This window comes from Microbacterium sp. EYE_78 (genome assembly GCF_023149035.1).
GTDB lineage: Bacteria > Actinomycetota > Actinomycetes > Actinomycetales > Microbacteriaceae > Microbacterium.
Window position 1 is genome coordinate 565,588 of the sequence record NZ_JAHXMY010000001.1, and the last position, 111,293, is coordinate 676,880.

The 111,293-nt window shown below is 71.4% G+C and carries 107 protein-coding genes, 4 tRNA genes and 2 pseudogenes (2 of these 113 only partly in view); 46 read left to right on the top strand and 67 right to left on the bottom strand.

The window, feature by feature from the left end; all coding sequences use genetic code 11:
• The 9 genes from KZX17_RS02710 to KZX17_RS14990 form a co-directional block, all read right to left on the bottom strand.
• Nucleotides 1-967 carry the 5' portion of a lipopolysaccharide biosynthesis protein gene (locus KZX17_RS02710; RefSeq protein ID WP_248170878.1) on the bottom strand. 485 nt of this gene lie to the left of the window's left edge, so only the first 967 of its 1,452 coding nucleotides appear in the window; the start codon lies at nucleotides 965-967; its stop codon lies beyond the left edge, outside the window.
• Entirely contained in the window at nucleotides 960-2,174 is a 1,215-nt protein-coding gene (locus KZX17_RS02715) for a glycosyltransferase family 4 protein (RefSeq protein WP_248170877.1), read from the bottom strand. Before KZX17_RS02715 ends, KZX17_RS02710 begins: the two co-directional genes overlap by 8 nt.
• On the bottom strand, nucleotides 2,164-2,964 hold the full coding sequence (locus KZX17_RS02720) for a glycosyltransferase (protein WP_248170876.1): 801 nt from the start codon (nucleotides 2,962-2,964) through the stop codon (nucleotides 2,164-2,166). Before KZX17_RS02720 ends, KZX17_RS02715 begins: the two co-directional genes overlap by 11 nt.
• Nucleotides 2,964-4,097: a DegT/DnrJ/EryC1/StrS aminotransferase family protein gene (locus tag KZX17_RS02725; protein ID WP_248170875.1), complete on the bottom strand. Its 1,134-nt coding sequence runs from the start codon at nucleotides 4,095-4,097 to the stop codon at nucleotides 2,964-2,966. The genes KZX17_RS02720 and KZX17_RS02725 overlap by 1 nt, the downstream gene beginning before the upstream one ends.
• Nucleotides 4,094-4,717, bottom strand: a complete 624-nt coding sequence (locus tag KZX17_RS02730; RefSeq protein WP_248170874.1) for a NeuD/PglB/VioB family sugar acetyltransferase — start codon at nucleotides 4,715-4,717, stop codon at nucleotides 4,094-4,096. Before KZX17_RS02730 ends, KZX17_RS02725 begins: the two co-directional genes overlap by 4 nt.
• Nucleotides 4,714-5,868, bottom strand: a complete 1,155-nt coding sequence (locus KZX17_RS02735; protein ID WP_248171666.1) for a DegT/DnrJ/EryC1/StrS aminotransferase family protein — start codon at nucleotides 5,866-5,868, stop codon at nucleotides 4,714-4,716. The genes KZX17_RS02730 and KZX17_RS02735 overlap by 4 nt, the downstream gene beginning before the upstream one ends.
• Nucleotides 5,869-5,885: 17 nt before the next feature.
• Complete coding sequence (locus tag KZX17_RS02740) at nucleotides 5,886-6,881, bottom strand: NAD-dependent epimerase/dehydratase family protein (RefSeq protein WP_248170873.1); 996 nt, start codon at nucleotides 6,879-6,881, stop codon at nucleotides 5,886-5,888.
• Nucleotides 6,878-7,945 carry a Gfo/Idh/MocA family protein gene (locus tag KZX17_RS02745; RefSeq protein WP_248170872.1) on the bottom strand — a complete coding sequence of 356 codons (1,068 nt, stop codon included), beginning with the start codon at nucleotides 7,943-7,945 and terminating at the stop codon, nucleotides 6,878-6,880. The genes KZX17_RS02740 and KZX17_RS02745 overlap by 4 nt, the downstream gene beginning before the upstream one ends.
• Nucleotides 7,946-8,008: 63 nt before the next feature.
• Complete coding sequence (locus KZX17_RS14990) at nucleotides 8,009-12,133, bottom strand: DUF4082 domain-containing protein (RefSeq protein ID WP_374206652.1); 4,125 nt, start codon at nucleotides 12,131-12,133, stop codon at nucleotides 8,009-8,011.
• On the opposite strand from KZX17_RS14990, the gene KZX17_RS15240 reads away from it, so the two are divergent.
• Nucleotides 12,048-12,272, top strand: a complete 225-nt coding sequence (locus tag KZX17_RS15240) for a hypothetical protein (protein ID WP_374206653.1) — start codon at nucleotides 12,048-12,050, stop codon at nucleotides 12,270-12,272. The genes KZX17_RS14990 and KZX17_RS15240 overlap by 86 nt on opposite strands.
• On the opposite strand, the pseudogene KZX17_RS15245 reads toward KZX17_RS15240, so the two are convergent.
• Together KZX17_RS15245 and KZX17_RS02760 are read right to left on the bottom strand one after the other, a co-directional pair.
• Nucleotides 12,218-13,687, bottom strand: a pseudogene (locus KZX17_RS15245) (N,N-dimethylformamidase beta subunit family domain-containing protein); the annotation flags it as partial. The gene KZX17_RS15240 and the pseudogene KZX17_RS15245 overlap by 55 nt on opposite strands.
• The gene (locus KZX17_RS02760) at nucleotides 13,684-14,631 is read right to left on the bottom strand and encodes a glycosyltransferase family 2 protein (RefSeq protein WP_248170871.1); all 948 of its coding nucleotides are present in this window, start codon (nucleotides 14,629-14,631) and stop codon (nucleotides 13,684-13,686) included. The gene KZX17_RS02760 and the pseudogene KZX17_RS15245, both read right to left, overlap by 4 nt.
• Before the next feature lie 208 nt (nucleotides 14,632-14,839).
• Here KZX17_RS02760 and KZX17_RS02765 point away from each other — a divergent pair, with 208 nt between their 5' ends.
• Nucleotides 14,840-15,439, top strand: a complete 600-nt coding sequence (locus KZX17_RS02765) for an acyltransferase (RefSeq protein WP_248170870.1) — start codon at nucleotides 14,840-14,842, stop codon at nucleotides 15,437-15,439.
• Nucleotides 15,440-15,448: 9 nt separating this feature from the next.
• Here the strand turns inward: KZX17_RS02765 and KZX17_RS02770 are convergent, their stop codons facing one another.
• Both KZX17_RS02770 and KZX17_RS02775 read right to left on the bottom strand, forming a co-directional pair.
• A complete protein-coding gene (locus KZX17_RS02770; protein ID WP_248170869.1) occupies nucleotides 15,449-16,708 on the bottom strand; it encodes a glycosyltransferase in 1,260 nt (419 codons plus the stop codon).
• Entirely contained in the window at nucleotides 16,705-17,751 is a 1,047-nt protein-coding gene (locus KZX17_RS02775; protein ID WP_248170868.1) for a hypothetical protein, read from the bottom strand. Before KZX17_RS02775 ends, KZX17_RS02770 begins: the two co-directional genes overlap by 4 nt.
• A gap of 129 nt (nucleotides 17,752-17,880) precedes the next feature.
• Between KZX17_RS02775 and KZX17_RS02780 the strand changes: the two genes are divergently transcribed.
• From KZX17_RS02780 to KZX17_RS02800, 5 genes are all read left to right on the top strand, one after another.
• On the top strand, nucleotides 17,881-19,002 hold the full coding sequence (locus KZX17_RS02780) for a hypothetical protein (RefSeq protein ID WP_248170867.1): 1,122 nt from the start codon (nucleotides 17,881-17,883) through the stop codon (nucleotides 19,000-19,002).
• Entirely contained in the window at nucleotides 18,999-20,105 is a 1,107-nt protein-coding gene (locus tag KZX17_RS02785; protein ID WP_248170866.1) for a glycosyltransferase, read from the top strand. The genes KZX17_RS02780 and KZX17_RS02785 overlap by 4 nt, the downstream gene beginning before the upstream one ends.
• On the top strand, nucleotides 20,102-21,094 hold the full coding sequence (locus KZX17_RS02790; protein ID WP_248170865.1) for a glycosyltransferase: 993 nt from the start codon (nucleotides 20,102-20,104) through the stop codon (nucleotides 21,092-21,094). Before KZX17_RS02785 ends, KZX17_RS02790 begins: the two co-directional genes overlap by 4 nt.
• Nucleotides 21,091-21,948: a glycosyltransferase family 2 protein gene (locus tag KZX17_RS02795; RefSeq protein ID WP_248170864.1), complete on the top strand. Its 858-nt coding sequence runs from the start codon at nucleotides 21,091-21,093 to the stop codon at nucleotides 21,946-21,948. The genes KZX17_RS02790 and KZX17_RS02795 overlap by 4 nt, the downstream gene beginning before the upstream one ends.
• 96 nt (nucleotides 21,949-22,044) lie before the next feature.
• The gene (locus KZX17_RS02800; protein WP_248170863.1) at nucleotides 22,045-23,028 is read left to right on the top strand and encodes a hypothetical protein; all 984 of its coding nucleotides are present in this window, start codon (nucleotides 22,045-22,047) and stop codon (nucleotides 23,026-23,028) included.
• Nucleotides 23,029-23,078: 50 nt separating this feature from the next.
• Here the strand turns inward: KZX17_RS02800 and KZX17_RS02805 are convergent, their stop codons facing one another.
• The 4 genes from KZX17_RS02805 to KZX17_RS02820 all read right to left on the bottom strand — a co-directional run bounded on the left by KZX17_RS02805 (nucleotide 23,079) and on the right by KZX17_RS02820 (nucleotide 25,751).
• Nucleotides 23,079-23,624 carry a dihydrofolate reductase family protein gene (locus tag KZX17_RS02805; RefSeq protein WP_248170862.1) on the bottom strand — a complete coding sequence of 182 codons (546 nt, stop codon included), beginning with the start codon at nucleotides 23,622-23,624 and terminating at the stop codon, nucleotides 23,079-23,081.
• Nucleotides 23,625-23,633: 9 nt separating this feature from the next.
• Nucleotides 23,634-24,833 (bottom strand): glycosyltransferase family 4 protein, encoded by a 1,200-nt coding sequence (locus KZX17_RS02810; protein WP_248170861.1) that lies wholly within the window; start codon nucleotides 24,831-24,833, stop codon nucleotides 23,634-23,636.
• Between the two features lie 61 nt (nucleotides 24,834-24,894).
• Entirely contained in the window at nucleotides 24,895-25,230 is a 336-nt protein-coding gene (locus KZX17_RS02815) for a hypothetical protein (protein WP_248170860.1), read from the bottom strand.
• Nucleotides 25,231-25,292: 62 nt separating this feature from the next.
• Nucleotides 25,293-25,751, bottom strand: coding sequence for a GNAT family N-acetyltransferase (locus KZX17_RS02820; protein ID WP_248170859.1), 459 nt, complete (start codon nucleotides 25,749-25,751; stop codon nucleotides 25,293-25,295).
• Between the two features lie 94 nt (nucleotides 25,752-25,845).
• On the opposite strand from KZX17_RS02820, the gene KZX17_RS02825 reads away from it, so the two are divergent.
• Nucleotides 25,846-26,049, top strand: coding sequence for a hypothetical protein (locus KZX17_RS02825; protein WP_248170858.1), 204 nt, complete (start codon nucleotides 25,846-25,848; stop codon nucleotides 26,047-26,049).
• Between the two features lie 45 nt (nucleotides 26,050-26,094).
• On the opposite strand, the pseudogene KZX17_RS02830 reads toward KZX17_RS02825, so the two are convergent.
• The 4 genes and pseudogenes from KZX17_RS02830 to KZX17_RS02845 form a co-directional block, all read right to left on the bottom strand.
• Nucleotides 26,095-27,404: pseudogene (locus KZX17_RS02830) on the bottom strand (APC family permease).
• Nucleotides 27,401-28,465 (bottom strand): YihY/virulence factor BrkB family protein, encoded by a 1,065-nt coding sequence (locus tag KZX17_RS02835; protein ID WP_248170857.1) that lies wholly within the window; start codon nucleotides 28,463-28,465, stop codon nucleotides 27,401-27,403. The pseudogene KZX17_RS02830 and the gene KZX17_RS02835 overlap by 4 nt, the downstream one beginning before the upstream one ends.
• 89 nt (nucleotides 28,466-28,554) lie before the next feature.
• Nucleotides 28,555-29,934, bottom strand: coding sequence for a cytochrome P450 (locus KZX17_RS02840; RefSeq protein ID WP_248170856.1), 1,380 nt, complete (start codon nucleotides 29,932-29,934; stop codon nucleotides 28,555-28,557).
• Between the two features lie 79 nt (nucleotides 29,935-30,013).
• Entirely contained in the window at nucleotides 30,014-30,955 is a 942-nt protein-coding gene (locus KZX17_RS02845) for a LacI family DNA-binding transcriptional regulator (protein WP_248170855.1), read from the bottom strand.
• 185 nt (nucleotides 30,956-31,140) lie between these two features.
• Here KZX17_RS02845 and KZX17_RS02850 point away from each other — a divergent pair, with 185 nt between their 5' ends.
• The 6 genes from KZX17_RS02850 (at nucleotide 31,141) to KZX17_RS02875 (ending at nucleotide 38,013) form a co-directional block, all read left to right on the top strand.
• A complete protein-coding gene (locus KZX17_RS02850; RefSeq protein WP_248170854.1) occupies nucleotides 31,141-32,658 on the top strand; it encodes a mannitol dehydrogenase family protein in 1,518 nt (505 codons plus the stop codon).
• Nucleotides 32,659-32,684: 26 nt separating this feature from the next.
• Nucleotides 32,685-33,689, top strand: coding sequence for an L-idonate 5-dehydrogenase (locus KZX17_RS02855; protein WP_248170853.1), 1,005 nt, complete (start codon nucleotides 32,685-32,687; stop codon nucleotides 33,687-33,689).
• Nucleotides 33,690-33,746: 57 nt separating this feature from the next.
• Nucleotides 33,747-35,141 (top strand): MFS transporter, encoded by a 1,395-nt coding sequence (locus KZX17_RS02860; protein ID WP_248170852.1) that lies wholly within the window; start codon nucleotides 33,747-33,749, stop codon nucleotides 35,139-35,141.
• A 61-nt stretch (nucleotides 35,142-35,202) separates the two neighbouring features.
• On the top strand, nucleotides 35,203-36,429 hold the full coding sequence (gene manD / locus KZX17_RS02865) for a D-mannonate dehydratase ManD (protein WP_248170851.1): 1,227 nt from the start codon (nucleotides 35,203-35,205) through the stop codon (nucleotides 36,427-36,429).
• Nucleotides 36,419-37,066, top strand: a complete 648-nt coding sequence (locus KZX17_RS02870) for a bifunctional 4-hydroxy-2-oxoglutarate aldolase/2-dehydro-3-deoxy-phosphogluconate aldolase (protein WP_248170850.1) — start codon at nucleotides 36,419-36,421, stop codon at nucleotides 37,064-37,066. The genes manD and KZX17_RS02870 overlap by 11 nt, the downstream gene beginning before the upstream one ends.
• On the top strand, nucleotides 37,063-38,013 hold the full coding sequence (locus KZX17_RS02875) for a sugar kinase (RefSeq protein WP_248170849.1): 951 nt from the start codon (nucleotides 37,063-37,065) through the stop codon (nucleotides 38,011-38,013). The genes KZX17_RS02870 and KZX17_RS02875 overlap by 4 nt, the downstream gene beginning before the upstream one ends.
• An 11-nt stretch (nucleotides 38,014-38,024) precedes the next feature.
• Here the strand turns inward: KZX17_RS02875 and KZX17_RS02880 are convergent, their stop codons facing one another.
• Nucleotides 38,025-39,500 (bottom strand): glycosyltransferase, encoded by a 1,476-nt coding sequence (locus KZX17_RS02880; RefSeq protein WP_248170848.1) that lies wholly within the window; start codon nucleotides 39,498-39,500, stop codon nucleotides 38,025-38,027.
• A 307-nt stretch (nucleotides 39,501-39,807) separates the two neighbouring features.
• On the opposite strand from KZX17_RS02880, the gene KZX17_RS02885 reads away from it, so the two are divergent.
• Nucleotides 39,808-41,046 (top strand): hypothetical protein, encoded by a 1,239-nt coding sequence (locus KZX17_RS02885; protein WP_248170847.1) that lies wholly within the window; start codon nucleotides 39,808-39,810, stop codon nucleotides 41,044-41,046.
• A 38-nt stretch (nucleotides 41,047-41,084) separates the two neighbouring features.
• Here KZX17_RS02885 and KZX17_RS02890 read toward each other — a convergent pair whose 3' ends face one another.
• The 3 genes from KZX17_RS02890 to KZX17_RS02900 all read right to left on the bottom strand — a co-directional run bounded on the left by KZX17_RS02890 (nucleotide 41,085) and on the right by KZX17_RS02900 (nucleotide 44,186).
• Nucleotides 41,085-41,384: a DUF3072 domain-containing protein gene (locus KZX17_RS02890; protein ID WP_248170846.1), complete on the bottom strand. Its 300-nt coding sequence runs from the start codon at nucleotides 41,382-41,384 to the stop codon at nucleotides 41,085-41,087.
• A 63-nt stretch (nucleotides 41,385-41,447) separates the two neighbouring features.
• On the bottom strand, nucleotides 41,448-43,733 hold the full coding sequence (treS, locus tag KZX17_RS02895; RefSeq protein ID WP_248170845.1) for a maltose alpha-D-glucosyltransferase: 2,286 nt from the start codon (nucleotides 43,731-43,733) through the stop codon (nucleotides 41,448-41,450).
• A 96-nt stretch (nucleotides 43,734-43,829) separates the two neighbouring features.
• Nucleotides 43,830-44,186 carry a helix-turn-helix transcriptional regulator gene (locus KZX17_RS02900; protein ID WP_248170844.1) on the bottom strand — a complete coding sequence of 119 codons (357 nt, stop codon included), beginning with the start codon at nucleotides 44,184-44,186 and terminating at the stop codon, nucleotides 43,830-43,832.
• Between the two features lie 82 nt (nucleotides 44,187-44,268).
• On the opposite strand from KZX17_RS02900, the gene KZX17_RS02905 reads away from it, so the two are divergent.
• Genes KZX17_RS02905 through KZX17_RS02920 form a run of 4 tightly spaced genes read left to right on the top strand, consistent with a single transcriptional unit; the run spans nucleotide 44,269 to nucleotide 47,196 of the window.
• Nucleotides 44,269-45,570, top strand: a complete 1,302-nt coding sequence (locus tag KZX17_RS02905; RefSeq protein WP_248170843.1) for an FAD-dependent oxidoreductase — start codon at nucleotides 44,269-44,271, stop codon at nucleotides 45,568-45,570.
• Nucleotides 45,570-46,088 (top strand): GNAT family N-acetyltransferase, encoded by a 519-nt coding sequence (locus tag KZX17_RS02910; RefSeq protein ID WP_248170842.1) that lies wholly within the window; start codon nucleotides 45,570-45,572, stop codon nucleotides 46,086-46,088. The genes KZX17_RS02905 and KZX17_RS02910 overlap by 1 nt, the downstream gene beginning before the upstream one ends.
• Nucleotides 46,085-46,486: an arsenate reductase ArsC gene (locus KZX17_RS02915; protein WP_248170841.1), complete on the top strand. Its 402-nt coding sequence runs from the start codon at nucleotides 46,085-46,087 to the stop codon at nucleotides 46,484-46,486. Before KZX17_RS02910 ends, KZX17_RS02915 begins: the two co-directional genes overlap by 4 nt.
• On the top strand, nucleotides 46,483-47,196 hold the full coding sequence (locus tag KZX17_RS02920) for an aquaporin (protein WP_248170840.1): 714 nt from the start codon (nucleotides 46,483-46,485) through the stop codon (nucleotides 47,194-47,196). The genes KZX17_RS02915 and KZX17_RS02920 overlap by 4 nt, the downstream gene beginning before the upstream one ends.
• 83 nt (nucleotides 47,197-47,279) lie before the next feature.
• Here the strand turns inward: KZX17_RS02920 and KZX17_RS02925 are convergent.
• A tRNA-Ser gene (locus tag KZX17_RS02925) sits at nucleotides 47,280-47,370 on the bottom strand.
• A 137-nt stretch (nucleotides 47,371-47,507) separates the two neighbouring features.
• Between KZX17_RS02925 and KZX17_RS02930 the strand changes: the two genes are divergently transcribed.
• Nucleotides 47,508-48,248, top strand: coding sequence for a DUF429 domain-containing protein (locus KZX17_RS02930; RefSeq protein WP_248170839.1), 741 nt, complete (start codon nucleotides 47,508-47,510; stop codon nucleotides 48,246-48,248).
• Between the two features lie 51 nt (nucleotides 48,249-48,299).
• Here the strand turns inward: KZX17_RS02930 and KZX17_RS02935 are convergent, their stop codons facing one another.
• Nucleotides 48,300-48,983, bottom strand: a complete 684-nt coding sequence (locus KZX17_RS02935; protein ID WP_248170838.1) for a DUF899 family protein — start codon at nucleotides 48,981-48,983, stop codon at nucleotides 48,300-48,302.
• A 96-nt stretch (nucleotides 48,984-49,079) separates the two neighbouring features.
• On the opposite strand from KZX17_RS02935, the gene KZX17_RS02940 reads away from it, so the two are divergent.
• From KZX17_RS02940 to radA, 3 genes are all read left to right on the top strand, one after another.
• Nucleotides 49,080-50,453 (top strand): MFS transporter, encoded by a 1,374-nt coding sequence (locus KZX17_RS02940; protein WP_248170837.1) that lies wholly within the window; start codon nucleotides 49,080-49,082, stop codon nucleotides 50,451-50,453.
• A 55-nt stretch (nucleotides 50,454-50,508) separates the two neighbouring features.
• Entirely contained in the window at nucleotides 50,509-51,462 is a 954-nt protein-coding gene (locus tag KZX17_RS02945) for an L-lactate dehydrogenase (protein ID WP_248170836.1), read from the top strand.
• A gap of 65 nt (nucleotides 51,463-51,527) precedes the next feature.
• A complete protein-coding gene (gene radA, locus KZX17_RS02950) occupies nucleotides 51,528-52,886 on the top strand; it encodes a DNA repair protein RadA (protein ID WP_248170835.1) in 1,359 nt (452 codons plus the stop codon).
• An 11-nt stretch (nucleotides 52,887-52,897) separates the two neighbouring features.
• Here radA and KZX17_RS02955 read toward each other — a convergent pair whose 3' ends face one another.
• From KZX17_RS02955 to KZX17_RS02965, 3 genes are all read right to left on the bottom strand, one after another.
• Nucleotides 52,898-53,299, bottom strand: coding sequence for a dehydrogenase (locus tag KZX17_RS02955; protein WP_248170834.1), 402 nt, complete (start codon nucleotides 53,297-53,299; stop codon nucleotides 52,898-52,900).
• 298 nt (nucleotides 53,300-53,597) lie between these two features.
• Nucleotides 53,598-54,302 carry a hypothetical protein gene (locus KZX17_RS02960; protein WP_248170833.1) on the bottom strand — a complete coding sequence of 235 codons (705 nt, stop codon included), beginning with the start codon at nucleotides 54,300-54,302 and terminating at the stop codon, nucleotides 53,598-53,600.
• Nucleotides 54,303-54,347: 45 nt separating this feature from the next.
• Nucleotides 54,348-54,863, bottom strand: coding sequence for an amino-acid N-acetyltransferase (locus tag KZX17_RS02965; RefSeq protein ID WP_248170832.1), 516 nt, complete (start codon nucleotides 54,861-54,863; stop codon nucleotides 54,348-54,350).
• A gap of 116 nt (nucleotides 54,864-54,979) precedes the next feature.
• On the opposite strand from KZX17_RS02965, the gene KZX17_RS02970 reads away from it, so the two are divergent.
• Together KZX17_RS02970 and KZX17_RS02975 are read left to right on the top strand one after the other, a co-directional pair.
• Nucleotides 54,980-57,526, top strand: coding sequence for a circularly permuted type 2 ATP-grasp protein (locus tag KZX17_RS02970; RefSeq protein ID WP_248170831.1), 2,547 nt, complete (start codon nucleotides 54,980-54,982; stop codon nucleotides 57,524-57,526).
• Nucleotides 57,523-58,401, top strand: coding sequence for a transglutaminase family protein (locus KZX17_RS02975; protein ID WP_248170830.1), 879 nt, complete (start codon nucleotides 57,523-57,525; stop codon nucleotides 58,399-58,401). The genes KZX17_RS02970 and KZX17_RS02975 overlap by 4 nt, the downstream gene beginning before the upstream one ends.
• A gap of 110 nt (nucleotides 58,402-58,511) precedes the next feature.
• Here the strand turns inward: KZX17_RS02975 and KZX17_RS02980 are convergent, their stop codons facing one another.
• Genes KZX17_RS02980 through KZX17_RS03000 form a run of 5 tightly spaced genes read right to left on the bottom strand, consistent with a single transcriptional unit; the run spans nucleotide 58,512 to nucleotide 63,473 of the window.
• Entirely contained in the window at nucleotides 58,512-59,225 is a 714-nt protein-coding gene (locus tag KZX17_RS02980; protein ID WP_248170829.1) for a FadR/GntR family transcriptional regulator, read from the bottom strand.
• Nucleotides 59,222-59,995 (bottom strand): 3-oxoacyl-ACP reductase, encoded by a 774-nt coding sequence (locus tag KZX17_RS02985; protein WP_248170828.1) that lies wholly within the window; start codon nucleotides 59,993-59,995, stop codon nucleotides 59,222-59,224. The genes KZX17_RS02980 and KZX17_RS02985 overlap by 4 nt, the downstream gene beginning before the upstream one ends.
• A 19-nt stretch (nucleotides 59,996-60,014) precedes the next feature.
• Nucleotides 60,015-61,370, bottom strand: coding sequence for an aldehyde dehydrogenase family protein (locus tag KZX17_RS02990; RefSeq protein WP_248170827.1), 1,356 nt, complete (start codon nucleotides 61,368-61,370; stop codon nucleotides 60,015-60,017).
• Complete coding sequence (locus tag KZX17_RS02995) at nucleotides 61,367-62,137, bottom strand: gamma-glutamyl-gamma-aminobutyrate hydrolase family protein (protein WP_248170826.1); 771 nt, start codon at nucleotides 62,135-62,137, stop codon at nucleotides 61,367-61,369. The genes KZX17_RS02990 and KZX17_RS02995 overlap by 4 nt, the downstream gene beginning before the upstream one ends.
• Nucleotides 62,118-63,473: a glutamine synthetase family protein gene (locus tag KZX17_RS03000; protein ID WP_248170825.1), complete on the bottom strand. Its 1,356-nt coding sequence runs from the start codon at nucleotides 63,471-63,473 to the stop codon at nucleotides 62,118-62,120. Before KZX17_RS03000 ends, KZX17_RS02995 begins: the two co-directional genes overlap by 20 nt.
• 159 nt (nucleotides 63,474-63,632) lie before the next feature.
• Here KZX17_RS03000 and KZX17_RS03005 point away from each other — a divergent pair, with 159 nt between their 5' ends.
• Nucleotides 63,633-65,177: an amino acid permease gene (locus KZX17_RS03005; protein WP_248170824.1), complete on the top strand. Its 1,545-nt coding sequence runs from the start codon at nucleotides 63,633-63,635 to the stop codon at nucleotides 65,175-65,177.
• A gap of 154 nt (nucleotides 65,178-65,331) precedes the next feature.
• On the opposite strand, the gene KZX17_RS03010 is transcribed toward KZX17_RS03005, so the two are convergent.
• On the bottom strand, nucleotides 65,332-65,850 hold the full coding sequence (locus tag KZX17_RS03010; protein WP_248170823.1) for an AAA family ATPase: 519 nt from the start codon (nucleotides 65,848-65,850) through the stop codon (nucleotides 65,332-65,334).
• An 84-nt stretch (nucleotides 65,851-65,934) separates the two neighbouring features.
• Between KZX17_RS03010 and KZX17_RS03015 the strand changes: the two genes are divergently transcribed.
• Genes KZX17_RS03015 through KZX17_RS03030 form a run of 4 tightly spaced genes read left to right on the top strand, consistent with a single transcriptional unit; the run spans nucleotide 65,935 to nucleotide 69,168 of the window.
• Nucleotides 65,935-67,524, top strand: a complete 1,590-nt coding sequence (locus KZX17_RS03015) for a radical SAM protein (RefSeq protein WP_248170822.1) — start codon at nucleotides 65,935-65,937, stop codon at nucleotides 67,522-67,524.
• The gene (locus tag KZX17_RS03020; RefSeq protein ID WP_248170821.1) at nucleotides 67,521-67,838 is read left to right on the top strand and encodes a hypothetical protein; all 318 of its coding nucleotides are present in this window, start codon (nucleotides 67,521-67,523) and stop codon (nucleotides 67,836-67,838) included. The genes KZX17_RS03015 and KZX17_RS03020 overlap by 4 nt, the downstream gene beginning before the upstream one ends.
• 3 nt (nucleotides 67,839-67,841) lie before the next feature.
• On the top strand, nucleotides 67,842-68,660 hold the full coding sequence (locus KZX17_RS03025) for a prolipoprotein diacylglyceryl transferase family protein (protein ID WP_248170820.1): 819 nt from the start codon (nucleotides 67,842-67,844) through the stop codon (nucleotides 68,658-68,660).
• Nucleotides 68,644-69,168, top strand: a complete 525-nt coding sequence (locus KZX17_RS03030; protein WP_248170819.1) for a hypothetical protein — start codon at nucleotides 68,644-68,646, stop codon at nucleotides 69,166-69,168. Before KZX17_RS03025 ends, KZX17_RS03030 begins: the two co-directional genes overlap by 17 nt.
• 102 nt (nucleotides 69,169-69,270) lie before the next feature.
• On the opposite strand, the gene KZX17_RS03035 is transcribed toward KZX17_RS03030, so the two are convergent.
• Nucleotides 69,271-69,756: a GNAT family N-acetyltransferase gene (locus tag KZX17_RS03035; RefSeq protein ID WP_248170818.1), complete on the bottom strand. Its 486-nt coding sequence runs from the start codon at nucleotides 69,754-69,756 to the stop codon at nucleotides 69,271-69,273.
• 128 nt (nucleotides 69,757-69,884) lie between these two features.
• Between KZX17_RS03035 and KZX17_RS03040 the strand changes: the two genes are divergently transcribed.
• Nucleotides 69,885-70,313: a GNAT family N-acetyltransferase gene (locus KZX17_RS03040; RefSeq protein WP_248170817.1), complete on the top strand. Its 429-nt coding sequence runs from the start codon at nucleotides 69,885-69,887 to the stop codon at nucleotides 70,311-70,313.
• Nucleotides 70,314-70,422: 109 nt separating this feature from the next.
• On the opposite strand, the gene KZX17_RS03045 is transcribed toward KZX17_RS03040, so the two are convergent.
• Nucleotides 70,423-72,948 (bottom strand): ATP-dependent Clp protease ATP-binding subunit, encoded by a 2,526-nt coding sequence (locus tag KZX17_RS03045; protein ID WP_248170816.1) that lies wholly within the window; start codon nucleotides 72,946-72,948, stop codon nucleotides 70,423-70,425.
• Between the two features lie 171 nt (nucleotides 72,949-73,119).
• Here KZX17_RS03045 and KZX17_RS03050 point away from each other — a divergent pair, with 171 nt between their 5' ends.
• The 4 genes from KZX17_RS03050 to KZX17_RS03065 are packed head-to-tail and all read left to right on the top strand — an operon-like array spanning nucleotide 73,120 to nucleotide 75,437.
• Entirely contained in the window at nucleotides 73,120-73,860 is a 741-nt protein-coding gene (locus tag KZX17_RS03050) for a hypothetical protein (RefSeq protein ID WP_248170815.1), read from the top strand.
• A gap of 1 nt (nucleotide 73,861) precedes the next feature.
• Nucleotides 73,862-74,626, top strand: coding sequence for a hypothetical protein (locus tag KZX17_RS03055; protein WP_248170814.1), 765 nt, complete (start codon nucleotides 73,862-73,864; stop codon nucleotides 74,624-74,626).
• Nucleotides 74,626-75,210 (top strand): DUF2975 domain-containing protein, encoded by a 585-nt coding sequence (locus KZX17_RS03060; RefSeq protein WP_248170813.1) that lies wholly within the window; start codon nucleotides 74,626-74,628, stop codon nucleotides 75,208-75,210. The genes KZX17_RS03055 and KZX17_RS03060 overlap by 1 nt, the downstream gene beginning before the upstream one ends.
• Nucleotides 75,207-75,437, top strand: coding sequence for a helix-turn-helix transcriptional regulator (locus KZX17_RS03065; protein ID WP_248170812.1), 231 nt, complete (start codon nucleotides 75,207-75,209; stop codon nucleotides 75,435-75,437). Before KZX17_RS03060 ends, KZX17_RS03065 begins: the two co-directional genes overlap by 4 nt.
• Nucleotides 75,438-75,465: 28 nt before the next feature.
• Here the strand turns inward: KZX17_RS03065 and KZX17_RS03070 are convergent, their stop codons facing one another.
• The 3 genes from KZX17_RS03070 to KZX17_RS03080 form a co-directional block, all read right to left on the bottom strand.
• Complete coding sequence (locus KZX17_RS03070) at nucleotides 75,466-76,164, bottom strand: hypothetical protein (RefSeq protein ID WP_248170811.1); 699 nt, start codon at nucleotides 76,162-76,164, stop codon at nucleotides 75,466-75,468.
• A 68-nt stretch (nucleotides 76,165-76,232) separates the two neighbouring features.
• A complete protein-coding gene (gene cls, locus KZX17_RS03075) occupies nucleotides 76,233-77,702 on the bottom strand; it encodes a cardiolipin synthase (RefSeq protein WP_248170810.1) in 1,470 nt (489 codons plus the stop codon).
• A 40-nt stretch (nucleotides 77,703-77,742) separates the two neighbouring features.
• Entirely contained in the window at nucleotides 77,743-77,922 is a 180-nt protein-coding gene (locus tag KZX17_RS03080) for a hypothetical protein (protein ID WP_248170809.1), read from the bottom strand.
• A 161-nt stretch (nucleotides 77,923-78,083) separates the two neighbouring features.
• Here KZX17_RS03080 and KZX17_RS03085 point away from each other — a divergent pair, with 161 nt between their 5' ends.
• Nucleotides 78,084-79,178 carry a DUF4192 family protein gene (locus KZX17_RS03085; RefSeq protein WP_248170808.1) on the top strand — a complete coding sequence of 365 codons (1,095 nt, stop codon included), beginning with the start codon at nucleotides 78,084-78,086 and terminating at the stop codon, nucleotides 79,176-79,178.
• 70 nt (nucleotides 79,179-79,248) lie between these two features.
• Here the strand turns inward: KZX17_RS03085 and KZX17_RS03090 are convergent, their stop codons facing one another.
• The 19 genes from KZX17_RS03090 to tilS form a co-directional block, all read right to left on the bottom strand.
• Entirely contained in the window at nucleotides 79,249-81,258 is a 2,010-nt protein-coding gene (locus tag KZX17_RS03090) for a hypothetical protein (RefSeq protein WP_248170807.1), read from the bottom strand.
• Between the two features lie 101 nt (nucleotides 81,259-81,359).
• Nucleotides 81,360-82,427, bottom strand: a complete 1,068-nt coding sequence (locus KZX17_RS03095; protein WP_248170806.1) for a glycosidase — start codon at nucleotides 82,425-82,427, stop codon at nucleotides 81,360-81,362.
• A gap of 2 nt (nucleotides 82,428-82,429) precedes the next feature.
• Complete coding sequence (locus KZX17_RS03100) at nucleotides 82,430-83,269, bottom strand: carbohydrate ABC transporter permease (RefSeq protein ID WP_248170805.1); 840 nt, start codon at nucleotides 83,267-83,269, stop codon at nucleotides 82,430-82,432.
• Complete coding sequence (locus KZX17_RS03105) at nucleotides 83,266-84,249, bottom strand: carbohydrate ABC transporter permease (protein WP_248170804.1); 984 nt, start codon at nucleotides 84,247-84,249, stop codon at nucleotides 83,266-83,268. The genes KZX17_RS03100 and KZX17_RS03105 overlap by 4 nt, the downstream gene beginning before the upstream one ends.
• Nucleotide 84,250: 1 nt before the next feature.
• Complete coding sequence (locus KZX17_RS03110) at nucleotides 84,251-85,540, bottom strand: extracellular solute-binding protein (RefSeq protein WP_248170803.1); 1,290 nt, start codon at nucleotides 85,538-85,540, stop codon at nucleotides 84,251-84,253.
• A 48-nt stretch (nucleotides 85,541-85,588) separates the two neighbouring features.
• The gene (locus KZX17_RS03115) at nucleotides 85,589-86,614 is read right to left on the bottom strand and encodes a LacI family DNA-binding transcriptional regulator (protein ID WP_248170802.1); all 1,026 of its coding nucleotides are present in this window, start codon (nucleotides 86,612-86,614) and stop codon (nucleotides 85,589-85,591) included.
• Between the two features lie 305 nt (nucleotides 86,615-86,919).
• Nucleotides 86,920-88,443: a lysine--tRNA ligase gene (gene lysS, locus KZX17_RS03120; RefSeq protein WP_248170801.1), complete on the bottom strand. Its 1,524-nt coding sequence runs from the start codon at nucleotides 88,441-88,443 to the stop codon at nucleotides 86,920-86,922.
• A gap of 100 nt (nucleotides 88,444-88,543) precedes the next feature.
• The gene (locus KZX17_RS03125) at nucleotides 88,544-89,287 is read right to left on the bottom strand and encodes an SUMF1/EgtB/PvdO family nonheme iron enzyme (RefSeq protein ID WP_248170800.1); all 744 of its coding nucleotides are present in this window, start codon (nucleotides 89,285-89,287) and stop codon (nucleotides 88,544-88,546) included.
• Nucleotides 89,284-89,997 (bottom strand): Rossmann-like and DUF2520 domain-containing protein, encoded by a 714-nt coding sequence (locus tag KZX17_RS03130; protein WP_248170799.1) that lies wholly within the window; start codon nucleotides 89,995-89,997, stop codon nucleotides 89,284-89,286. The genes KZX17_RS03125 and KZX17_RS03130 overlap by 4 nt, the downstream gene beginning before the upstream one ends.
• Nucleotides 89,987-91,726 (bottom strand): PH domain-containing protein, encoded by a 1,740-nt coding sequence (locus tag KZX17_RS03135; protein WP_248170798.1) that lies wholly within the window; start codon nucleotides 91,724-91,726, stop codon nucleotides 89,987-89,989. The genes KZX17_RS03130 and KZX17_RS03135 overlap by 11 nt, the downstream gene beginning before the upstream one ends.
• Nucleotides 91,723-92,355 carry a PH domain-containing protein gene (locus KZX17_RS03140; protein WP_248170797.1) on the bottom strand — a complete coding sequence of 211 codons (633 nt, stop codon included), beginning with the start codon at nucleotides 92,353-92,355 and terminating at the stop codon, nucleotides 91,723-91,725. Before KZX17_RS03140 ends, KZX17_RS03135 begins: the two co-directional genes overlap by 4 nt.
• Nucleotides 92,300-92,791, bottom strand: coding sequence for a DUF3180 domain-containing protein (locus tag KZX17_RS03145; RefSeq protein WP_248170796.1), 492 nt, complete (start codon nucleotides 92,789-92,791; stop codon nucleotides 92,300-92,302). Before KZX17_RS03145 ends, KZX17_RS03140 begins: the two co-directional genes overlap by 56 nt.
• Complete coding sequence (gene folK, locus KZX17_RS03150; RefSeq protein ID WP_374107906.1) at nucleotides 92,788-93,324, bottom strand: 2-amino-4-hydroxy-6-hydroxymethyldihydropteridine diphosphokinase; 537 nt, start codon at nucleotides 93,322-93,324, stop codon at nucleotides 92,788-92,790. The genes KZX17_RS03145 and folK overlap by 4 nt, the downstream gene beginning before the upstream one ends.
• The gene (folB, locus tag KZX17_RS03155; protein ID WP_248170795.1) at nucleotides 93,321-93,683 is read right to left on the bottom strand and encodes a dihydroneopterin aldolase; all 363 of its coding nucleotides are present in this window, start codon (nucleotides 93,681-93,683) and stop codon (nucleotides 93,321-93,323) included. The genes folK and folB overlap by 4 nt, the downstream gene beginning before the upstream one ends.
• Nucleotides 93,680-94,486, bottom strand: a complete 807-nt coding sequence (folP, locus tag KZX17_RS03160) for a dihydropteroate synthase (protein ID WP_248170794.1) — start codon at nucleotides 94,484-94,486, stop codon at nucleotides 93,680-93,682. Before folP ends, folB begins: the two co-directional genes overlap by 4 nt.
• Complete coding sequence (gene folE / locus KZX17_RS03165; protein WP_248170793.1) at nucleotides 94,483-95,073, bottom strand: GTP cyclohydrolase I; 591 nt, start codon at nucleotides 95,071-95,073, stop codon at nucleotides 94,483-94,485. The genes folP and folE overlap by 4 nt, the downstream gene beginning before the upstream one ends.
• A 10-nt stretch (nucleotides 95,074-95,083) precedes the next feature.
• A complete protein-coding gene (gene ftsH / locus KZX17_RS03170) occupies nucleotides 95,084-97,087 on the bottom strand; it encodes an ATP-dependent zinc metalloprotease FtsH (RefSeq protein ID WP_248170792.1) in 2,004 nt (667 codons plus the stop codon).
• A gap of 71 nt (nucleotides 97,088-97,158) precedes the next feature.
• Entirely contained in the window at nucleotides 97,159-97,710 is a 552-nt protein-coding gene (gene hpt / locus KZX17_RS03175; protein WP_248170791.1) for a hypoxanthine phosphoribosyltransferase, read from the bottom strand.
• Between the two features lie 9 nt (nucleotides 97,711-97,719).
• Entirely contained in the window at nucleotides 97,720-98,715 is a 996-nt protein-coding gene (gene tilS, locus KZX17_RS03180) for a tRNA lysidine(34) synthetase TilS (protein ID WP_248170790.1), read from the bottom strand.
• Between the two features lie 181 nt (nucleotides 98,716-98,896).
• On the opposite strand from tilS, the gene KZX17_RS03185 reads away from it, so the two are divergent.
• On the top strand, nucleotides 98,897-99,430 hold the full coding sequence (locus tag KZX17_RS03185; RefSeq protein WP_248170789.1) for an inorganic diphosphatase: 534 nt from the start codon (nucleotides 98,897-98,899) through the stop codon (nucleotides 99,428-99,430).
• A gap of 65 nt (nucleotides 99,431-99,495) precedes the next feature.
• Here KZX17_RS03185 and KZX17_RS03190 read toward each other — a convergent pair whose 3' ends face one another.
• On the bottom strand, nucleotides 99,496-100,968 hold the full coding sequence (locus tag KZX17_RS03190; RefSeq protein WP_248170788.1) for a M23 family metallopeptidase: 1,473 nt from the start codon (nucleotides 100,966-100,968) through the stop codon (nucleotides 99,496-99,498).
• Between the two features lie 212 nt (nucleotides 100,969-101,180).
• On the opposite strand from KZX17_RS03190, the gene KZX17_RS03195 reads away from it, so the two are divergent.
• From KZX17_RS03195 to KZX17_RS03205, 3 genes are all read left to right on the top strand, one after another.
• Nucleotides 101,181-101,253 (top strand) — tRNA-Glu (locus tag KZX17_RS03195).
• A 25-nt stretch (nucleotides 101,254-101,278) separates the two neighbouring features.
• Nucleotides 101,279-101,352: transfer RNA gene (locus tag KZX17_RS03200), tRNA-Asp, on the top strand.
• 83 nt (nucleotides 101,353-101,435) lie between these two features.
• Nucleotides 101,436-101,508 (top strand) — tRNA-Phe (locus KZX17_RS03205).
• A gap of 44 nt (nucleotides 101,509-101,552) precedes the next feature.
• Here the strand turns inward: KZX17_RS03205 and KZX17_RS03210 are convergent.
• The 4 genes from KZX17_RS03210 to KZX17_RS03225 form a co-directional block, all read right to left on the bottom strand.
• Entirely contained in the window at nucleotides 101,553-102,359 is an 807-nt protein-coding gene (locus KZX17_RS03210; protein WP_248170787.1) for a GNAT family N-acetyltransferase, read from the bottom strand.
• 64 nt (nucleotides 102,360-102,423) lie between these two features.
• Nucleotides 102,424-104,460, bottom strand: coding sequence for a beta-galactosidase (locus KZX17_RS03215; protein ID WP_248170786.1), 2,037 nt, complete (start codon nucleotides 104,458-104,460; stop codon nucleotides 102,424-102,426).
• Between the two features lie 118 nt (nucleotides 104,461-104,578).
• A complete protein-coding gene (locus tag KZX17_RS03220) occupies nucleotides 104,579-105,229 on the bottom strand; it encodes a hypothetical protein (protein ID WP_248170785.1) in 651 nt (216 codons plus the stop codon).
• Complete coding sequence (locus tag KZX17_RS03225; RefSeq protein ID WP_248170784.1) at nucleotides 105,226-105,900, bottom strand: hypothetical protein; 675 nt, start codon at nucleotides 105,898-105,900, stop codon at nucleotides 105,226-105,228. Before KZX17_RS03225 ends, KZX17_RS03220 begins: the two co-directional genes overlap by 4 nt.
• A 152-nt stretch (nucleotides 105,901-106,052) precedes the next feature.
• Between KZX17_RS03225 and arr the strand changes: the two genes are divergently transcribed.
• Genes arr through KZX17_RS03240 form a run of 3 tightly spaced genes read left to right on the top strand, consistent with a single transcriptional unit; the run spans nucleotide 106,053 to nucleotide 107,684 of the window.
• A complete protein-coding gene (gene arr / locus KZX17_RS03230; RefSeq protein ID WP_248170783.1) occupies nucleotides 106,053-106,460 on the top strand; it encodes an NAD(+)--rifampin ADP-ribosyltransferase in 408 nt (135 codons plus the stop codon).
• Entirely contained in the window at nucleotides 106,460-106,798 is a 339-nt protein-coding gene (locus tag KZX17_RS03235) for a hypothetical protein (protein ID WP_248170782.1), read from the top strand. Before arr ends, KZX17_RS03235 begins: the two co-directional genes overlap by 1 nt.
• Nucleotides 106,799-106,835: 37 nt before the next feature.
• Nucleotides 106,836-107,684: an NAD(P)-dependent oxidoreductase gene (locus KZX17_RS03240; RefSeq protein ID WP_248170781.1), complete on the top strand. Its 849-nt coding sequence runs from the start codon at nucleotides 106,836-106,838 to the stop codon at nucleotides 107,682-107,684.
• Between the two features lie 5 nt (nucleotides 107,685-107,689).
• On the opposite strand, the gene KZX17_RS03245 is transcribed toward KZX17_RS03240, so the two are convergent.
• Both KZX17_RS03245 and KZX17_RS03250 read right to left on the bottom strand, forming a co-directional pair.
• Complete coding sequence (locus KZX17_RS03245; RefSeq protein ID WP_248170780.1) at nucleotides 107,690-108,562, bottom strand: hypothetical protein; 873 nt, start codon at nucleotides 108,560-108,562, stop codon at nucleotides 107,690-107,692.
• Between the two features lie 23 nt (nucleotides 108,563-108,585).
• Nucleotides 108,586-109,137, bottom strand: a complete 552-nt coding sequence (locus KZX17_RS03250; RefSeq protein ID WP_248170779.1) for an HdeD family acid-resistance protein — start codon at nucleotides 109,135-109,137, stop codon at nucleotides 108,586-108,588.
• A gap of 188 nt (nucleotides 109,138-109,325) precedes the next feature.
• Between KZX17_RS03250 and KZX17_RS03255 the strand changes: the two genes are divergently transcribed.
• The 3 genes in view from KZX17_RS03255 to KZX17_RS03265 are tightly spaced (at most 17 nt apart) and all read left to right on the top strand, a layout consistent with a single transcriptional unit that may run on beyond the window.
• Nucleotides 109,326-110,459 (top strand): glycosyltransferase, encoded by a 1,134-nt coding sequence (locus KZX17_RS03255; RefSeq protein WP_248170778.1) that lies wholly within the window; start codon nucleotides 109,326-109,328, stop codon nucleotides 110,457-110,459.
• A complete protein-coding gene (locus KZX17_RS03260) occupies nucleotides 110,459-110,719 on the top strand; it encodes a glutaredoxin family protein (RefSeq protein ID WP_374107905.1) in 261 nt (86 codons plus the stop codon). The genes KZX17_RS03255 and KZX17_RS03260 overlap by 1 nt, the downstream gene beginning before the upstream one ends.
• A 17-nt stretch (nucleotides 110,720-110,736) precedes the next feature.
• A protein-coding gene (locus KZX17_RS03265; RefSeq protein ID WP_374107904.1) for an aldehyde dehydrogenase family protein crosses the window boundary here: on the top strand, nucleotides 110,737-111,293 show its 5' portion. Its footprint extends 1,117 nt past the window's final position; only the first 557 of its 1,674 coding nucleotides appear in the window; its start codon is at nucleotides 110,737-110,739; its stop codon lies beyond the right edge, outside the window.

A 111,293-nucleotide genomic window follows, 5' to 3' on the forward strand; every position in this document is an offset into this window, starting at 1 on the left:
CCGGAGCCGCGGGGAGCCATTTGTCTCCGTAGACGAAGTGGATGACGGGAGCGCTCAGCACCGCAAGCACGCCCCCCGCGGGTATCGCCAGCGCCCAGGCGAGAGACGTGACGAGTGGCATCGCATCCGAACTGGCACCCGCCCGCGAGAAGTACGGCAGCGAGATGGAGCGCACTACGGCCGAGAGCGCGCTCATCGGCCAGTTCGACATGTTGAACGCGAGGACGTAGTAGCCGAGTGCTGTGGCTCCCACAGCGCGGGCCAGGATGACATTGTCCGCGTTCAAAAGAGCCCAGGACAGAAGGTTCGCCGCTGCGATCGGCAGACCGAAGGCCAGGACCGGCCGGAGCACGGCGCGGTCGAGACCCAGGCGCGGCACCACACGGGCGAAGGCGAACTGCAGGACCGTCGACACCGCCTGGGCACTCACCCGTCCGATGGCGAGGGCGAGCACGCCGAACCCGGCGCCGATGAGGACCAGCGTCACCGCCGTGGACACGACGAAGTCGGCGACGAAGACGAAGAACAGCTCTCTCTGCTGGAACCGCCGCTGGAGCAGACCGAACGGCACGACGGTGATCCCACCGAGCAAGAGCGTCACCGAGAGTACGGCGACGGCGGGCGACGCCCCCGGACTGCCGAACGCGTCGGCGATCTGACCGCTCCAGATGAGCGTGGCGAGCGCCAGTGCGCCGCCGCTCACCAGCCCGAGCGTGGCGATCGTGGGCGCAAGCCGCATCGGATCCTCGGACCGGATGATGTCGGCGGACAAGCCCAGGTCCGCCACTGTCATGAGAATGGCCTGCACTGTGAGGGCGATCGCGTACACGCCGAAGTCCTCGGGCGCGAGGATACGGGCGAGGATGATCCCGATGACGAAGCTGCCCAGCCGGAGCGCGATGCTGCCCATGCCGCTCCACGCGGCGGCTCGAGCGACTCTCCCGCCCAGCGAACCCACGTCAGCCATGGCGGTGCACCACCCTCCGGAATGCCGAATGGGCTCGGGGATGGGTGAGGGCGACGCGGAAGAGGAGATATCGCCACAGCGCGTACGCAGCAGACCGACGTCCCGGCGCACGCGGGCCACGCGCCTCTGCGATGTAGACCTGTTCGAGTCGCGACGCTGCGCGGTCGATGGCGAACCGGTCCTCCACGACGGCTCTCCCGAACCATCCGAGTGCCTCCGCGGATGCTGGGTCAGCCATCACCCCGCTGACGATGGCGGCGAGGCTCGGCCCCCCCGAATCCCCATGCCCGAAGAACCCCTGCCGAAGGTGCAGGCCGATGGTGTCGGGGCTGAGGAGGTTCCAAAAGCCGCCTGGACCCTGGACGACGACCGGTCGAGCATGCGCCATGGCGCGGAGGGCGGAGCTCCCCATCCCGATGACGAGATCGGCCGCTGCGTACACAGGGCGCGGGTCGGCCACGTCTCCCTCGAGTCGGACGTCGAAGTCGACTGCCGAGAATCGCGCGGCCGCAGCTCGGACACCTTCCTCGTCATCCCCGCTGCCTGCAACGACGAACGTGACAGCGCGTGGGAGGGGCGCGGCGGCAAGAGCGGCGATCGCCTCCGCGACGCCGCGCGCCTTCTCGTGCTCGCTGGACAAGCGTCCGACGACCGAGATGACGAAGCGGTCGTCGCCCAGCCCGAGATCCGCACGAGCGCGCCGACGGTCCGTCGGCCGGTCGTGCGCGGTGTCCACCGGCGGCTCCATGAGATGCACAGTCCCGCGCCTCGCGCCCTGGCCGCGCGCCAGGTCCGCGGTGCCGACGATCAGGGGCACGTCGACCGGCAAGAAGTCGGGAACGTCCATCGACAGCACCGTGATGACGCTCCGGTGACGCGTGGCCTGGGAGATCGCGGTCGACGTCACCGCAGGCGGATGTTCGTAGGCGTGCACGATGTCGGGCCGGAACTCACGGATCTCGCGCCGCAGGGCGCGGACCGTTCGCGGAGAGAGGGCGCGGCCGGTCATCGGGGGCGCCGGACGGTATTGCAGCCCGAGGGCGTCGATCCTGCTTTGCAGCGGCCCCGGCGGCGCGAAGACACGTACCTCGTGGCCGCGGTCCCGGATGCGCGCGGCCAGGTCGATCGCATTGATCTGACTGCCGCCCGTGATCAGCTCGTGCGGGCAGACGAGAACGCGAAGACGCGCGGCCGTCTCAGCGGACACCGTATCGCTCCATCCAGGTGGCCAGCGGGCTGCCCGACTCGGGGTCACGTCCTCGACGCACCTCGTTCCACAGATGGACGGCGTACGTCGCCGAACTGAGCGGGAGCCGTCCTGGCGCGAACAGGACGTCGGCGGCTGTCCAGGGGACCGGGTAGAACACCTCGGCGGACAAGCCACGGTGGAGCAGTCGTTCCCCGGTGACCACAGTGGTGATCGCGGCTGGACCCGTCGCGCCCCATGTGATCGCATCAGCAGTCCGTCGCCCGAGCACCGCATCACGCGTCTTGCGCAGAATGCGACGGGGTGGGTCCCCGCGCATCCATCGGTTGGGGTGCGCCATCAGGGTCGTCAATCGCCGCGCGGCGTCATGTCCCGCCGGCAGACGCAGGACCGCCTGATTCGCGACGCGTTCGTCCTGCCACCCGAAGACGATGTCGGAGGTGAAGTCCCATGGCTTCACGCAGACCACGTCGCAGTCGCTCCACCATCCACCATGCTCGAACAGCAGCGCGTAGCGGAAGATGTCGGCGATGGGTCCCGGCTTCACGCCGCGGGCGCGGAGCTCCTCGAAGCGTGCGTACGACATGACCTCACGAGCATCGCGAATGACCGTCCCGTCCGGGACGCCGTCCAGAGGCTCGTAGGCGTAGAGATGGACCTCGTGCCCGTTCGCCTGGAACGACCGGATGCTGAGCCGCTCGACATCGCCGAGCGGCCGCCCGAACCAGAACATCTGGATAGGGGCGAGCGCGACCGTCGCGACGGTGACAGCCCCGGCCGCAGCACTCATCACCGGCCCTCCACCGCAGCCCGGAGAACCTCCGCGACCCGTTCCTGCTGCTCCGCGGTCAGATGCGGGAACATCGGCAGCGACAGGATGCCCTCGGCCGCCCGCTCAGCCACCGGGAACTGGCCCGGTCGGCCGCCGAGCTCGGCGTACGCCCCGGTGAGGTGCACCGGCGTCGGGTAGTGGATGCCGGCGCCGATCCCGGCATCCGTCAACTCGGCGAGGACCCGATCGCGCTGGGCGACGCGGACGACGTACAGGTGCCAGACGTCGCGGTTCCCCGGTCGCGACGCCGGCAGCCGGACCCCGTCGATGTCGCCGAGCAGCTCCCCGTAGCGGGATGCCGCGGCTCGCCGCATCTCGTTCCATCCCTCGAGCCGGCGCAGCTTCGCCCGCAGGACGGTCGCCTGCACGGCGTCGAGCCGTGCGTTCACCCCGATGTGGTCGTGGACGTATTTGACGGCGCTGCCGTGCGCGCCCAACGTGCGGACGAGGGCCGCGATCCCCTCGTCGTCGGTCATGACGGCGCCGGCGTCTCCCGCGGCGCCGAGGTTCTTGCCGGGGTAGAAGCTCGTCGCGGCGACGAGCCCCATCGCCCCTGCACGCCCGGCGAATCCCGACGCGCCCTGCGCCTGCGCCGCGTCCTCGACGACGGCGAGCCCCCGACGGTGGGCGATGGCGGTCAGCGACGCCATCGGCGCCGTCTGCCCGAACAGGTGAACCGGGGCGATCGCCCGGGTGCGCTCGGTGACGGCCGCTTCGACCGCTTCGGGGTCGATGAGCAGGTGCACGTCGTCGACGTCGACGAAGACCGGGACGGCGCCGATCCGAGAGACGGCCTCTGCCGTGGCGATGAACGTGTTCGCCGGCATGATGACCTCGTCGCCGGGCTGGACGCCGATCGCGCGGTAAGCGAGTTCGAGCGCGTCGGTGCCGTTGGACACCCCGATGACGTGACGCACACCGATGTAGTCGGCGTATTCGCGCTCGAACGCTTCGACCTCCGCGCCGCCGATGAAGGCGGCGCTCTCGAGCTGCGCCCGCCACACGGGAAGCACCTCATCGGCCACCTCCGCCTGCTGCGCGGCGAGGTCGAGGAACGGCACGGCGGTGACACCTGTCGTCGCGATGGTCATGCGAACACCCCCAGCGGTCGCGCGGGCACACCGGCCCAGGTCTGCTGCGCCGGCACGTCGGAGAGGACGACGGCGCCCATCCCGACGGTGGCGCCGTCCCCCACGGCGATCCCCTGCCGGATCGCCGCGTTCATACCGACGTACGCGGCCTCGCCGATGCGCACACCCCCGCCGAGGGCGACCCCTGCGGCGAGCGTCGCGAAGTCGGCGACCTCGTCGTCGTGCGTCACCACGGTGTTCGGCATCACGACGACGTGCCGGCCGAGTGCGGCATCCGCCGTCATCACGACCCCGTCGAGCACGATCGATCCCGCGCCCACCGTGCAGCCGGCACCGATCCGGGCGGATGCCGCGACGAAGGTCGCATGCCGATCCGCCGACAGTCCGGCCGATTCGAGCGAGCGGACCACGTCGCGTCGCACAGCGCTCGGCCCGATGCACACCAGCACCTGCTCGGGCCGGTGCACGACTTCGCGCACCGCTCCAAGGACCGGCACACCCCCGACGGTGGTGCCGTGACGACGCGGGTCATCATCCACGATCCCGACGACCGCGCCGGGCGACGCCGCCATCACCTCGCGTGCGAGGCCGCCGGCCCCGACGAGCACGATGCCGTTCATGACGCGACCTGCTGACCCGCCGTCAGCGCAGCCAGTGCCTGCCGCGGATCGCGGAGCACCGCGATGACCCGGTCCTGGTCCGCATCAGAGAGGGTGTGGAAGACGGGCAGGATGAGGGTCCGGTCGGTGAAGCGCTCGGTCGCCGGGAGCCCCTCGGCCGGCACGAGATCGCGATACGGCGCCTGCCGGTGGGCCGCCATGATGCCGCGCCGCGCGGAGATGCCTTCGGCGGCGAGCGCGGCGAGCAGCCCGTCGCGATCGACCGGGTAGTCGTCGCCCACCTCGACCCAGAACGACTGCACGTTCGAGGTGCCCCAGGCCGGGTCGACGACGAACCGCAGGCCGGGGACGCCGCACAGCGCCGCGCGGTAGCGGTCGGCGATCTCGCGTCTGCGCCGCACGATCTCGGGGAGGCGCCCGAGCTGGACGAGTCCGACGGCGGCCTGCAGATCGGTCATGCGGAAGTTCCAGCCGACCTCGTCATAGACCTCGGCCGGGGGGAGCACCGAGGTGTGGCGGTCGGCCGCCGACACGCTCATCGCGTGCTCGCGCAGCTTTCGCGCGCGAGCCGCCCACGCGGCGTGCGTGGTGGTCAGCATCCCGCCCTCACCGGTGGTCAGCAGCTTCCGGGGGTGGAACGACCATGCGGCGATCTCCGCGCCCGCGCCGACCGGTCGACCGCGATACGTTGAGCCGGCACCGCAGGCGGCGTCCTCGATGACGACGATGCCGAGCGGGTCGGTCACGGCGCGCACGTCCTGCAGATCGAGGGGGACGCCGCCCTGGTCGACGGCGATGACGGCGGTCGTCCGGTGGGTCAGGGCCTGATCGACCGTCTCACCGGTCACGTTCCCGGTGATGGGGTCGACGTCGGCGAAGACCGGCGTCGCCCCGACGTATCGGACTGCATTGGTCGTCGCGATGAACGACAGCGACGGGATGACGACGTCGTCGCCGGGCTGGACTCCCGCGACGATCAGCGCGAGGTGCAGCGCGGTCGTGCAGCTCGTCGTCGCGACCGCGTACGGAGCCTCCATCGCCTCGGCGAACTCCTGCTCGAAGCGGGCGACCCGAGGCCCCTGCGCCACCCAGCCGCTCTCGATCACCTCGGCGACCGCCTGGGCCTCCTCAGCCCCCATCCAGGGCATCATGACGTTGATGCGCTCGCTCACCGCGCGACCGCCATCCGCTCGCCCGCGACCTCGGCGCGGAGGGGTCGCCACCATTCGACGAGTCGCTGCAGCCCTTCGTCGAGTCCGATCCGCGCCTCGAAGCCGAGGTCACGGCGTGCCGCCGACGTGTCGGCGAGGCGTCGGACGACGCCGTTCACCGCGCGTTCGGGGCCGTGCTCGAGCGACAGATCGGAGCCCATGACGCGCAGCAGCGCATGCGCGAGTTCCGCGAGGCTCGTCTCCGTGCCGCTCGCGATGTTGTACGTGCCCTCGACGACGTCGCTGCGGGCGGCGAGGACGTTGGCACGGGCGATGTCGGGCACGCAGACGAAGTCCATCGTCTGGCTGCCGTCGCCGAAGATGAGCGGCGGCTGTCCGTCGGCGATCCGCTCCATCCACCGCACGAGGACTTCGGTGTAGAGCCCGTGCACGTCCATCCGCGGTCCGTAGACGTTGAAGTACCGCAGCAGCACGTAGTCGAGCCCCTGCATCGCGCGGAAACTGCGGACCAGCCCCTCGTTGAAGGTCTTGGCGGCGCCGTAGATCGTGTCGTTGTTCTCGTGGTGGTGGCGCTCAGTCGTCGGGAATTCCTCGGCCATGCCGTAGACGGAGGCACTGGATGCCGCGATGAGCTTGCCGACCCGGTGCCGCGCAGCCGCCTCGACGACGTTGAACGTCCCGTCGACGAGGACTTCGAGCGCGAGTCGGGGCTCTTCGGCGCACTGCGTGATGCGGATCGCGGCCTGGTGGAAGACCACGTCCTTCTCGGCGACGAGGTCGTCGACCAGACGCGCGTCCCGGATGTCGCCGTCGATCAGCGAGACCCGGCCGGACGCGAGTGCCGGCTCGAGGTTGCTCCGACGACCGCGCACCAGGTTGTCGAGGACGTCGACCGAGGCGACGCCTTCGGCGAGCAGGTCGTCGACGAGGGTCGACCCGATCGTGCCGGCGCCTCCGGTCACGAGGACGCGAGCTCCTTCGAGCCGGGTCATGCCGCCACCTCCTCGGCGGGTACGAGACGGGGGACGGGATGCGGGGCGCCGAACGCGGCGAGGCTGCCCGCCGCCGCATCCAGCACCGACAGCACCCGAAGGCCCGCGGCACCGCTCGTGCGCGACGCGCGGCGCTCGCGAATCGCGGCCGCGAACTCGGTCACGACACCGCCGAGTGCTTCACGTTCCTCGAGAGCGGGCGCCCAGGTGTCACCGAGGCGGTACGAGACGTTCGCCGCGCGACGGTCCTTGGCGGTCGCCTTCGACACGGTGTTCACGTCGACGCCCCGGTCGTAGACGCTCAGGCGCTGCTGCGGGTTCAGGTCGTCCCAGACGAGCGTGCGGCGTGTGCCCCCGATCACCATGCGGCGGATCTTCGTGGGGCTCAGCCAGTTGACGTGCACGTGCGCCATCGCGCCGCACTCGAGGGGCATCGCCATGTAGCCGATGCACGACTTGCCGGTCCCGAGCGGGTCGGATCCGTGCGCCGAGACCGAGGTGGCCGCGAGTCCACCCGGAAGCACGAAGTCCATGATCGACAGGTCGTGGGGAGCGAGATCCCAGAAGACGTCGACGTCGGGCTGGATCAGGCCGAGGTTGATGCGCACGCTGTCCACAAAGAGGATGTCGCCCAGGGCGCCCTTCGCCACGAGCTCGCGCATCTTCAGCACCGCCGGCGTGTAGCAGTAGGTGTGGTCGGCCATGAGCACGAGTCCCTGCTCCTGCGCCCGGCGGACCATCTCGCCGCCGCGGTCGCGGGAGTCGGCGAGGGGCTTCTCGACCATCACGTGCTTGCCGGCGTCGAGCGCGGCGAGCACGATGCGGTGGTGCGTCCGCGCCGGGGTCGCGACGGCGACGGCGTCGATCATCGGGTCCGACAGGACGGACTCCAGGTCGCTCGTGACGGGCGCCCCGCCGACGGCGTCGGCGACCTTGCGGGCCCGGTCGATGTCCAGGTCGCAGATGGCCGCGAGGTTCCAGTCACGGCTCGCGCGGAGGTTCCGTGCGAGATTCGGTCCCCAGTAGCCCGCGCCGATGACGGCGACGTTGAGCCTTCCATTCATTGCATTCCCCCAAATGTCCCCATGTGTGTCCCCGAAGGGCTTCCCCAATGCGCGGCGTCGCCGCTATCCGGATGGGACGAACGTCACGTCCACCCAGTAGTTGTGTCTCGACAGGGCGTCGGGATAGCCCCTCGAGTACGTGTAGGCGCTCCCCTGCGCCGGGATCGCGAACGGACCCACGACCGTGGGCTCAGCGAGCGTCCCCAGGTCGACGGCGTACCTGCCCGTCGTGCTGTGCAGCCCGACGCGGTATTCGGAGCCCGGCATCAACGGGATGGGTTCGGCGAACTCGGCCGTCTGCCACCCCTCGGCGGTCTCGTCCCGGAACGTCACCTCGGTGAGCAGGGTGCCGGCGGGTCCCCAGAGGTATCCCGTGTGATCGCCCGTGTTCGCCGATCCCTTGTAAAAGCGGATGCCGGTGGCATCCCCTTCCGCATCCACGGAGAACCGCGTCGCGACCTGCACGCTGTCCGGATCGTTCCAGAACGGGTGCTGCGGCGAGAGGTTGCGGAAGATCGTCGTGACGCTGCTCGTGACCGGCTCGCTCGCCGTCGAGAACGACCATGCACCTCCGGAGACCACGGAACCGGGCGTCGCGATGGAGACGTCGTAGCGCGCAGCCCAGGCGAGCGGATCGTCGGGCGTGAAGGTCACCGTCCGCGTGGGTGCGTCGATGGCGGTCGTCCCCGATGCCTGCCCGCCCGGTCCGGTGACGACGACGACCGCTTCGGCGACGGAAGACGAGAGGGTCGCTGTGATCGTGGCCGTGGGCGAGACCTCCGTGGCACCAGGTTCCGGCGTGCTCGCGGTGACGCGCGGCGCCGGCGCCGAATCGGTCGTCGGCGGCGGCGGGTTCGGGCTCGGCTCCGGCGTCGGCGTCGGGCTCGGCTCCACAGTCGGGGACGGCGTCGGTTCGACGGTCGGCGTCGGCGTCGGCGCCGGCTCCACACTCGGCTCCGGCGTCGGCGTCGGCGTCGGCGTCGGGGTCGGGGTCGGGGTCGGTGCGGGGCTGTCCGGGAAGACGACCTCCGCGTCGACGAAGTAGGACGTCGATCCCCACGACTCCGTCGGCCGCAGGCCCTCCCGCCCGTAGGCGAAGCGGCCGTTCGCACCGGCGGGGGCCGAGATGTCGCCGCTGACCTTCGGTGCCGTGAAGTATCCCGCCGTCGCGGCGTAGCCTCCCGCCAGCGCCGAGTACGCCACGGTGTACGTCCGGCCGGGCTGCAGCTGCACCGGCGCGGACAGCGCTGCTCGCTGCCACCCGGACGGGGTCTCGTTCCCGAAGACGACTCGAGCGAGCTCCGCGCCGTCAGCGTCCCAGAGGACGCCGACATGGCGGCCGGTGTTGCCGGCACCCTTGTAGAAGCGGATCGCCGTGACCGACCCCGGGCGAGCGACCTCGAACGCCGTACCGAGGTTCACCGAACCCGAGTCCGCCGCCGACGCGACGGCAGGCTCCTCCGCTCCGAAGAGCGTCTGCGCCGCGCCGTCCACGTCGGGCGCACGCGTCGTGAACTGCCACGAGTCGAGTACCTGACCGCCGAGACGCACGGTCGCGCGATAGGTGACCGCGCGTGCCAGCGGATCGGTGGATGAGAACGTCACGACACGGGACGTCGGGTCGAAGGTCGAGGACCCGCCGACGGTCTCGCCGTCTCGCGTCAGAGCGAGCGAGACGTTCGTCGCGGGCGCGCTGAGCATTGCCGACACCCGACCCTCGACGGGGGCGTCGGCGCCGCTGGGCGTCCTCTCCGTCACTTCGAGCGCCGATTCGCCGGCGGTTCCGGCGACGAAATCGACGTCGACGAAGTAGTTGGTCGCTCGATACGAGTCGGTGGGCGCCGTCGACCCACCGCCCGCCCGGAACACGCCGTTGGGCGCACCCGCGGCCGTGAGCGGGCCGCTCGTGACGGCGGTGGAGAACGCGTTCTGCGCGTAGGTGAACCGACCGTCCGGCGAGGAGTACGACACGGTGTACGTGCGACCCGGCAGGATGTCGACGGGCTCGGCCAGCTGCGCGCGCTGCCAACCGCCGGCGGTCTCATTCACGAATTCCACGCTGGTGATCCGGCGACCGTCCTGGTCCCACAGCGTGCCCGTGTGAGACGCCGTGTCGCCGGTCGCCTTGTGGAACCGGATGCCGGTGACCCGCCCCGCGACGGCGGAGGTGAACCGCATCCCGAGTTCGAGTGCTGCTCCGTCGGAACCGCTCTGCGCGCCGGCGGGGTCGTCCTCGCCGAAGAACGTGACGGTCACGGGCTCAGCGGGATCGGGCGCGGTGCGGAAGTTCCAGTCGCGCCTCGCGATCGCCCCGCTCTGCGGCGATGCCGCGACCACTCGCACCGACACGTCCGCGCTGTAGGGCAGAGGGGCATCGGGATCGAACGTCACGGTCTTCTGGTCGGCGGACAGCACCGTCGATCCCGTGAGGGACTGGCCACCCACGGTCACGGTCATGGTGGGTGCCGCGGAGAGTGCATCGGCATACGTCGCCCGGATCGTGGCGTCGACCGGCACCCCCGTCGATCCCGGCGCGGGCCGTGTCGACACCAGGCGCGGACCGTCGTTCGCACGCTCGAAGATGGGATCCACGAAATAGCTCGTGGTCGACCGCTCGCCGGGGTACCCCGTCCCATAGGTGTACGCGCCGCCACGGGCGGGTACGGTGAGCGGCCCTCGCTCAGTCGTACCGGTGAAGCGTCCCGCCGTGACGGAGTATCCACCGGCGGGTGCCCGATAGGACACGACGTAGGTGCGACCGGGGGACACCGCGACAGGCGCAGCGAAGGACGCGGTCTGCCATCCGGTGCCGGTCTCGTCCTCGAAGCTCACCCGCGCCAGCTCGGTCTCGTCAGGACCCCAGAGGGTTCCCACGTGCGGGCCGGCATTGGCGGACCCCTTGTAGAACCGGAGTCCCGTGATGAATCCGGCCTCGGAGACGGAGAACGCCGTCCCCACGCTGACCGGACCGGGGTCGCCGGCGGAGGCGACGGCGGGGCGCTCGAGATCGTCGTGGATCGTGCAGGGGCACACCGTGTCGGGGTCGATCAGCGGGGCGGTGCGGAACGTCCACGAATCGGCTTCCAGTGCGCTCGCGTCGGGGTCGACGGGGTCCGCGGCGATCGTCACCGTGTAGTCCGTCTCGTTCGCCAGCGTCGTCGTCGGCGCGAACCGGAAGCGGCGCGTCGACTCCGAATAGGACAGCGTGCCCTGCACCCCCGCCCCGTCGGCGGACTCGACCGCCACCTCGATGGACGAGGGGAAGACGGGCTGCGTGAACGTGCCCGTGACGGCCGACGAGACGGGGACCTTGAGCGCGCCGGGTGCGGGGCTCTGATCCGTGAGCCGCAGCGGCGACTGCGGGTCCGCCTCGAACAGCACATCGACGTAGTAGTTCGAGTCGCGGTAGGCGCCGGTCGGGCGCTGACCCGCGGGTCCGTGCACCCCTGGAACGGAAGCACCGAGCGTCGAGGCGACCTCGATCGGAGCGCCGGGTCGCGCTTCGTAGGGCCAGTACCACTCCTCGTACGCGTAGCCGCCCTGCGGCGCCGTGTACGAGACCGTGTACTGCTTCCCGGCGACGATGTCGACGGGTGCGTCGAACCGTGCGCTCTGCCATCCCGACGCCGTCTCGTCACGGAAGACGACCGAGGCGAGACGCTCGCCGCTCGGCGACCACAGCGAGCCGACGTGCGTGCCGCCGTTCCGCGGTCCCTTGAAGAACCGGACGCCCGTCACGGCGCCGTCCTCAGTGGCGCGGAAGCGCAGCCCGAGCTCGATCGACTGCGCATCGGTCACCGACGCGACGGTGGGCTCCTCCGCCCCGAAGTGCGACGCTTCACCGGTCACGGTGAGGTGACGTCGCACGCCTTCGGTCGAGAAGTTCGCGCTGTCGTCGATCGCCCGGGCGCGGATGGTCGGGGTCGCTCCGCCCTGCTGGACGTACGAGTAGGTCCAAGAGGTCGTGCCCTCGGCGGCGAACCAGGTCCGCCCGTCGTCCGTCGAGACCTCGACACCGGCGACGACGCCTCCGACATCAGCGGCGGTACCCGTCACCGTGACACGGGCGCCGTGGGTGACCTCGGTCGCCTCGCTGGGCGAGGTGATCGAGGTCGTCGGTGCGATGTCGTCACTGCTCGCGTCGGCGGGCGTGAGCTCGTCCATCAACGTCTGCGGCTGCGCGTCCATGTCGGCGAGGAGGTTCACCTGCGCCTGCTGCATCCGCGGGTCGGCGGGCGCGCCGTTGCCGTCGTGCACGGCGTCGAGACCCCACCCCCATTGGACGGTGCCCGCGGAGAAGACGAGCGCGTCGCTGGCGGCGCGATAGAGCGTGATGTTGTGATGCGTCGTGCCCTCGACGAGGGTGTTCCCGTGGTCGGTCAGATACTGCGCCACAGGGCCGATGGTCGTGGACATCCGGATGAGGCCCGGCGGGGTGAAGCCGTTGTCGACGACTTCGTTCGACTCGTAGCCGACGGTGTGCGGCGCCAGTGCCGTACTCGAGCCGGCGGGCATGGCGGACAGTCCGGTGTGACGCCACATCCGCTGCTGCGCCTCACCGCTCGTCACGGTGAGCGGCAGGTCGCCGTCGTTGACCATGTACATGGTGCCGGTGAGGCCGTTCTCGGGCAGGTGACCTCCCTGCGAGGCGTCGGCGAAGCGCGGGTCGCGCCACGTGCCGGTCCACTCGTCCGTCGGATCGATCTTCTTGTTGTCCCACGTCTCCTTGTAGGACACCAGCGTCCGGTGGTCCGTCTCGGACGCATCCGCCGACGGCGCCCAGCGTGCTCGCCAGTATCCGTCGTTCCCGGTGAGGAACTGCAGGTTCACCCCTGCGTCGCGCGCCGCCTCGATGTTCGAGCGCTGCGGTCCGGTCCAATACTCGTCGTGCCCGACGGAGAGGAAGACGCGGTGATTGCGCAGTTCCTGCCCGCGCCGATCGGTGTCCACCCCGGCGAGGTAGCTGACGTCGTACCCGTTGCGCTCGAGGAACCGTACGGTGGCGTACTCCGAGCTGAAGTAGAAGTCGCGCTGGGTCACACCACCGCGGGTGGCGAACGGTCGGTTGTAGCTGATCTCGTACGCACGGCCCTTCGCGCCGCCCTGATAGAAGTTGGCTCCCCCGTACGGGTTGTAGGCCTGCCAGGTCGTGTCGGAGGTCTGGAAGACGATGTCCGATGAGTTCCCGTCCTTCCGGACGATGAAGATGATGTGGCTCCGCCCGCCCGTGTCGCCACGTTCGAGGACGGCGAGGTAGACGCCCGAGACGGCGGTCTGCGGGACCTGCCAGGTCGCGGACACATCCCAGGTGCCGCAGTCGTACAGGAGCGTGGTCTCGTCCGTGATGCACTCCGGCTGAGTCTGCGGCAGCGACGCCGACGGGGAGACGTCCGTGACGTACCGCGCGCCCTTGCCCTGGTACCACCCGGTCCGGAAGATCTTGATCGTGTAATCGTCCGCATCGGTGTCGATCTTGAAGTCGATCGCGCTGCCGGCGTTGACGCTGATGTCGGTCGCGAAACCCTGGATCGTCGGGTCCCCGGCGCCTTCGACATCCCAGTCGGCGGGATCCGTGCCCTCGTTCCGGTTCTCGCACGTGATCGGGTTGACGTCCGCGCCGCACGGACTGGCCGCCTCGGCGGAGCTCGCGGGCGTGGTGGCGACCAGCACCCCGAAGATCACGGCGAAGACCGCGAGCAGGGCGAGCGGCCGACTGCGCCACCGGCGCTGTCGCGCGCTCACGCGGTCACCCCCTGCGCGCCGCGGCTCGACAGGTCCCGCTCCCAGGTCTGCGAGGCCGTGTCGCGGAGCGCGAGCCGGACCCGCGCGGCCACCGTGAGTCCCACGTACCAGCCGGCGTCCACCGCGTCGCGGATGCCGCGCACCGCCCGCAGGAGTGAGGCCACGCGTCCGGCGCCGGTGGCCCCGGCATCCTCTGCGCTCTGCTGCACGTGCCCGCGGTGCTGTCGCATGAGGACGCCGAGGAGCGTCCGGGTGTCGCGCGGCGTCCGCACCCGCATCGGCGCGGTGGCGACGACGCGCTTCTCGTCCTCGGCGAAGAGGGCGTCGAACCAGCAGTCGTCGGCCGTCAGCGTCGGGAAGGCGGCGAACCGCGCGTGCCCGACCTCGTTGGTCGCGTACCCGCCGGCGCCCCACATGCGACGGGTCGGGGCGGCGATGCGCGCTCGCGCCCGGTAGTAGGCGCGGACGGGAAGGCTCGCCCCGGAGATGTCGTACCCGAAGCACGGACGGGCCGCGAGGACGGTCGGCTCCGCGAGCGCGGCGAACGCGGCGGCGACGGCCGCGGGCTCGACTTCGATGTCCGCGTCGAGGTAGAGACGCGGCCAGCTCGTGGCGGTGCTGTCGCCGAGGTTGAGGCCGGCGACCTTCGATGCCTCCGCCGTCTCGACGACGGTCACGCCCGCGAACCGCCGCGCGATGTCGGCGGTCTCGTCCGTGCAGCCGTTGCACGCCACGATGACCTCGACCCCGGCGTCCACGAGCGGCGCGAGGTGCGCGAGCGTGCGCGCGATCACCGCTGCTTCGTCGTGCGCCGGAATGACGACGGCGCCCGCAAGGTGCGCGGTCGTCGCGAGCGGCTCGGCGTCGAATCCGTCGACGATGACACCGTCGACAGCGCGTGCCGGCCGGTCCGCACGTGCGGCGGATGTCCCCAGAGTCCCCATGCTCTTCCCCAAGTCGCCCACACCCCGAGCAAGGAATGCGAGCCATAGACCGGCGCCGTCGACGATCCCACTCGTCGCCGTCGCGTCCGCCTCCCCAGGCGAGCGCAACCGGTGTCCCCGCGGCAATGTAAGCAGATCGAGGCGCCGGGCACAATACAATCCGACACACGGATGCCGGGGGCATCCGCATCCGATGGAGGAGGCCGTCATGTCCGGCACCGCAGCGACCGTCCACCCGTCCGCCGACCTCGACGACGATGTCGAGCTGGGCGACGGCACCCGGGTCTGGCATCTCGCCCAAGTGCGGGCGGGCGCGCGGGTGGGAGCGGACTGCAACATCGGGCGCGGCGCCTACATCGGTCCCGGCGTCGTGCTCGGCCGCGCCTGCAAGGTGCAGAACTACGCGCTCGTCTACGAGCCGGCGATCGTCGGGGATGGGGTCTTCATCGGTCCGGCAGTCGTCTTCACCAACGACGAATTCCCTCGTGCGGCGAACCCAGACGGCTCGCTGAAGGGATCGGACGACTGGCACGCCGTCGGCGTGGTGGTCGATGACGGGGCGTCGATCGGGGCGCGGGCGGTGTGCATCGCGCCGGTGCGCATCGGCGCCTGGGCGCTCGTCGCCGCGGGCGCGGTCGTGACGAGGGACGTCCCGGCGCATGCGCTCGTCGCGGGCGTGCCCGCGAAGCGCGTCGGCTGGGTCGGCCGCACCGGGCGGCCCCTCACGTCCGCCGGCGACGATGTGTGGGTGTGCCCCGAGACCGGTGAGCGGTACGCGCCCGACGGCGACGGACTGCGCCTCGTCTGAGCGCCCGCGTCAGCCCCAGCCGCCCAGGTAGGCGGCCACGTCGGGCTCGGCGTCCAGGGCCCGCAGCCTGCCGCTGCGCTCCTCGATGTGCGCGAAGAGATTGTCGCGCCCCCACCGCTCGGCGCGGGCGACGGCGCGGCGCGCGCGGATGCGCAGCAGCGGACGATCCGCGCCGTCGGTCACGGTGAGCGAGCCGAGCCCCTCGCGTCCGACGCGCGCCACGGCGTCGGCGAGCGCGCCCGCCTCGGCGCGCAGCGGGCGGAGGATCTCGGCGTGGAGGCGCACCCGGTCGAGCCGGCCGTCTCCGGCGGCGAGCGCCGAGGCGTCGACCTCCTCCGCTCCCGGCAACGCCGCGAGGACGGAGTCGACGCTGACGAACGCCGCAGCCGGCGAGACCCCCTCCGGGGCCGTCACGGCGATGTCGACGTGCGACGTCCGACTCCCGCGCGGCCTGGACCCGGGCGCCGGGATGAGGTCCGAGAGCAGGATCGCCTCGGCGTTCCGGGCGGCGAGGTCGTGGTCGTCACGAGCCCCGGCATCCGGCCCGTCATGCCACGCGACCGCCGTCGGCACGTGCGCGAGCACGGCTCCCCGCAGCCACGCCCGGTACGTCCACTCCCAGTCCTCACCGCCGTAGGCGCGGAAGGCCTCGTCGAACCCGCCGGTCTCGTCGAAGACGCGACGCGAACAGGCGAGGACCGCGCCGATCGTGTGACGGTAGCTGCGGTCGTCGACGTCGAGGAGGTCACGAGAGCGCTCGTACGCGTCGCGCAGCCAGGCCGGTTCGGCGAGCTCCCGACCGGCGATCACGCTCCGGACATCGGCGACCGGGGCGACGCCCTCGAGATCGGCGTGGCGGCGACGCCCGACCGCGACGACGTCAGGGGCGAGCGCCGGCATCCGCGTCAGTGACCGGACGAACCCGGGCTCGGGCACCGTGTCGGCATCGAGGAAGACGAGGACGTCGCCGGTGGCGTGGGCAGCGCCGAGATTCCTCACCGCAGCGAGGCGGAAGCCCTCGTCGGCGTGCCGCACGAGCCGGACGCCCGCGGGCACCTCCGGCGCCTCGGCGGACCCGTCGTCGGCGACGATGACCTCGAGACGGTCCTGCGGGTGGTCCTGTCCCGCGAGTCCCGCCAGGCACCGGGCGAGCTGTGCGGGCTGCTCGAAATGGGCCACGACGACGCTGACCCGTGGGGCGGGATCGGCGACCTGACCGTCGAGCAGATCCCACCGGTTGCCGGGAAGGGCGATGCCGGCAGGGGTCATGCCGCCCACCACGCGAGGTACGACGCGGCCACGTCGTCGAGCGTCGGCGAGAGCGACGTGCCGGCGGCCAGACGGGTGGATGCCGGGTCGCGCCACGCGGCCGCCAGCCGGGTCGCGAGGTCGTCGGCGCGGTACCGGACGAGCGTCCCCGGACGCAGGGCATCCATCTCCGCCGCGTACCGCGAGTCGACGACGAGCGGCCGCCTGCCCGCCTCGACCCAGTCGAGCATCGACCGCGACGCGGAGACGTGCTCGTGGGCGGCGAGCGGGACGCCGGGCGCCGCCAGGGCCCGCACGAACGCCGCGTCGTCGAGGAACCCGGTGACCTCGAACGCCACGCCTCGGGCCGCGGCATCCCGTCGGAGGTCTTCGACGTCCGCTTCGTGGCCGCGCGACGGAGACCCGATCGCACGCACGACGACCCGACCGACCTCCGATCCCTGGGACCGGAGCTCGGACGCGGCCCGCGCCGCGGCCAGGACGGCCGGGCGGTGTCCCTTGCCGGGGTAGACGTAGCCGGCGATGAGCACGGTGAGGTCGGTCACGTCGGCGTCGGCCCAGGCGTCGGCATCGGGCGTGCCCGCTGCGGTCCGGCTGCCGAGGGCGATCGCGTGGGCCGTCCCCGATCCCGCCAGGAACTCCGCCATGAGCTGCTGCTCGTGCGCGCTGTTGACGGCGACGCGCTCGGCGGCGGCCACCATCCGCGCATAGGCGGCGCGACGGCGTTCGAACATCGCGCCGTCCGAGGTCTGCGGCACGTCGTGCAGCGTCAGGCTCAGACGCGTCCGCGCCGACCACCGCTCGACGACGTCGGCGGCGTCCTCGGGGCGGGTGCCGAAGATGCGGTCGGTCGCGTGCAGGTGCACGATCGCGCCGTCGCCGGCATCGGCGATCACGCGGTCGCCCGCGGCGACGTCCTCGACGTCAACGACCCGCACCAGCGGGTCGATTCGGGCGACCGCGTCGGCCACATCGTGGCCGTATCGGGTGACGCCGTGGCCCTGCGGACCGAGCACGAGCAGGAGCGGAGGCGCAGAGATCACTCGGCATGGTTATCCGGCCCCGGCGACCAGGTCAAGCCCCCCTCTCGGAGGGGGTCACCGCGCGTACGGTCGGGGCGTTCAGGCGCACCCACTTCTCCGGTCGGCGCGACGCCGTCAGAGGGAGCACCGTTGGGAACGATCACGCGCACACGCAGGCCCGAGCAGGCTGAGGGCACGGGCACGACGACCATCGTCTCGGTGCCGGCAGGGCACCCGTATGTGCAGCAGGTGACGGCAGACCCGCGCATCGCGGTGCTGCCGGACCCCGTCGCGCCGGGCGCCGACCCCGCAGTGTGGTGGCCGCCGGCGGCGCTCGACCCGAGCTGGATCCGCTCTTACGCGGATGCGGCATCGCTCCTGCACATCCACTTCGGCACCGAGTCGTTCCCCGAGGGCCACCTCACCGCCTGCGTCGACGCGGCGCACGCCGCCGGCTGGCCCGTCGTCTTCACCCTGCACGACCTCGAGCACCCGCAGCTCGGCGACAGCACCGCCTACCTCGCGCAGCTCGACGAACTCATGGCGGGTGCCGACGCGATCGTCACGCTCACGCCCGGCGCCGCCGCGGTGGTCGCAGAACGCTGGGGCCGCCGCGCCGAGGTCATCCCGCACCCCTCGGTCCTCCCCGGCACCGCCTCGACCGAGCCCGCCGTCGGCGCGGGCCGCGTGGTCGGCATGCACCTGAAGGACCTGCGGCCCGGCGTCGACGGCCCCGGATCGGTGGGCACCCTCGACGCGGCGCTCACCGTCCTGCGGGACGCTGGCCACGACGTGCGAGGCGAGGTGCGCCTGCATCGCCGCGTGCGCGACGCGGATGCCGCGAACGCGGTGCGCGCGCTGTGCGCGGCATCCGATGTCCTCGACCTCGTCGAGCACGAGCGGCTCGCCGACCCGGATCTGTTCGCCGCGCTGGCCCGGCTCGACGCGTGCGTGCTGCCCTACCGTCACGGCACGCACTCGGGGTGGCTCGAGCTCTGCTGGGACCTCGGCGTGCCCGTCGCGGCGCCCCGCGTGGGGTTCTTCGCCGAGCAGCACGTCGACGGCACCGTCGCGTCATTCACGCCGTCCGACGGTGCGGGGCTCGCTTCCGCGCTCTCGACGCTGTGGACCGCGGCGTCCTCGCGTCCGGCAGGCCCCGCTCGCGACGCGCTGGTCGAGCACCGTCGCGCCCTCCGCACGATGACGGATGCCGCGATCGCCGAACGTCACGCCGACCTGTACCTCCGCCTCCTCGAAAGCCGCACTGCGTGAGCGCCCGCCCGCTCCGCATCGTCGTGATCGCACCGCTGCGCTTCCCGATCCGCCGTCCGCACGCCGGCGGCCTGGAATCTGCTGTCTGGGCCGAGGTCGACGCCCTCCGTCGTCGCGGCCACGAGGTCACCTTCGTCGCACCCGAGGGGTCGGACTTCCTGCCGCCGTCGAGCGTGTTCCGCCTGCCGCCGGTCACCTGGCCGGGCGGATCGGCACCGACCGACAAGACCTGGCCCGAGAGCTACCACCGCGACAGCGCCCCGGCGCTCGCCCGGGCGCTCGACGAGATCGCCGCGCATCCGCAGCGGTACGACGTCGTCTCGAATCACTGCCTGCATCCACTCCCACTGCAGCGGGCGGCGGGCCTCGGCGTCCCGATGGTCACGACCCTCCACACCCCGGTCGACGACGCATTCGTCGCCGCGCACGCCGGCTCCCACGGCGCCGGCTCCGCATTCTTCTCCGTCAGCTCGCACACGCGTGTCGAGTGGGGTGCCGCAGGCGTCCCCTCGCGGCTGCTGCCGAACGGCGTGGACCCGGCCGCGTGGGCGCTCGGTCCCGGTGGGGACGATCTCGTCTGGTTCGGGAGGATCGTGCCCGAGAAGGCGCCGCACGTCGCCGTGGAGGTGGCCCGCAGGCTCGGGCGACGACTGGTGATCGCGGGGCGCATCGGCGACGAGACGTACGCCCGCGAGGTCCTCCTCCCCCGGATCGGCGGCGACGTCGAGTACGCCGGCGAACTCGAGCCCGCGGCGCTGGCGCGCCTGGTCGGCAGGAGCGGCCTGGCGCTGGCGACGCCGGCCTGGGCCGAGCCGTTCGGGCTCGTCGGTCCCGAGGCGCTCATGTGCGGCACGCCGGTCGTCGGCTTCGCGGTCGGCGGCGTGCCCGAGATCGCGGCAGCCACGTTCGGCATGCAGCTGGTGCCGGCGGGCGACGTCGACGAGATGACCGCCCGTGTCTCCGGGCTGCTGCCGAACGGAACGGATGCCGCCTTCCGCGCCCTCGTGCGCGAGTCCGCAGAGCGGCGCTTCTCACTCGCGGCCCGCATCTCGGCGCTCGAGGCCGCCTTCGCCGACCTCGTGACGGCGGAGACCGCCGCGTGAGGCCGCGCATCGGCTGGTACGTCCATCACCACGGCCGCGGACACCTCACCCGCCTGCTGGCGATCGCGCCGCACCTCGACGCCGACGTCGACTGCCTCAGCAGCCTCCCGATACCCGCGCATCTGCCGCAGGGGTGGTCGTGGACCGTGCTCGACCGCGACGACGACGGCGGCACGCCGGTCGACCCGACCGTCGACGGGATGCTGCACTGGGCGCCCATCGGACACGCCGGCCACCGGCGGCGGCTCTCCGTGATCGCAGACGCGGCCACCACGGGTCGGTGGGACGGCATGGTCGTCGACACCTCCGTCGAGGTCACGCTGCTCGCACGCCTGCTCGGGCTCCGCACCGTCGTCGTCACCCAGCCCGGGCACCGTGTCGACCGGCCGCACGTCCTCGGGTTCGCCGCCGCCGACACGGTCATCGCGCCGTGGGCCCGCGGCATCCTGTCGCCACCGCACCTCGAGGCGCTGGGCCGCAAAGTCGTGCACACCGGCGGCATCAGCCGGTTCGCCGGCCGACGGCCCGCGGGCATGCGGACGGAGAGCGTCGTGCTCCTGGCGGGCTCCGGCGGCTCGAACATCGGCCCCGCTGCGATCCGCGACGCGGAGAAGGCGACCGGCAGACCGTGGCGCGTGCTCGGAGGGGACGGCGGCGCGTGGGCCGACGACCCGTGGGAAGCGCTCACCTCCGGCGCGGTCGTCGTGTCATGGGCGGGGCAGAACGCGGTCGCCGACCTCGCGGCGGCGCACGCACCGGCAGTCGTCGTGCCGCAGGATCGCCCCTTCGACGAGCAGCGAGAGACGGGACGGGCGCTGCGACGAGCGGGGCTCGCCGAGGTGTCGGACTCCTGGCCGGTGCCGGAGCAGTGGCCCGCGCTGATCGACCGCGCGGTCGCGGCGAGACCGGAGTGGGAGCGCTGGGAGGTCGCCGGGGCGCCGGCCCGCGCGGCGGCGGCGATCCTCGAGACCGTGCGAGGCGACCGATGAACGTCGCCGTCGTCAGTCTGTGCTCGGCGGCCCGGGTGGACCACCTCCGCGTGCAGCTCGACGCACTGGCCGATGCGCCGGGCGTCCGGCGCGTCGTCGTCTGGGTCGGCGACGACGATCCGCCCGAGCTCGCCGCCGACACCGTGCTCCACGTCCCCCCGGGAGAGGATGGACTCCGGCTGGCGGCCGGCAGGAACGCCGGCGCCGCAGCTGCGTCGGGCGCCGACCTCCTCGTCTTCCTCGACGCCGACTGCGTCCCGGGACCCGCCCTGCTCCGGCGGTACGGCGAGGCAGCCCTCGCTCACCCCGGCGCGGTGCTGTGCGGTCCGGTGACGTACCTGCCCGAGGGTGTCGCGGCATCCGACCCTGCCGAACTGGCCGCGCGCACGTCGCCCCACCCGGCCCGGCCGATGCCCGATGACACCGACGACAGCGTCGCCGACGCCGGCGACTACTCGCTGTTCTGGTCGCTCTCGTTCGCCCTCACGCCCGCGACATGGGGACGGATCGGCGGCTTCGACGAGGCATATGAGGGGTACGGCGGCGAAGACACCGACTTCGCCTTTCGCATGCGGTCCCGCGAGGTGCCGCTCGTGTGGACCGGCGGCGCGCACGCCTACCACCAGTACCACCCGACGTCCTCGCCCCCGTGGCAGCACGTCGACGCGATCCTCCGCAACGGCGCCCTCTTCGCCGAGCGATGGGACGAGTGGCCGATGACCGGCTGGCTCGAGGCGTTCGAGCGGGGCGGCGCCGTGGTGCGGGATGCCTCGGGCTGGCGGCGCGCGGGGGCCGGCGATCGAGTCACCGGATTCGCGTCCCATGTCGAACGGAGTTCCGTTCGCGAATCGTGATCTGAAGGCGCGGCTGGATCTGTACGTTCACCTACAGACGGGTGATGCTGCCCCACGGAAGCGGAGAATGGCGACACCCCGTGCGATCGGAGCGGCATGGATGCGAGGCAGGATCCGCTGGAGGGTGCATCGATCCGGTCGCGCGTGCGGCGGGTCACGTGCACGGTCGCTCTCCTGCTCGCGCTGACGGGATGCTCGACGCTTCCCGCGTCCGGCGATGCGACAGCCGCCGTGCTGGGAGCGAAGTTCGGGGGCTGTGACGGCGACCACGTCGAGATCGAGGCGGTCGGTTTCCTCTCCGGCGTCGGGGAATGGGTCCACGTGGTCGATGTCCTCGGCAGAGATGATTCACGTGAGGACCAGGACGCCGTCGTGGTGAGGACCGCAGAGGGCGAGCCGCACCGCTACATCCTCGACGCCGCGCGCCCGGCCGGGATCGAGTGGGCACTGGAGAATGACGCCGAGGTCTGGTTCGCGATCGCAGATCCCGCGATCTGGGAAAAGGACCTGGTCGCGACGGTGACGATCGTCACCGATGGTGGGGAGGTCTTCTTCTCCGGTCGTTGCAGCGACCTCGCCCTTCGCCAGCCGCTGACCCAGCGCCTCGGCGAGAAGACCAACAGGCTGCTCGCCGGCATACCCCACGTGGAACCGGCGGACGTGGAACGCTACCTCGGCCTCGTCTCCGGGACACCCGCTCCCACCGAAGTCATCCTCAATCCCGACACAGCCGACGCGGCCCTCCTGGCCTCTTTGACACTCATCGGTGTCACCATCACCACCACCTCCGCACCTGGTGACGGCGGACTCATGATCGTCACACGGATCCCCGCCGGCTGGAACGACGCCGTTCCGATCGGCGACCTCACGCTCGAAGGCGCAGCCATCAACGCGTACGTCGACGACACCGGCATCCTCGAATTCTGGCTCGTCGACGGATCCGGCGACGTCTCCGTCCCGTACGGCCGGCTCGGTAGGGTCGACACGCACGGCGCGTCCGTATCGGTCCTCGTGAACACGTCGTTGGTGTTCGACGACGGCGCGATCGGTAGCGGAGAATTCGTCACGGTCGTCGATTGAGAACAGTCGCGGATGGAGGTGGGACGTGCCCGCGACGTCGGGCCTAGCCCTCAGCGCTTCGGCACCCAGGTCTCGGCGATCACCCCGGAGTCGAAGGCGAGGCGGTCGACGAGCTCGAGGTCGAGCGGCTCGGGCAGGCCGGCGAACAGCCGCGGACCGTGGCCGACGATGCGCGGATGCACGACGAAGGTGTACTCGTCGATCAGCCCCCAGCGGGCCAGCGTCGTCGCGAGCGTGACGCCGCCCGTGTAGAGCCCTGTGCCCGGCATCGACTTCAGACGTTCCACCTCGGTGCGGAGGTCGCCCGAGAGCAGTTCGGCGTTCCAGTCGACCGCGTCGAGGGTCGACGAGACGACGTACTTCTTCGCCGCGTCCATCGTGCGGGCGAACGGCTGCATCCATTCCGGTCGCGCGTCGGATGCCGGGGGCCGCCAGGCATCCTCCATCATCCGGTAGACGGTGCGGCCGAGGATGAGCGCGTCGGCCCGCGCGATCTGCTGCGCCGCGTGGTCGTGCGTCTGCGCGTCGGGGATGCCCGCACGGTGGTCGACACAGCCGTCGAGGGTCACGTTGATGGAGTAGCGGAGCGGTCGCATGGCGCGACATTACGCCGAGACGGCGGCGGTGCCCAGGAGTTGGTCGATCGCTGCGCGCAGGCTGGTCGCGATCGGGTCGGGCGAGAAGCGGTCGACTCCGCTCGACGCGCGGCGCACCCGATCGCCCGCGGCCAACGCGTCGTCGAGCGTCCGTGCGAGGGCGCGAGCGAGCGAGTCCGGGTTCCCGGGGCTCGCCGTCAGGCAGTCTTCGCCGTCGGTGCAGAAGTCGTCGAAGCCGCTGCCCGACGTCACCACCAGCGGTGCTCCGGCAGCCTTCACCTCGACGGCCGCGTTGCCGAAGCCCTCCCACCTCGATGGGCACATCGCCACGTCGGCGGCGGCGATCGCGCCGTACAGCTCGTCGCCGGCGATATGGCCGAGGAACGTCACACGGCTTCGCACCCGATCCGGCAGGCGATCGAGCAGCGCCGCACGTGACGGCTCGAAGCGGTCGTCTCCCCCGGCCCCGGCGACGACCAGTCGCGCCGTCGGATGCACTCCAGCCAGCTGCCCGAACGCGTCAACGGCGTCGACGACGCCCTTTCGCCGCTCGGCGCGCCCGACGAACAGCACCACGGGACCCGCGGCGACCGGCCATCCGGCGGGCAGCCGACCGAGCGATGCGGCGCGTCGAACCGCCGCCACGTCGATGCAGTTGGGCACCACCGTCGTCGGCGGGAGCGGACCCCAGAGCGCGCGGGCACGCTCCGCCATGGCCTGGGAGATCGCGATGACGGCCGTCGACCGCCGCACTTGCCGGGCTTCAAGAAGACTCTGCACGGCGACAGCGGGGCGCATCCCCCACGGCAGGTCCCGGAGTCGCAACCCCGACACGTCATTGGCCAGCCGCGCGCCCGTCGCGAGGTTCGTCACCAGCGGCGCGTCCGCGGGAAGGAGGGCGGCAACACCCATCCACTCCGGCACGAAGACCCGGTCGTACGACGAGCCGAGGAAGACACTCCGCACGACGCGCGCCCGGTGCAGAAGGGCCGACATCCGCGTCATCCGTCCCGTGGGATGGATCAGGAGCCTGCGGATGCCGGGCGCTCCGCGCGCCGCCACGTCGCCGTCCGCGAACACGACGAGGTCGATCTCGACCCCCTGGGCGGCGAGCGCCGGAAGGAGGGCCGCGTAGTGCCGACCGATGCCGCCGGTGTAGGCCGTGACACCCGCGTACTCGGTCGTCGCAACGAGCCAGCGTTCGCTCATCGGCACCGCCGAGGCCGCGGCGCGCGCACGACGAGGCTCCGCTCCCGCCATCGCGGGCGCCTCAGAACGACTCCTCGTACCAGGGATCGTCCTCTTCGTACGGGTACTCGCCGATCGGGACAGGGGGGTGCAGCAGTCGGTCGTTGCGGCTGAGCAGCTCCATCACCCACGACTCGTCATCGAACCCGGGCATCGCGCCCGAATGCGGGGTCGTGTAGAGCTGACTGGCAGGGCCGATGAGCATCGAAGAGGTGGCAGGGCCCTCCGGTGTCGCGATCGGCACGGAGATGAGGTCCGAGGCCTTCTGATCGGCGAGGCTCTTGGCGTACCGCATCACTGCGTCGGCGACGGCGCCCGTGGTGACCACGTATCCGTCGGAGTAGTGCAGTTCGAGCATCGCTCGATGGTGCGCCCGGTGGACCGCCCGGCAATGGGGGTCGCGCCCGCGGCATCCGTCTTCTACACTCCGTCGCCGGCCGCGCGGCGCATCGGAATGTGCGGGATCGCGTCCTCGACGTAGGGGGCTCCGGCAGGGACGAAGCCGAATCGTCCGTACCAGTCGGCGAGGTGTTCCTGGGCGTCCAGGACGAACGGACGACCTGCGTCGTCCGCGACGCAGGCATCGATCGCCCGCTGCATCAGTGCCGCCCCGACGCCTCGCCCGCGCGCCGCGGCGGAGGTCACGACGCGCCCGATGCGCCACGCGTCCGCCTCGTCCAGCACGCGGAGCGCGCCCAGGACGTCGCCGTGCTCCTCGGCCCACACATGAAAGGCCCCCGGCTCGATGTCACGGCCGTCGAGCTCGGCATAGGCAGCCTGCTGCTCGACCACGAAGACGCTCACGCGCAACCAGAGGATCCGATAGAGCGTCGTCGCCGGGATGTCGGCGAGCGGGGACAGGTGGATGCCGAGGGTCACCGCTCCACGGTAGCCGCGGCGAGACATCCTCCGAGGCCGGTGCCGTTCTCGCAAGCCCTTGTCGCGCACGGCGGCTCAGGCGGAGTCTGCCGTCATGAGTGATCCCGACGACATCCGACAGCCGCTCGACCACCTGCCGAAGAAGGAGGACCGCGACCCCGCCATCGAGATCGAGGAGCCCTCCTACCCCGGCACCGCATCGCCCCATGGCGGATCTGCCGCGTCTCCGGACACGGCGGCGGAGCCCGAGGAGCCCGGCCGCCACGGCACCGCGAAACTGCCGCCCACCGACCGCTGAGCCCACCGGCCGCTGAGCCCACCGGCCCCCTGACGGGGGCCGGACTCACCTGCGGACGCGTGAGCGCGCGATGCGCGTGGCGAGGAACAGCAGTGCGCCGACGGCGAGCAGCCCCGCCCCGAACAGCCAGACGACGCCGGACTGCTGCGTGAGCAGCAGGACGCACGACGCGATGCCGAGCACCGGGATCGGCGTCCACACCCGGAAGTGATCGTGATCGACGCGATCCCGTCGCAGGACGAGCACCGAGACGTTCGCGCTCAGGAACACGAACAGCAGGAGGAGCACGACCGTCTCCGCGAGCAGGCTCAGGTCTCCGACGAGCGTCAGCAGCATCGCCACGAGGGTGGTCGCGAGGATCGCCACCCACGGCGTTCGCCGCTTCGGCAGTACGCGGCTGAGGACGCCGGGGAGGAGCCCCTGCTCCGACATGCCGTAGGCGAGTCGGCTGGCCATGATCATCGTCAGGAGCGCTCCATTCGCGACCGCGATGAGGGCGATGAGGCTGAACAGCCATGCGGGCACCCCGACCCCGGCCGCCGCGACGACGTCGAGGAGCGGGCCGCTCGAGTCGACGAGATCCTGCGCCGGCAGTGCGGCCGCGCTCGCGAGACCGACCAGCACGTAGACGACACCCGCCGTGATGAGCGACGCGAAGAGCGCTCGCGGGTAGGCCTTGCGGGGCTCGCGCACCTCTTCGATGACGTTCGCCGACGTCTCGAACCCCACGAAGGAGTAATACGCGATGATCGCGCCCCCGAGCACCGCGGTCGGCAGCGCGGCGTCGCTCGGCAGTTCGAACACCCGACCGGGCTCCCCCCCCCGCCGGCGACCAGGACGGCGACGACGACGATCACGATCACCAGGCCGCTCAGCTCGACGAGCGTCATCACGAGGTTGGCACCCATCGATTCTCGGATGCCTCGGGCGTTGAGGGCGCCGACGACGGCGAGGAAGATGATCGCGACGAGGGGCGCCGGCAGATCGATGAAGGTCGCGAAGTAGTCGCCCGCGAAGGCGATCGCGAGTCCCGCGGCGCTGACCACCCCCGCCGCGAGCATGCAGAATCCGATGAGGAACGACACCAGCGGAGTCCGGAACGCGCGTTCGGCGAAGACCGCTGCTCCGCCCGCACGCGGGTACTTCGTGACGAGCTCGGCGTACGACCCGGCGGTGAGTAGCGCGAGCAGCAGCGCGACGAGCAGCGGAGCCCACAGCATCCCGCCCACCTCGGCGGCGAGGACGCCCATGAGGGCGTAGATGCCCGCGCCGAGGACGTCGCCGAGGATGAAGGCGAACAGCAGCGGTCCGGTGATGCCCTTCTTCAGCCGGGTCGGCGCATCGAGCTCGGTCACCGCTGCTCGTCCTCGCCGTGGGCGAGACGGATGCGGCGGCCCTCGTCGATGTCCTTCTGCTCCTTCTCGGCCTGCTTGTCGGACTTGCGGGTGTCGCGGGCGGGCAGCTGGATGTCCTTCTCCGCGGCGATGCCGCCCTGCAGCTGGCGGCCCCGCTCGAGCTCGGCGTCGAACTCCGCGCCGAACAGCAGCACGTTGTTCGCGATCCACAGCCACAGCAAGAAGACGATCACGCCGGCGAGCGAGCCGTAGGTGCGGTCGTAGTTCGAGAAGTTCGCGACGTAGAAGACGAAGCCGGCCGTCGCGATGATCATGACGACGATCGCGATCAGCGCGCCGAGGCTGATCCAGCGGAACTTCGGCTGCTTCGCGTTGGGGGTGGCGTAGTAGAGGATCGCGACGAGGAAGACGACGATCAGCAGCATCACCGGCCACTTCGCGATGTTCCACACGAGCAGCACACCCTCACCGAGGCCGAGCGCTTCGCCGATCGAGCGGGCGACGTCACCGGAGAGCACCAGCCCGAGCGCCACGAGGGCGAGCGAGACGACGGCGATCAGGGTGACGAGCAGCTGCATCGGACGCAGCTTCCAGAACGGGCGCCCCTCCTCGATCTCGTAGATCCGGTTCATCGCCCGCGAGAAGGCGCCCACGTACCCGGATGCCGACCACAGCGCCGCGAGGATGCCGAAGACCAGGGCGAGCCCCGCCCCGGGCGAGGACGCCACCTGCTGGATGGGTCCCTCGAGCGCGCTCGCTGTGTCGGCGGGGGCGACGTCGCGCACGATGCCGAGCACGGCGTCGGCAGCGGCCTGGCCCTGGCCGACGACGCCGAGCAGCGAGAAGATCGCGATGAGCGCCGGGAAGAGCGCGAGCACCGCGTAGTAGGTGAGGCCCGCCGCGGCATCCGTGCACTGGTCCGCGCTGAACTCGCGGATCGTCTTGCCGAGGACGTACTTCCACGACCGCTTCTTGACGTCGGTCACGGAGTCGGGTTTCTGCGACGCCTCGGGGTCAGGGGCATCCGTGCGCGTCGTCTGCGTGGTGTTCTGCTCGGCCATGCAGGTCACCCTGCGTGCGCCGACCCCACCGTCAGAGGGGCTTGCACCGCGCGGCGGTTCGTGGCATCCGCTCCGCCGCCCGCTCGCGATCAGCGGCGGTGGAGGGGGCACCCGCCGGTCGACCCGTCGGCGCGGACGCGGCCGCCCGAGCGCGGTTTGGTCGGCATGCGGCGCTCGTTCACCTCGAGTCCCGTGGGCAGGATCGTCAGCCGGGGGTCGCTCATCGCGCTGATGGATGCCGCGAGCCCCGCGATCGCGAGCTTCTCACCCGGGCAGCGGTGCCCCGTGGCGACGTCGGCGCCGCCGTGCGGGACGAAGGCTGCGATCGCCTCGTAGTCCTCGACGTCGACGAACCGCTCCGGGTCGAACTCGTCCGCACGGTCCCAGGAGCGCTCGTCCGTGTCGGTGCCGAGGATGTCGAGGACGATCCGGCCGCCGGCGCGGACGGTACGACCGTCGACCTCGATGTCCTGTGTCGCGAACGCCGGCAGCATCGGGACGAACGGCGCCGTGCGGCGGATCTCCTGCGCGAAGGCTGTGGCCAGCGGCCCGTCGACCAGGGAGCCTCGATCCGAGACCTCAGCGGCGATGCGCTGCCGCCAGTCCGGGCGCTCGTGCAGCCGCTTCGCGGCGAAGGCGGTGAAGCGGGCGACCGCGATCATCGGCCGGAAGCTGTTCTGCAGCTCGACGCCGGCGACCTTCGCGTCGAGCAGCCTGCCGTCCCGATCGCGATGCCAGGCCCACGCGTTGAGCGCCGTGCCCGGGTGCGCGTCCAGCCGGCCTGCGCGGACGGCGAGGATGAGCCGCTCCGCGTGGCGATCCGACCACCGCCGGTGCAGTGTCGCGAGGAGGTATTCGGGTGAGTACGGCACGCCGAACCCATCCACGATCTGCGCCTGCCGCCGGGCCCAGCGGGTCTTCGCCTCTCCGGTGCCGGGAAGGCCCGCCCAGCGCATGATGGCCCGCCCGAGCGCGCCGACGGCCGCGTCGTACGCCGAGCTCGTGCCGCCCGAGATCCACTCGTCGACCTCGTGCCGCCATTCGCGCTCGAGGTGCGGCCGCAGGCGCGCGACCTGCTCATCCTCGTACAGCGCCGTCACGAAGGTCGCCTTGCGGTGGAGGTGCTCGTCGCCGTCGAGACTGTGCACGGAGTCGTGGCCGAACAGGGTCTCCTGGATGAAGGGCGGCATCGCGCCGTGTCGCCGTACCCGGTCCGCGTCGTAGAACGCGGCTACACCCTCTGCGCCCCGGACGAGGAGCGCGTCGGCGAACAGCAGCCGCATCGGCGCCGACCGCGCGCCTCGCGGCGCACGGCGCCAGATGCGCTCACCGAAGCGGTAGCCGCGCGTGAGCAGAGCGGCCGAGTCGTCGCGCCACGCGGGCCGGGACACGACACCCAGCGTCGGGTCGGCGGAGCGCTCCGCTCGAGTCGCGGGGCCGGTCGTCGGGTTCGCATCGGTGATCGACATTCCCCGACGGTCGCAGAGGCGACGCAGACGAGCCAGGGGCGTGCGCCGACGGAGTCGGTGTGTTAGTCGCGCCCCGGACTCAGGCGGCGGGCGCTGCGGTCGAGCCGCGGACGATGAGCTGGGAGTTCAACGTCGTCAGCTCTGTGACGGGTTCTCCCGCCAGCGCCTGCAACAGGAGGTCGACCGCGAGGGTGCCGCACCGTTCGATCGGCATCCGCACGGTGGTGAGTCCCGGGGTGACCGCCGCGGAGAGGTCGATGTCGTCGATGCCGACGATGCTGATGTCCTCCGGGCACGACCGGCCGAGCTCGGACATGCCCGCCTCGACGCCGAGTGCAACGAGGTCGTTGTAGGCGACGACCGCGGTCGATCCGCTCGCGAGCGCGGGGGCCGCCGCCGCCCGGCCGCCCTGGATGGACGCGGCGTGATGGCTCAGGCGCGTCAGCCGGATGTCGAGACGCTCGCACGCGCGCTCGATCGTCGCCGAGCGCCGCTCGTCGGCCCACGAGCCGCGGGGTCCCGAAGCGTAGGCGACATGGCGGTGGCCGAGGGCGGCGAGGTGCTCGACCGCCTGGGTCGGCCCGTACTCGAAATCCATCAGGACGCTCGGTGCGCCCTCGAGCTGCCGATTGACCACGACGAACGGCGTGTCGCCGACGAGGGCGCGGATGTCGTCGTCCGGCAGTCGCGGTGAGCACAGCAGCATCCCGTCGAGTTTGCGTGCCCGCTCGATCTGCTCTCGTTCGCGGCGCAGATCCTCGTCCGCGTCGAACAGGACGGTGCGGTGCCGTCCGTGCCAGGCCTGTCCGAGGATCGCCTTGAGCAGGGTGCCGTAGACGGGGTTCGCCACGTCGGGCACCACGACACCGAACAAGCGTGTCACACTGGCGGCCTGCGAGGTCGCATAGCCGAGCTCGGCGGCCGCCTGCAGCACACGCTCGCGCGTCGTCGCCGCGAGGCGCTCGGGTTCTCCGAAGGCGCGCGACGCGGTGGCCACGGACACGCCGGCCCGTCGTGCCACGTCTGTCAGCGTCGCCGCCATCGAGCCCTCCCCCGTCGGTGTCTCTCTATGATCACGCATCGCCGGGCCGACGCGAACCCTCCGGGTAAAAAGTCTTGACAAGTTTGTACAAACCTTGCACACTGATTTTCACGACGATCATCGGCGATCCCGAACGGGTGCGCCGCGAACCGAGAAGGAGCCGCGTGAGCACCCACATCCCGCGCCTGCGACGGTCCACCGCGGGAACCGCCGTCCCCGCCGCTCCGGAGACCGCCGGCATCCTGCACCTGGGTCTCGGCAGCTTCCACCGCGCGCACCAGGCCGTCTACACGGCGGCCGCCCGCGACGCCGGCGGTGCCGACGGCTGGGGCATCGTGGGGGCCGCATCGCGGTCGCGGTCGGTCGTCGACGCGCTGCACGCCCAGGACCTGCTCTACAGCGTCGCGTCCGTGTCGCCCGAGGGCACCTCGGTGACCGTCCCCGCCGTCCACACCGACGCGTTCGTCGCCGCGGACGAGCCGGCCCGCGTCGTCGCGCACATCGCGGACGAAACGATCCGCATCGTGACGCTCACCGTCACCGAGAACGGGTACAGCTCCTCGCCCGCCACCCAGCACCTCGACCTCGACGACGCTGCGATCCGCGCCGACCTCGCCGGTGGGGATCCCCGAACCACCATCGGGCAGCTCGCGAGGGGCCTGCAGGCACGTGCCGCCTCCGGCGCACCGATCTCGATCCTCAGCTGCGACAACCTCGCCGCGAACGGCGCCCACACCGAGAAGCTCGTCCGCGAGTTCCTCGGCGCACTGCCCCGCGAGGGCGGCGCGGCGACCCTCGACTTCCTCGACCGTTCGGTGGCCTTCCCGTCGAGCATGGTCGACCGCATCGTCCCGGCGACGACGCCCGAGCTGCGCGATCGCGTCGCAGCGCTGCGCGGCCTGCGCGACGAGGCGCCCGTCCCCGCGGAACCGTTCACCATGTGGGCGATCGAGGACCGTTTCGCCGCGGGACGCCCCGCGTGGGAGGCCGGCGGCGCGGTGTTCACCGACGAGGTCGGCCGCTTCGAGCAGATGAAGGTGCGCCTGCTGAACGGCACCCATTCCCTGATCGCCTACCTCGGCGCCCTGCAGGGGCTCGCCACGATCCCCGAGGCGATCGCCCGGACCGACGTGGAGGAGGCCGCCCGCACCGTTCTGCGCGACGAGTACGTGCCCTCCATCACCGTCCCCACCGGCGTCGACATCGACGCGTATCAGCACGACCTGTTCGACCGGTGGGCCAACAGCGCGCTCGCCCACCGCACGGCGCAGGTCGGCACCGACGGGTCCGTCAAGCTGCGTCAGCGCATTCCCGAGCCGGCCGTGCGGATGCTCGCCGAGGGGCGGATGCCGCACATGATCGCGCTCACCGTGGCGGGCTACCTGTCGTGCCTCGCCCCGCTGGACGGCTTCGACCCCGGCGTCCATGCCGCTGCGATGACGGATGCCGCCCGCCCCCGACTGGCCGACGCCGCCGCATCCGCCCGCGACGGTCGCGACCTCGCGGCGCGTGTCATCTCGGGGATGCGGCTGTTCGGCGACGACCTCGCCGCGCACGACGGCTTCGCCCTGCGGGTGGGGGAGCTCGTCGACACCATCCGCCGCCGCGGTGTCGACGCCGCGGTCGCGGACGCCGTCGGCGCGAGCGACGACGCCACGATGCGGACGGCGGCCTCCGCATGACTCGAATCGATGAAGGAGGGGCGACCATGAAGGCGCTCACGATCCACGGCGCGGAGGACATCCGCTGGGGCGACCGCGAGGTCCCGGTCCCCGGAGCCGGACAGGTCCGCATCCGCGTCGCATACGTCGGGATCTGCGGATCCGACCTGCACTACTACTTCCACGGCGCGAACGGTGAGTACACGATCCGCGAACCGTTCCAGCCCGGCCACGAGCTCTCCGGCACCGTCGACCTCGACCCCTCCGGTCGCCTCGCTCCCGGTACCCCGGTCACGGTGCACCCCGCCCGCTACGGCCCGTCGGTCCCCGGCCTCGAGGACCGCCCCCACCTGCGGGCCGGCGGCGACTACCTCGGCAGCGCGGCCACCTTCCCCCACCGGCAGGGCGCTGCGGCAGAGCTGATCGTCGTCGAGGAGCACATGGTCCGCGTCCTCCCCGAGGGCGTCTCCGTGCAGCGCGCAGCCCTCGCCGAGCCACTCGCGGTCGCCCTCCACGCCGTCGGGCTCGCGGGCGATCTGACCGGACGCCGAGCGCTCGTGATCGGCGCGGGGCCGATCGGTCTGCTCGTGGTCGCGGCCGCCGTCCGCGCGGGCGCGCAGACGGTCGGAGCGAGCGACGTGCGGCCCGAGCCGCTCGACCGCGCTCGCGCGCTCGGCGCGACCGAGGTGTCGATGGTCGGCCGAGACACGATCGACGCAGAGTCGTACGACGTCGTCTTCGAGTGCTCGGGCGTCGGCGTCGCCCTCACGCAGGCGGTCCGCGTCGCCGCCCGCGCCGGCACGATCGTCCAGGTCGGGATGCTGCCGAACGCCGACATCTCGGTGAACCTGGCGCCCATGCTCGCCAAAGAGCTGACCCTCCGCGGCGCGTTCCGCTTCTCGACCGAGATCGACGACGCGATCGAAATGCTCCGCGACACGCCCTCACTCGACGAGGTGGTGTCGCACGTCGTCCCCGCCGCTGACGCCGTCTCGGCGTTCGAGCTGGCGCGCGACTCCTCCGCATCCGCGAAGGTCCTGCTCGCCCTCTGACACCCCTCGCGGCTCGTCCGCACCCGATCCGAACCCTGGTCCGAAGGAGTACCTCCCATGTCCGAATCCCAGACGACGGCAGCACCGGCCGTCGACCCGACCCAGAAGAGGTCGGTGCGCGACCTCGTGCGCGCAGCCGTCTCCGGCTGGCTCGGCACCGCCCTCGAGTTCATGGACTACCAGCTCTACTCGCTGGCTGCCGCGCTCGTGTTCGCCGAACTCTTCTTCTCGTCCGAGAACCCCGCCGTCGCCGTCGTCGCCGCGATGGCGACCTACGGCGTGGGCTACGTCGCCCGACCCGTCGGCGCGTTCTTCTTCGCACGCCTGGGCGACAAGACCGGTCGCACGAAGGTGCTGTTCTACACGATCCTCCTCATGGGGCTCGCGACGACCCTCATCGGCTTCCTGCCGACCTACGACCAGGTGGGCGTGCTCGCACCGATCCTCCTGGTGCTCCTGCGCATCGCGCAGGGCTTCGGTGCCGGCGCCGAGATCTCCGGCGCGGGGGTCATGCTGGCCGAGTACGCTCCGGCGAAGCACCGCGGCATCATCGCCTCGCTGGTCGCCCTCGGCACCAACTGCGGGACGCTCCTGGCGTCGGCCATCTGGGCCGTCCTCCTCGTTGCCTTCAGCGAGGGCGAAGTCATCGAGTGGGCGTGGCGAATCCCCTTCATCGGCAGCGCCATCATCATGCTGTTCGCGATCTGGGTGCGCTTCAACCTCAAGGAGACCCCGGTCTTCGAGGAGCGCGACGACGTCGTCGACGGCAAGGCGCTCTCGAAGGAGGAGGCTCGCCGCCTCGCCACCGAGACGGGCGACGTGCGCACGCTCGAGGCGATGGATCGGAAGCCGTGGAAGGCGTTCTCGATCGCGCTCCTGCTGCGCTTCGGCCAGGCCGGCAACTCCGGCATGATCCAGACCTACCTGATCAGCTACATCACCGTCGTCCTGCTGCTCGACCGCTCGATCGGCGTCAACGCGGTCATCGTGTCGTCGCTGGTCGCCTTCATCACCGTGCCCCTGTCGGGCTGGCTCGGCGACCGGTTCGGCCGCAAGCGGATGTACATGATCTGGGCGATCATCGCGCTCATCGTCATCGTGCCGACGATGCTCATGATCAGCAGCGGCGTGACCGCGCAGGTCTTCATCGGCTACGTCGTGCTCCACAACCTCGCGGTCATGAGCTTCGCCTCGCTCGAGAACCTGACGCTCCCCGAGATCTTCGGTGCCCGCAACCGCTACACGTTCACCGCCATGGCACGCGAGATCGCCGCGATCGTCGCGACCGGCGCGGGTCCCGTCATCGCCGCCGCATGGGTGTCGGCCGCGACCGGCTCCTTCATCCCGATCATCGTCATGCTGATGTTCTTCACGGTGTGCGCGCTGATCGCGTCCATCTGGATGCCGGAGGTCGCCGGCCGCGACCTCACCGACCCGCGCGACGCGATCTGACCCACCCCACCATCGGGGGCGGACGCCGGCGCGTCCGCCCCCGCATCTCCAGGAGAACGACATGAGCATCGAATCCGTCGACGTCATCATCACCAGCCCGGGGCGTAACTTCGTGACGCTCAAGATCACGACCTCCGACGGGATCGTCGGCTGGGGCGACGCGACCCTCAACGGCCGCGAGCTCTCGGTCGCCTCCTACCTCTCGGACCACGTCGCCTCGACCCTCGTCGGTCGCGACGAGGACCGCATCGAGGACACGTGGCAGTACCTCTACCGCGGGCCGTACTGGCGCCGTGGCCCCGTCACGATGGCGGCGATCGCCGCCGTCGACATGGCGCTGTGGGACATCAAGGCCAAGAAGGCCGGGATGCCCCTGTACCAGCTGCTCGGCGGCGCGAGCCGCGAGGGCGTCCGCGTCTACGCGCACGCGTCCGGCACCGACTACGCCGCGCTGTCGAATGCGATTGCCGGCTACAAGGAGCTCGGCTTCACCGCGGTCCGTGTGCAGACGGGCGTCCCCGGACTCGGCCAGATCTACGGGGTCTCGTCGGCCGGTCCCGGGGTCCGTTACGACTACGAGCCCGCGAAGCGATCCGGCGCGCGGCCCGCCGAGGAGACGTGGGACACCCGCAACTACCTCAACCACATGCCGGGCGTCTTCGCCCAGATCCGCGAAGAGTTCGGGATGGATCTCCGCATCCTCCACGACGGCCATCACCGCATGTCGCCGATCGAGGCCGCGCGCTTCGCGAAGGACATCGAGCCGTACGACCTCTTCTGGCTCGAGGACTGCACCCCCGGCGAGGACCAGACCGCGCTGCGTCTGGTCCGCCAGCACTCCACGACGCCGCTCGCCATCGGCGAGGTGTTCAACACGGTCTTCGATTACCAGACCCTCATCACCGAGCGGCTCATCGACTACGTCCGCTCCGCCGTCACCCACACGGGCGGCATCACCGCGATGAAGAAGCTGCTCGACTTCGCCGCCGTGTACGGCATCAAATCCGGCATCCACGGCCCGACCGACATCTCGCCGGTCGGCATGGCGGCCGCGCTCCACCTCGACCTCGCGATCCACAACTTCGGCATCCAGGAGTACATGCCGCACAACGAGCAGACGCTCGAGGTGTTCCAGACCTCCTTCACGTTCGACAGCGGCTTCCTCCACCCCGGCGACCAGCCGGGTCTCGGGGTCGAGCTCGACGAGGAGGCCGCCGCGGGGCACGAGTACACGAAGGCGTACCTGCCCGTGAACCGCCTGCTGGACGGGACCGTCCATGACTGGTGACCGTCTCGCGCTGCCCGAGCGCACCCTCGCATCCCGCCTGGTCGTCGTCGCCCGCGCCCAGCGCGCCGAGGACTACGACGCCGTGCTCGAGGTGCTCGCTGACGCGGGCATCCGCAGCGTTGAACTGACCCTCACGACCCCCGGCACCTTCGATCACCTCCCGCGCCTGCGGGATGCCTTCGGCGACCGGCTCGATCTCGGCGTGGGCACGGTGGTGGACGAGGCGCAGCTCGACCGCGCAGTGGCCGGCGGCGCGGCCTACCTCGTCACCCCCATCACCTCGACCTCGCTGGTGCGTCGCGCCGTCGAGGCGGGCGTCCCCATCGTCCCGGGCGGACTCACCCCGACCGAGCTGTTCTCGTCGTGGTCTGCGGGCGCATCAGCCGTGAAGGTGTTCCCCGCCGGGCAGGTCGGCCCTGGCTACCTGTCCGACCTCCGCGGACCGTTCCCCGACATCCGGGCCGTGCCCTCCGGCGGCGTCGATCTCGCCGGGGCGACCGCATGGCTGGATGCCGGCGCCCTCGCCGTCAGCGTCGGCGGGCCACTCCTCGGTGACGCGTTCCGCGGCGGCGATCTCGGCGCGCTGCGTGAACGTGCAGAGGCCTTCGTGCGGGTCACACGGGGCGCCGACGCATGACCGGCACCGTCGTCACCTTCGGCGAGACGATGGCGCTCGTGCGGGCGACCGACATCGGCTCGCTGCAGCACGCCTCGTCGCTCACGCTCGGCGTCGGCGGCGCGGAGAGCAACGTCGCGGTGGGTCTGCGGCGCCTCGACGTCGCCGTGTCGTGGCTCGGCCGCGTCGGTGACGACTCGCTCGGCGCACGCGTCGCGCGCGAGATCCGCGCCGAGGGCGTGGACGTCCACGCGATCGTCGACGGGGGCGCCCCCACCGGGCTCATGCTGAAGGAGCGTCCGTCGGTGGCCGCGACCGCGGTGCACTACTATCGCGCGGGCTCCGCAGGGTCGCGGCTGCGCCCCGAGGATCTGCCCGAGGGCTGGATCGAGAGCGCCGCGCTGCTGCACGTGACGGGCATCACCCCGCTGCTGTCCGAGTCGGCTCGCGCCGCGACGACGGCGGCCGTCGACCGAGCCGTGGCCGCCGGCATCCCGGTGTCGTTCGACATCAACTACCGCTCGAAACTCGCCGCCCCCGATCTCGCGCGCCCGGTGCTGCGCGAGCTCGCCGAGCGGGCGGACATCGTCTTCGGCGGCGAGGACGAGTTCGCCCTCCTCTTCCCGGACACCCCCTCTCCGGATGTCGCGGCGCACCTGCGGTCCACGGGCTGCGCGCAGGTCGTCGTCAAGCTCGGCGAGCGCGGCGCCGAGGTGCACCACGGCGACCACGTGTCGGCGGCGCCCGGCATCCCGATCACACCGCTCGACACCGTCGGCGCGGGCGACGCGTTCGTCGCGGGCTACCTGAGCGGGCACCTCGAGGGCCTCGCGGTCGAGGACTCGCTGATCCGCGCCAACGCCTGCGGTGCGCTCGCGTGCCTCGTGCCCGGCGACTGGGAGGCCGCGCCCACGCGCCGCGAACTCCAACGGTTCCTGGGCGGCGCAGGCGATCCCGTCAGCCGCTGACGGGATCGGTGCTAGCGGCGGCGCCAGGCCCGCGGGATCCTGCCGCCGAGGCGACGCACCACGCGTTCGCGCAGGGACGGCTTCGCGGGCTTCTCCACCCGCCGGGCCGCTCGACGTGCCAGCGCGTCGTCGTGGACGGCCTCCCACGCGTCGAGGTGGGCATCGTCGGTGCGTGTCGCAGCGGCGGCGCGAGCGGCGGCGCGCATCGCCGCGTACTCGGCATCCGGCATCCGGCACACCTGCTCCAGCGCATCCGCGGCGGCCGCGATGTCGCCGGCGGGGACGAGGAAGCCGCTGACACCGGGCTCGATCGCCTCGGCGGGACCGAAGTCGATGTCGTAGGCGACGGGCACGCATCCCGCCCCCATGGCCTCCGAGAGGGTGAGGGACTCCCCCTCGGACCGGCTCGCCAGCATCGTCCAGCCGCCCGCCTCGAAGCGCGCCGCGCCGTCTGCGATGTGCCCCGCGAACTGCACTGCGTCACGGAGGCCCAGCTCGGCGGCGAGGGCCTCCGTCCGCTTGCGCGCTCCGCCGTCGCCGACGAGCTCGAGCGTCACCGGCACCCCCCGCTCCCGCACATCGGCCACGACCCGGAGGACGTGGTCGAGACGCTTGAGCGGCGTCATCCGCGAGACGATGACGCCGTGCATCCGATCGCGAGGCAGGCGGGGGATGGATGCCGGTGTCCCGACCGCGTTGCGGACGACCGCCAGACGGTCGCCGCCGCCGAAGTCCGCGTCGATGATCGCGCGCTGGCGCTCGGTGAGGACGACGACGGCATCCCACCGGTCCAGGTGCTCGAACACGTCGCCGCGCGACGGCGCGACCCCGCCCTTCGGGCTCCGGTGATCGGCGTGGATCATCAGGATCAGCGCCGCGTTCGGGCGGGCGTAGTGCTGCAGCGTCTGCGCCGCCGTCTTGCTGTCGACCGTCACCACCGTCGGCTCGCTGCCGATGAGCCCGTCGAGCCACGCGAACCGGAAGCTGCGCACCGACGGCCACTGCCCGGTGACCCTCCCCCGCCGATCGAGCGAGGTCACGTGCCGTGAGCCGCCGGCACGGACGGTCGCCTCTTCGACCACGGCGATCGTGCCGTCGGCACGCACGTGCTCGACGCGGCGGAGGCCGTCGTCGTCGCGCCACCGCCGCACCTCCCCGGCGTCGGTCGTGACGACCTCGTTCGGGTCGTCCCGCGCTGCGGACGGCGCGATGGCGAGCCCGGCGGAGCGCTCGGCGACGCGGAAGTCCTCGTAGATGTTCCGCAGCGTCGCCCCGCCGAGCGCACCGCTGGACTCGAGGCGCCGGCGGACGACGTCGTAGTCGGGGCGGTCGTCGAAGGTGACCACCTCGACCTGCGCGCCGCGCGCGGCGAGACCGCGCGACCGCCGGAGGGCGGCCCCCGTCATCCCGCCGTAGTCGTCGGGGATCCGCCACGCGACGGTGACGTGCCGGCGCATCGGATCGGTCATGTGCGTCGGCTGGCTCATCGGGTCACCGTACCTCTGCCCGCCGCCGCGCCCCCGCGGCTTGACAGGGCGCACCGGGCCCGGCCGCCCAGCGGCGGGTCGCGGGCCGCGCCGCAGTTCGGCCACGGCGGGCGCTCACGACGCGGCATCCGACCGGCTCGAGGGACCCATGTCGTCGCGTGCTCCCCCGCCGATCGTCGTGTCGCGCCCCCGAGCACTCGGACCACGATATTCGGCACCGCCTCCCTCGGTCGGATACCTCATACCCACCCGAGGAATCCCCGTCCACCCCTTATGCTCGGCGGGCCCGACGCGCCATGGTGATCGTGTGCGATTCGAAGACGACCTCGGCGCCTGGGTGGCGCGGCAGCGCTGGTACGCGGGCAAGAGCCACGAGCCGCAGTTCCGGGTGCTCGATGCGCAGCCGGTCCCCGGGGCGACCCGGTACCTCCTCATGGACGACGCGGGCGCCGCCCCGACGCTGTACAACGTGCCCCTGGCCGAGTCACCCGACGCGCCCGACCACGCCGTGGCCGCACGGGTGGACGGTCGGACGCTGGTGGATGCCGCCGGCCACCGCGAGTTCACGGTCGGCCTGCTCGCGGCGATGGGGCTCGACACCGCTCGCGTCACGGGCTCCCGCATCCTGACGGGAGAGCAGTCCAACACCTCGATCGTGTTCGATGTGGACGGCGAACCGACCATCATCCTCAAGCTGTTCCGCACGCTCCACCACGGCGAGAACCCCGACGTCACGGTGCAACGGGTCCTCAGCGACGCCGGCTCGCCGTTCGTGCCCCGCTTCTTCGGGAGCCTCGATGCCGAGTGGCCCGACATCGGCCGTGACACCGGCACCGCCCACGGCACGCTGGGCTTCGCGCAGGAGTTCCTCGCCGGGGTCCGCGACGGCTGGGCGATCGCGCTCGACGCCGCGCGCGAGGGCCGCGACTTCACCGACGCCGCGCGCGACCTCGGAGTGGCGGTCGCAGGCGTCCACGGCGACCTGGGCGCGCACCTCGACACTGTCGACGCGACGCGCGCGGACGTGTCCGCGGTCGGTCGCGCCTGGCGCCGGCGCCTCGCCATCGCCGCGGCGGAGGTCCCCGCGGTGGCCGACCGGCTCACGGCGATCGAGGCCGTCTACGACGCCGCGCTCGCACGGCCGTGGCCGCGGCTGCAGCGCATCCACGGCGACCTGCACCTCGGGCAGGTGCTGGCGGTCCCGCACGGCGGCTGGCGCCTGGTCGACTTCGAAGGCGAGCCCCTCCGTCCGATGGAGGAGCGCGCGATCCCCGATCTGCCCCCGCGCGACGTCGCCGGGATGCTGCGCTCGTTCGACTACGCGGGGGCGGTGGGCGGTGGGCCCGAAGCCGCCGCGTGGGCCGCCACCTGCCGCGCGGCCTTCACCGAGGCCTATGCGGCCGCGCCCGGGGCGATCGAACTCGACCCCGAGCTGCTGCGCGCACTCGTGCTCGACAAGGCCGTCTACGAATCGATCTACGAGGCGCGGAACCGCCCCGACTGGCTGCCGGTGCCGCTCGCCGGCATCGACGCCGCGCTCGCCTGACGGCCGCGTCGCGCGGCCGGTCATACGGCGACGCCGCGTCAGTCCGAGGCGCCGCGACCGGTCGCCTGCTGCAGCCGGTCGATGTGCTCGGATGCCTGCGCCTTCGTGAGGTCCGCGGGAATCTGCTCCCCCGCCTCGCGAGCGAGGGTGTCGAGGTAGCTGCGCTGCGCGCCGGTCATCGGCTCGTCGCCCGTGACCCACTGCTCGGGGTCCTTCACCGCGGTGTCGCCGCTCGGCCCGCCGAGCATCTCGCCCGCACCGTCCGGCTGCGCCTCAGGCGGCAGGGCGTGGCCCTCGGCGGGCGCGGACTCGTTCTCGGGGGTGTGCTGATCGCTCATGCCGCGACGCTACGCCGGTGATCCGACATCGGGCCGGGGCTTGCGCCCCGGCATCCGATCGGCTTACTCCTCGGTCTGCGGGCGCAGCAGCAGGAACTTCGCTCCGTAGCCGTCCAGCGACACCGAGAAGCTCTGCAGGTCGTCGACCCGACCGATCGTCTCGCCGGACGCGGCGTCGACGACGTCGCTCTGCGGCACGAGGTGCTCCGATCGGACGGTGCCCTCGGTCGCCTCGGCCGAGAAGTTCAGCACCGTGACCTGCACGGGCGCGTCCTCGTCGGCGTGTCCGTCGTCGAGGCGGTGCACGAGCACGAGCATCCCGGCGTGGGCGACCTCGGGGATGTCCACCTGCGTCGCCGTGGCGATCCCGTGCTCGCGCCGCAGCTCGATGATGCGCGAGAGCCGCGAGGCGAACGAGTCCGGGTCCTCGAGCTGCGCGGGCAGCGGCCCGTAGAGGGCGCGGCCGCGCGGCATCCCCGACGTCGACCGGGTCGCACTCGGGTCCACGTCGAGCAGGTCGTGGGCGCCGCGCTCGATCCAGCGCGTGTCGCCGACGCGGATGAGGTCGGCCACCTCGTCGCCGGGGAGCGTCAGCATGCCGACGAGGTCCCAGCCCGACAGGCCGAACACCCCGGGCTGCCAGGCGTTGTAGGCGCAGAGCAGCAGGTGCGCATCGCGGATGGCGGGGACGTCCTCGTCGCTGATGTCGTCGAGGGTCGGGATGCCGCGGGTCGCCGCGATGAGCGACGTCGACGTGCAGGCGATGCCGTTCTGCGTGAAGACGCGGTTGTAGTCACCGGCATCCACCAGCTTCTCGGTCAGTTCGGCACGGACGAGCTCGGCGAGCTCCCCGCCGGTGATCTCCTCGCCGCGGAAGTGGTACTCGTCCTCGGCGTGCCGGGTCGCCCAGTGCACGAGCTCGTAGGTGAGTTCGTCGTGGTTCTGCAGCCCGTGGACGAGTTGCACGGGCGCGACGCCGAGCTCGAGCGACGAGGTGAGCGCGAGGCGCAGGAACTCGGTCTGGCCGGTGGCGAGGGCGTGGTGGTAGCCGGGGCGGCCGATGAAGTCGTACGAGAGGTCGGCGCCGACCGCGCCCGTGTCGCGGATGTCCTCCATCGTCAGGTTCAGCTCCTGGAACGTGAACCCGCCAACCTTCCGCACCATGCCGGCGATGATGTGGTTCGCCGCGTGCGAGAGCGGATGCCCCTCCGACCACGCGGGCAGCCCTTCGGCGCTCTTCTCGACCCCGAGGAAGCCGTTGGCGTCGAGACGCAGCGCACTCGTGCCGAGCTCGCCGAGCGAGTGGAGGGCGTCGCCGATGACCAGGCGCATCCCCGCGAACGTCGGGTCGAGCCAGTTGATCGAGGGCTGGCCCTGTTTGAAGTAGTGCAGGTAGACCCAGCGGCGCGTCACGCCGTCGGGGCCGATCGCCGGTGCCGTCGCGCTCCAGTTCGTCTCCTTCACGCCCGGCGTGTAGAAGATGACGCGCTGCAGGGCACCGATGATGTAGCCGTGCTCGGCGAGCGTGTGCTCGGTCGCCGGGTCGAGGTTGACGCTGTCGTAGCCTTCGGGGACATCGGGCAGCAGGTGCCAGTCCTCCGGCGGGATCGCGACCATGTGGTAGATCCCGGGATAGTCCTTGAAGCCCATCTCGGCGAGGCGGAAGTCCGCGCCTTTGCCGGTGTGGCCGGGGACGATGTCGTCGATGATGCTGCCGCCGTGCGAGTCGGCGACGTCGCACAGCGCGCGGAACTCGTCCTCCGTGCCGAAGGCCGGATCGATGGCCGTGCTGATGCGGTCGAAGTGACCGTCGACGCTGGGGGTCTCGCCCCAGCCCTCGATGCCGCCGGCGCGCTTGACCGGACCGGTGTGGATGGCGGTGATGCCGATGCGCTCGAACGCCGACCAGAGTTCGTCGTCGCCGAGGGCGGACAGGAACGACTGCCCCGGCCGGGTGATGAGCGAGATCGGGTAGGCCGTGAACCACACGTCGCTGGTCGCGATCGCGCGTCGGGCGTCGGGGCGGGCGTAGGCGTTGCGCCACATCGTCGGCTGACCCGACAGCTGCCGGGCGAGGACGTCGGCATCCTTCAGCATCGACTGCCGCACCAACCACTCGACGTACGACGGGTTCGTCCCGTTCGCGGTGCGCGGGTCGGTGCGGATGCGTCGCACGCTGCTGCCGCGCAGGTTGTCGCGAGGACGCAGCCGCCGCGGGCGCGCCGGGTACCGCTGCTCGTCATAGCTGATCTCGGGCATCCCGAGGTCGCTCTCTTCGTCGGAGGTCAGTCCGGACAGGTCGATGGGGCCGGTGTAGAGGTCCTCCGGCCGATCCTCGTCGCGCGCCATGCCTCCACGCTACGGATTCGCCCGAGTCGGCCGGAAGGGGTGGTGCGCAGTTTCCCGACGCGATAGTGGGCCGCTACGGCGCCGACCCGACGCGGCTCAGACGGTGAGGAAGTCGGCGACGCCGACGAGGGCGGCGGGCTGCAGCCGGTAGTAGGCCCACGTGCCGCGCTTGGAGCGGGAGAGGAAACCGGCCTCGGTCAGGACCCTCAAGTGGTGCGACACGGTCGGCTGCGAGAGACCGATCGGCTCGATCAGGTCGCAGACGCAGGCTTCCTGATCGGCGGACGAGGCGACGATCGACAGCAGCCGCAGGCGCGCGGGATCGGCGAGGGCCTTCATCGTCGCGGCCAGGCGCTCCGCCTCGGTCTGGCTGATCGGCTCCTTCACGAGCGGCGCGCAGCATGCCGCCGCGTCGATCGGAGCGCTCGAGATCACGGGAAGCATCGTCACCATGCATCGATGCTAATCGATATTGACAGCCATCGATAGATCCGCGCATACTTTCCATCGACATCCATCGATATCGGAGGACCGGATGACGCTGCTCGACCTGACGCCCCGCGCGGCCACCGCGCCCCGACTCGACGCCCTCCCCGTCGTCGTCATCGGTGCCGGCCCGATCGGACTCGCCGCGGCCGCCACCCTCATCGAGCGCGGCATCGACGTGATCGTCCTCGAAAGCGGCGACGAACCTGCGGCCGCCGTCCGCCGGTGGGGCCACATCCGCCTCTTCTCGCCGTGGCGGCATCTCGTCGATCCCGCATCGCGCCGACTGCTCGAGGCCTCGGAGTGGATCGAGCCCGACGCGGATGCCGCACCGACCGGGCGCGAGCTGGTCGACGAGTACGTGCAGCCGCTCGCCGAGCTCGAGCCGCTGCGCTCCCGCATCCGCTACGGGGCGCGGGTCGTCGCCGTCGCCCGCGAGGGCATGGACCGCACCCGCAGCGCGAGTCGGGACACGACGCCGTTCGTCGTCCGGTACGCGACCACCGACGGGATCGACGAACTCACCGCCCGCGCCGTCATCGACGCCTCAGGCACGTACAACTCCCCGAACCCGCTGGGCTCGACCGGGCTCGACCCCCTCGGCGCCGCGGATCTCGGCGACCGGCTGGTCCACCCGCTGCCCGACGTACTGGGCGGCGACCGGGCGCGCTTCGCAGGTCGCCACACGACCGTCGTCGGCGCGGGGCACTCCGCGGCGAACACGCTCCTCGCCCTCGCGACGCTCGCCGAGTCCGCACCCGGCACCCGGATCACCTGGCTCATCCGCACTGCGTCCGCGATGCGCGTGTCCTCCTCCACCGAGGACGAGCTCGGCGACCGGGCGCGCCTCGGCTCGCGGCTCGACGCCCTGGTCGCGAGCGGGGCTATCGAGAAGATCGACTCATTCGAGATCACGACGGCGGAACTCCGCGGCGACGGCGTCCGGCTGAGCGGGATGCGGCGGGGCGCGGCATCCGTCCACGACACCGACCTCGTGGTCGGCGCGACCGGCTTCCGGCCCGATCTGTCGATGCTGCGCGAGATCCGGCTCGGGCTCGACGACATCGTCGAGGCCCCCGTGCGACTCGCGCCGCTCATCGACCCCAACGTCCACTCCTGCGGCACCGTCGAACCGCACGGGTTCGACGAGCTGCGGCATCCCGAACACGGCTTCTTCATCGTCGGCATGAAGTCCTACGGCCGCGCACCGACGTTCCTCCTCGCGACCGGATACGAGCAGGTGCGGTCGGTCGTCGCCTGGATCGACGGCGACATGCGCGCTGCGACGCAGGTCGAGCTCACGCTGCCCGCGACCGGGGTCTGCTCGACGGGTGCCGGGGGATGCTGCTGATGGCGCGCGTCCGACCGATGACAGCCGCCGACTGGCCCGCCGTCGAGCGCATCCTCGCGACGGGGATCGCCGGCGGCGAGGCGACCTTCGAGACGTCCACGCCGACCTGGGAGGCGTTCGACGCGGGCAAGGTGCCGGACGCGCGCCTGGTCGCCGTCGATGCCGATGACCGCGTCGTGGGGTGGGTGGCGGCATCCCGCGTATCCGCCCGCGACGTGTACCGGGGGGTCATCGAGCACTCCGTCTACGTCGACCCCGCCGACACGGGCCGGGGTGTGGGACGCGCGCTGCTCGATGCGTTCATCGACGCAGCCGAGGCGGCCGGGTACTGGACGATCCAGGCGAGCGTCTTCCCCGAGAACACGGCGAGCCTCCACCTGCACGCGGGCGCCGGATTCCGCACCGTCGGCCGGCGCGAACGCATCGCCCGCTCCACGCTCGGCGCCCACGCCGGTCAGTGGCGCGACACCCTCCTCATCGAACGCCGATCCACCCGAAACGGAAGCGACCTCCCATGACCGCGAACCCCACCGTCCTCTTCGTCTGCGTCCACAACGCGGGCCGCTCGCAGATGGCCGCCGGCTACCTGCAGCACCTCGCCGGCGACCGCATCGAGGTGCTGTCGGCCGGCTCGGAGCCGAAGGACCGGATCAATCCGGTCGCGATCGACGCGATGGCGGAGGAGGGCATCGACATCGCCGCGAACACCCCGAAGCTGCTGACCGTCGACGCGGTCCGCGAGTCGGACGTCGTGATCACGATGGGATGCGGCGACGCCTGCCCGATCTTCCCCGGGAAGCGCTACGAGGACTGGGAGCTGGATGACCCGGCCGGTCGGGGCATCGACGACGTCCGCCGCATCCGCGACGACATCCGCGGTCGCGTCGAATCGCTCATCGCCGACCTGACCCCGTGACCGCGCCGCTGTGGCGGCGCGCCGTCGCCGAGGCGCTCGGCACGGGGCTGCTCGTCGCGGTGGTGGTCGGCTCGGGCATCGCCGCTGAGCGACTGTCGGCCGACGCCGGGCTCCGTCTGCTCGAGAACTCCATCGCGACCGCGCTCGGCCTCTTCGCGATCATCGTGCTGCTCGCCCCGGTGTCGGGCGCGCACCTGAACCCGGCGGTGACCGCAGCGGATACTGTGCTGCGACGCGCGCGGGTCGGCGAGGCGCTCGCGTACGTGGCCGCACAGCTCGCGGGTGCGGTCGGCGGCGCCCTCCTCGCCGGCGCCATGTTCGCGGAGCCCTTCGCACTGTCGTCGGCCCCGCGTGCCGAGCCGGCGACCCTCCTCGCCGAAGTCGTGGCGACGGCCGGACTCGTGCTGCTGGTCACGGGCCTCGTGCGGACGCGCGCGGCGACCGCGGTGATCGCCGCCGCCGTCGGCGCATACATCGGCGCCGCCTATTGGTTCACCAGCTCGACGTCGTTCGCGAACCCCGCGGTCACCCTCGGCCGGGTGTTCACCGACACCCTCTCCGGCATCGCGCCCGCCTCGGCTGTCGCCTTCTTCCTCGCCCAATGCCTCGGCGCGGCCGCCGGCACGGTGCTGACCCTGGTGCTCTTCCCGCGCGGGGCATCGCCCGACGTCTCCTCGAGCCGACGCGACCTGTCGCTCCGCCGCCTCTGAAGCGACAGTTCGGGTCGGCTCGGCAGGCGCTCACCAGGTACGCCCGGGGAACGAAGAAACCCCCGCATCAGCGGGGGTTTCTGTGGCGGTGACGGTGGGATTTGAACCCACGGTAGGGGGTTACCCTACACAACTTTTCGAGAGTTGCACCTTCGGCCGCTCGGACACGTCACCGTCGTCCAGCTTACGACACGAGAGCGGATGCCGCGAACCACACCCGTTTCCGGCCTCGAGCCGACGCGAATCGTCGCCTGCGGACGCCCAGAACGACAGTTCGCGGCGACTCGACGCCGACCGGCTAGCGTCGTCGGGTGATCACCACCGGAGTGGACCTCGCCGCCCAGCCTGCGCGCACCGCGCTGGCCGTGATCGCCTGGCGCGGCGACCACGCGGAGCTCGAGCACCTGCAGCTGGGCGCGGACGACGACACGATCGTCCGGCTCTCGCGCGACTCGGCTCGGGTCGGCGTCGACTGCGCCTTCGGCTGGCCCGACGAATTCGTCGCCTACGTCACGGCGAACGCGCGCGGCGACGCACCGCATCCGGATCACCGCGGCCTCGACGGACGCCGGCGCCTGGCCTACCGCGACACCGACCGCGCCGTGCAGACCCTCACCGGGCGCCTGCCCCTCAGCGTGTCGACCGACCGGCTCGGCCTCACCGCCATGCGCTGCGCCGACCTGCTCGCCGCGTTCGGCGCCGCCGGCGACACCGTCGACCGCTCAGGGCTCACCGGCCACCTCGTCGAGGTCTACCCCGCGGCGTCCCTCCGCCTCTGGGGCGTCGACGTCACGGGATACAAGACGGATGCCGCAGCCCGCGTCCGCGCGACGGCGAACCTCCTCGACCACGCCGGCTGGCTGCGGGTCGACACCGCGCAGCGTGCGCTCATGGAGGCATCCGACGATGCTCTCGACGCGGCGGTCGCGGCCTGCGTCGCCCGCGCGCACGCCGTCGGCGCGACGCATCCGATCCCGGAGGACGCGCGCGCACGCGCCCGCCGGGAAGGCTGGATCGCCCTCCCCGACGGGCCGCTCGCCCGGCTCGTGTGACCCCGGCGCTCGAACCCCGCCGCTCAAACCCCCGCGCTCCGACCCCGCCGCTCAGGCGCCGGCACCGTACAGGCGCCCGATCTCCTTCGACGAGATGCCGTGGTCGTAGGTCCCGCGCTGCGGCCATCCCTCGGGCACGTCCTGCCAGTCCTCCTGTCGACCCCACGGCAACACGTCGATCAGCCCGTGCAGGTGCCCCAGCTGCTCGGTGCCGCGTCCGTCGGTGTGCCACGTGCGGAACACCCGGTCACCGTCGCGCAGGAAGACGTTGACCGCGAACCCGGCGTCCGGCGGCGCGCCCATGTCGGCCCCGAAGGAGGTGTGGGCGGTCGAATACCAGTCCATCCGATTGCCGACGCGCTCTTTGTAGGCGAGGGCCTCGGCGATCTCGCCCTGCGTGACGATCACGAACCGCGCGTCGTACTCGTCGAGGAAGTCGAGCCTCGTGAACTGCGAGGTCCAACCGGTGCAGCCGGGGCACTGCCAGGTGTTGCCCGTCGTCCACATGTGGTTGTAGACGATGAGCTGCGACCTCCCCTCGAAGACGTCGACCAGCCGCACCGGGCCGTCCGGTCCGTCGAGCGTGTACTCCGGCATCTCCACCATCGGCAGCCGGCGACGCTGGGCGGCGACGGCATCGAGCTCGCGGGTGGCGGCCTTCTCGCGGATGCGGAGCTCGTCGAGCTCACGCTGCCACGTGGCGGCGTCGACGACGGGAGGGAGGGACGTGGGCATGGCGACTCCTTCGTGACCTTGCCGCGAAGGCTACGCCGCCCCGCCGACACGGGCCAGACCTGCCGCAGCGTCCTCGCTCGGGCGTACGGTGATCTGGTGAGCGCACCCGCGACGAATCCGCAGGCAGGGCTCATCGTCGCCGTCACCGCGCTCGCCTCGGCCGTCGCGTTCCTCGACGGCACCGTCGTGAACGTCGCACTGCCGGCGATGAGCGATGAGCTCGGCGGCGGTCTCGCGACGCAGCAGTGGACGGTCGACGCCTACCTGCTGACCCTCAGCGCGCTCATCCTCTTCGCCGGATCGGTCAGCGACGCCTTCGGCCGGCTGCTCGTGCTGCGGATCGGACTGATCGGGTTCGGCGTGGCATCCCTCGCCGTCGGGCTCGCCCCCGACCCGGTGACCCTGATCATCGCCCGTGCGGTGCAGGGCGCTGCCGGCGCCTTCCTCGTGCCCAGCTCGCTCGCGCTGATCACCTCGCAGCTGAACGGTCCGGCGCAGTCCAAGGCCATCGGCCAGTGGACGGCGTGGACGACGGCCGCGACCCTCGCCGGCCCGCTCCTGGGCGGCGTGTTCGTCGACACCCTGTCGTGGCGCTTCGCGTTCCTCGTCAACGTCATCCCGATCGCGATCACCTTCGTCCTGCTCGCCCGGCTGCGCATCGACGATCACCGCCGGCCCGATGCCCGCATCGACGTCCTCAGCGCCCTGCTGTGCACGCTCGGCCTCGCCGGCATCGTCTTCGCCCTCATCGAGCAGCCGAACCTGGGGTGGTCCAACCGACTGATCTGGATGCCCCTGGTCGGCGGCGCCGCGCTGTTCGGCGCCTTCCTCCTCCGCCAGCGGACCGCGTCCTCGCCCATCCTCCCGCTCGACATCTTCACGGTCCGGAACTTCTGGACCGGCAACCTCTCCACCTTCTTCGTCTACGCGGCACTGTCGCTGAACGGCTTCGTCGTGGGCGTGTACCTGCAGCAGGGCGCCGGCCTGTCCGCGACCCTGGCCGGTCTCGCGAGCCTCCCCGCGACGGTGCTGCTGTTCGCGCTCAGCTCGTGGGCGGGCGGCCTGTCGGCCCGCCTCGGCCCCCGCCTGTTCATGACCGCGGGGCCGCTGGTCATGGCGGGCGGGGCGCTCCTCCTGCTCACGGTCCGCGAGGACTTCGACTACTGGACGCAGGTGCTGCCCGGCCTCTTCGTGTTCGGCCTCGGCCTCGCCTTCACCGTCTCGCCGCTCACCGCGGCGATCCTGGGCGCCATCGGCGGCGAGCGGTCGGGCATCGCCTCGGCGACGAACAACGCCGTCTCGCGCATCGCGGGGCTGGTGGTCATCGCCGTCCTCGCGACGATCGTCGGCGGGTCGCTCGACCTCGAGGGCTTCCACCGCGCCGCGCTCGTCACCGCGGCGCTGATGGCGGCCGGCGCCGTCGTGGCGCTCGTCGGCATCCGCAATCCGTCCCGCGTGACGGACGAGTGATATTCCCGGCCCGCACTCCTGGCCGCCTCATCACCGGCACTGACACACTGACGGTATGAGCGTCATCGAGAACTCGAAACTGACCGTCGTCGGCGCGGGCGCCGTCGGATCGAGCGTCGCCTACGCGGCCCTCATCCGCGGCTCGGCGCGACACGTCGCGCTGTACGACATCGCCACCGAGAAGGTCGAAGCCGAAGTCCTCGACCTCGCCCACGGCGCGCAGTTCACGGGATCGAGCGACATCACCGGCGGGTCCGACGTCTCGGTCGCAGCCGGCTCGCACGTCGTCGTCATCACGGCAGGCGCCAAGCAGAACCCCGGGCAGACCCGCACCGAGCTCGCCGGGGTGAACGCCGACATCCTTCGGCGGATGCTGCCGCAGCTGCTCGAGGTGGCCCCGAACGCCGTCTTCGTCATCGTCACGAACCCGTGCGACGTCCTGACCGTCATCGGCCAGGAGGTCACCGGCCTCCCCGCCGAGCGGATCTTCGCCTCGGGCACGGTCCTCGACACCTCGCGCCTCCGGTGGAAGCTGGCGCAGCGCGCGGGCGTCTCGACCTCCAGCGTGCACGCCTACATCGTCGGCGAGCACGGCGACACCGAGTTCCCGCACTGGTCGAAGGCCACGATCGGCACCGTCCCGATCCTCGACTGGCAGCCCCTCGACGGCCAGCCGGCGTTCACCGTCGATGAGCTCGACAGCATCGCGGTCGACGTCCGCGACGCGGCCTACAAGGTGATCCAGGGCAAGGGCGCGACGAACTACGCGATCGGCCTGTCGAGCGCGCGCATCGTCGAGGCGATCCTCGGCGACCAGCACGCCGTCATGCCGGTCTCGACCGTGCTGCACGACTTCCAGGGCGTCGACGGGGTCGCGCTCTCGGTGCCGTCGGTGGTCAGCAGCGCGGGCGCGCGCCCCATCCTCGAGACGTCGTTCTCCGACGACGAGCTCGCGCTCTTCCACCGCTCCGCGGACGCGTTGAAAGAGGTCGCGGCGACGCTGCGGTAGAGGGCTCCCGTCGCCGCGCTGTGGAGGGACCGGGCGATGTCGGATGCCGCGGTTAGCCTGTGAGCATGGCTTCCCGACGACCCGCCCCCACCGCGGCGTTCCGCTGCACCGAGTGCGGCTGGACGACCGCCAAGTGGGTCGGGCGCTGCGGTGAGTGCCAGCAGTGGGGCACGGTCGTCGAAGCCGGCGCGCAGACCGGCATCACGGCATCCGTCACCCCGGTCACCCCGACGCGCAGCGCGCGGCGGATCACCGAGATCGACACGCGCGAGACGCCGCGGCGATCGAGCGGCGTCGGCGAGTTCGACCGGGTGCTGGGCGGCGGCATCGTCCCGGGCGCCGCGATCCTGCTCTCAGGCGAACCCGGTGTCGGAAAGTCGACGTTACTGCTCGAGGTCGCCGCGCAGAGTGCACGGTCGGGGCGACGCGTCCTCTACGTCAGCGCTGAGGAGTCGCTCAGCCAGGTGCGTCTGCGCGCCGAGCGCACCGGCGCGCTGCATGACGAGCTCTACCTCGCGAGCGAGACCGACCTGGCCACGACCCTCGGGCACGTCGACGACGTGCGGCCCGACCTGCTCATCGTCGACTCGGTGCAGACCGTCTCGTCGGGCCTCATCGACGGCGCGGCCGGGCAGCCGAGCCAGGTGCGCGAGGTGGCATCCACCCTCATCCGCGTCGCGAAGGAGCGCGACCTGCCCGTCGTGCTCGTCGGGCACGTCACGAAGGACGGTCAGGTCGCAGGTCCCCGCATCCTCGAGCATCTCGTCGATGTCGTGTGCCACTTCGAAGGCGACCGGCAGACGTCCTTGCGCTTCGTCCGGGCCCTGAAGAACCGCTTCGGGGCTACCGACGAGGTCGGCTGCTTCGACATGGCCGGCGACGGCATCGCCGAGGTCCCAGATCCGAGCGCGCTCTTCCTCAGCACCCGTCCGAGCGAACCGGGCACCTGCGTGACGGTCGCCCTCGAAGGCCGCCGCGCGCTGCCGGTCGAGGTGCAGGCCCTGACCCTGCGCACATCGGCCCCGAATCCCCGCCGGATCGTCAGCGGTGTCGACGGCGCCCGCGTCGCGATGGTGCTCGCCGTCCTCGAGAAGCGAGCCGGCATCACGCTGTCCGACCAGGACGTCTACGTCTCCACCGTCGGGGGCGTCCGGCTGACCGAGCCCGCTGCCGATCTCGCCATCGCCCTCGCGATTGCGAGCGCAGCGTCGGAACGCCCGAATCCCGAGAAGCTCGCTGCGATCGGTGAGTTGAGTCTCTCCGGCGAGATCCGCCGCGTCACGCAGCACGACCAGCGTCGTGCGGAGGCTGCGCGCCTCGGCTACCGGGCCGTGATCGACGCGCAGGCGGGCACGCTCCGTGACGCCCTCGCGCAGCGCGCTCGTCACCATCGGCCGCGCGCGGACGACCGCCCCGACTTCTGAGCGACCGCCGGTCAGGCGTCGAGCGCCGCGATGATGTCCGCCGGCGCCGCCTGCATCGGATGCGGCCCTGCGATGTCGAAGAAGACGGTCGTGATCTCCTCGCCGTGCGCGCCGAGGAACGCCCGGAGCCACGCGGGCGACTGCAGCCCGACGCCCGGCGGCAGGGTCGCCGGCTTGTTGGCGGCGTCGCTGAACAGCAGCAGTGCGACGTCGCCGCTGTTCGGGTCGCGATACGTCCACACCTCGCCGGAGTCGCGCGGATCGTCGCGCTGGCCCGGCCGCATGAGCGGGACCACGGTGGGACCGTGTCGCAGGGCGAAGGCGAGTGCTGCCATGTCCTTGGTCTGGAGCGCATCCGCCAACTGCGTGTTGCGGAACTCCAGCGGCTTCTTGTCGCGCTTCTTGCCGGCCATCCCACCAGCCTAGAACGGCGCGTCGCCGGCGGGAGGATGCCCGCAGAAACGTCAGGGGGCCCCCTCGAACTCCCCATTGGGGACTGGAGAAGTCGAGAGGGCCCATCGCTCACCGGTGGCCCGGGGGATCCAGGCGTTCCGTCTCTGGGGTTCGACGGAACTTCCGCTGCTGGGGACAACGGGGGTGTGCCACCGGGAGCTGAGACCCAGGCTACGCGCCTGCGCTCGCGGCGTAACCCCCTCCAACCCTCTCGCAGATGAGAAAGTTCTCAGAGAAACGTGTGCGCGAGCCGGGTGCTCAGCGCAGCGTGAACTGCGCCGGCTCGACCGATTCGATCCCGCCGATCGACACCGTGAGGTTGTACCAGCCGGGCAGCGCCTTCTGGCGATCGCCGTCGCACGAGTCGACGGACGACCGGGTGCGGTCCCACACAATCGGCGCCGCACTCGCGACGGTCTGCCCCGCCCCGAGCGTCACGACCTGGTCGCTCGGCTCTTTCTGGCAGTCGGTCGACCGCCACCATGTGTCGCTTCCGCTGGTGATCTCGAACGTCTGCGCGGCGGTGCCCACGTTGATGACGCACGGCATCTCGGTGTCGTTGGTGAGCCGGATCGAGAGGTTCGGCAGCTCCCCCGTTCCGTAGGAGCCCTTGTCCGCGACGGCCGCCACGGTGACGTCGCCCGTCGTGCACGGTTCGGCGTTCTGCGCGTCCTCGTCCTCCGCCTCCGCTGTCTCGGTCGGAGTCGGGGACGGGCTCGCCGCCGATTCGCTCGGAGCCGGGCTCGAAGGTACGGGAGTCGCGTCGTCGACGACGCTCGAAGCGGATGCCGTCGGTGCCGCCTGCGATCCCGTCGCCGCGTCGGCGGCCCATGCCCGCCACGGCTGCCAGACGATGAGTGCGACGATGCCGCCGATCACCACGAGGGCGAGCAGCGCGGCGACCAGCCGACGCCGTCGGTACACGGCCGGCGACGGCCGGCGGCGAGGGGTCTGGCTGGTCACGCGTCCAGGGTAAGCGCGCCCTCCGCCGGCGCCGGTCCGGCGCGCCTACAACTGCTTGAGCATGCGGGTGTTGCCCAGGGTGTTGGGCTTCACGTGCGCGAGGTCGAGGAACTCGGCGACGCCCTCGTCGGGGCTGCGCAGCAGCTGCGAGTACACGTCGGGCGCCACGACCTGCTCGCCGATCTCCTCGAACCCGCGGCGCGAGAAGAAGGGCACCTCGAAGGTCAGGCAGAAGAGGCGGCTGAGCCCCAGGACCCGTGCGTTCCGCTCGAGCAGGTCGACCACCGCGCCGCCCACACCGCGGTGCAGCCAGTCGTCGGCGACGATGAGGGTGCGGATCTCGCCCAGGTCCTCCCACATGACGTGGAGGGCGCCGCAGCCCACGAGGCGGTCGCCCGACTCGGCGACGACGAACTCCTGCACCGTTTCGTACAGGGTGACGCGCTCCTTGCCGAGCAGGATGCGGCGTTCGACCCAGGGCTCGAGCAGCCGCTGGATGCGGGGGACGTCCGAGGTGCGCGCAGGGCGCACGGTGAACTCCGCGTCCTCGGATGCCGTCATGCCTCCACTGTATTGCCGGCGGCGCAGCCGTCCGGGCGATCTCGCCGCTGCCCCTACTCTTGACCCAGCGGGCGCGCGATGCCGGGAGCGTGCCTGATCCGAGGGAGGGGACCGCCGTGAGCGTGCTCCGCGACTATGCCGCCGCTGTGTCGCAGCCGACGCTGCCGTTCGCGTCCACCTCGGCGCGCTATGACGAGGTCGTCGATGCTGACGGCACTCTCCGCCCCGCGTGGCAGGCCCTGGCATCCCTCGCCCTCGGGCTCACCCGTGACGAACTCGACCGTGTCGACGGCGAGATCTCCCGCTTCCTCGCCGACGACGGCGTCTCGTACGCCCGTGCGGGCTCGGAACTGCAGCCGTGGCAGCTCGACCCGATGCCCTTCGTCATGGATGCCGCCGGCTGGGCGCGCCTCGAAGTGGGGCTGGCGCAGCGCGCCGAACTGCTGAACGCGCTCCTGGCCGACCTGTACGGGCCCCAGACGGTGCTGCGCGAGCGCATCGTCCCGGCCGCGGTCGTCCTCGGGCACGCGGGGTTCGTCCGCGCGATGGCCCGGGGGCAGGAGGGTGGGGCGCCGCCCGATCTGCTGCTGTCGGCGGTGGACCTCGGTCGGGATGCCGACGGCGAATGGCATGTGCTCGGCGACCGCGTGCAGGCGCCGTCCGGGCTCGGGTATGCGGCCGAGAACCGGCGCGTCATCTCGCAGGTGCTCCCCGATCTGCTCGACGAAGGCGCCCTCCACCGGATGGACCCGTACTTCGCCGCGCTCCGGGCCGCCCTCATCGCCGCGGCACCCGACGGGGCGGAGACGCCTCGCATCGTCGTCCTCTCGCCCGGCCCCCTGTCCGAGACGGCATTCGACCAGGCGTTCCTCGCGAGCGCGCTCGGCTTCCCCCTCGTTCAGGGTAGCGACCTCGTCGTCCGCGGCGGCGCGGTGTGGATGAAGCCGGCCGGCTGGCCGGGCAAGGCACCGGTGGAGCGGGTCGACGTGATCCTGCGGCGCGTCGACGCCGAGTGGTGCGATCCGCTCGAACTGCGCGCGGGCTCGCGGCTCGGCGTGGCCGGTCTCGCCGAGGCCGTCCGCCGGGGGCGGGTGCGCGTCGTCAACGGGCTCGGCGCCGGCGTACTGGAGAACCCCGCGCTCCTGCCGTACCTGCCCGCCGTCTGCGAACGGCTGCTCGGCGAACAGCTGCGGCTGCCCTCGGTGCCGGCGTGGTGGCTGGGCGACCCGGCATGCCGCGACGAGGTGCTGCCGCGACTGCTCGCCGGTGACGGCGCCGTGGGTCTGCGCCACATCGACGATCCGCGCACGCGACTCGACCCGGCCGACCCCGACGTGCGCGCCCGGCTCGACCGCGAACCGCACCGCTACGCCGCCGTCGCGCAGCTGCCGCTGTCGCAGGCGCCCGTCTGGGATGCCCGGCCCCAGGCATCCGCCACCGGCACCGCACCCGCCGGGTCGGCCGCGGCCGCCCTGCCGGTGACCCTGCGGGCATTCGCGATCCGGTTCGGCTCGACGTACCGGCCGCTCGTGGGCGGTCTCGCGACCGTGCGCGCGCAGCCCGGCGCGACTCCCCGGACGAAGGACGTGTGGGTCCTGAAGGCGGACGAGACAGACCCCGACCAGGGCATCGCGGACGTCGCCGCCCTCCCGACGACGCGGTCCGACCCGACGCTCGCTCCGCGCGCCCTCGCCGACCTGTTCTGGACGGGGCGCTACGCCGAGCGGGCCGAGGACCTGCTGCGGCTCGTCATCGCGACGCAGGCCGCGCTCGATCAGCCCGGCGCGCACAGTGCGGCCCGAGCGGCGGAGAGCGTGCGCGTGCTGCTCACCGCGCTGCACGCCCTCGCAGGGACGCGGTCGCCCGACCCAGAGGCCGAGTTCCGCTCGCTGCTGCTCGACGTGTCGCGCCCCGGCTCCGCGGCGCATTCGATCGCGCGCCTGCGAGACGCGATGGAGGGCGTCCGCGACCAGCTGTCGGGCGACACGTGGCGCGTGTTCTCGAACATCGACCGCGCCGTGCGAGCGCTGCGAAGCGCCCCGCATCCGCATCGCACCGCCGAGTCGGCGGGACGCATGCTCGCCTCGATGCTGTCGCTCTACGGCGTCACGGCCAACATGATCCGCGACCCCGGCTGGCACATGATGGAGGCCGGACGATACCTCGAGCGCGGCCTGCAGCTGACGACCCTGCTGTCGTCCGCATTGACGGCCGGCCGCGGGCCGCGCACCGAACGCGAGGTGCTCGAGTCGCTGCTGCTGTCGGCCGAGAGCGTCGTCACCCACCGCAGGCGCTACCGCGGCGCGATGCGGGCGGCCGACGTCGCCGAGCTGCTGCTGCTCGACCGCGGCAACCCCCGCTCGCTCGCCTACTCGCTCGCGACGCTCCGCGAGCACCTCGGCGCGATGCCGGCCTCGACGGGCTCGTCGCGGGCCGAGCGTCTGCTCGACGAGCTCGAGACCGAGCTCGGCAGCATCGACGTCCTCGAGGTGACGGCCGTGACGGACGGGCGTCGCGCCGTGCTGACCGATGCGCTGGCAGGGGTCACGGCGCAGCTGGAGCAGCTGTCGGATGCCATCGGCCACCTCCACTTCGAGGCGGGACCGCCGGCGGTCTCGCTGTCGGAGCTGTCGCTCATCGAGCTGACGGGGGCCCGCGCATGACCACCTACCGCGTGTGGCACCGCACCGCGTACAGCTACAGCGACGCCGTGCAGGACAGCATCGGGCAGTTCCATCTGCGCCCGCGCGAGCTGCCGTGGCAGCGGGTGTCGGCCTCGGACGTCACGGTCGAGCCCGTGCCGGGAGATCTCGGTCCCCGGCTGGACTGGTTCGGCAACTCGTCGACCTACTTCCACGTGACCGAGCCGCACGAAGCGCTCACCATCGAGGCGTCGAGCGAGGTCACGATCGAGACCCCGACGTACGACCCGGACGCGCTCGCGCAGCCCTGGGAGCTGGCGCGGCCGCTGCGGCATCCCGACCTGGCCGGCGCCGTCGAGGCGACCGAATTCGCCCTCGAATCGGCGCGGGCCGAGCACGTGCCGGCCGCGCTCGCCTACGCCGCGGAGTCGCTGACGCCGGGGCGCGCGATCGGCGAGGCCGCGACCGACCTCATGCACCGCATCTTCCGCGACTTCGACTACGACAAGACTGCGACGACGGTCACCAGCACGGTCGCCGATGCCATGGGGAAGCGGGCCGGGGTGTGCCAGGACTTCGCCCACGTCGCGCTCGCGTGCCTTCGCAGCCACGGCGTCGCCGCCCGGTACGTGTCGGGATACCTAGCGACGCAGCCGCCGCCCGGCAAGGAGCGGGTGTTCGGCGCCGACGCGTCGCACGCCTGGCTCGCCGTCTGGCTGCCGGGCACCGACCAGTGGCTCGCGATCGACCCGACGAACGACCAGTGGGCGAACGATCGGTACGTCACGGTCGCGTGGGGTCGAGACTACGGCGACGTCTCACCGGTGAAGGGCATCATCTTCACCGAGGCGAAGACCTCGACCCTCCGCGTCCAGGTCGACGTCGCGCCGGTCTGATCCCGTGCGCGATTGCAATGGATCCCGCGCGACACGCCGATGACCGGCCCCGGGACGCGGGGTGTCGCCCGGCATCCACTGCAATCCGTGCGTGCCGCAGCGGTCGCGCGTCAGATGAGGAAGCCGCGCAGCAGCGCCTCTGAACCGGCGAGGTGGTCGAGGACGGCGGCCTCGGCGGCATCCGCCTGCCCTGCGAGGATCGACGCCACGATGCGCTCGTGCTGCGCGTCGGAGTGCTCGATGTTGCGCGGCAGGAGCGGGAACGTGTCGAGCCAGGCGTTCACCCGCGCCCGGTTCTCGACGACGAGCGGCAGGAGTGAGGGGATGCCGCTGGCCTCCGCGATCGCGAGGTGCAGCAGCGAGTCGAGTCGGCGGTAGTCTGCCTCCTCGGCGCCCGCGGTCGCGCGGTGGCGTTCGTCGAGCTGGGTGCGGGCGGCATCCGTCAGCTCGCGAGACGCCGCCGCGCGGGCGGCGCCGGCCTCGAGGACCCGCCGGAGCCCGAGGACGTCGTCGAGCTCCGCCGCGTCGACCGGCCCCGCGGGCACCGGCAGCGGATCGGCGACGAACGTGCCGCCGTACCGGCCGCGCCGCCGCTCGACGTACCCGGCGTCGGCGAGCTCGCCGATCGCCTGCCGAACGGTGTCGCGGCTGACGCCGTACCGTTCGGCGAGGTCGCGCTCCGAGGGGAGCGACTCCCCCGGCGCGACGACGCCGAGCCGTACGGTCTGCACGAGCCGCGCGACGGTGTCTTCGAGCGCGTTGCCGCCGCGCACCGGCCGGTAGACGGTGCGGCCGAGATCGGGCGACGACGCGGCGCGGGTCACAGCGGCGTCACGTAGGCGTTGGTGATGCCGCCGTCGACGACGAACGCGTTCGCGGTGATGAACGAGGAGTCGTCCGAGGCGAGGAACGCGACGGCGGCCGCCATCTCCTCGGGTTCGGCGAAGCGGCCCATCGGCACGTGCACCAGGCGGCGCTGGGCGCGCTCGGGGTCCTTCGCGAAGAGTTCCCGCAGCAGGGGCGTGTTGACCGGTCCCGGGCAGAGGGCGTTGACGCGGATGCCCTGCCGGGCGAACTGGACGCCGAGCTCGCGGGTCATCGCGAGCACACCGCCCTTCGACGCGGTGTACGAGATCTGCGACGTCGCCGAGCCGAGCAGCGCGACGAACGACGCCGTGTTGATGATCGAGCCCTTGCCCGCCGGCACCATGTGACGCAGGGCCGCGCGCGAGCAGAGGTAGACGCTCTTGAGGTTGACGTCCTGCACCTTGTCCCACGCGGGCAGCTCGGTCGTCTCGATCGAGTCGTCGTCGGCGGGCGAGATGCCGGCGTTGTTGAACGCGATGTCGACCGAGCCGAGGTCTGCTGCGACCCCGTCGAAGAGCGCGTCGACGGATGTCTGGTCTGCGACGTTCACCTGGCGGAAGACGCCGCCCACCTCGTCGGCGGCCTTCTGGCCGGTCTCGGGGTCGAGGTCGGCGATGACGACGCGGGCCCCCTCGGCGGCGAACCGCCGCGCGGTCGCGAGACCGATGCCGCTGGCACCGCCGGTGATGATGGCGACGCGGTCGCGCAGGCGCTGGGTGAGGTCCATTCTGGGAGGTCCTTCCGGGTCAGGAGGTGGCGTAGAAGACGTTCTTGGTCTGGGTGAAGTGCTCGGCCGCGTCGGGTCCGAGTTCGCGGCCGAGGCCCGAGGCCTTCATGCCGCCGAACGGGGTCGTGTAGCGGACCGACGAGTGCGAGTTGACTGACAGCACCCCGCTCTGCACGCCTCGGGAGACACGGATGCCGCGGCCCAGGTCGCTCGTCCAGATCGAGCCCGCGAGCCCGTAGACGGTGTCGTTGGCGAGCGAGACCGCATCGGCCTCGTCGTCGAACGGCAGCACCGCGACGACGGGCCCGAAGACCTCCTCGGTCGCGATGCGGTCGCCGCGGCCGGCGAGCACGACGGTCGGCGCGAACCAGAACCCGTCGCCGTCGGGCGCGGAACCGCGGAACGCGACGTCGGCCCCGTCGACATACCCGGCGACGCGGTCGCGCTGACCGGCGGAGATGAGCGGACCCATCTCGGTCGACTCGTCGTTCGGGTCGCCGACGCGCCACGCGGCGACGGCCGGCTCGACGAGCTCGAGGAACCGGTCGGACACCGAGCGCTCGACGAGCAGCCGGCTGCGGGCGCAGCAGTCCTGTCCGGCGTTGTCGAACACCGACCCGGGGACGGCCGCGGCGGCCGCCTCGAGGTCGGCGTCGGCGAACACGATGTTGGCGCTCTTGCCGCCGAGCTCGAGCGTCACGGGCTTGAGCTCGCGCGCGCAGCCCGCGGCGACCTCGGTCCCGACGCGGGTCGACCCGGTGAAGACGACCTTCCGGACATCGGGGTGCGTCACGAACCGCTCGCCGACGACGGGACCCGCACCCGGGATGACGGCGAAGACGCCGTCCGGGAGCCCCGCCTCGAGCGCGAGGTCGCCGAGGCGCATCGCGGTCAGCGGGGTCATCTCGGCGGGCTTCAGCACGACGGCGTTGCCGGCGGCGAGTGCCGGCGCGAACCCCCATGCCGCGATCGTCATGGGGAAGTTCCACGGCACGATGATCCCGACGACCCCGTACGGCTCGTGGTAGGTCACGTCGAGTCCGCCGGCGACCGGGATCTGGCTGCCGATCAGTCGTTCCGGCGCGCCGGCGTAGTAGTTGAGCACCTGCGCGACGTGCGAGGCCTCCCACCGGGCGGACGAGATCGGATGCCCCGCCTCGAGCACCTCGAGCTGGGCGAGCTCCTCGACGTGGTCCTCGACGACGCGTGCGAAGTCCCGCAGGGCGTCGGCGCGGGCGACGGGGGCGAGCTCGGCCCATGCGCGCTGCGCGCGGACGGCGCGGGCGATCGCGGCATCCGTCTCATCGACCGACGCGAGCGCGACGTCACGGACGGCAGCGCCGGTGGCGGGGTTCAGGACGGTGAAGGAGCTCACGCGGTGACCCCCCGGTGCGCGACGGCGTAGGCGTCGGCGGCGGCAACCAGGCCGAGGAAGAGTCGCCGGTCGGCGGAGTTCTCCTCGGGGTGCCACTGCACCGCCACGAGGTAGTCGTCGCCGGGCGTCTCGAACGCCTGCACGAGGCCGTCGTCGGTGCGCGCGGTCACGACGAGCCCCTCGCCGAGGCGGTCGACGCCCTGGTGGTGGTAGCTGTGGACGCCGTACGGACCGGCGCCGATGAGGCCCGCGAGCTTCGTGTCGGCATCCACCTCGACCGTGTTCTCGGCGAAGACGCCGCCGCCGATCTTGTAGCGCTCGGTGCCGAGCGCTTCGGGCAGGTGCTGGTGCAGCGTGCCGCCGTAGGCGACGTTGATGAGCTGCAGGCCGCGGCAGATGCCGAAGACCGGGATGCCGCGCTCCCGCGCTCCGGCGAGCAGGGCGAGCTCCCACTCGTCGCGGTCCGCGCGGGCAGGATCCGTGAGCGGATTCCGGGGCGCACCGTACAGCTCGGGCTGCACGTCGAGGCCGCCGGTGAGGATGAGCCCGTCGAGTCCGTCGAGGACGACCTCGGCCGCAGCCTTCGCGGACGGCTGCGGCGGCAGCAGCACGGCGACGCCGCCCGATGCGGTCACCGCGTCGAAGTACTGCTGCGGCAGGAAGCTCGCGCGGACGTCCCAGACGCCCTGCACCGCCCGCTCGAGGTAGGTGGTGAGTCCGATGACGGGGCGGCGGTCGCCCGCGGGATCAGAGACGCTCGAAGCCACGGATGCGCTCCCAGTCGGTCACGGCGGCGTCGTAGGCGAGGACCTCGACACGTGCCTGGTGCAGGTAGTGGGCGACGACGTCCTCACCGAACGCAGCGCGCGCGATCTCGGACTTCTCGAAGAGGTCCGCCGCCTCGCGGAGCGTCGTCGGCAGGTGATCGACGTCGGAGTCGTAGGCGTTGCCGGTGAGCGGTGCGGGCAGCGGCAGCTCGTGCTCGATGCCGTGCAGGCCGCCCGCGATGATCGCCGAGATCGCGAGGTAGGGGTTCACGTCGCCGCCCGGCACGCGGTTCTCCACGCGCAGCGACGACCCCTTTCCGACGACGCGCAGCGCGCACGTGCGGTTGTCGACGCCCCACGCGATGCCGGTCGGGGCGAACGAGCCCTTCGCGAACCGCTTGTACGAGTTGATCGTCGGCGCGTAGAGCAGCGTGAACTCCTTCAGTGTCGCGAGGATGCCGGCGATCCAGTGCTCCATGAGCGGACTGAACCCGTACTCGCCGTCGCCGGCCATGACCGCCTCGCCGTCCTCGCCGCGGACGGAGAGGTGGATGTGGCAGCTGTTGCCCTCGCGCTGGTCGAACTTCGCCATGAACGTCAGCGACTTGCCGTGCGCGTCGGCGATCTCCTTGGCGCCGTTCTTGTAGATCGTGTGCTGGTCGGCGGTCTCGAGCACCTCGGCGAAGCGGAACGCGATCTCCTGCTGGCCGTCGTGGCACTCGCCCTTCACGCCCTCGCAGTACAGGCCCGCGCCCTCCATGCCACGGCGGATGTCGCGCAGCAGGGGTTCCAGCCGGGTGGTCGCGAGCAGGTTGTAGTCGACGTTGTAGTCGGTGGATGCCTGGAGTCCGACGTAGCGCTTGGCCCAGGCATCCCGGAACGAGTCGTCGAAGACGATGAACTCGAGCTCCGTGCCCGAGTAGGCGACGAGGCCGCGGTCGGCGAGGCGCTGCCGCTGCGCGTTCAGGATGCCGCGCGGCGACTGCACCACGGCGCCGCCGCGCACGTACTCGAGGTCGGCCATGAGGAGCGCGGTCGCCGGCTGCCAGGGGATGCGGCGGAGCGTGGCCATGTCGGGACGCAGCACGAGGTCGCCGTAGCCCTTGTCCCAGCCCGACATCTCGTAGCCGTCGATCGTGTTCACGTCGACGTCGACCGACAGCAGGTAGTCGCACACCTCCGCGCCGTGACCGGCGACCTCGTCGAGCCAGAACCGGCCCGCGACGCGCTTGCCGACGAGGCGTCCCTGGGCGTCGGGGAAGGCGACGATCACCGTGTCGATCTCGTCGGCCGCGATCGCTGCGGCGAGGTCGTCCACTGACAGGTTTCCAGGCATCCGTCGTCCTTCCGTCGTGCGGGGGTCGGGTCTGTCACAAGAACGCTACATGGCAAAGGTAGACAGGGCATACCAATAGACGCCACACTCTTCCGCAAGGCGTGAGCCAGCGCGCCCACCCGACGGCGCCCACCGCGCCGACCGCAGCCAGGAGGTCTCATGACGAATCCGAGCACCACTCCCCCCCGTACCGGCGGCGTCCGCTACGCCCGAGCCGAGGACGGCCACTTCGAGAAACGCACGCTCAAGCGCTCGGCCGGAGTCTGGGGACTCTGGGGCCTCGCTGTCGCCGCCGTCATCTCGGGGGACTTCTCGGGCTGGAACTTCGGCATCGACTTCGCCGGGTTCGGCGGCATGCTCATCGCCTTCGCCGTACTCGTGCTCATGTACTACGGCCTCACCTTCTCCATCGGCGAGATGGCCGCGGCCATGCCGCACACCGGCGGGGCGTACTCGTTCTCGCGCTCGGCGATGGGGCCCTGGGGAGGGCTCGCGACGGGCCTCGCCGAGACGATCGAGTACGTCGCGACGACCGCGGTCGTCGTGTACTTCTCGGGCTCGTATGCGAATCAGGCGCTCGAGCTGCTGACCGGGATCAGCCTGCCCGCGTGGCTCTGGTGGGTCGTGCTGTACGTGCTGTTCATCGGGCTCAACGCGGCCGGTGCCGCGGTCTCGTTCCGGTTCGCGATCATCGTGTCGATCATCTCCATCGGGATCATCGTCGTGTTCGGCGTCATGGCCCTCGCCTCGGGCGCCTTCTCGTGGGCGTCGCTCTGGGACATGGCCCCGAACCCCGACGCGTTCGGCGCATCGACGTTCCTGCCCGAGGGCATCGGCGCGATCCTGTTCGCCCTGCCCTTCGCGATGTGGTTCTTCCTCGGCATCGAGGAGCTGCCGCTCGCTGCGGAGGAGTCGCACGATCCGGCCCGCGACATCCCGCGCGCGGGACTGTGGGCTCGCGGCACCCTCATCGTCACCGGCCTGATCGTCCTGTTCCTCAACACCGGCGTGCTGGGTGCGGAAGCGACCGGCACCTCGGTGGAGCCGCTCCTCGACGGGTTCAAGGCGTTCCTGCCGCCGCAGGCCGCGGCGATCCTTTCCCTGCTCGCCCTGATCGGCCTGCTCGCCTCGCTGATGGGCATCATGTTCGCCTACGGGCGCAACATGTACTCGCTGTCGCGGGCGGGCTACTACCCGCGGTGGCTCTCGCTCACCGGCAAGCGTCAGACGCCGTGGGTCGCACTCACCTTCGGTGCGGTGCTCGGCTTCATCGCGCTCGTCATCCTGCAGGCCGCCGGCGGCGACACGAGCCCGGCCGGTGCGATCGTGCTGAACATCGCCGTGTGGGGCGCGGTGCTCGCGTACTTCCTGCAGATGGTGTCGTTCATCATCCTGCGCAAGAAGTTCCCGAACGCCGAGCGCCCCTACAAGAGCCCGTGGGGTCTCTTCGGGGCATACTCGGCCGCGATCATCGCGGCGATCGTCTTCGTCGGGCTGCTGTTCAACCCGACGTTCCTGCTCGCCATCGTCGCGATCATCGTCGTCTACGTCGTGATCTTCATCGGGTTCGCGCTCTACGGGCGCAAGCGCCTCATCCTCTCTCCCGAGGAGGAGTACGCGCTCTCGGGCGGCCTGCACCGCGACCCGCAGCGCGAGGGCTACGACGCCATGGAGAAGGAGGTCTTCGGCGACCGTCGCCCCTGAGAGACCCGGACGGGCCGGGCGCTGCTGAGGGCGCGCCCGGTCCGTCCGCATGTTCGCCCCCGTTCGCGGATGCAAGAGTTCGCGCCCGACACGCCGAGCACCGCGCCACGGATGCCGGGTGTCGCCCGGCATCCCTTGCATCCGTCGACGCCTCTCAGCCCTCCCTGACCCGACGCAGGTACCCGAGCGTGAGCGGCAGGTTCTCGTCGAGCGACAGCATCGAGTCGATCGTCAGCCGCGCATCGGTCCAGCCGTCGAAGCCGACGGATCGCGCGCGGACCGCGTCCCAGGTGGGCTCCGCGAATCCCGCCAGCGGCCTTCGCCGAGTCTCGAGGCGGCGGCGATGCTCCTCCGGGTCCGAGCAGATCACCTCGACGAACGCGATCGCGACCCGCTGCTCGGCGGCCAGTGATCGCCACTGCTGCCGCGCGAGTTCGGCGTCGTTGACGGCGTCGACGATGACGTCGGCACCGATGCGGAGCTGCTCGCGCGCGAGATCCTCGGCCACGACGTAGGCCGCCAGCCCGGTCGGCTGGCCACGGTCGATGCCCGCCCGCCACAGCGCGGCCTCGATGGGATCGACCGACAGGATCGCGCAGCGGAGCTCGGTGGCGAGCCGCACCGCGATGGCGCTCTTCCCCGACGCGGGCAACCCTGCCAAGACGATGAGCATGGCCCCATCCTCGCCTGTTGTCGGAGGGAAGGATCGTGCGCGACTCGCCCTGGACCACGACGACCCCGGGGCTAGGGTGTGGGCATGAGCCACGCCGGAGCGGGGATGCCCCTGCGCGACTATCGGATCCACCGCTATGTGAACGCGTTCTGCCCGACGTGCCACGAGGAGGATCCGGACCGGCCGCTCAGCGAGGTGCGCAGGCTGTCCGGATGGCTCGCCGACCGCGACGGCACGGTCTGGCTGGAACGCGGATGCCCCGACCACGGTCTCGTGCGCACGCTCTACGACGAATCGGCCGAGATCCTCAGCTACCTCGAGCAGTGGACCGCCCCGACGAAGGTCCACGGGCCCGATACGACCGGCAACTTCAAGCCGGTGCCCTCGGCGTATGAGGACGGGCTGCCGCAGATGCAGACCCAGCACACCTGCATCCTCCTCGAGGACCTGCTCGACCACTGCAACCTGAAGTGCCCGACGTGCTTCGCGGAGTCGAGCCCTGCGGCATCCGCGATCGCGCCGCTCGCCGAGGTGCTGGCGTCGGTCGATGCGCGTCTGGCCAGGGAGAACGGCCGCATCGACGTGCTCATGCTCTCGGGCGGCGAGCCCACCCTCTACCCGTGGCTCGAGCAGCTGCTCGAGCACCTCGTCGCGCGCCCCGTCGTCCGCATCCTCTTGAACTCCAACGGCCTCCGCATCGCGCAGGACGACGCCTTCGTCGAGGTGCTGAAACAGCACCGTGAGCGGGTCGAGGTGTACCTGCAGTTCGACGGCGTGACGGCCGAGGCATCCGCTTTCCATCGGGGCGCGGACATCCGCCGGTTCAAGGAACGCGCGATCGAGCGGCTGTCGGATGCCGGGGTCTTCACGACCCTGACGATGACGGCGACACTGGGCGTCAACGACGGCGAGATCGGCGCGGTCATCCGGAAGGCGATGGCGACGCCGTTCGTGGGCGGCGTCACCGTCCAGCCGGTCTTCGGGTCGGGACGCTCGTCGGGCATCGACCCGAACGACCGCCTCACGCACACCGGGGTGCTGAACCGGCTCGGCCCGCAGACCGACGGTGAGGTCACCTGGCGCGACCTCACCGCACTGCCGTGCAGCCATCCGCACTGCTGCTCGGTCGGATATCTGCTCAAGGACGACGCCGGCGAGTGGAAATCCCTGGTCGGGCTCATCGGGCACGAGCGGTTGAAGGATTTCCTCGACTTGCAGCCCGACATGATCGCCAACCGCATCGCCGACAGCAACGTGAACAAAGCCATCCGTGAGGTCGTGAAGGGCTCGCTCCTCGACCTGCTGAGCGAGCAGTCGTCCCTGTCGCATCCGTCGATGAGCTCGATCTGGCGGGACATCTGCCAGAACTGCGACCTCGGCATCGGGACCCTCGCAACCCTGGCCGCGTCGAAGCTGCCGGGACAGCACGCACGGCTGCGCAAGATGATGGGCGAGCGCGTCCTCCGGATCACGGTCAAGCCGTTCATGGACATCAACACGATGATCGAGGAACGGCTCACGCAGTGCTGCGTCCACGTCGCGACGGTGAACGAGTCGACCGACGCGCACCAATGCGCCCCGTTCTGCGCCGTGCAGGCGTGGGCGCCGCTCGGTCGCACCCGCCTGTCGACCGCGACCGGCGGCCGGCGTCAGATCCCGGTGAGCGTGTCGTGAGCGCGGCCGGCTTCGGCCACCTCAACCAGCGCGACGAGACCGTCGCGGACCCGGTCGCCCCGTTCGACCCGCTGCGGCTGTGCGTGTTCGCGACGATCGCGGCGATCGCCGCCGTGACGGGGCCGCTCGCGGTCGCCGTCTTCGCCGGAGTCGCGATCGCAGGGTATGCGCGGGCTCGGCGGGCGGGACTCCTGCGGTCGCGCTGCAAGCTCGGCGACACGCGCCTCGTCCTGGTGTATCTGTGCGTGCTCGAGGTGCTCGCCCTGGCGGCGATCCCGCTGTGGGTGCTTCTCTGGCTGAAGCTGCTGGGCTGAGCCGTGTTCCCCCTGCTGAGCGATCTCGCCCCCTGGCTGCCGCGGATCGACACGCACGCCGCGTTCGTGGGTCTCGGTCTGATGGCGGCGGGAGTCGTCTTCCTCGTCGAGAAGCGGCGCCGGGGGGTGACCGACCCGCGCATCGCCTACCTCGTGCTCGGCGCGCTCGTCGGCGCCGCCGTCCTCTCGCGCCTCGGCACGTGGGCTCAGCACCTCGATCCCTCGAAGAACCTGTCGCTCATCGATCAGCTCGCCTACGGCAACGCGTCGATGCTGTCGGCACTCGTCGGCGCCTGGCTCGGTGTGCACGTCGCGAAGCGGATCGCACGGTATCCGGACCGTTCCGGTGACCTCTTCGCCCCTGCCGTCGCGCTCGCCATGGCCGTCGGACGGATCGGATGCCTCCTCACGGAGCAACCCGGAACCCCGACCGGCGCCGGGTGGGGGATCATTCTCGACCCGGCAGCGGCCTCGCGGGTGGGCGCGCCCGCGGGCGTGCCGCTGCACCCGAGCTTCGTCTATGAGATCGTCTTCCACGCCGCGGCCTTCGCGGTGCTCTGGTTCTGGTTGCGGCACCGGCCCATCGCGCCGGGCGAGACGCTGACCCTGTATGTCGCGGCGTACGCCGTGTTCCGTTTCGCCGTCGAGTTCGTCCGCGGCAACGAGGTCGCATGGCTCGGACTCACGAGGCCGCAGCTGTTCCTCGCCGTGACGATCCCGCTGCTGCTCGCCCGCCTCGCCTGGATGGCCTCGCGCGGACGGCTCACCCTGCACGACACCCCACCGATCAAAAGGATGGCCGCCGATGTCCCCCGAACCTGATCGCCCCGACGACGCCGAGCCGACGCCTCCCGCTGACCCGCCGGCGGGTCCGCCCGCGGACGCGCCGCAGGCCCCTCTGGCGGGCGAGTCGCAGGGTCCGCTCGCCGGCGAGCCCCCTGCCGGGCCGCCCTCCCCGGCGCCACCGCTGGCCGGCCCGCCCTATCCGACCCCGCCGCACCCCGGCGCACCGGGCATCTCGCCGGAGCCGCCCGGGTACGGGCAGCCCCCGGGACCACGGCGGCTGAGCTTCGGCGCCGGCGTCGGCATCGGCACAGGCATCGGATGCGGCGCCTACGTCCTCGGCGGCCTCCTCGCCATCGCGCTGATCTCCACGGGGCTGGTCGGCTTCCTCGCTCCGTTCGTGATCATCGCCATCGTCGGCGTTGCGCTCATGTTCTCCGCACGCACGCGCCCGATCGGCACCGGCATCCTCATCATCACGGCCGCCGCGTGGATCCTCGTCCTCGGCCCGTGCGTCGCCCTGCTGGCGCCCGGCGGCTTCTCCTGACGCGCCCCGTTCGCGGATGCAACAGATCCGCCGCGACACCCCGATGATCGGACGACGGATGCCGGGTGTCGCCCGGCATCCATCGCATCCGCTGACGGCCGCTCAGAGCGGAAGGCGCAGGCACACGAGTCGCTGGCGCGATTCCCACGACGGGACCGCAACGAAACCCTGCTGCGCGTACAGTGCGAGCGCGTCCGTACGCCAGTCCCAGACCGAGAGCCGCAGGCCGGTCGCACCGGCGGCACGGCCGCGGGCCGCGGCATCCGCCATCAGTGCGGATCCGGCACCCGACCGACGCCCTGCGGGCGCGACCCAGAGGCGCTTGATCTCGACGTCGGCGCCCGCGCGGTGCAGCACCACCATGCCGATCGCCTCGCCGTCGCGAGCCGCGACGATGACGTCAGCACCGGCGAAGGATGCCGCGGGGTCGCGCACCTCGGCCGCGTACCGCTCGGGCAGCTCACCGGGCGCGGCGACCCCGTGCGCGACCTTCTCACCCTCGGTCTGCGCGTGGTAATCGGCCAGCATCGCCGAGACCGGCCCGCGATCTGCACTGTCGAGAACGGCGGGGCGGATGGAGACGGTCACCCGACCATCCTCGCCTGTTCGCGGATGCAATGGATCGCGCCCGACACGCCGACGATCGGACCGCGGATGCCGCGTGTCGCCCGGCATCCGTTGCATCCGACGACGCGGCCACCGGGTTGAATGGACGGATGCGCTGGACCCTCCGCCCCTCGACGCCCGACGACGCGACGTGGATCGCCGAACTCCGAGCCGTGGTCATGCGCCCCGACCTGGAGCGCCTCGGGCGGTACGACGAGCATCGCGTGCGGCAGCGATTTCTCGACGCCTTCGATCCGACCCTCACTCGCGTGATCGTCGTCGACGGAACGGATGCCGGGTCGATCGCCGTCCGTCCGGCCCCCGACGGCACCTGGCTCGAGCACTTCTACCTCGCCGCGTGGGTCCAGGGGCACGGCGTCGGCACGGAGATCCTGCGGGCGACGCTCGCGGAGCTCCACCCGGCCCCGTGGCGCCTCAACGTCCTGCAGGGAAGCCCCGCCCGCCGCCTGTACGAGCGGCACCGCTTCGTGCTCGACACCGAGGACGAGGTCGACGTCTTCCTGGTGCGCCAAGACTGAACGACGAAGGGGCCGGATGCTCCCCACTCCCACTCCGCCTGTTGCTACGCAACAGGCGGAGCCTCTGGGAGCGTGGGCCCACGCATCCGACCCCTGTCGCTCTGGTCGCTTACGACCCGGCGATGATGTCCGGGCTCGCGGTGATCTCGCCCGCGGCGCCCACACCGACCGCCTCGCGGCCTTCCTGGCGGGTCGTCGCGAAGACGAAGGCGTTGTTCTCGACGTCGACCGCGACGTGGTCGCCGGCGTTCAGCTCGCCCCGGAGGATCCGCTCGGAGAGCTGGTCCTCGACCTCGCGCTGCATGGCGCGGCGCAGGGGCCGGGCACCGAGAGTCGGGTCGAACCCGATCTCGATGAGGCGGTCCTTGGCGGCATCCGTCAGCGCGACCGTCATGTCGCGGTCGAGCAGCCGCTCGCTGAGGCGCTTCGTGAAGAGCGTCACGATCTGGCGCAGCTCGTCCTTGTTCAGCTGCGGGAAGACGATGACGTCGTCGACGCGGTTGAGGAACTCGGGCTTGAAGTGACGCTTCAGCTCCTCGTCGACCTTGCCCTTCATCCGCTCGTAGGTCGTCTGCGAGTTGCCCTCGACCTGGAAGCCGACGGGACCACCGGCGATCGCCGACGAACCGAGGTTCGTCGTCATGATGATCACGGTGTTCTTGAAGTCGACCACGCGACCCTGACCGTCGGTCAGGCGACCCTCTTCGAGGATCTGCAGCAGCGAGTTGAAGATGTCCGGGTGGGCCTTCTCGATCTCGTCGAACAGGACCACGGAGAACGGCTTGCGACGCACCTTCTCGGTGAGCTGGCCGCCCTCTTCGAACCCGACGAATCCGGGAGGGGCACCGAACAGCCGCGAGACCGTGTGCTTCTCGCCGAACTCCGACATGTCGAGGGAGATCAGCGCGCCCTCGTCGTCGAAAAGGAACTCGGCGAGCGCCTTGGCGAGCTCGGTCTTTCCGACACCCGTGGGGCCGGCGAAGATGAACGAGCCCGAGGGGCGGTTCGGGTCCTTCAGGCCGGCACGCTGGCGACGGATCGTGCGGGAGAGGGCCGCGATGGCCTCCTCCTGACCGATGACGCGCTGGTGCAGAGCCTTCTCCATGAAGACGAGACGGCTGGTCTCCTCCTCGGTGAGCTTGAAGACCGGGATGCCGGTGGCCTGCGCCAGGACCTCGGCGATCAGCCCCTCGTCGACGACCGCGTGCGACGCGACGTCACCCGAGCGCCACTGCTTCTCGAGGCGGAGACGCTCGGCCAGGAGCGACTTCTCCTCGTCGCGCAGGGCGGCGGCCTTCTCGAAGTCCTGCTCCTCGCTGGCGGCTTCCTTGTCCTCGCGGACCTTGGCGATCTTGTCGTCGAACTCGCGCAGCTCCGGCGGGCTCGACAGGATGGACAGGCGCAGGCGGGCGCCGGCCTCGTCGATCAGGTCGATGGCCTTGTCGGGCAGGAAGCGGTCCGAGACGTACCGGTCGGAGAGGTTCGCCGCAGCGACGATGGCGCCGTCGGTGATCTGCACCTTGTGGTGCGCCTCGTAGCGGTCGCGCAGCCCCTTCAGGATGTTGATCGCGTGGGGAAGGCTCGGCTCCGCCACCTGGATCGGCTGGAAGCGGCGCTCCAGCGCGGCATCCTTCTCGAAGTGCTTGCGGTACTCGTCGAGGGTCGTCGCACCGATCGTCTGCAGCTCGCCGCGGGCGAGGAGCGGCTTCAGGATGCTGGCGGCGTCGATCGCACCCTCGGCGGCACCCGCACCCACGAGGGTGTGGATCTCGTCGATGAAGACGATGATGTCGCCGCGCGTGCGGATCTCCTTGGTGACCTTCTTCAGGCGCTCCTCGAAGTCACCGCGGTAGCGGGACCCGGCGATGAGCGAACCGAGGTCGAGCGAGTAGACCTGCTTGTCCTTCAGCGTCTCGGGGACCTCGTTCTTCACGATCGCCTGGGCGAGGCCCTCGACGACGGCGGTCTTGCCCACGCCGGGCTCGCCGATGAGGACGGGGTTGTTCTTCGAGCGGCGCGACAGGATCTGCATCACGCGCTCGATCTCCTTCTCGCGCCCGATGACGGGGTCGAGCTTGTTGTCGCGCGCGGCCTGCGTCAGGTTGCGGCCGAACTGGTCGAGGACGGCCGACCCGCCCTGGGCCGTGGCCTGCGCCTGCTCGCCGGCACCGGTCGAGACGCCCGCGGGCTCCTTGCCCTGGTAGCCGCTGAGCAGCTGGATGACCTGCTGGCGCACCTTGTTCAGGTCGGCGCCGAGCTTGACGAGCACCTGCGCGGCGACGCCCTCACCCTCGCGGATGAGCCCGAGCAGGATGTGCTCGGTGCCGATGTAGTTGTGGCCCAGCTGCAGCGCTTCGCGCAGCGACAGCTCGAGCACCTTCTTGGCACGCGGCGTGAACGGGATGTGACCCGTCGGCTGCTGCTGCCCCTGCCCGATGATGTCCTGGACCTGCTCGCGCACGGCGTCGAGCGAGATGCCGAGGCTCTCGAGGGCCTTGGCGGCGACGCCTTCGCCCTCGTGAATCAGGCCGAGGAGGATGTGCTCCGTGCCGATGTAGTTGTGGTTCAGCATCTTCGCCTCTTCTTGGGCGAGCACCACCACACGACGTGCACGGTCTGTGAATCTCTCGAACATCGTCTCCACCTCCACTCGACGCACTGGCGGCGTCTTACGTAGAGGCTAACGACGGTGGGATGCCGGTATGCCCGTGTTCGCCGTGGGCATACCGGCATCGGGGGTTGCGGTCGCGGCATCCGTGGGCATAACGTTTTTCGATAACAACGAATGTCGTTATGGGGGTGCCGCATGGCTTCTGGAACCGATCTGCCAGCGGTGCTGCTGTCGAGCGGTATCGGGCTCGCGATCGTCGGTGCGTTCGTGGGCCTGCTGGTCTGGGACGCACGACGGAGGAAGTCACCATCCGTCCTTCTCGACGTCGTCGCGGCGATGGCACGCGTGTGGGTGGCGTTCGTGATCGTCGGAGCCGCGTTCCTGATCATCCGCGGGGTGTCGGATGCCTCCTACGACGTCGACGCGATGCCGATCTCCATGGCGTGGCCGACGAGCCTGCCGTGTCACACGAGCGGCTACGAGCCCACCGGCGCAACCGAGCTGTACTGCGCCCGCACCGACTCCGCCCACGCCACCGTCCTTGGGCTCGAGGGCGGACTGCGCGCTCTCCTCACGGCCGGGGATGTGCTCTCGCTACTCGTGGTCGGCGTTCCGGGCCTCGTGATCGCGGTGCTGAGTCAGCGCGCCGCCGAAGGAGCCGCGTTCGCGGCGAGGACGTCCCGATGGCTGCTCATCAGCGCGATCATCGTGCTCGTCGCAGGGACGCTCGGCCAGACCCTGACGGACATCGGGTCGACCCTCGTCGCGCAGGAAGTGCTCCCTCCGTCGGACACGGATGTCGCGGTGGCCGCGGGGAGGACGTTCAGCATCGCCCCACCCCTCTGGCCGGTCGGTGTTGCGCTGGGGTTGGGCGCGCTGAGCGTGATCTTCCGACAGGGCGCGCGATTGCAGCGCGAGACCGAAGGGTTGGTGTGACGTGGCACGGTGGATGCTGATCGTCGGGGCGGTGCTCGTCGTCATCCTGATTGTGGGGACGATCTTCGCCTTCGCGCTGGCGACCGCGAAGAAGCAGCGGGCAGGGCAGGACACCACGACACTGGTGCGCGTCACGCGCGTGGTGGCCGTCGTCTGGGCGGGAGTCGCCGCCGTCGGAGCGGCCATCGCCCTGCTGACCGCGTTGCTGGCTCCAGGCGTCGCCATCACGATGCCGATCCGCGAGTTCTGGCCTCAGCTGCCCGACACCGTGCAGCTCGACGCGGACACCGTGCGGCGAGTGTCCGGCGGGTTCACGGAGGTGACCCTCACGGTCGAAGGTCTCGACGCGACGTCGCGCGTCCTCTGGGCGTTGAGCCAGGCGATCACCTGGGTGATCCCCGGCTTCGTCGCACTCTTCGTCGCGGTCACCTGTTCGCGCCTCCTGTCGGGCGCGGCGTTCACCCCGGTCGTCGCCAAGATGGCCGTCACCACGGGAACGATCATCGCGCTCGGCGGCGTCACGGCGCAGGTCATAGGGGACATCGCCGGGAGCATCGCGTCGACGCAGCTCTTCGGCACGAAGGGCGGCGGCTGGGAGGGTGACTTCCCGGGCATCGACAACGTCTTCGACGCGTGGCTGCCCTCCGCCAACGTCCAGATCTCGTTCCCCTTCTGGCCGATCGCGGTCGGGCTCGCCTTCGCCGTCCTCGCCGCGATCCTCCGCTACGGCTCGCGGCTGCAGCACGACGTCCGGGGGCTCGTCTGATGGCCGCCACGACTCGACCCTCGGGAGCGCTCGACCTCATCGTCTTCGGCGTCGCCGCCTCGGTCGCGGCCCTGGCCGTCGCGGCCTCCCGCATCACCGAGATCCTGAGTCCCGGCGGGCCGTCCGTCACGCTCGAGGCGGAGGCGGCGTCGGCCTCGCTCGGGCTGACGGCCGGCGCGACGGTGGAGGCGATCGTCGTTCGCGCGCCCGACCTCGGTGCGGGAGGCCGCGCCTGGATGATCGCGGCGGTCCTGGTCGCGGCCAGCGCGGCGATCGTCGTCGCGGCGGCGCTCATGCGGGTCGCGCTCGCGGTCCGCCGGGGGCGCGTCTTCACCGGCGGCGCGACACGCGCCCTGACCGTCATCGCCGGCACACTGATGGTCGCCGTGTTCGCATGGCCGATCGTGGACGGCATGGGGCGTCAGCACGCTGCGCAATCCCTCGGCATCCGGTTCGAGACGCTGTCGATGCTCGATCTGCTCCCTCTGCTGCCGCTCCTCCTCGCCGCGGTAGCCGCGGCGGTGCTGGCCGCCGCCTTCGCACAGGGCGAGCGGCTGCAGCGCGACACCGAGGGACTCGTGTGAGCCCGGCCGAAGAGGACGAACTCACCGGCATCCACTGCCGCCTCGACGAGCTGCTCGCCGAGCGCGGCATGACGCTGACCCGACTGTCCGAGATCGTCGGCGTCTCGGTCGTGAACCTGTCGATCCTCAAGAACGACCGCGCCCGCGCGATCCGGTACTCGACGCTGTCCGCGATCTGCCGCGCCCTCGACTGCGAGGTCGGCGACCTGCTCGTCCGCGCGGACTGAGCCGCGGCATCCTGCCCGGCCGCTGCCGTCACCCGATCGGGATCGCCTCACCGCCGACGACGCCGAGCGTCAGCGTCGCGTCGCGGTCGACCTGCGCCTCGGGATCCAGGTTCGCGACGGTCAGCTGCGGACCCATGTCCATCGTGCAGACCTGGTCGGCGGCCGACTTCGCGAACGTGACGACGACGGATGCCGGCGAGGCCACTGTCACGGCCTCGATCACCGGCAGGCATGTCGACGACCCCCACGTCAATACGGCGATCGCGTGGTCGCCGATCCATCCGGCGGAGGGGGTGAACTCCTCGACCGACCCACCGGCGTACGCGGCCAGGTCGATGTCGGCGCGCGCATCGCCCTGCGAGACCGAGACCCGCGCCCCGTCGGCCGGCTCGATCCCGGCAGGCACCGGCACCGCGAGCGGCTGCGGCACCAGGTCGTCGGTGCACGCGTCCGCCTCGGGCTCGCGCAGCGTCACCTCCACCGCACCGTCGGCGTTCGTCACCTCACCCAGCTCGGGCGTGCAGGACGAGCTGCCGTAGGTCACCACCGCGATCATCGATCCGCCGTCGAGCCAGCCGGCGTCCACCTGCCAGGCGGGGGCGATGTCCGGGGTGCCGGTGTCGGGCGCAGTGCCTCCCGGGCCGGCAGCTCCCGGGGTGGCGCACCCGGCGAGCGCGGTGATCAGCAGGACGGTCGCGCCGAGGGCGGCGAGCAGGCGAGGGCGCATGGGGGGTCCTTTCCGAGAACGGATGCCGCGGCATCCACCCCGTCAGTGTCGCCGTGCCGCGGATCGTCTCACTGCAGCGCCGAGGTGAGGCGGGCGAGGTTGTCGAGGACGACCGAGCGGATGGGGCGACGCTCCCACTCCTCGATGGTCAGCTCGCGCGACATGCGCCGGTACTGGTCCTCGACGTCGCGCAGCTGCTCGACGAACTCTCCCCCGCGCACGAGCATCGTGACCTCGAGGTTCAGACCGAACGAGCGCATGTCCATGTTGCTCGAGCCGACCACGGCGACCTCGTCGTCGATCGACATCGACTTGGAGTGCAGGATGTACGGCTTCTTGTACATCCAGATCTTCACGCCGGTGGCGAGCAGCTGCTCGTAGTAGCTGCGCTGCGCATGGTAGACCATCGCCTGGTCGCCCTCTTCGGAGACGAACAGCTCCACCTCGACACCACGGTGGCAGGCGGTCTGGATCGCAAGCAGCAGGCCCTCGTCAGGGACGAAGTACGGACTGACCATGACGATCTTGCGCTTCGCGGCGAAGATGAGCGAGAGGAACAGCTTCAGGTTGTTCTCGTATTCGAATCCCGGGCCGCTCGGGACGATCTGACAGTCCAGGTCGCCGGACCCGGCATCCGTCGAGAAGTCCGACTCGACGACGAACACCTCACCCGTCTCGCCGTACCAGTCGCTCACGAACACGGCGGCGAGGGATGCGACGACCGGGCCGTCGACGCGGACCATGAGGTCCACCCACTGCAGGCCGCGGCGGATGTTCTTCTTCAGGTTGTAGCTGCGATCGGTGACATTCTGCGAGCCGACGAAGCCGACCACACCATCCACAACCACGAGCTTGCGGTGGTTGCGGAGGTCCGGACGCTGGTAGCGACCCTTGAACGGCTGCACCGGCAGCATGAGATGCCAGTCCGCGCCCATCTTCTCGAGCCGGGCGACCGTTTTGCGGTAGTTCGGCTTCCACCGGTTGGCCCAGTGGTCGAGCAGCACTCGAACCGTGACACCTCGGGCCGCCGCACGCTCCAGCGCCGCGAACATGACCTCGGTCGAGGCATCCGCCTGGAAGATGTAGAACTCGACGTGGACGTAGCGCTGCGCCGCGTCGATCTCGGCAGCCATTGCGTCGAGGCTGTCCTGGTAATCCGAGATGATCTGGGCGCCGTTGTCACCGGCGATCGGGAGCGCGCCGAGGTTGCGGTTCAGGGTCACCAGCTGGGTGAACCACTCCGGGGCGTTCGGGCGCAGGGTGCCGAAATCGAGGTCCGAGCTCGCGGCGCGGAACGCGTCGTTGATGGACTCCTGCTGCTTGCGGCGCTTGCGCGGAAGCCGCGGGTTGCCGATCAGCAGGAACAGCAGGATGCCGATGAACGGGATGAAGTAGATCGCGAGCAGCCAGGCCATGGCTGCCGTCGGCCGGCGATAGCGCGGGACGATGAAGACGGCGACCAGGCGCACCGAGATGTCGAAGGCGAGGACCAAAACGACCCACCACGTCCACGTCCAGTCGACGCTGATGCTGACCACGTGCCCCCCAGACTCCCGAGGTCAGCCTAGCAATCGCCCGTCAACCGGCGATTTCGTCGCGCGGGGGCAGGCCGCGCTTGCGCCGCTCCTCGGCTTCGACCTTGGCGTAGGCCTTCCGCTCGGTGCGGTCCATCCGGATGATGCTGCGCAGCACGAAGAAGAGCAGACCCGCGACGACGAGCGTCGGGATCAGGCTCCAGAAGACAGCACCCCAGTCCATGCCTCCATCGTAATCGGCGACGGCTGCGCGGCGGCCCAGGACGAATCGGGCCGAGGTCGATCCGCATCACGACGTTCTCCACCTCCGGCATCCCGAGGACTCGCTCCCCAGCCCGCCATGCGCCAGGGCCGGCGTTCCCCGCGGGCGCCCATCGTGGGGCGATGTCGACCATCGTCACCGCCGCGGATGCCGCGCACTTCCTCGCCCTCGTCCCCCGCCTCCTCGGGTTCACCCCGACCGAGAGCCTCGTCGTCGTGCCTCTGGCGCGAGGTCGCAGTCTCGGCGCCATGCGCGTGGACCTCCCGCCCGACTGCGCACACCTCGACGCGACGGCGTCGACCGTCGTCGGCCTACTCTGCCGGGTCGGGGGCGCCGACTCGTTCGCCGCCGTCGTCTTCACCGACGCCCCGGCCACCAATCCGCTGCCGGGTGCGGACCTCGCCGAGGCCCTCGAACGATCGGCGGATGCCTGCGGTCTCGGTGTCGTCGACGTCCTGACGGTCGCGGGGACGGGCTGGGGCTCGCACTTCGACGGCCAGCTCCCCCCAGGCGGGCGTCCGTTGGACGAGATCCGACGGCGCCTGCCGCCGCCCACTGGGGACCAGAACGACGGCGCCGACCTTCCGCCGGTCGAGGCCGCCGCGGTCGCCGGGGTGGACGCCGCCGTCGCGTCGCTCGAGGCCGCGCTCACCGTCCTCTGCGGCATCCCCGCCGCGGGCGCCGGGGCGGCACGCATCGACCCTGCGGCGCTCGAGGCCGCCTGCGCGCTCGACGATCTGCCCGCGCTCTACGAAGACGCCCTGACATGGGATGCCGCATCCCTCGACCCCATGCACGTCGCCGTCCTGTCGTGGTGCCTCGCGCGGCCCTCGCTGCGCGACGTCGGCATCGTGCAGTGGGCGAGCGACCGCTCGGGCGGCGACACCGCCCTCGACGCCCAGCGGCGCTGGGAGGACGGCGAGGAGTACCCCGCCGACCTGGCATCGGTCATGTGGGGCGAGGGCCCACGACCCGATCCGCGGCGACTGGAACGGGCCCTCGAGCTGGTGCGGCACGTCGCCGCGCGGACGCCCGAACGCCACCGCGCCGGCGCCCTCGCGACTGCCGGGTGGCTCGCTTGGTCGCTCGGCAGATCGACCCACGCCGACCGTCACGCGGCCGAGGCGCTCGACCTCGACCCCACCCACGGTCTCGCCGAGATCGTGCGATCGTTCGTCGCGGCCGCGCACCTGCCGGATTGGGCGTTCCGCCGGTGACGGAACCCCGAGGACGAGGCGCTCGCCGGGGCGAGGGAGACCGCGGCATCCACCGCGGCCCCCTCCCCGATCAGCGTTCGACGATCGCGAACCCGCCGGCCGGCACCACGACGGCACCGGTGCGATCGGTCCGCACCCGGACCTCGCGACCCCGATCGTCGTAGACAGAAACATCGCCGTCGCCGACCTGCACGCGCTCGGGCGATCGTGACGCCGAGTGCACCAACTCCGCGCGCGCGTCATCGCCACCGAGCACGAGACGCGACACGAACGGGCGGACGAGGATGCCGTCCAGCTGCAGATCGCCCTTCGTCGACTCGACGCGCAGCTGATCACGCGACCCGACGAGCGCCTTCTGGAGGGTGTGCGGGTGCATCGCCCCCGCCGTCGGCGAGATGCCCTGCGCCGGGCCGCGCAACCGCAACGTCCCCACCCGCGAGCGGTCGCTCGTCCAGATCGATGCGGTGCGCTCGCCGACCTCGGACCACACCACCGGCTCGATCCACCGCGCGGTGTCTGACGTTCCGACGTCGAAGACGGCGGCGTCGCCGCGCGACAGCGTCAGCTTGTCGCCCGACCAGCTGGACTCGCCGGTCCACGACTCGGGAGTGGAGATCTCACCCGACGTACGGACGGCGTCCTCCGCCTCCACCCAGGACAGCCCGTCCCGATCGACGACCTCGGTCAGCGCGACGGCCTGCTCGCGGACATCCGGGTGGGCGTCGAGGGCGAGGGCGGTGAGCAGACCGTGGATCGTCGACTCCGCGCCGCTGTTGCGGTTGACGGTGCCGTCGGGCTGCAGCCCGTCGAAGGTGACGCCCGTCGCGGGGTCGTACATGCGCTGCCCCGCGTGGTTGGCACCGAAGAACCAAGCCGCCTGCATGGCGGCGAGGTCCTCGAACCCCTCCGACCCGGTCGCGTCGGCGACCCCCAGCAGCGACTGCACCCGCGAGTCGGCACCGTAGGCGATCTGGACCCGGTCGAACGGACTCGGGTTCCAGCCGTTGTCGGGACCGCCCGCCGTCAGCAGCGTGGGTGTGAAGGTCGCCGCGTCGGCGACGGCGGGCCGAGCGAGCGACCGATCGCCGAGGGTGACGGATGCCGCGGCGAGCGCCGCCGGCATCTGCGACCCCCAGGCGTGCCAGATCGCGGGCGACTCCGCCCAGGGCAGCACCGCGTTGTACGGCCATTCGTTCGCCGAGCCGTCCGACATCGCGGCGATGCCCTTCGCGAGCTGACGCAGCGCGGTCGCGGCCTTGCCGTCCGGACCCGCCTCGACACGCGCGGCGAGGCCGAGCACCGCTTCGGCCGAGGCATCCGCCCCGTTCGTGATCAGCCACGCCGGGACGCGTTTGCCGTCCGAGACCGTCCATTCGCCGTACCGGGTCAGGACCTGACGGTTGAGGGCGTCGAGGGACAGGTCGAAGCGGTCGTCGAGGAAGTCGGCGAACTCGGGGTCCTCGTCCTTGAACGCGGCGTACCCCTCGCCGAGGGCCCAGAGCGTCCGCGCGAGCCAGTAGCTCGGACCGCTGTCCGACGGATCCGGCAGCTCGACCGGCTCGGGGGACGGGTTGAAGGTGCCGTCGGGCTGCATCCACAGGACGACGTTGCCGGCATCCGGACCGTCGGTGGTCTGGAAGTACGCGACCGACCGCAGCAGCTCGTAGGCCTTGTCTCGGCTGTCGTCGTCGCCCGTCTGCTCGAAGTGGCGGATGTAGACGATCGCGGCGCGGGTGATGTCGTCGGCGTTATAGGCGCCCTGACCCCAGTAGCCGGTCTCGGCGTCGAGGGGGCCACCGCCGACCCGTTCGAACGTGCCGCCGTCACGCGCGTCGGCGTAGGTCCACGGCATGACGAGGGCGGGCTCCTCGTCCTGGCGGTACGTGCTGTGCCCGTCGACGTCCTGCGGCGGGGTCGCCTCGTCGAGGAGGAAGTCGAGGTGCGCCAGGTTGGTGATCTGGTCGGATGCCGGTGCGGCGACGGCGGTGGTCGCTGTCGCGCCGAGCGGGACGGCGAGCGCGAGCGTGGCCAGCGCGGCGAGTCCGACGGTGCGCGCACGACGTTGTGCGAAGGTGGACATGAGGGTCGTTCCTTTCGTTGCGGTGCCGTTCTCCGGATGAATCGAGCGATCTCAGCCCTCGCGGGCCGGGGCGGGCGATCCTTCCGGAGAACGGCACGCGGTCAGTCGGTGCGCTCCAAGAGAGCGACGCCGATCTTCGAGTCGGCCATGCCGTAGAACACGAACAGGCGGCCGTCGACCTCTTCGATCGCGGTCGGGAAGACGACGTTCGGCACGATGCCGCTCCGCTCGTCGTCGGTCTCCGGGGCCAGCAGCGGCTCCGGAGTCCGGGCCACGACCCTCGAGGGGTCGTCGGCGTCGAGGATGATGGCGCCTGCGGCGTAGTTCACCTTCTGCTGCTGCGAGAAGGCGCCGTCGATGACGCCGGTCACGCCGTGGTGCAGGACGAGCCAGCCCTCGGGGATGCGGCGGGGCGGCGGACCGCCGCCGATCTTCAGCTCCTCGAAGGGGAACTCCGGCCCCGCGACGAAGCGGTGCTGCTCCCACAGGGTGAGCGCCGAGAGGTCCTCCCGCACGGCGGCGAGCGGGATGTAGCTGATCCAGATCGACTGCCGCTCGTCCTCGACGCCGGCAGGGACGCGGACGCCCTGACCGGCCTTGGTCTCGCCGAGGTCCCACATCGGGCGATGGAGGACGGCGAGCGCCTCGCGGCCATCGGGCGCGGTGACCGCCTCGGGGAAGAACACCGTGTCCTTGTTGTGGAAGAGGTTCAGGTCCATGTCGAGGTCGTCCTGGTACCGGAACAGCGCCGGTCCCAGCCGGCGCCAGTCGCGCAGGTCGCTCGAGACGGCCACCGCCGTGCGGGGCCCGAGCGGCCCGTACGCGACATACGTCATCACGTGCAGACCGAGCGTCTCGACCCAGGTCACCCGGGGGTCTTCGACGCCGGCGTTGCCGACCCCGCGCTCCCACCCGCGGTCGGGTTCGAGGACGATGCCCTCGCGCTCGACCGCCGTCGGCACGCCGTCCTCGATCACCACCCGGGCGAGTCCGACGCGCGACACGTTGCCGTCGGCGACGAGCCGCGGCAACAGGTACAGCTCCCCGTCGGGTCCGCGGCCCGAGGCGGGGTTCAGGACGCCTTCGGCCTCGTTCGGATCGCCGTCGGCGGGGGTCATGACGACCCCCATTCGCGTGAGGCGGTAGGGGACGTGGGTCTCGGCGGGCATGGTCATCCTTTCACTCCGGATCCGAGGTCGTTGGACGTGAAGTAGCGCTGGAACACGAGGAACAGCGCCACGGCGGGGGCGGCGAGCACGACGGCGCCGGCCATCATCGCCCCGAACGGGTTCGCGGTGGATGCCGCGATGTTCGAGATGAAATTGGCGAGCGACACCGCGAGCGGCTGCATGTCGGCATCCTTCGTGATGAGGAACGGCCACAGGAACTCGTTCCACGGTCCGATGAACGTCAGCAGCACGACCGTCAGCAGCGCGGGACGCACGAGTGGCAGCGCGACGCTCCACAGCAGGCGGAACTCGTTCGACCCGTCGATCCGCGCGGCGTCGAACAGCTCCTTCGGCAGCTGCAGGAAGTACTGCCGGAAGATGATCACCGCCGTCGAGTTGACGAAGAACGGCAGAATCATGCCGAGGTAGCTGTCGGCCAGGCCGTAGTCGCGCGCGATCATGACGTACAGCGGGATCATCAGCAGCTGGAACGGCACAACCTGCACGAGCAGCGCGAGGGCGAACGTGGCCCCGCGCCCGCGCCAGCGCAGGACGGCGAGCGCGTAGCCGGCGAGGACGCCGAACACGACGGTGCCGAGGATGACGCCGCCGGTGAAGATCCCCGAGTTGGCGAGTCCCTGCAGCAGGTCGATACGGCCGTTGATGGCGCTGTAGTTGTCGAGCGTCAGGTTCGCCGGATTGGGGAACGCCCCCGCCGGGGTCGGGTCGACATTGGTCTGCAGCGACCCGACGACCATGTAGAAGAACGGGAACAAGAACGCGAGCGCGCCCAGCGACAGCGCGACGTACATCGCGATCTTCGATCCGAGTGCCCGCTTCATCGCTCCTCCCCTCCCACGAACTTGCGCTGGAGCGCCGCGATGGCCAGCACGAACACGATGAGGACCACGCCGATGGCGGCCGCGACGTCCGGGTTCTGCTGCTCGATGCCGCGCTGGTACATGAGCAGCACCGGCGAGGTCGAGGCGCCGTTCGGTCCGCCGCCGCCGGTCAGCAGGTACGGCTCGGTGAAGAGGTTCGCGCCGGTGATCGTCGCGAGCAGCACGACGAGCAGGGTCGCCGGCCGCACGCTGGGGACCGTCACTGCGAAGAACTGCCGCAGCCGCCCGCCGCCGTCCATCGACACCGACTCGTACAGTTCGCGGGGCACGTTCTGGAGCGCCGCGAGGTAGAGCAGGATGTAGAAACCCAGCCCCTTCCAGGTGACGAAGAAGGCGATCGTCGGCATCGCGAGCGCCGAATTCACCAGCCACGACGGGTCGGGGGCGAGCGGACCGAGGACGTTGTTCACGAGCCCGCCGCGGGCGAAGAGGAACAGCCACACCGCGACGACGGCGACGGATGCCGTGACGTACGGCACGTAGTAACTCACCCGGAAGAACGTCCGCGCCTTCGTGACGCGGTCGAGCGCCGTCGCCAAGAGGATCGAGAGGACGACCGTGAGCGGCACGTTGATGATCAGGAAGATCCCCACGTTGCCGAAGGACCGCCACACCTCGGGGTCGCTGAGCGCGGTGACGTAGTTGTCGAAGCCGACGAAGGGACGGTCGACCTCTGCGCCGGGAGCGGCGAAGAAGTAGTCCTGGAACGACATCCACACCGCGAAGACCACCGGGTAGGCGAAGACCACCAGGACGAACGCGATGTAGGGCGCCGAGAAGAGCAGCCCGTGGGGTTGCGCGCCGAGGAGGCGGTGGAGGATGCCGCGGCGAGGCGCGGCATCCTTCCCGTCCTTCTCGGGGGTGGCACCGCGGGTCGCGCCGGGATCGGACCCGGCGCGGCCCGGGACGACGGCGGTCATCTCAGCCCGCCGACGCCAGCTCGTCGACCTCTGCCGCGGTGTCGGAGAGGAACTGGTCGACCGGCGTCTCGCCGAAGATGACGGACTTCGAGTAGCCGTCGCGGAACGCCTGCCAGATCTCCACCGACCCGATGACGTTCGGCACCTCCACGGTGCGTGCGGCCTGGTCGCCGAACTGCTCGTAGGCGGGGTTGTCGGCGAAGTAGTCCGGGTAGGTGCCCGTCAGGTCCTGGCGCAGCGGCATCTGCCCGGTCGCCTCGAGCCAGGCGCCGTCCTGCTCCTCGCTCGTCGCGAACTTCAAGACGTCCCACGCGGTCGCCTTGTTGTCGCACGCGGTGAACATGCCGACGTTCTTCGCGTCGCTGAAGGTCCAGGTGTCCTCCGGCGCGGTGCCGTCCTGGGTGGGTACGGGGACCGAACCCCATTCGATCGAGTCGCCGTAGACGCTGATCGCCCACGGGCCGACGATCGCCATCGCGGCGTAGCCGTCGGCGAACGCGTCGCCCTGGTACTGCTCGTTGCCGGCGAGCTGCTCGTCGTAGAGCGTCCGCCAGAAGTCCGCGACGGCGGCGCCGTTGTCGTCGTCGAACGTGGCCGCGCCGTCCTCGACCAGCTGCGTGCCGCCGGTCTGCGCCGCGTAGAGCGGGTAGAAGTCGAACCACGACTGGAAGAACTCGCTCGTGGGGGCCGGGTTGATCGCGTACTCCGAGACGCCCGCCTCCTTCAGCGTCCGCGCGGTCTCGAGGAACTCGTCGTAGGTCGACAGCGACGGGTTCTCGGGGTCGAGGCCGGCCTCTTCGAACAGCGCCTTGTTGTAGAAGATCATGACGGGGTTGGACTTCCACGGCATCTGGTAGAAGTCGCCGTCGTCCGAACGGTACTGGTCGGCCAGGTCGCCGCTGCGTCCGGTGATGTAGTCGTCGCCGTCCTCGAACTCCGACAGGTTGACGAGGCCGCCCTGCCGCTGGAAGCCGGGCACCGCGGCAGGCGAGGTGTTGAAGACGAGGCAGGGCGCGTTGCCCGCCGTGATCGCGGCGCCGATGACCTCTTCGCTCGAGGCGCCCGCGGGGATCTCCTGCGCCTCGATCTGCTCGTCGGGGTTGTCGGCGTTCCACGCCTCGACCATGGCCTGACCCCAGCCGATCTCGGCCTCGTTGTTCGAGTACCAGATGGTGATGTCGCCGCGGCCCTCGAGGTCGCCGCCACCGCCACCTCCTCCGCCGCCGCTGCAGGCGGTGAGGGCGAGGACTCCGGATGCTGCTGCGGCAGTGATGAGGATGCGTCGTCGCATGTCTCTCTCCTTGATTCGTCGTGTGCTCGTGCTCGGTGGTGCGGGCGGTCAGCCGTCCGCGGGGGGTGCCGTCGAACCCCGGACGGCGAGGGTGGGGTCTGCGAGGTCGAGGTGCGTGGGGGCGTCTCCGGCGATCGCGCCGAGGAGCGCCCGGGCGGCGGTGACGCCCCAGCCGCGGGCATCCGTCGCGACGCTCGTCAGCGCGGGATGGATCCAGCGGCCGATCTCGGTGTCGTCGAAGCCCGTGATCGAGAGGTCGTCCGGCACGCGCAGGCCGCGCTGATGCGCGACGCCCATCCCGGCGACCGCCATGTTGTCGTTCGAGTAGACGATCGCCGTCGGCGGTGCCGCCGCGTCGAGCAGGGATGCCGTCGCCCGGGCCCCGTCGGCCGCGCTGAAGTCCGTCTCGATCACGCGCGAGTCGAGGCCGGCGGCATCCGCGGTCTCGCTGAACGCCCGACGACGCCGCTGCGCGTGCAGCATCTCGGCGGGGCCTGCGACGTGAGCGACGCGCCGGTGCCCGAGGGCCACGAGGTGCTCGACAGCGAGCCGGATGCCGGCACCGTCGTCGGTCGACACCGACCCGAACGGCGACTCGACGTCGGGCACACCGAGGGTGACCGCCGGGATCTGCAGTTCGGCGAGCAGCGCGATGCGGGGGTCTCCGGCGCGGATGTCGGTGAGGATGACGCCGTCGACGCGACGGCCGGTGGCGAGGGAGCGGTAGGTCGCCTCCTCCTGCCGTCCCGGCGTGGCGACGGCGAGGACGAGCGCCTGCCCGGTGACGGAGAACTCGTCCTCGAGCCCCGCGATGAACGAGGGGAAGAACGGGTCGGCGGCGATGACGTCGGGACTGCGGCCGATGACCAGTCCGCACGCGAAGGCCCGGCCGACGCTGAGCGAGCGGGCGCTGAGACTCGGCGTCCAGCCGAGGTCGGCAGCGACGGCCATGATGCGCTGCCGGGTGTCGGCGGCGACGCCGGGGCGGCCGTTCAACGCGAACGAGACGAGGCCCTTGCTTACGCCCGCCGCGCGCGCGACATCCGCGATCGTCGGACGGGTCTCGGGCGGCATCGGTCACTCCTTCGTGGCGAACCCGATCTACTAAACCGGTTCAGGTGCCACGAATGCAAGACCTTGACATGGCGGGCGGGTGAGCGTATCCGCGCTCGCGGGCGGTGCGACAGGCGCGCGGTTCGCCCGCAGTGTTCTCGGCGCGCGAGTCCCGCCGAGAGACCACATCATGTGCTCCAGACGAGGTCACATGGCATGCGCCGTCCACGACGTATGGTCTCGTCGCGAGCACATGATGTGGACGTGGGGAATGCGGCCCGGGCACGCCCCATGGCCGCACACCGGCATCCGCTCCGGCGCCCGGCTTACTTGACGAGCGGGAAGAGGATCGTCTCGCGGATCCCGAGGCCGGTGATCGCCATCAGCAGGCGATCGATGCCCATGCCCATGCCGCCGGTCGGCGGCATGCCGTGCTCGAGGGCCCGCAGGAACTCCTCATCGACGCGCATCGCCTCGTCGTCACCGCGCGCGGCGAGCTTGGCCTGCTCGACGAAGCGCTCGCGCTGGATGACGGGATCGACGAGCTCCGAATAGCCCGTCGCGAGCTCGAAGCCGCGGACGTAGAGGTCCCACTTCTCGACGACGCCGGGGATGCTGCGATGCTCGCGCACGAGCGGCGAGGTGTCGAGCGGGAAGTCCATGACGAAGGTCGGACGCTCGAGGCCGCCCTTGACGAAGTGCTCCCAGAGCTCCTCGACGAGCTTGCCGTGCGTGGCGATCTTCTCGGGAACCTCGACGCCCGCCTCGGCGGCAAGCGACTGCAGCTCCTCGAACGAGGTCTCGGGCGTGACGCGGCGCCCGGCGGCATCCGACAGCGACTCGTACATCGAGATGCGATCCCACTGGCCGCCAAGGTCGTACTCGGTGCCGTCGGCCCACGTGACCGTCGTCGACCCGGCGACCGCGATCGCGGCGTTCTGGATGAGCTCCTGCGTCAGATCGGCGATGCCGTTGTAGTCGCTGTAGGACTGGTACGCCTCGAGCATCGCGAACTCGGGGCTGTGCGTGGAATCGGCACCCTCGTTGCGGAAGTTGCGGTTGATCTCGAACACCCGGTCGATGCCGCCGACGACGGCGCGCTTGAGGAACAGCTCGGGCGCGATGCGCAGGAACAGCTCCGTGTCGAACGCATTCGAGTGCGTGACGAACGGACGGGCCGCGGCACCGCCGTGCTGCACCTGCAGCATCGGGGTCTCGACCTCGAGGAAGTCGTGCTCGTCGAAGGTGCGCCGCAGCGACGCGTTGACCTTCGCGCGGGCGACGACCGTCTCGCGGGCGGTGTCTCGCACGATGAGGTCGAGGAAGCGCGAGCGCACGCGGCTCTCCTCGCTCAGCTCGGAGTGCAGGTTGGGCAGGGGCAGCAGCGCCTTCGCCGCGATCGTCCAGTCCGAGACCATGATCGACAGCTCGCCGCGGCGGCTCGAGATGACCTGGCCGGTGACCGAGACGTGGTCGCCGAGGTCCACGAGCTCCTTCCACGCCTGCAGCGACTCGTCGCCGACCTCGGCGAGCGAGACCATGGCTTGGATGCGGCTGCCGTCGCCCGACTGGAGGGCTGCGAAGCAGAGCTTGCCGGTGTTGCGGCTGAAGACGATCCGCCCGGCGACCGACGCGGTCACGCCGGTCTCCTCGCCCGCCTCGAGCGATGCGTAGCGCTCGCGGAGCGCTGGGATCGTGTCGGTCACGGCGACCGCGACCGGGTACGCGCCACCGGCGGCATCCGCCCGCTCCGACAGCAGTCGCTCCCGCTTGGCGAGACGGACCGCCTTCTGCTCGAACACATCCTCTTCGGTCGTGTCGGCGGGCGTGGGCGCGGGCGCGTCGGTCATGTTCGGGGGCTCCTCGGGGATTCGACCCCTCAGTCTATCGGCGGGCTCCCGGGCGCATTCCGGCAGGGACGAGCGGATGCTGGTGCCCCGGATCGGGCGGTCAGCGCCGCGGCGTCCAGCCCGGCGGCCGCGGATCGCCGCCCGCCGCCCGCTCGCGGTCGAGCGCGGCGGACCATCCCTGCGCGACGTCCTCGGCGTCGAAACCGCCGCGGGCCACGCGGAACCCGACGTCGTCGTGCGTCATCCGCGGTCCGCCGCCGCGGCGAGTGCCGGCGCGGACGCTCCACGCGTCGTCGGCGAATCCGCCGCCCCGGAACACCCGGTAGTCGTCGTAGCGCTCGGTGTCGAGGAAGTCCCAGCACCACTCCCACACGTTGCCGAGGGTGTCGAAGAGTCCGTGCAGGTTCGGCAGCTTGCCGCCGACGGGCTGCGGAGCGCTGACCCCGTCGGCCGCGGTCCATGCGACCTCAGCGAGCAGCCCGTAGTGCGGGCCGGTGGATCCGGCGCGGCACGCGTACTCCCATTCCGCCTCGGTGGGCAGGCGGTAGCCGTCGCTGTCGACGTGCCAGCGCACCTCTTCGCCGTCGACGGCGTAGGCGGCATCCAGCCCCTCCCACTCCGACAGCGCGTTGCAGAAGCGCACAGCGCGTTGCCAGCTGACCTCGACCGCCGGACGGCGGGGGTGGGATGCCGCGATCCCGAGCACCTCGGACAGCTGCTCCTGCGTGACCGGGTAGACGCCGATCTCGAACGGCTCGAGCTCGACGGTCCACCGCCGCTTCCGCCGCGCATCGTGCAGCTCGACGCGTCCCGCGGGGATGCGCGCGAGCTCGACGTCGCTCACGGTGCGAGCGGTCCAGGACCGTCGAGCGGATGCGGTGCCCCCGCCGCCGACAGGGCTCGGTCGACCGTCGTGTGCACGAGCGCGGAGAGGTAGCGCGCCGGGTCGTCGATCCCCGCCGTCTGCAGCAGCTCGGTCGACTGTCGGACGATGGATGCCGAGAACTCCGTCGCGGTCGCGATCGCCTCACCGTAGGCGGCGCGATCCGCATCGGCCACGACGACCGGCTCGCAGCCCATCTCGACGGCGAGCGCCTGCGCGATCGGCAGCACGGCGGGCGGTGCGGTGACCGCGGCGTAGGCGTCCTTCAGCGCTCGGAGGTCGGTCGACGTGCCGGTGAACGCGATGGCGGGATGGATGGCCACCGGGATCGCGCCGCGTGACGCGGCGGGCGCCAGCACCTGCATGCCGTGCGCGGCATCCGTGTGCATGACGATCTGCCCGACCTGCCAGGCGCCGAGATCGGCGAGCCCCGCGACGACGTCGGGCAGGTCGCCGTGCGGCACGGCGAGGACGACGAGCTCGCTGCGTCGGACGACCTCGTCCGCCGGGAGGCGCGGGACGTCCGGCAGGATCGCCTCGACCCGGTCGTCGTCCGAACCGGGGGTGATGCCCGTGAGCGCGTGTCCGGCACCGGCCAGCGCCGCCGCGACCACCGGACCGACGCGTCCGGCGCCGATCACGCCGACGCCGAGACGCCCGTCACGGGTCACGGCGGTCTCCACGAAGTGCTGGCGCGGGCCGTGCGACCTCGACGGCCGGAGCGGCCTCGGGTGCCGCGACGGCCACGGGTGCGTCGTCCGGGGACGTCGCGGGGTCCACGGCGCCCTCCGACGCCGCCGCGGCCACGGCCGCCGCAGTGCCCGACGTCCACAGCCCGAGCGCGTCGTGCACATCGAGACCGGAGATCGAGCCGGCGACCGGCCCGGTGACCGTGTGCCCTGTGACACCGGCCAGACCCAGGCGGCGGTCGATCGGCCCCTGGTCCACGCGCAGTGACTGCAGGCGCGCCAGGGGCAGCACCGTGAGCTTCGGCCAGAGTCGCCCCGAGCGCAGCAGGATCACTCCGGGGAGGACGCGGAATCCGTTGCGCGCCCACGAGAGGGGCTTGAAGAGGCGGGCCCGGGCGGGCGACACGGTGTAGCCGTCGCCGGCACGGGGGCCGCGCAGGCCCGCGTCGACTAGCGCGGCATCCACCGAGGGCGCCGGCAGCAGCAGACGCAGCACCCGCTCGACGTCGGCCTGCGTGCCGATCGGCAGGATCTCGGCGAACTGCGTGGCGGACGTGTCGGTCGCCGAACGACCTGACAGGCGGTTCACGCGGATACGCCACCAGCCACCCAACCGCCACAGCAGCGGCTGTCGGATGTCGATCGCGTGGATGCGGCTCGGGTGCAGCGTCTCGGTGACCGTCGTGAGCAGCCCGAAGGTGATCCGCACACCGGCGGAGGTCGGGGCGATCGAATAGCGGACGGTCTTGATGAACTGCCGGATGGCGTACGTGCCGAAACCGATCGCCGCCGGGACCGAGGCGCCGAGCGCCGGGACGAGCCAGAACGGGTCGACGATGATGCCGACGACGGCAGCGACGATGATCGCGAGGAACCAGATCGTCGACCCCGAGAGCAGGTTCGCGAGGATGAGGCGGCCCATCGGGACGCGGACGATCGACTCGGGCGGGCTGTCGTCCTCGTCGACGCCCTCGATGATCTCGCCGACACCCGCCGTGACCCGCCCCGTCAGACCGCCAGGCGCCGCCGCGCGCGCAGCCGACGCCTCGGCCCGCATGCCCGAGGCGAGCCGGAGGATGTCGCCGCGGATCGTCTCGGCGTTCGCCGTCGACAGGTACTCGAGCTTCACGTTCGCATCGAGTCCTGCCCCGACCACCTCGAGCTTCGCGAGCCCGACCAGGCGCGCGAGGGCGGGCCGGGTGAGGTTGACGCCCTGGACCCGATCGAGGGGCGCGCGCCGGTGCGTGCGGAAGAGGACGCCGCTGCGCACCTCGACGTCGTCGCCCGTGATCCGGAACGTGTGGAACCGCCACGCCGTCCAGAACAGGGCGATCAATACGACCAGGCCACCGGCGACGACGAGGATCGCGGGGATGAGGATGTCGTTGCGCAGGACGAACTCGACCGGGTCCCCCTCGGACTCGAAGTCGACCCCTTCCGGCAGAAAGATCCCGATCAATCGGTCGCGGAGGTTCGCGACGAGGATGCTGAGGATGACGAGCAGGGTCAGCCCACCGCGCAGGAGCGGCGACAGCGGGTGCAGCCGGTGCCACTCGCCGTCGCTGAGCTCGGAACGGACCGCGGTCTGCGGCGGGACCGGCGCTCCGGTCGTCGACACCGCAGCCCCGGGCGCCGCCGCCGGAGCCGCGGGCGACGGATCGCCGGGCACCGGCGTCGAGCCGACCGGGGGCGTCGCGTCGGCGTCGCTCACAGGCCGGTCCGCCGGGTCTCGGCGACCTCGATGAGCGTGTCGCGCAGCTGCTCGGCCGCGGCCTGCGGCAGGCCCGGGATCGTGACCCCGGTGGATGCCGCCGCGGTGACGAGCTTCAGCTGGGCGATGCCCAGCATCCGGTCGAGCGGTCCGTGGGTGATGTCGACCAGCTGCAGCCGGCCGTAAGGGACGGCGACCATGCGCTGCCACAGGATGCCGCGACGGAAGACGAGATCGTCCTCCCGCAGCTGGTAGCCGATGGAGCGCGCCTGACGAGGCGTGACGACGAGCGTCACGAGGGTGATGGCGAAGATGATGCCGCCGGGGATGAAGGGCCAGGTCGCCTCGAACATCAGCCACAGCGTCAGCACCGCCGCGGCGATCAGCACGAGCAGCACGATGTAGCCGATGACCTGACCGATGACGTACTTCGTCGACAGCTGGTGCCAGGTGCCGTCTCCCAGCGGCAGGCGCTGCACCCCGCGGGGCTCGAGGACGCGGGTGTACGTGCCGTCCGCCCGCGGTACCCCGGGGGCGGGCGCCGACGGTGACGGGGCGGATGCCGCCGCGTGCTCAGTCGGTGTGGGAGAGCCCGTAGCCGGGCTCATCGGGTCCGGGCTGTTCGTCATCATCGTCCTTCCGGATGGTGCACAGGTGTTCGGCGACGAGCGCCGCGGCGACGAGGAGCAGCCCGCCCCCCAGCGCGGCGATCACCGCTCCCGTCGAGCCTAACGAGGGCGCGACGGGTCGTGTGAGGACGAAGACGAGGAGTCCGCCGGCGAAGCCGGCGACGATCGACCCGAGGATGCTCGACGCCTTGGCGAGCATCGCGATGCGGAGCGCCCGGAACGGGTCGACGGGTGCCGCGGACCCGAGCGTCGCGCGCCGGACCGGGATGGCGGCGGCGACGACCGCCGCGCCGAGTGCCACGAGCAGGATCGGCAGGAGTCCCGACGGCGTGAAGCTCGGGTGCCCCATGCCGGTGAGGACCTGGTCGACGGCGAAACCGACGGCCCCCGACACGAGCGCGACGACGACGAGGAGTAGCGGCTTGGTCCGGCTCACGATGCTCCCCCGGGGAGTGCGGCGCGCAGATCCGCGACCCGGCCGACCCCGGGCAGGACGGCATCGGGGTCGAGGCGCAGCCACGGGTCGAGCACGAAGTCGCGCTCGGCGGCGCGCGGATGCGGCAGCACGAGGGACGGCTCGTCGGATCGCACGTCGCCGTAGGCGATCAGATCGAGGTCGAGCGTGCGGCTCCCCCACCGCTCGCGGCGCTCACGTCCGTGCCGGCCCTCGATGGCGTGCAGGTAGCCGAGGAGCAGGGTCGGCGCGAGGCGCGTGTCGATGAGCGCCACCGTGTTCAGGTAACGGGGGGCGTCGGCATCCGGCCCCCCGAGGGTGATCGCGACCGACTCGATCGGCTCGGCCGCCGCGACGAGGTCGGTCAGCGGCAGGCGGCCGAGGTCGGCGATCGCCTCGGCGATCGTGTCTGCTCGCGGGCCGAGGTTCGCGCCCAGCGCGACGACGGCGCGGTGCGCCGGACCCGCCGCCCGCGGCTCGGCCGGCGGCATCCCGTGCGCGAGACGGCGGTTCACGAGCGGCTCCGACGGACGGTCACGGCGACGTCCCCGAACGGCACGGCGATGGGGGCGGCCGGCTTGTGGACCGTCACGGCGACCGCGTCGACGAGCGGCCATTCCAGCGCTGCCGTCGCGATCCGCTCCGCGACCGTCTCGATGAGGTCGGCCGGCTCGCCCGAGAGGATCGCGGCGACCCGCTCGGCGACCTCGCCGTAGTGGACCGTGTCGGCGACGTCGTCACTCGCCGCGGCGGCGCGCAGCGACAGCGACAGGACGACGTCGGCCACGAACTCCTGGCCGTCGCGCTTCTCGTGCTCGAAGACGCCGTGGTGCCCCGTCGCACGGATGCCGGTGATCGAGATCTCGTCGCTCATCGCCGCCCCTCCCAGCTCGCGCTGACCGCGAGGGCGAGGCGCGTGGCGGCGACGTCGTGCACGCGGACCGCCCAGACCCCCGCCTGCGCGGCGAGCACACTCGTGACGGCCGTCGCGAGGTCGAGGCCCGCCTCGCCGACATCGACGCCGGCGGGTGCGGCGGCGACGGTCAGCATCCGCTTGCGACTGGTGCCGATCAGCACGCGATGGCCCGAGCCGACGACGCGGTCGAGTCCGCGCACGACGTCCCAGTTCTGCTCGGGCGTCTTGCCGAAGCCGAAGCCCGGGTCGACGACGATCCGCTCGTCCGGGATGCCGGCGTTCAACGCGGCGTCGATGCGCGCGCCGAGCTCACCGACGACCTCGGCCACGATGTCGTCGTAGACAGCGGTCGCGTACATGTCAGCCGAATGCCCGCGCCAGTGCTGCAGGACCACGTCGGCATCCGTGTCGGCGACGGCGGCGAGCATGTCGGCGTCGGCGAGCCCGCCCGACACGTCGTTGACGATGCGCGCGCCGGCGGCGACCGCGGCCGACGCGGTCGATGCGTGCATCGTGTCGACGCTGACCAGGGCGCCCTCCGCAGCGAGGGTCTCGATCACGGGCAGGACGCGGGCGAGCTCGACCTGCGGCGCGACACGGGTCGCGCCGGGGCGGGTCGACTCACCGCCGACGTCGAGGATGTCCGCGCCTGCGGCCAGAAGGGCGCGGCCGTGCGCGACGGCGTCGTCGTGCGACGCGTAGCGTCCGCCGTCGCTGAACGAGTCGGGCGTCGCGTTGACGATGCCCATCACGAGCGTCACGCGGCGCCCCCGGTCAGCAGCGCGATGACCTCGGCCCGCGCGGCCGGCTCGGTGAACTCCCCGCGTGCCGCGATGGTGACGGTGGATGCCGAGGGCTGGCGTCCGCCGCGCATCGTGACGCACTCGTGCACGGCGTCGAGGACGACGAGCACGCCGCGGGTGTCGAGCGAGTGGGCGATGGTGTCGGCGATCTGCTCGCCGAGACGCTCCTGCACCTGCGGACGCGCCGCCACGATGTCGATGACCTTCGGCAGCGCGCCGAGCCCGACGACCTGCTCACCCGGCAGGTACGCGACGTGCGCGCGTCCCGCGAACGGCAGGAGGTGATGCTCGCAGACGGAGCGGAACCGGACGTCGCGGAGCATGACGGCGCCCGAGGGCAGCGTGTCGGGCGCCGGGCCGCGGGCGACCGAGATGGTGTGCGCGAGGGGGGCCGCGGCATCCTCCCCCACCCCTGAGAAGAACTCGGCGTAGGCCTCGGAGACGCGCTGGGGTGTGAGCTTCAGCCCGGGGCGTTCGGGGTCCTCCCCGATCGCCTCGAGCAGCTCACGGACCAGGGCGGCCACACGCTCGCGGTCGACCGCCATGCGCGCCGCCTCAGGCCGTCGCGGGTCGAGCGTGTCCCGTCGCGTGGCGCGCCGGGGCGGTCTCGGTCGCCGGCTGCTCGGCCGCCGCGTTCGCGGCGACGGGAGCCTCGGCGCGGCGCGGGACGTCGACCGGCGGGAGCGTCGAGACGGGGCGCTCGCTGCTCGAGAGCCACTGCGGGCGCGGGGGCAGCTTGGTGACGTCGCGGAAGATCTCGGCGAGCTCGATGTGGTCGAGCGTCTCCTTCTCGAGCAGCGCCAGGGCGAGCCGGTCGAGCACCTCGCGGTTCGCGTTCAGCACCTCGTAGGCCTCGTTGTGCGCCTGCTCGATGAGCCCGCGGACCTGGGCGTCGACGCGTTCGGCGATGCGCTCGCTGAAATCGCGTCCGTGGCCCATGTCGCGGCCCATGAAGACCTCGCCCGAGGACGAGCCGAGCTTGACGGGTCCGACGTCGGTGGTCATGCCGTACTCGGTGACCATCTTGCGGGCGATGCCGGTGGCCTTCTCGATGTCGTTGGATGCACCGGTCGTCGGGTCGTGGAAGACGATCTCCTCGGCGACACGGCCGCCCATCGCGTAGGTGAGCTGATCCTGCAGCTCGTTGCGCGTGACGGAGTACTTGTCGTCGAGCGGAAGCACCATCGTGTAGCCGAGCGCCTTGCCGCGGGGAAGGATCGTGACCTTCGTGACGGGGTCGGTGTGGTTCATCGCCGCGGCGGCGAGGGCGTGGCCGCCCTCGTGGTACGCCGTGATCAGCTTCTCCTTGTCCTTCATCACGCGGGTGCGACGCTGCGGACCGGCGATGACCCGGTCGATCGCCTCGTCGAGCGCGCGCATGTCGATGAGCTGCGCGTTCGAGCGTGCGGTCAGGAGCGCGGCCTCGTTGAGGACGTTCGCGAGGTCGGCGCCGGTGAACCCGGGGGTCTTGCGCGCCACGACCGAGAGGTCGACGGAGGGCGAGAGCGGCTTGCCGCGGCCGTGCACCTCGAGGATCTTCTGGCGACCCTTCAGGTCGGGGGCGTCGACGCCGATCTGCCGGTCGAAGCGTCCGGGACGCAGCAGCGCCGGGTCGAGGATGTCGGGGCGGTTCGTCGCGGCGATGACGAGCACCGAGACCTTCGGGTCGAAGCCGTCCATCTCGACGAGCATCTGGTTGAGCGTCTGCTCGCGCTCGTCGTGACCGCCGCCCATGCCGGCGCCGCGGTGGCGGCCGACGGCGTCGATCTCGTCGATGAAGATGATGGCGGGCGAGTTCTCCTTGGCCTCCTTGAAGAGGTCGCGGACGCGGCTCGCGCCGACACCCACGAACATCTCGACGAAGTCCGACCCCGAGATCGAGTAGAACGGGACCCCCGCCTCACCGGCGACGGCGCGCGCGAGAAGGGTCTTGCCGGTCCCGGGAGGGCCGTACAGCAGCACGCCCTTCGGGATGCGGGCGCCCACAGCCTGGAACTTGGCCGGGTCCTTCAGGAAGTCCTTGATCTCCTGCATCTCCTCGATGGCCTCGTCGGAGCCCGCGACGTCGACGAAGGTGACCGTCGGGGTCTCCTTCGTGACGAGCTTGGCCCGCGACTTGCCGAACTGCATGACCTTGCTCCCGCCGCCCTGGGCGCTGGAGAGAAGCCACCAGAACAGGAGACCGAGGATGAGGATGGGGAGGAGGATCGAGATGAGGCTGCCGAACCAGCTGGTCTGCGGCACGACGTCGTTGAAGCCGTCTGCGGGCGCGGCGGTGTCGACGGCCTGGACGACCTCGTCGGCACGCTGCTCCAGGTAGTAGAACTGCACGTTCGTCGAGCCCTCGAACTCGTCGTTCAGCACGAGGTCGACGCGCTGGTCGCCGTCGGTCAGCGTCGCCTTGGTGACGGTGTCGCCGCCGAGCAGTTCAAGACCCTGCTGGGTGGTGATCTGCTTGGCGCCCGTGAGGTTCGAGATGAGCGTCATCCCGAGGATCAGGAGCACGCCGATCAGCACCACGTAGACGAACGGGTTGCGCGAGAGCTTCTTGACGTTCATTGTGCGTTCAGGCTACCCCCGCGGGCCTATGGGGGCTCTGTGCGTTCGTTTTGGGCGTAGCCCGCCCGACGTCAGGAGTAGACGTGGGGTGCGAGCACCGCGACGTCGCGGAGGTTGCGGTACTTCTCCGCGAAGTCCAGGCCGTAGCCGACGACGAATTCGACCGGGATGTCGAAGCCGACGTAGCGGCAGTCGATCTCGACCTTGGCCGCCTCGGGCTTGCGCAGCAGCGCCAGCACCTCGATGGACTCCGCACCGCGCGAGGCGAAGTTCTCGAGCAGCCAGCTGAGCGTGAGGCCGGAGTCGATGATGTCCTCGACGATCAAGACGTGCTTGCCCGAGATGTCGGTGTCGAGGTCCTTGCGGATCTGGACCACACCGCTCGACTTCGTGCTGGCGCCGTAGGACGAGACGGCCATCCAGTCCATCTCGATGTCGCGCTTGAGCGAACGGGCGAAGTCGGCCATCACCATGACCGCGCCCTTGAGGACGCCCACCAGCAGCAGGTCCTTGCCCTCGTAGTCGGCCTCGACCTGGCGGGCGAGCTGTTCGAGCTTCGCCTGGATCTCCTCCTCGGTGACGAGGACGTCGGTGAGCTGGTCGGCGATCTCTGCTGCGCGCATTGCAGAAGTCTAAAGACCGCGCTCGGATGCCGTGAACTCGACCATCCCGCCGACGCGCCGCGCGCGGCATCCCGGCAGGTCGATCGGCCCCTGCCCCGACCACTCGGTGACCAGCCGCGCCACCTCGAGGGTCTGGAGGCGGGTCAGCGACACGTGGAACTCGCTGGCGACGACATGCCGGATGATGCGGTGGCGGAGGGCGGGCGGGTTGGCGGCCAGCGCCGCGACCGACACCGCGATGCCCGCCTCGGCGTGCTCGACGATGTCCTCGATCGTCTCGTCGATCATCTCGTCGAAGGCCGCCGCATCCTCGCGCAGCTGCGCGGCGGTGCGCGCCAGGGCCTCGGCGATGCCCGGTCCGAGCTCGGCCTCGAGCACCGGCAGGACCCGCTCCCGGGCGCGGACGCGGGCGTACGCGGCATCCGTGTTGTGGGGGTCCTCCCACGGTTCGAGCCCCTGGGCGGCGCACGCCTCGCGGGTCGTCGACCGCCGGACGTCGAGGAGCGGCCGCAGCAGGGGCACGCCGTCGAGATCGGATGCCGCGGCCATGCCCTGCAGGCTGGTCGCACCCGCCCCGCGGGCGAGCCCCAGCAGCACGGTCTCGGCCTGGTCGTCGAGCGTGTGCCCCACGAGGACCGCGGACGCCCGGGCGTCGCGCGCGGCATCCCGCAGCGCCGTGTACCGCGCCGCTCGCGCAGCGCCCTCGGGGCCGCCGGCCGCACCCACCTCGACCCGCACCACCAGGGGGTCGAGGCCGAGCCCGGCGGCGGCCTGCGCCGCGCGGTGGGCGACGTCGGCGGACCCCGCCTGCAGACCGTGGTCGACGGTGACGGATGCCGCGCGCAGCCCGAGCGCCCGCGCCTCGAACGCGGTCGCAGCGGCGAGGGCGAGCGAGTCGGCGCCGCCCGAGAGGGCGACAATGACGACGGCATCCGCCGGCAGGCCGGTCAGCGCGGCGCGGACGGCGCGTCGGACCTCGGCGACGGCGGGGTTCAGGGACGGCACCGCTCCACCGTAGCGACGACGCCAGGGCGTCCCGCCCGCTTGCGCGGGCCGAATGCCGGAAGAATCGACCGATGTCGAGCGCAGCGGGGCATCCACGGCGTTTCATCCGGAGTTCGGCACGGTCAGCCGCGCCAGTAGGCTTGTCGGCGCATCCCACCGGACAGTCTTAAGGAGCACAGGCATGGGCGCGTACGACGCCGTCATCGAGATCCCGCGCGGCAGCCGCGTGAAGTACGAGGTCGACCACGGCACGGGCCGCGTGTTCCTCGACCGCGTCCTGTTCACCCCGATGGGCTACCCGTCGAACTACGGGTTCTTCGAGAACACGCTCGGCGAGGACGGCGACCCGCTCGACGTGCTGGTCCTCCTCGACCGCGAGATCTACCCGGGTGTGCTCGCCAAGGTCCGTCCCGTCGCCGTCCTGAAGATGAGCGACGAGGCCGGCGGCGACGACAAGGTCGTCGCGGTCCTCGCGAAGGACCCGCGCTGGGCGCACATCCAGGACGTCGACGACATCGACGAATGGACCAAGGGCGAGATCGGCCACTTCTTCGAGCGCTACAAGGACCTCGAGCCCGGCAAGTGGGTCAAGGTCGACGAGTGGGCGGGTGCCGCCGAGGCCGAGCGCCTCGTGTCCGAGGCCTTCACGCGCTTCGACGAGCACGAGGGCGAGACCCGCACGCAGGGTGAGGGCGAAGCGCCCAACAGTCTCTGAGGCTCACAACGAGAAGGTCGGATGCCGCGCGGCATCCGACCTTCGTCGTTTCGGGACGCTGAGCGTCAGACGCTGATGCCGCGGGCGCGCAGGAACGGCGCGGGGTCGATGCGCGCGCCGCCGCGGTAGACCTCGAAGTGGAGGTGGCACCCGGTGGATGCGCCGGTGCTGCCGATGTACGCGATGGTCTGACCGGCACGGACGCGCTGGCCGTAGCCGACGTTGTAGCCGCCGTTCATGATGTGGGCGTAGCCGGTGACCGTGCCGTCGCTGTGACGGATCTGGATGTAGTTGCCCCAGTCGCCGCTGTAGCCGGCGAAGATGACGGTGCCCGATGCCGCCGCGTAGATGGGCGAACCGCACGAGCTGGCGAAGTCGATGCCGCGGTGTCCTGCCGTGGTGCAGCGGCCGTTGCCGCAGACGGTTCCGCGGATGCCGAACCAGGAGCTGATCCAGCCGTGGGCCGGACGCACCCACCCGGAGGACTGGACGACACCGCCCCCGCCACCGCCGGACGACGAGCCTCCGCCCGAGGACGACCCGCCGCCGGACGACGAGCCACCGCCACCGCCACCGCCACCGGAGTTCTGCGCCGCCTCCTCCTGCTCGCGGCGCCTGCGCTCTTCCTCGCGCCGGCGGGCCTCTTCTGCGCGGGCGCGGCGAGCCGCCTCCTCGCGCGCCTTGCGGCGAGCCTCTTCGCGGCGACGCCGCTCCTCCTCGACGCCCGCCTTGTAGGCGGCGACCGTCTTCTCGGTGGTGTCGCGGAGCGCCTCCAGCTGGGCTTCGAGCACGACGCGGTGCTCGTTCTGCGCGGCGAGCGCAGCCTGGGCCGCTTCGGCGGCCTCCTGCGCGGCCTGCAGCTTCTGCTCGGCCTCGACCTTGCGGCGGTCCCGCTCGTCGCGGGCGACGGCGGCCTGGTCGGCGAAGCTCTTCGCACTGTCGCGCGCGCCGACGGCCTCGTTGTACACGTCGCGGTTAGCGGCGACGAGGCGGTCCATGGTCCCGAGGCGGCCGAGCAGGTCGTCGGCGCCGGCAGCGGAGTCGGAGAAGAAGAGCTCGAGGGTCGCGTCGCTCTTGCCCGTCCGGTACTGCTGCGCGGCGAGGACGCCGAGCTTGGCGGCCGCGGCATCCGCCTTGGCCTCTTCAGCATCGGCCTGCGCCTGCAACGCCTCGGCGCGGGCGACCGCGTCCTCGTAGGCGATGAGCGCTTCCTGATACTCGATGCCGAGCCGCTCTGCGGTGGCCTGCTTGACGGCGACGTCGTTCTCGAGCGAGGAGATGAGGTTCTGGATGCGGGTGATCTCGGAGCTCTTCGCCGACTGGTTCTTGCGCGCCTTCTCGACGTCGTCCCAGCTCGGATATCCGGCGATGGCGAAGGCCGGGATGCCGAAGCCGAGACCCGCGGTCGCGGCGGCGACGCCGATGGCACCGAGCCCCAGGGCGTTCCGCCGGCTGATGCGTGAGCGCAGCGAGGTCACTTCGGCGGGCGTGGGCGCGCAACCGCAGTCGACGTCGGTCGCATCGGGTCCGTTGGTCACAGCAAGCACCCCTCCCTCGGCCGCAGACGGCGTGCTGATCCGCTGATCACAGTAGCAACACTGTTCACATTCGTCACAGGGGGATGACGGCGACCGCCGCCATCCTCTCTTCCATCGACCCCTTCGAGAAGGCGCCGCGCCCTCGATTCGCACATTCGCGAGTGATCGCATATGCTTGACCCTCGGTAAGCGTGATCCCCTCGGGGTCGCTCGGCCCCATCGTTTAGCGGCCTAGGACGCCGCCCTTTCACGGCGGTAGCACGGGTTCGAATCCCGTTGGGGTCACTTTCCACCACAATTCAATACGCATGGCCCTGTAGCGCAGTTGGTTAGCGTGCCGCCCTGTCACGGCGGAGGTCGCGGGTTCAAGTCCCGTCAGGGTCGCTCCGAGCGACAGGCCCTTTTGTCTTCAGCTTCTGTTGAATGCATGGGGCCTTTCGTCTAGGACATGGCTCTCGCAGCCATGCGGCTCTGTAGCTCAGTTGGTAGAGCGCACGACTGAAAATCGTGAGGTCACGGGATCGACGCCCGTCGGAGCCACACGGACCGTCGTTACAACGGTCCCAGAAACCCTCGCCTAGCTTCTACATGGCGGGGGTTTTGCTTTGCCCGGGCGCAGGTCCGCGTTCCCAGGTCCACGGCACCGTCTCGGTCACCTTCTGCAGCCCTGCGCGCTCGAGGATCGGTCGCGAGAACTCGGTCGAGTCCGAGTGGACCCAGCGGGCGCCGCGCCGCATCGCCGACCGCACCCGCGCGGCCGTCAACGCGCGGTATATGCCCCGTCCGCGGTACTCCGGCAGGGTGGCGCCGCCCCAGACGCCGGCGAACTCGGTCCCCACGACGATCTCGATGCGACCGGCGCTGACGATGCGCCCGTCCACCTCCGCCGCCCACAGCTCGACGGGCTCGCGGCGCTCGCGGCGCGGGAGGATCTCGGCCAGCATCCGCTCCGCCCGGGGCACGCCGCCGAACACGGCATCCTGCATCTCGAGAGCGGCTCGCATGTCGCCCTCCGCCGTCACCTCGCGGATCGTCACACCTGTCGGCGGGGCGGCCGACGTCAACTGCTCGGCCCTCCCGACCATGACGGACTCGGGTTCGCCCGCTGCAAATCCGGCCGCGGACAGCGCCGCCTCGAGGCCCGGCGCCTGGTCGTGCGACCGGGTCTTCCACTCGGCCTCGACGATGCTCGTCTCGTCGGCGAGCATGGCGGCGACCTCGGCGACGCGAGCCGCGGGGTCGTCGAGGTCGCGGTAGCTGACGAAGAGCACGCCGCCCTCGTACCGCCCGATCCACAGCGGGCCGCGCCGGGTCACCTCGAGGGCGCCCTGCATCTCCGCCTCGGCGCGCAGCTGCGCGTCGTACCGCGCGAGGAGGTCCGACGCAGTCATGAGCGGGTCCGGCTACAGCGCATGCCTCATCGTCGCACGGGCGGTGCGGCAGAGGTCGCTCGGCTCAGGCGTCCGCCGCGAGGGTGACCCGCCACTCCCGGGCCGCCTCGCGCAGCACCGCCACCCCGCCGGGATCCAGCCGCACGCGGTCGGTCGCTCCGGTGAGCAGGTCGACACCAAAGCCCTCGACGTCGACGCTCCGGTCGCCGTGATGCAGGAGGAAGAGGTAGTCGCCGCCCGCGCCCCGGCGACGCACGGCCTCGACACCCCAGCCCGCCGCACCCGCAACCACGGGCGCGACACCGGCGCGCTCCGCCTGCTCGACGAGGAAGGCATCCAGCGAATCCTGCGTCAGCTTGGTCGACACGTACGTCGCGCTGCCCGAGCCGTGCGAACGGCGGGTGATGGCAGGGGTCCCCGCCAGCACGCCGGTCTCGTAGGTCGCCACGACCTCGCTGCCCTCGGTCCGCATCCGCTCGGTCCAGACGCCTGCGACCAGCCCGTTGCTCAGCCGCACCTCGTCACCGTCGGGCCGGGGGTAGATATGCTCCCCCCGGACGCCCAGCAGTTCCCGCAGCATGCCGGGATACCCGCCCAGTGCGATCCGCTGGTCCTCATCCGCCAGGCCCGATGCGAACGTCACGACGATGCAGCCGCCGTCCGCGACATACGCCTCGAGCCACCGCACGGTCTCGGCGGTGAGCGCGTAGAGGGCGGGGACCACCAGCATCCGGAACCGCGTCAGATCGCCGCCGGGACCGACGAACTCCGTCGCGAACCCGCCGCGCCACAGCGAGCGGTGTGCCGCGCGCACCTCGTCCGAGTAGCGGACGGCGTCGTTCGGCAGGTGCGGGGTGTCGAGCGCCCACCATGCCTCGGCATCCCACACGATGCCGATCTCGGCCTCGACGACCGGGCCGTCCGCCGGCGGCGCGGTCACCTCGCCGATCCGGTCGAGGATGTCACCGAGCTCCACGACCGCCTCGAAGGCGCGGGAGTCGGCTCCGGCATGCGGCACGAGCGCCCCGTGCCAGAGCTCCGAGCCACCGGCCGATGCGCGCCATTGGAAGAAGAGCGAGCTCTGCGCACCGCGGGCGATGTAGCCGAGGGAGTTGCGGATGGTGCGATCGGGCTCCTTCGTGGCGAGCCGGTCGCCGATCCGCATCCCCGTTGCGTTCTGCTCCATCAGCAGCCACGGACCCCCGCCCCAGGAGCGGGTGAGGTCCGAGCCGTAGGCCACGTGCGCCTCGCCGTCGCCGTCCTCGGTGTCGAGGTAGTGATCGATCGAGACGACGTCCTGCGCCTTCGCCCAACGCCACTGGTCCAGATGGTTCCAGGTGGGCAGCATGAAGTTGGTCGTGATGGGGGCGGTCGATCCGGATGCCCGGATCTCGGCGACCTGCTCCTCGTAGGCCGCGAGCATCTCGTCCGAGCAGAAGCGCTTGAAGTCGACGACCTGCGCGGGATTGTGCAGGTACTGGGTCTGCACCGGCGGGAGGATCTCGTCCCAGTCGCCGTAGGTCTGCGACCAGAAGGCGGTCGACCACGCCGCGTTCAGCGCGGCGACGGTGCCGTACTTCGCCCGCAGCCACTCGCGGAACGCGCGGGCAGCGTGCGGACCGAAATCGATCGTGCCGTACTCGTTGTGGACGTGCCAGCCGCGGAGCCCGGGATGTCCGCCGTAGCGGTCCGCGAGGAGCCGGGCGATCCGTCGCGCCGCGGCCCGGTACGCCGGGGCGCTCACGGCGTACGTGTCCCGGGACCCGTGGCGCAGCGGCGTCCCGTCCTCCCGCACGGGGAGCGCATCGGGATGGGCGAGGGTGAACCACGGCGGGGGCGACGCCGTCGGCGTCGCGAGGAAGAAGCCGATCCCGGCCTCGGTGAGATCCGCGATCACCTCGTCGAGCCATTCGGGGGCGAAGAGCCCCTCGCGCGGCTCGAGCAGGGCCCACGAGAAGACGCCGATCGTGACGGTGTTCACCTTGGCCAGCCGCATGAGGATCATGTCCTCCGCGCGGACCTCACGTGACCACTGCTCGGGGTTGTAGTCCCCTCCGAAGAGGAGGGAACCGGGGTCGTACGGCGTCGGCGCGGCGGTCATCCCTTCATCACATCGGACACCGGGTCTGATTGCCAAGAGCGCTGCGGGGAGATCAGGAGCTGAGCGTCCCCGCACCGCAGCCCGGTCGGTCTGCGGCTTCCCTTCCGCCCGCTGCCGTTCATCCCGCCAGCTCGTCGAGCCAATTCGATCGCAGGCGCAGCGCTCGCTCGACGCTCGCGACGGCGACAGCGATCGTGACCGCGATGTTCGAACCGACGGACAAGCGGATGGGCGACGTGAATGTGCCGACCGTGTCGGCGATCAGCTCCGTCCGCGAGATGGTCTCGACCAGCTGCGGCACCGCGATGCACACGCCCACCACGACGACCACGGACGTCAGGGTTCCGATCAGACGGCTGACGGCGGGATGCCGCTGGTGCAGCAGCGCGCGCAGGCCCTCACCCGACCGCGGGTGCGGCGCCAGCCGGCGCTCGCTGCCGTCTGCGGCGACGAAGTGGCAGCGGCGCAGCCCGTACGTCGTCGCCGCGACCTCGATGTGCCCGCCGGGGACCGCGAACCGGGCGGGCAGTCTGGAGACGGCGACCAGGGCACCATCGCGGTGGAGACGAGCGCGCACCTCGCCGTCGTCGCGATCGCCCCATTGGTGCACGTCGACGGTGAAGGTGGACGCGGAGCCCCCGGCATCCGTCAGCGTGATGGTGAACAGCGACCTGCTCAGCGCCTGCCACCACCGGTACGGCTGCAACGGCCGCCCGTCGCCCGGGCGACTGCGTCGCTCGGCGAGGCGCTGTCGCCACGTCACCATCATGCGGCCCCGCCGAGCAGCCACCGACCGAGCGGCGCGATGAGGTACCGGAGCGAGTACGCCTCCCACAGCGCGCCGGCGACGAGCAGGGCGACCGCCGGGAGGGCGAGGAGACCGATGCTCTTCAGCCCTTCGACGTACCCGCGCCGTCGGGTCGCCGCGCCGACACCGCTCGGGCGGATCCAGTTGCGACCGAGCAGGAACACCCCGAGCAGCAGCAGTGCGTACGCCTGCAGCTCGATGAGTAGGGTGACCGCGTGCGGGATGAGCGCGACCCAGCCCACGGGTGTCGTCTGCACGAGCGTCACGCCGGTCTCGACCGCCCAGTACGCGAACAGCGCGAGCCCGGCGAACGGGATGAGCATCGACGGCAGCACGATCGTCGCGAGACTCAGCCGCACGAGGTTCACGGCGAAGATGACCAGCGCGAACAGGGGTACGGAGGCCGCGATGGCGCGCACGAGTGCACCGGTGCCGTCGGCTTCGAGCGCCGCCGCCCGCGCGGCGACGAGCTCAGGGAACAGCATCCCGATGATGAAGCCGACGACGACGAGGCCGTACGCGGCGGCGGCGATGAGGACGTAGGCGCGCGAGTTGTCGCGGATCAGTCGGAAGGGGCGACGCCAGAGCGCGATTCGCTCGCGCGCGACGACGGGGGCAGATGAGCTGGACATGCGTCCATCCCACGTCGTATCCCGCCGCCGCGGCAGTGTCGGAGCGTCACCACTTGTCGTGACAATCGTCACCGTCCGGCCGTCGATCGCGATCCGGACCGGCGCTGCGCAGACCGCGGGCGTCCCCGAGGATCCCGGCGTACGCTGGCGCGATGAGCGCCCCTGACGAGACCGGTCCGTTCTTCCACGGGACCAAGGCCGACCTGCGGATCGGGGACCTGCTGACCGCGGGTCGACGGTCGAACTACCGCCCCGAGATCGTGATGAACCACATCTATTTCACGGCGACTCGAGACGGAGCGGGCCTCGCAGCCGAGCTCGCCGCCGGCGACGCCGAGCCACGGGTCTACCTCGTCGAGCCGACCGGACCGTTCGAGGACGATCCGAACGTCACCGACAAGAAGTTCCCCGGCAATCCGACCCGCTCGTACCGCAGCACCGACCCGCTCCGCGTGGTCGGTGAGGTCCGCGACTGGCCGCGCCTGGCACCGGAGGCGCTCGCGGACTGGCAGCGACGCATCGCAGCGATCAACGAGTCCGGCGGCGAGATCATCAATTGATGCCCGGCTCCGGCATCCTCCGTTTCTGCCGCAGCCGCAACGCGGGCCGCCGCTGCACCCGCCCGCTCGACCACCCGGGCCTGCACCGTCACCGGACGATCATGTGGACGGATGCCGCGGCCGACCCGCCGCGATGCCCGGGCTCCGGCGACCCCGCCGACCCGGCGCCCGCGCTCCCCGACGGATACCCCGACGGCCGCGCGCTCTGCCCGGTCTGCCACCGCTTCATCGCGCTCGACGACGCCGGCCGCCTCGAGGCGCACGACACGTCCGATGCGACGGAGACGGATGCCGAGGCATCCCGTCGCCGGGAGTGGCTCAACACCCACGGATGGTGACGGCCCGCATCCGCCCGTCCCGTGCCATGCTGGCCCGATGCGCATCGCCGTCACCGGGTCGACCGGAAAACTGGGGTCCGTCGTGGTCCGAGAGCTCGCCGCCGCGGGACACGACGTCATCGGATTCGATCAGCACGGGACCCGCGGCCCCGGCTTCGTCCAGGTCGACCTGACCGACTACGGCCAGGTCATCGACGCCCTCACCGGCGTCGGCGACCAGCACGATGGCGTGGACGCCCTCGTGCACCTGGCGGCGATCCCGGCCCCCGGCATCCGCCCCGACGTGGCCACGTTCCACAACAACATCTCCGCCACCTTCAACGTCTTCTGGGCGGCGCTGCGCCTGGGCATCACGAAGATCGTCTACGCCTCGAGCGAGACGGTGCAGGGACTGCCGTTCGACGCCCCGCCGCCCTACATCCCGGTCGACGAGGACTATCCCGCCCGGCCGGAGTCGGTCTACTCCGTCGTCAAGCACCTCGAGGAGCAGCTCGCGATCGAGCTGTGCCGCTGGTACCCACGGGCATCCATTACCGCCCTCCGGTTCTCGAACGTGATGGTGCCCGAGGACTACGCCGAGTTCCCCTCGTTCGACGCCGACCCCCGCGCCCGCAAATGGAACCTGTGGAGCTACATCGACGCTCGCGACGGCGCCCAGGCGGTCGCCCGTGCGCTCGAGGTCGCACCCGCCGGCTTCGACCGCTTCCTCATCGCCGCGGCCGACACCGTCATGTCACGACCCAACGCCGACCTCGTCGCAGCGGTGTTCCCCGGCGTCGAGCTCCGCGGTGAACTCGGCGAGCACGACTCGCTGTTCTCGACGGCGAAGGCGCGCCGGCTGCTCGGCTACCAGCCGCAGCACTCCTGGCGCGACGAGGTGGGCTGAACCGCTCAGCCGCCGAACTCGGCGTAGGTGATCAGTTCGCTGTGGTTCCAGGAGCACGCCTCGGTGATGGGGCGCTGCACCTCCCAGTACTCGGTGACCTCGGTCATCCCACCGGGGATCGGCGACCGCTCGGCGAGCAGCGCCGCCATGGCGGCGAAGTCGTCGGCGAGGGCGCTCTGCGCGGACTCGGCGAGCTGCGTCATGCCCCACGCCGCCGCATCGATCCGCGTGTTCCACTCCTCCTCTCCGAACGCGGCGTAGTACCCGAAGCCGTCGTCGGCGTTGGTGACCTCGCTCGAGATCTTCGAGTACCGGTCGCACTCCGCCGTCAGCACCTCGTCCTCCGGGAACGGCTCGGTCGAATACGTGACGGATGCCGTCCAGTCGACACCCTCCCCGACGGTGAGCATGAGCATGCGTGAGGACGCCGCGTCCCACGGCCACGCGAGCGGGCGGGATCCGTCGCACCGGCCTCCCAGCGGCGACTGACCGAGCATCATCGAGTCGCCGATCTCCGCCGTGAACCAGGCGTCGCCGTCGCAGACGAGGTCGATCAGGATGGAGCGGGTGCCTCGGGGCACGGCGAGCGGAACCTGTTCCGCCGACCCCGTCCCGGTGCCGATCTCCTCGTGCTCGCCGAGCACCGCCGATGACGGCGTCGGGCTCGGGGTCGGCCTCGGACTCGGGGCCGGCGACTGCGAGGTCGGCGCCGGCGAGGGCGTCGCGGACTCGGCTCCCGCAGGCGCGACCTCGCCCGTGGGGACGACGCAGCCCGCGAGCATCGCGCCGACCACGGCCACGGTCCCGATCACGGCGGCGACCCGCCTGCGCGGCTTCGCGTTCGGCGCGCGCCGGCCGTCGGCATCCCCCCAGGTCATAGGGGCATGTCTACCAGAGCGCGTCAGCGCGTGCGCAGCCGGGTGGCGCGGGCGATCTGGATGCCGCCCAGGACGATGAGCGAGACACCCATCCAGACCCAGAGGAACAGCGCACCCCACAGCGGGGCGAACAGGATGAACACGCCCGCGACGATGCTGAGGATCGCGAAGGCGATACCCCAGCCGCGGGACGGACCCGAGCCGAGGGTCGTCAGCGCGACGACGCCCTCCACGATCCAAAGGATGCCGACCAGCGCGCCGAGGAACGTCGCCAGCGTCGCCGCGGCGAGGCCGAGGTTCGAGAACGCGACGATGCCGGCGATGACGAAAAGGACGCCGAGGACGATGTGCCCGACCCTCGACCACGCACCCGCGGACTTCGACAGCAGACCGATCGCCGCGTAGACGAGACCGCCGAGGATCGCGTAGCTCGCGATGATGCCCGCGACCACCATCGCGGTCTTCGCCGGCCAGACGAGGATGAGGATGCCGACGATCACCGCGAGGACGCCGCCGATGAGCAGCGCTCCCCTGATCCCCTTCACCACCCCGCGTGCCGCGTCCGAACCGGTCATGTCGCGCGCCCCTCGACGATGACGCCGATGCGTCGACGATGCCGCCAGGGTAGCGCCGTCGGCGTCCGCTCGACAACGACGCGGCGTGCACCGACCTCACGGGCGACGCCGTGCACACCCCCAGTCCGACCGACGGGCCCGCAGGTAGGCTGGGTATCCCGTGCCCGCCGAGCATCGCGAGCCCCGCCATGGATCTGTCGATCATCGTTCCGACCTTCAACGAGGGTCCGAACGTGGATGAGCTGTTGGCGCGGATCGGAGCCGCGCTCGACGGCCGGGTCTTCGAGGTGATCTTCGTCGACGACTCCGACGACGACACCCCGGCCATCATCGCGGCCGCGGCGGCACGGTCGCCGTTCCCGGTCCGCCTCATCCATCGGGACGAGCCGACGGCGGGGCTCGGCGGTGCGGTCGTCGCGGGCTTCCAGGCGGCGAGCTCGCGCTGGTGCCTCGTGATGGACGGCGACCTGCAGCATCCCCCCGAGGACATCCCACGGCTCGTGGAACGCGCCGAACGGGGCGACGTCGACGTCGTGGTGGCCTCGCGCTACGCGTCGGGCGGCACCTCCTCGGGTCTGGCCGATGCGACCCGGACGGCCGTCTCGCGCGCATCGACCGCCCTGACCAAGGCCATGTTCCCGCGCAAGCTGGCAGGGTGCTCCGACCCGATGACCGGCTTCTTCCTGCTCGACCGCGACGCCGTCGACGTCGACGCGCTGCGCCCGCGCGGGTTCAAGATCCTGCTCGAGGTGCTGGCACGCCGGCAGCTGCGGATCGACGAGGTGCCCTTCGACTTCGCCGAACGGTTCGCCGGCAGCTCGAAGGCGACCTTCACACAGGGTGTCCGCTTCCTGACCCAGCTGGCGATGCTCCGCTTCGGTCGGATGTCGGCGTTCGCCCTCGTCGGCGGGTTCGGGGCGATCGCGAACCTCGTCATCATGTGGGGCCTCATCCGCCTCGACCTCGACTACGTGCCCGCGGCGATCGTCGCGAGCGTCATCACGATCATCACGAACTTCCTGCTGCTCGAGTACCTCGTCTTCGCCGACATGCGATCCGAATCGGGGCGGATGGCGACGCGGTTCCTGAAGTCCTTCACCTTCAACGGACTCGAGGCGATCGTCCGCATCCCGGTGCTGTCGATCCTCGTCGAGGGCGCCCACATCCCCGCGGTGCTCGCCGCCGCGCTCACCCTCGTGGCGGCGTTCGTGCTGCGGTTCATGTTCCACGCGCTCGTGGTCTACGCGCCGCGGCGGGCGAAGCGGGCCGCCGGCGAGCGCGCGACGGAGCCCGCAGCCGCGGGCGGGCGTACGCTGGAATGATGACCGGAACGACCGAGAAGATCACGATGTTCGGGGCCGAATGGTGCCGCGACTGCCGCCGCACGAAGGCGCAGCTCGACGGACTCGGCATCGACTACACCTACGTCGACCTCGAGGCGGACCCCGCCGCGGCCGAGGTGGCGCGTGAGATCTCGGGTCGCACGAACATCCCGGTCGTCGTCTACCCCGACGCGACGCACCACGTCGAGCCGAGCAACGACGACGTCGCCGCGAAGCTCCGCGAGCTCTCGCTGGTCTGAGACCGCCGCGCACGACGATGACGACAACGTCACCGGCCGGTCCGCGGATGCCCTCCCCCGAGGTGCAGGCGTCGATCGATGCCGCCGTCGACCGGCTCCGCGTCGGCGCATCCGCGTGGGCGGAGCGCACCCCCGCCGACCGCCGCGCGCTCCTGCTCGACGTGCGCGCCGCGGTCGGCGTGCTCGCACCCGAGTGGGCGCGCGTCGCTGCAGCGAGCAAGGGCATCGCGCCCCGGCATCCCCTCGCCGGGGAGGAGTGGCTCGCGGGTCCGTATGCCGCGCTCGTCGCCCTCGACGCCTACGCCGGCACCCTCGACGCGATCGCGCACGGCCGCAGCCCGCTGCACGCGATCCGCTTCGGCGCGGCACCCGGCGGGCGCACCGTCGTCCGCACCTCGCCGCTCAGCGCGATCGACCGCCTGCTCCTGTCGGGGTACACCACCGAGGTGTGGCTCGAGCCGGGTGTGACGGCCGGGCAGGCGACGGATGCCGCGGGCCTCGCGTCGCGGCATCCGTCCGGTCCCGGCGGAGTCGGCCTCGTCCTCGGAGCCGGCAACGTCACCTCGATCCCGTT

What these genes read in the sequence shown, in the direction of transcription:
- KZX17_RS03050 (WP_248170815.1), top strand. Translation starts at nt 73,120, where the DNA reads ATGGCTTCTGGAACCGATCTGCCAGCGGTGCTGCTGTCGAGCGGTATC.
- KZX17_RS03115 (WP_248170802.1), bottom strand. Translation starts at nt 86,614, where the DNA reads ATGCCGCCCGAGACCCGTCCGACGATCGCGGATGTCGCGCGCGCGGCG.
- KZX17_RS02870 (WP_248170850.1), top strand. Translation starts at nt 36,419, where the DNA reads ATGACTGGTGACCGTCTCGCGCTGCCCGAGCGCACCCTCGCATCCCGC.
- KZX17_RS03045 (WP_248170816.1), bottom strand. Translation starts at nt 72,948, where the DNA reads ATGTTCGAGAGATTCACAGACCGTGCACGTCGTGTGGTGGTGCTCGCC.
- KZX17_RS02855 (WP_248170853.1), top strand. Translation starts at nt 32,685, where the DNA reads ATGAAGGCGCTCACGATCCACGGCGCGGAGGACATCCGCTGGGGCGAC.
- KZX17_RS03100 (WP_248170805.1), bottom strand. Translation starts at nt 83,269, where the DNA reads ATGAAGCGGGCACTCGGATCGAAGATCGCGATGTACGTCGCGCTGTCG.
- KZX17_RS02730 (WP_248170874.1), bottom strand. Translation starts at nt 4,717, where the DNA reads ATGAACGGCATCGTGCTCGTCGGGGCCGGCGGCCTCGCACGCGAGGTG.
- KZX17_RS02900 (WP_248170844.1), bottom strand. Translation starts at nt 44,186, where the DNA reads ATGGTGACGATGCTTCCCGTGATCTCGAGCGCTCCGATCGACGCGGCG.
- KZX17_RS02860 (WP_248170852.1), top strand. Translation starts at nt 33,747, where the DNA reads ATGTCCGAATCCCAGACGACGGCAGCACCGGCCGTCGACCCGACCCAG.
- KZX17_RS03140 (WP_248170797.1), bottom strand. Translation starts at nt 92,355, where the DNA reads ATGACGAACAGCCCGGACCCGATGAGCCCGGCTACGGGCTCTCCCACA.
- KZX17_RS02915 (WP_248170841.1), top strand. Translation starts at nt 46,085, where the DNA reads ATGACCGCGAACCCCACCGTCCTCTTCGTCTGCGTCCACAACGCGGGC.
- KZX17_RS02905 (WP_248170843.1), top strand. Translation starts at nt 44,269, where the DNA reads ATGACGCTGCTCGACCTGACGCCCCGCGCGGCCACCGCGCCCCGACTC.
- KZX17_RS03210 (WP_248170787.1), bottom strand. Translation starts at nt 102,359, where the DNA reads ATGACTGCGTCGGACCTCCTCGCGCGGTACGACGCGCAGCTGCGCGCC.
- KZX17_RS03245 (WP_248170780.1), bottom strand. Translation starts at nt 108,562, where the DNA reads ATGACCTGGGGGGATGCCGACGGCCGGCGCGCGCCGAACGCGAAGCCG.
- KZX17_RS03220 (WP_248170785.1), bottom strand. Translation starts at nt 105,229, where the DNA reads ATGATGGTGACGTGGCGACAGCGCCTCGCCGAGCGACGCAGTCGCCCG.
- arr (WP_248170783.1), top strand. Translation starts at nt 106,053, where the DNA reads ATGAGCGCCCCTGACGAGACCGGTCCGTTCTTCCACGGGACCAAGGCC.
- KZX17_RS02975 (WP_248170830.1), top strand. Translation starts at nt 57,523, where the DNA reads ATGACCACCTACCGCGTGTGGCACCGCACCGCGTACAGCTACAGCGAC.
- folE (WP_248170793.1), bottom strand. Translation starts at nt 95,073, where the DNA reads ATGGCGGTCGACCGCGAGCGTGTGGCCGCCCTGGTCCGTGAGCTGCTC.
- KZX17_RS02945 (WP_248170836.1), top strand. Translation starts at nt 50,509, where the DNA reads ATGAGCGTCATCGAGAACTCGAAACTGACCGTCGTCGGCGCGGGCGCC.
- KZX17_RS02760 (WP_248170871.1), bottom strand. Translation starts at nt 14,631, where the DNA reads ATGGGGACTCTGGGGACATCCGCCGCACGTGCGGACCGGCCGGCACGC.
- treS (WP_248170845.1), bottom strand. Translation starts at nt 43,733, where the DNA reads ATGGCGCGCGACGAGGATCGGCCGGAGGACCTCTACACCGGCCCCATC.
- KZX17_RS02795 (WP_248170864.1), top strand. Translation starts at nt 21,091, where the DNA reads ATGAACGTCGCCGTCGTCAGTCTGTGCTCGGCGGCCCGGGTGGACCAC.
- KZX17_RS02890 (WP_248170846.1), bottom strand. Translation starts at nt 41,384, where the DNA reads ATGAGCGATCAGCACACCCCCGAGAACGAGTCCGCGCCCGCCGAGGGC.
- KZX17_RS03080 (WP_248170809.1), bottom strand. Translation starts at nt 77,922, where the DNA reads ATGGACTGGGGTGCTGTCTTCTGGAGCCTGATCCCGACGCTCGTCGTC.
- KZX17_RS02875 (WP_248170849.1), top strand. Translation starts at nt 37,063, where the DNA reads ATGACCGGCACCGTCGTCACCTTCGGCGAGACGATGGCGCTCGTGCGG.
- KZX17_RS02745 (WP_248170872.1), bottom strand. Translation starts at nt 7,945, where the DNA reads ATGAATGGAAGGCTCAACGTCGCCGTCATCGGCGCGGGCTACTGGGGA.
- KZX17_RS03105 (WP_248170804.1), bottom strand. Translation starts at nt 84,249, where the DNA reads ATGACCGCCGTCGTCCCGGGCCGCGCCGGGTCCGATCCCGGCGCGACC.
- ftsH (WP_248170792.1), bottom strand. Translation starts at nt 97,087, where the DNA reads ATGAACGTCAAGAAGCTCTCGCGCAACCCGTTCGTCTACGTGGTGCTG.
- KZX17_RS14990 (WP_374206652.1), bottom strand. Translation starts at nt 12,133, where the DNA reads ATGGACGCGCAGCCGCAGACGTTGATGGACGAGCTCACGCCCGCCGAC.
- KZX17_RS02735 (WP_248171666.1), bottom strand. Translation starts at nt 5,868, where the DNA reads ATGATGCCCTGGATGGGGGCTGAGGAGGCCCAGGCGGTCGCCGAGGTG.
- KZX17_RS03070 (WP_248170811.1), bottom strand. Translation starts at nt 76,164, where the DNA reads ATGCGCCCTCGCCTGCTCGCCGCCCTCGGCGCGACCGTCCTGCTGATC.
- KZX17_RS03010 (WP_248170823.1), bottom strand. Translation starts at nt 65,850, where the DNA reads ATGCTCATCGTCTTGGCAGGGTTGCCCGCGTCGGGGAAGAGCGCCATC.
- folB (WP_248170795.1), bottom strand. Translation starts at nt 93,683, where the DNA reads ATGAGCGACGAGATCTCGATCACCGGCATCCGTGCGACGGGGCACCAC.
- KZX17_RS03090 (WP_248170807.1), bottom strand. Translation starts at nt 81,258, where the DNA reads ATGTCCACCTTCGCACAACGTCGTGCGCGCACCGTCGGACTCGCCGCG.
- KZX17_RS02840 (WP_248170856.1), bottom strand. Translation starts at nt 29,934, where the DNA reads ATGTCGATCACCGATGCGAACCCGACGACCGGCCCCGCGACTCGAGCG.
- KZX17_RS02720 (WP_248170876.1), bottom strand. Translation starts at nt 2,964, where the DNA reads ATGAGTGCTGCGGCCGGGGCTGTCACCGTCGCGACGGTCGCGCTCGCC.
- KZX17_RS02880 (WP_248170848.1), bottom strand. Translation starts at nt 39,500, where the DNA reads ATGAGCCAGCCGACGCACATGACCGATCCGATGCGCCGGCACGTCACC.
- KZX17_RS03005 (WP_248170824.1), top strand. Translation starts at nt 63,633, where the DNA reads ATGACGAATCCGAGCACCACTCCCCCCCGTACCGGCGGCGTCCGCTAC.
- KZX17_RS03215 (WP_248170786.1), bottom strand. Translation starts at nt 104,460, where the DNA reads ATGACCGCCGCGCCGACGCCGTACGACCCCGGTTCCCTCCTCTTCGGA.
- KZX17_RS03250 (WP_248170779.1), bottom strand. Translation starts at nt 109,137, where the DNA reads ATGACCGGTTCGGACGCGGCACGCGGGGTGGTGAAGGGGATCAGGGGA.
- KZX17_RS02725 (WP_248170875.1), bottom strand. Translation starts at nt 4,097, where the DNA reads ATGACCATCGCGACGACAGGTGTCACCGCCGTGCCGTTCCTCGACCTC.
- KZX17_RS02765 (WP_248170870.1), top strand. Translation starts at nt 14,840, where the DNA reads ATGTCCGGCACCGCAGCGACCGTCCACCCGTCCGCCGACCTCGACGAC.
- manD (WP_248170851.1), top strand. Translation starts at nt 35,203, where the DNA reads ATGAGCATCGAATCCGTCGACGTCATCATCACCAGCCCGGGGCGTAAC.
- KZX17_RS03095 (WP_248170806.1), bottom strand. Translation starts at nt 82,427, where the DNA reads ATGCCCGCCGAGACCCACGTCCCCTACCGCCTCACGCGAATGGGGGTC.
- lysS (WP_248170801.1), bottom strand. Translation starts at nt 88,443, where the DNA reads ATGACCGACGCGCCCGCGCCCACGCCCGCCGACACGACCGAAGAGGAT.
- KZX17_RS02740 (WP_248170873.1), bottom strand. Translation starts at nt 6,881, where the DNA reads ATGACCCGGCTCGAAGGAGCTCGCGTCCTCGTGACCGGAGGCGCCGGC.
- KZX17_RS02815 (WP_248170860.1), bottom strand. Translation starts at nt 25,230, where the DNA reads ATGCTCGAACTGCACTACTCCGACGGATACGTGGTCACCACGGGCGCC.
- KZX17_RS02935 (WP_248170838.1), bottom strand. Translation starts at nt 48,983, where the DNA reads ATGCCCACGTCCCTCCCTCCCGTCGTCGACGCCGCCACGTGGCAGCGT.
- KZX17_RS03015 (WP_248170822.1), top strand. Translation starts at nt 65,935, where the DNA reads ATGAGCCACGCCGGAGCGGGGATGCCCCTGCGCGACTATCGGATCCAC.
- KZX17_RS02800 (WP_248170863.1), top strand. Translation starts at nt 22,045, where the DNA reads ATGGATGCGAGGCAGGATCCGCTGGAGGGTGCATCGATCCGGTCGCGC.
- KZX17_RS03060 (WP_248170813.1), top strand. Translation starts at nt 74,626, where the DNA reads ATGGCCGCCACGACTCGACCCTCGGGAGCGCTCGACCTCATCGTCTTC.
- KZX17_RS03240 (WP_248170781.1), top strand. Translation starts at nt 106,836, where the DNA reads ATGCGCATCGCCGTCACCGGGTCGACCGGAAAACTGGGGTCCGTCGTG.
- KZX17_RS03040 (WP_248170817.1), top strand. Translation starts at nt 69,885, where the DNA reads ATGCGCTGGACCCTCCGCCCCTCGACGCCCGACGACGCGACGTGGATC.
- hpt (WP_248170791.1), bottom strand. Translation starts at nt 97,710, where the DNA reads ATGCGCGCAGCAGAGATCGCCGACCAGCTCACCGACGTCCTCGTCACC.
- KZX17_RS02965 (WP_248170832.1), bottom strand. Translation starts at nt 54,863, where the DNA reads ATGACGGCATCCGAGGACGCGGAGTTCACCGTGCGCCCTGCGCGCACC.
- KZX17_RS02910 (WP_248170842.1), top strand. Translation starts at nt 45,570, where the DNA reads ATGGCGCGCGTCCGACCGATGACAGCCGCCGACTGGCCCGCCGTCGAG.
- KZX17_RS03085 (WP_248170808.1), top strand. Translation starts at nt 78,084, where the DNA reads ATGTCGACCATCGTCACCGCCGCGGATGCCGCGCACTTCCTCGCCCTC.
- KZX17_RS03110 (WP_248170803.1), bottom strand. Translation starts at nt 85,540, where the DNA reads ATGCGACGACGCATCCTCATCACTGCCGCAGCAGCATCCGGAGTCCTC.
- radA (WP_248170835.1), top strand. Translation starts at nt 51,528, where the DNA reads ATGGCTTCCCGACGACCCGCCCCCACCGCGGCGTTCCGCTGCACCGAG.
- KZX17_RS02805 (WP_248170862.1), bottom strand. Translation starts at nt 23,624, where the DNA reads ATGCGACCGCTCCGCTACTCCATCAACGTGACCCTCGACGGCTGTGTC.
- KZX17_RS03185 (WP_248170789.1), top strand. Translation starts at nt 98,897, where the DNA reads ATGGGCGCGTACGACGCCGTCATCGAGATCCCGCGCGGCAGCCGCGTG.
- KZX17_RS02810 (WP_248170861.1), bottom strand. Translation starts at nt 24,833, where the DNA reads ATGAGCGAACGCTGGCTCGTTGCGACGACCGAGTACGCGGGTGTCACG.
- KZX17_RS03225 (WP_248170784.1), bottom strand. Translation starts at nt 105,900, where the DNA reads ATGTCCAGCTCATCTGCCCCCGTCGTCGCGCGCGAGCGAATCGCGCTC.
- KZX17_RS03000 (WP_248170825.1), bottom strand. Translation starts at nt 63,473, where the DNA reads ATGCCTGGAAACCTGTCAGTGGACGACCTCGCCGCAGCGATCGCGGCC.
- KZX17_RS03235 (WP_248170782.1), top strand. Translation starts at nt 106,460, where the DNA reads ATGCCCGGCTCCGGCATCCTCCGTTTCTGCCGCAGCCGCAACGCGGGC.
- KZX17_RS03260 (WP_374107905.1), top strand. Translation starts at nt 110,459, where the DNA reads ATGACCGGAACGACCGAGAAGATCACGATGTTCGGGGCCGAATGGTGC.
- KZX17_RS02770 (WP_248170869.1), bottom strand. Translation starts at nt 16,708, where the DNA reads ATGACCCCTGCCGGCATCGCCCTTCCCGGCAACCGGTGGGATCTGCTC.
- KZX17_RS02825 (WP_248170858.1), top strand. Translation starts at nt 25,846, where the DNA reads ATGAGTGATCCCGACGACATCCGACAGCCGCTCGACCACCTGCCGAAG.
- KZX17_RS03255 (WP_248170778.1), top strand. Translation starts at nt 109,326, where the DNA reads ATGGATCTGTCGATCATCGTTCCGACCTTCAACGAGGGTCCGAACGTG.
- KZX17_RS03030 (WP_248170819.1), top strand. Translation starts at nt 68,644, where the DNA reads ATGTCCCCCGAACCTGATCGCCCCGACGACGCCGAGCCGACGCCTCCC.
- KZX17_RS02835 (WP_248170857.1), bottom strand. Translation starts at nt 28,465, where the DNA reads ATGGCCGAGCAGAACACCACGCAGACGACGCGCACGGATGCCCCTGAC.
- KZX17_RS02985 (WP_248170828.1), bottom strand. Translation starts at nt 59,995, where the DNA reads ATGGACCTCACCCAGCGCCTGCGCGACCGCGTCGCCATCATCACCGGC.
- KZX17_RS02955 (WP_248170834.1), bottom strand. Translation starts at nt 53,299, where the DNA reads ATGGCCGGCAAGAAGCGCGACAAGAAGCCGCTGGAGTTCCGCAACACG.